At 36.3% G+C, this 115343-nt stretch carries 97 protein-coding genes and 6 tRNA genes (2 of these 103 running past the window's edge); 53 read left to right on the top strand and 50 right to left on the bottom strand.

Annotation, left to right across the window (positions count from 1 at the left end; all coding sequences use genetic code 11):
• From ACLHG9_RS05740 to ACLHG9_RS05685, 12 genes are all read left to right on the top strand, one after another.
• Window positions 1–349: the 3' portion of a YdeI/OmpD-associated family protein gene (locus ACLHG9_RS05740; protein ID WP_410220538.1), read on the top strand. The gene continues 134 nt to the left of window position 1, outside the view; the window shows 349 of its 483 coding nt (coding positions 135–483); its start codon lies off the left edge, out of view; its stop codon occupies window positions 347–349.
• Window positions 350–382: 33 nt separating this feature from the next.
• Window positions 383–1057, top strand: coding sequence for a GNAT family N-acetyltransferase (locus ACLHG9_RS05735; RefSeq protein ID WP_410220537.1), 675 nt, complete (start codon window positions 383–385; stop codon window positions 1055–1057).
• Window positions 1058–1366: 309 nt separating this feature from the next.
• Complete coding sequence (locus ACLHG9_RS05730; RefSeq protein WP_410220536.1) at window positions 1367–1681, top strand: phosphoribosylpyrophosphate synthetase; 315 nt, start codon at window positions 1367–1369, stop codon at window positions 1679–1681.
• A complete protein-coding gene (locus tag ACLHG9_RS05725; protein ID WP_410220535.1) occupies window positions 1681–2034 on the top strand; it encodes a DUF488 domain-containing protein in 354 nt (117 codons plus the stop codon). The genes ACLHG9_RS05730 and ACLHG9_RS05725 overlap by 1 nt, the downstream gene beginning before the upstream one ends.
• 9 nt (window positions 2035–2043) lie before the next feature.
• Window positions 2044–2496, top strand: a complete 453-nt coding sequence (locus tag ACLHG9_RS05720; RefSeq protein ID WP_410220534.1) for a hemerythrin domain-containing protein — start codon at window positions 2044–2046, stop codon at window positions 2494–2496.
• 65 nt (window positions 2497–2561) lie between these two features.
• Window positions 2562–3455, top strand: coding sequence for a LysR substrate-binding domain-containing protein (locus ACLHG9_RS05715; RefSeq protein ID WP_410220533.1), 894 nt, complete (start codon window positions 2562–2564; stop codon window positions 3453–3455).
• Window positions 3456–3531: 76 nt separating this feature from the next.
• A complete protein-coding gene (locus ACLHG9_RS05710; RefSeq protein ID WP_410220532.1) occupies window positions 3532–4494 on the top strand; it encodes a YeiH family protein in 963 nt (320 codons plus the stop codon).
• Between the two features lie 93 nt (window positions 4495–4587).
• Window positions 4588–5898, top strand: coding sequence for a TIGR00341 family protein (locus tag ACLHG9_RS05705; RefSeq protein ID WP_410220531.1), 1311 nt, complete (start codon window positions 4588–4590; stop codon window positions 5896–5898).
• Window positions 5899–5990: 92 nt separating this feature from the next.
• Window positions 5991–7022 (top strand): LLM class flavin-dependent oxidoreductase, encoded by a 1032-nt coding sequence (locus ACLHG9_RS05700; RefSeq protein WP_410220530.1) that lies wholly within the window; start codon window positions 5991–5993, stop codon window positions 7020–7022.
• A gap of 164 nt (window positions 7023–7186) precedes the next feature.
• Window positions 7187–8413, top strand: a complete 1227-nt coding sequence (locus tag ACLHG9_RS05695; RefSeq protein ID WP_410220529.1) for a carboxypeptidase-like regulatory domain-containing protein — start codon at window positions 7187–7189, stop codon at window positions 8411–8413.
• Window positions 8414–8449: 36 nt separating this feature from the next.
• The gene (locus tag ACLHG9_RS05690) at window positions 8450–9517 is read left to right on the top strand and encodes a PA0069 family radical SAM protein (protein ID WP_410220528.1); all 1068 of its coding nucleotides are present in this window, start codon (window positions 8450–8452) and stop codon (window positions 9515–9517) included.
• A 62-nt stretch (window positions 9518–9579) separates the two neighbouring features.
• Complete coding sequence (locus tag ACLHG9_RS05685; protein ID WP_410220527.1) at window positions 9580–10467, top strand: RimK family alpha-L-glutamate ligase; 888 nt, start codon at window positions 9580–9582, stop codon at window positions 10465–10467.
• A 215-nt stretch (window positions 10468–10682) separates the two neighbouring features.
• Here ACLHG9_RS05685 and ACLHG9_RS05680 read toward each other — a convergent pair whose 3' ends face one another.
• Window positions 10683–13223 (bottom strand): ATP-dependent Clp protease ATP-binding subunit, encoded by a 2541-nt coding sequence (locus ACLHG9_RS05680; protein WP_410220526.1) that lies wholly within the window; start codon window positions 13221–13223, stop codon window positions 10683–10685.
• A 374-nt stretch (window positions 13224–13597) separates the two neighbouring features.
• On the opposite strand from ACLHG9_RS05680, the gene ettA reads away from it, so the two are divergent.
• Window positions 13598–15277 carry an energy-dependent translational throttle protein EttA gene (ettA, locus tag ACLHG9_RS05675; RefSeq protein WP_410220525.1) on the top strand — a complete coding sequence of 560 codons (1680 nt, stop codon included), beginning with the start codon at window positions 13598–13600 and terminating at the stop codon, window positions 15275–15277.
• Between the two features lie 202 nt (window positions 15278–15479).
• Here the strand turns inward: ettA and ACLHG9_RS05670 are convergent, their stop codons facing one another.
• Together ACLHG9_RS05670 and ACLHG9_RS05665 are read right to left on the bottom strand one after the other, a co-directional pair.
• Window positions 15480–16631: an acyl-CoA dehydrogenase gene (locus tag ACLHG9_RS05670; protein ID WP_410220524.1), complete on the bottom strand. Its 1152-nt coding sequence runs from the start codon at window positions 16629–16631 to the stop codon at window positions 15480–15482.
• 236 nt (window positions 16632–16867) lie between these two features.
• Window positions 16868–17272, bottom strand: a complete 405-nt coding sequence (locus ACLHG9_RS05665) for an RNA-binding S4 domain-containing protein (protein ID WP_410220523.1) — start codon at window positions 17270–17272, stop codon at window positions 16868–16870.
• Window positions 17273–17350: 78 nt separating this feature from the next.
• On the opposite strand from ACLHG9_RS05665, the gene ACLHG9_RS05660 reads away from it, so the two are divergent.
• From ACLHG9_RS05660 to miaA, 8 genes are all read left to right on the top strand, one after another.
• Window positions 17351–18169: a 2,3,4,5-tetrahydropyridine-2,6-dicarboxylate N-succinyltransferase gene (locus ACLHG9_RS05660; protein WP_410220522.1), complete on the top strand. Its 819-nt coding sequence runs from the start codon at window positions 17351–17353 to the stop codon at window positions 18167–18169.
• Between the two features lie 12 nt (window positions 18170–18181).
• Window positions 18182–19384 carry a glycosyltransferase family 4 protein gene (locus ACLHG9_RS05655; protein WP_410220521.1) on the top strand — a complete coding sequence of 401 codons (1203 nt, stop codon included), beginning with the start codon at window positions 18182–18184 and terminating at the stop codon, window positions 19382–19384.
• 49 nt (window positions 19385–19433) lie between these two features.
• Window positions 19434–20315, top strand: a complete 882-nt coding sequence (locus ACLHG9_RS05650) for a glycosyltransferase family 2 protein (protein WP_410220520.1) — start codon at window positions 19434–19436, stop codon at window positions 20313–20315.
• A 4-nt stretch (window positions 20316–20319) separates the two neighbouring features.
• Window positions 20320–21312, top strand: coding sequence for a glycosyltransferase family 2 protein (locus ACLHG9_RS05645; protein ID WP_410220519.1), 993 nt, complete (start codon window positions 20320–20322; stop codon window positions 21310–21312).
• A 2-nt stretch (window positions 21313–21314) separates the two neighbouring features.
• Window positions 21315–21878 (top strand): L-threonylcarbamoyladenylate synthase, encoded by a 564-nt coding sequence (locus tag ACLHG9_RS05640; RefSeq protein ID WP_410220518.1) that lies wholly within the window; start codon window positions 21315–21317, stop codon window positions 21876–21878.
• A gap of 97 nt (window positions 21879–21975) precedes the next feature.
• A complete protein-coding gene (locus tag ACLHG9_RS05635; protein WP_410220517.1) occupies window positions 21976–23385 on the top strand; it encodes a CCA tRNA nucleotidyltransferase in 1410 nt (469 codons plus the stop codon).
• A 66-nt stretch (window positions 23386–23451) separates the two neighbouring features.
• A complete protein-coding gene (locus ACLHG9_RS05630) occupies window positions 23452–24105 on the top strand; it encodes an IS1096 element passenger TnpR family protein (protein WP_410220516.1) in 654 nt (217 codons plus the stop codon).
• 41 nt (window positions 24106–24146) lie between these two features.
• Window positions 24147–25055 (top strand): tRNA (adenosine(37)-N6)-dimethylallyltransferase MiaA, encoded by a 909-nt coding sequence (miaA, locus tag ACLHG9_RS05625; RefSeq protein WP_410220515.1) that lies wholly within the window; start codon window positions 24147–24149, stop codon window positions 25053–25055.
• Here miaA and ACLHG9_RS05620 read toward each other — a convergent pair.
• On the bottom strand, window positions 25052–25546 hold the full coding sequence (locus ACLHG9_RS05620) for a cytidine deaminase (RefSeq protein WP_410220514.1): 495 nt from the start codon (window positions 25544–25546) through the stop codon (window positions 25052–25054). The two genes, miaA and ACLHG9_RS05620, sit on opposite strands and share 4 nt — an antisense overlap.
• A 210-nt stretch (window positions 25547–25756) precedes the next feature.
• On the opposite strand from ACLHG9_RS05620, the gene ACLHG9_RS05615 reads away from it, so the two are divergent.
• The 4 genes from ACLHG9_RS05615 to ACLHG9_RS05600 are packed head-to-tail and all read left to right on the top strand — an operon-like array spanning window position 25757 to window position 34130.
• Entirely contained in the window at window positions 25757–30679 is a 4923-nt protein-coding gene (locus tag ACLHG9_RS05615; protein WP_410220513.1) for a translocation/assembly module TamB domain-containing protein, read from the top strand.
• Window positions 30651–32963 carry a BamA/TamA family outer membrane protein gene (locus tag ACLHG9_RS05610; RefSeq protein WP_410220512.1) on the top strand — a complete coding sequence of 771 codons (2313 nt, stop codon included), beginning with the start codon at window positions 30651–30653 and terminating at the stop codon, window positions 32961–32963. Before ACLHG9_RS05615 ends, ACLHG9_RS05610 begins: the two co-directional genes overlap by 29 nt.
• Before the next feature lie 4 nt (window positions 32964–32967).
• The gene (locus ACLHG9_RS05605) at window positions 32968–33975 is read left to right on the top strand and encodes a YihY/virulence factor BrkB family protein (RefSeq protein ID WP_410220511.1); all 1008 of its coding nucleotides are present in this window, start codon (window positions 32968–32970) and stop codon (window positions 33973–33975) included.
• Entirely contained in the window at window positions 33975–34130 is a 156-nt protein-coding gene (locus ACLHG9_RS05600; protein WP_410220510.1) for a VOC family protein, read from the top strand. The genes ACLHG9_RS05605 and ACLHG9_RS05600 overlap by 1 nt, the downstream gene beginning before the upstream one ends.
• 262 nt (window positions 34131–34392) lie before the next feature.
• Here ACLHG9_RS05600 and ACLHG9_RS05595 read toward each other — a convergent pair whose 3' ends face one another.
• Both ACLHG9_RS05595 and ACLHG9_RS05590 read right to left on the bottom strand, forming a co-directional pair.
• The gene (locus tag ACLHG9_RS05595) at window positions 34393–36447 is read right to left on the bottom strand and encodes an ATP-binding protein (RefSeq protein ID WP_410220509.1); all 2055 of its coding nucleotides are present in this window, start codon (window positions 36445–36447) and stop codon (window positions 34393–34395) included.
• A 125-nt stretch (window positions 36448–36572) separates the two neighbouring features.
• Window positions 36573–38453, bottom strand: coding sequence for a DNA topoisomerase IV subunit B (locus ACLHG9_RS05590; protein WP_410220508.1), 1881 nt, complete (start codon window positions 38451–38453; stop codon window positions 36573–36575).
• A gap of 181 nt (window positions 38454–38634) precedes the next feature.
• Here ACLHG9_RS05590 and ACLHG9_RS05585 point away from each other — a divergent pair, with 181 nt between their 5' ends.
• From ACLHG9_RS05585 to ACLHG9_RS05570, 4 genes are all read left to right on the top strand, one after another.
• Window positions 38635–39981: an APC family permease gene (locus tag ACLHG9_RS05585; protein ID WP_410220507.1), complete on the top strand. Its 1347-nt coding sequence runs from the start codon at window positions 38635–38637 to the stop codon at window positions 39979–39981.
• A gap of 41 nt (window positions 39982–40022) precedes the next feature.
• The gene (locus ACLHG9_RS05580) at window positions 40023–41183 is read left to right on the top strand and encodes a trans-sulfuration enzyme family protein (RefSeq protein ID WP_410220506.1); all 1161 of its coding nucleotides are present in this window, start codon (window positions 40023–40025) and stop codon (window positions 41181–41183) included.
• 18 nt (window positions 41184–41201) lie between these two features.
• Complete coding sequence (locus ACLHG9_RS05575) at window positions 41202–41669, top strand: CYTH domain-containing protein (RefSeq protein WP_410220505.1); 468 nt, start codon at window positions 41202–41204, stop codon at window positions 41667–41669.
• A gap of 274 nt (window positions 41670–41943) precedes the next feature.
• Complete coding sequence (locus tag ACLHG9_RS05570; RefSeq protein WP_410220504.1) at window positions 41944–43200, top strand: DEAD/DEAH box helicase; 1257 nt, start codon at window positions 41944–41946, stop codon at window positions 43198–43200.
• Between the two features lie 16 nt (window positions 43201–43216).
• On the opposite strand, the gene ACLHG9_RS05565 is transcribed toward ACLHG9_RS05570, so the two are convergent.
• Together ACLHG9_RS05565 and ACLHG9_RS05560 are read right to left on the bottom strand one after the other, a co-directional pair.
• Entirely contained in the window at window positions 43217–44329 is a 1113-nt protein-coding gene (locus ACLHG9_RS05565) for a metallophosphoesterase (protein WP_410220503.1), read from the bottom strand.
• A gap of 7 nt (window positions 44330–44336) precedes the next feature.
• A complete protein-coding gene (locus ACLHG9_RS05560) occupies window positions 44337–44831 on the bottom strand; it encodes a phosphoheptose isomerase (RefSeq protein ID WP_410220502.1) in 495 nt (164 codons plus the stop codon).
• Between the two features lie 335 nt (window positions 44832–45166).
• Between ACLHG9_RS05560 and mgtE the strand changes: the two genes are divergently transcribed.
• On the top strand, window positions 45167–46549 hold the full coding sequence (gene mgtE, locus ACLHG9_RS05555) for a magnesium transporter (RefSeq protein WP_410220501.1): 1383 nt from the start codon (window positions 45167–45169) through the stop codon (window positions 46547–46549).
• 61 nt (window positions 46550–46610) lie between these two features.
• Here mgtE and ACLHG9_RS05550 read toward each other — a convergent pair.
• The 19 genes from ACLHG9_RS05550 to rpsU all read right to left on the bottom strand — a co-directional run bounded on the left by ACLHG9_RS05550 (window position 46611) and on the right by rpsU (window position 62251).
• A tRNA-Ala gene (locus ACLHG9_RS05550) sits at window positions 46611–46684 on the bottom strand.
• 69 nt (window positions 46685–46753) lie between these two features.
• Window positions 46754–47068 carry a DUF3467 domain-containing protein gene (locus ACLHG9_RS05545; protein ID WP_410220500.1) on the bottom strand — a complete coding sequence of 105 codons (315 nt, stop codon included), beginning with the start codon at window positions 47066–47068 and terminating at the stop codon, window positions 46754–46756.
• A 103-nt stretch (window positions 47069–47171) separates the two neighbouring features.
• Complete coding sequence (rpoC, locus tag ACLHG9_RS05540; RefSeq protein ID WP_410220499.1) at window positions 47172–51455, bottom strand: DNA-directed RNA polymerase subunit beta'; 4284 nt, start codon at window positions 51453–51455, stop codon at window positions 47172–47174.
• 92 nt (window positions 51456–51547) lie between these two features.
• Window positions 51548–55351 (bottom strand): DNA-directed RNA polymerase subunit beta, encoded by a 3804-nt coding sequence (rpoB, locus tag ACLHG9_RS05535; protein ID WP_410220498.1) that lies wholly within the window; start codon window positions 55349–55351, stop codon window positions 51548–51550.
• A gap of 152 nt (window positions 55352–55503) precedes the next feature.
• The gene (rplL, locus tag ACLHG9_RS05530; RefSeq protein ID WP_113638764.1) at window positions 55504–55881 is read right to left on the bottom strand and encodes a 50S ribosomal protein L7/L12; all 378 of its coding nucleotides are present in this window, start codon (window positions 55879–55881) and stop codon (window positions 55504–55506) included.
• A gap of 67 nt (window positions 55882–55948) precedes the next feature.
• Window positions 55949–56467, bottom strand: coding sequence for a 50S ribosomal protein L10 (rplJ, locus tag ACLHG9_RS05525; protein WP_410220497.1), 519 nt, complete (start codon window positions 56465–56467; stop codon window positions 55949–55951).
• Window positions 56468–56469: 2 nt separating this feature from the next.
• The gene (gene rplA / locus ACLHG9_RS05520; RefSeq protein WP_410220496.1) at window positions 56470–57168 is read right to left on the bottom strand and encodes a 50S ribosomal protein L1; all 699 of its coding nucleotides are present in this window, start codon (window positions 57166–57168) and stop codon (window positions 56470–56472) included.
• 23 nt (window positions 57169–57191) lie between these two features.
• Window positions 57192–57635: a 50S ribosomal protein L11 gene (rplK, locus tag ACLHG9_RS05515; protein ID WP_243360758.1), complete on the bottom strand. Its 444-nt coding sequence runs from the start codon at window positions 57633–57635 to the stop codon at window positions 57192–57194.
• A 140-nt stretch (window positions 57636–57775) separates the two neighbouring features.
• The gene (gene nusG, locus ACLHG9_RS05510) at window positions 57776–58318 is read right to left on the bottom strand and encodes a transcription termination/antitermination protein NusG (RefSeq protein ID WP_243360756.1); all 543 of its coding nucleotides are present in this window, start codon (window positions 58316–58318) and stop codon (window positions 57776–57778) included.
• A 14-nt stretch (window positions 58319–58332) separates the two neighbouring features.
• Window positions 58333–58521 (bottom strand): preprotein translocase subunit SecE, encoded by a 189-nt coding sequence (gene secE, locus ACLHG9_RS05505; RefSeq protein ID WP_243360754.1) that lies wholly within the window; start codon window positions 58519–58521, stop codon window positions 58333–58335.
• Window positions 58522–58538: 17 nt separating this feature from the next.
• A tRNA-Trp gene (locus ACLHG9_RS05500) sits at window positions 58539–58609 on the bottom strand.
• Between the two features lie 54 nt (window positions 58610–58663).
• Window positions 58664–59851 carry an elongation factor Tu gene (tuf, locus tag ACLHG9_RS05495; RefSeq protein ID WP_243360752.1) on the bottom strand — a complete coding sequence of 396 codons (1188 nt, stop codon included), beginning with the start codon at window positions 59849–59851 and terminating at the stop codon, window positions 58664–58666.
• 121 nt (window positions 59852–59972) lie between these two features.
• Window positions 59973–60044: transfer RNA gene (locus tag ACLHG9_RS05490), tRNA-Thr, on the bottom strand.
• A gap of 79 nt (window positions 60045–60123) precedes the next feature.
• Window positions 60124–60196: transfer RNA gene (locus ACLHG9_RS05485), tRNA-Gly, on the bottom strand.
• Window positions 60197–60258: 62 nt separating this feature from the next.
• Window positions 60259–60341 (bottom strand) — tRNA-Tyr (locus ACLHG9_RS05480).
• A gap of 41 nt (window positions 60342–60382) precedes the next feature.
• A tRNA-Thr gene (locus ACLHG9_RS05475) sits at window positions 60383–60455 on the bottom strand.
• A 232-nt stretch (window positions 60456–60687) separates the two neighbouring features.
• Window positions 60688–61035 carry a ribosome hibernation-promoting factor, HPF/YfiA family gene (gene hpf, locus ACLHG9_RS05470; protein WP_410220495.1) on the bottom strand — a complete coding sequence of 116 codons (348 nt, stop codon included), beginning with the start codon at window positions 61033–61035 and terminating at the stop codon, window positions 60688–60690.
• Window positions 61036–61049: 14 nt separating this feature from the next.
• The gene (locus tag ACLHG9_RS05465; protein WP_410220494.1) at window positions 61050–61937 is read right to left on the bottom strand and encodes a tyrosine-type recombinase/integrase; all 888 of its coding nucleotides are present in this window, start codon (window positions 61935–61937) and stop codon (window positions 61050–61052) included.
• Window positions 61938–62056: 119 nt separating this feature from the next.
• Entirely contained in the window at window positions 62057–62251 is a 195-nt protein-coding gene (gene rpsU, locus ACLHG9_RS05460; RefSeq protein ID WP_410220493.1) for a 30S ribosomal protein S21, read from the bottom strand.
• 257 nt (window positions 62252–62508) lie between these two features.
• Here rpsU and ACLHG9_RS05455 point away from each other — a divergent pair, with 257 nt between their 5' ends.
• Window positions 62509–62886 carry a PleD family two-component system response regulator gene (locus tag ACLHG9_RS05455; protein ID WP_410220492.1) on the top strand — a complete coding sequence of 126 codons (378 nt, stop codon included), beginning with the start codon at window positions 62509–62511 and terminating at the stop codon, window positions 62884–62886.
• Here ACLHG9_RS05455 and ACLHG9_RS05450 read toward each other — a convergent pair.
• Together ACLHG9_RS05450 and ACLHG9_RS05445 are read right to left on the bottom strand one after the other, a co-directional pair.
• Window positions 62883–63098 (bottom strand): DUF1456 family protein, encoded by a 216-nt coding sequence (locus ACLHG9_RS05450; protein WP_410220491.1) that lies wholly within the window; start codon window positions 63096–63098, stop codon window positions 62883–62885. The genes ACLHG9_RS05455 and ACLHG9_RS05450 overlap by 4 nt on opposite strands.
• Before the next feature lie 44 nt (window positions 63099–63142).
• The gene (locus ACLHG9_RS05445; RefSeq protein WP_410220490.1) at window positions 63143–64450 is read right to left on the bottom strand and encodes a DEAD/DEAH box helicase; all 1308 of its coding nucleotides are present in this window, start codon (window positions 64448–64450) and stop codon (window positions 63143–63145) included.
• 222 nt (window positions 64451–64672) lie between these two features.
• On the opposite strand from ACLHG9_RS05445, the gene ACLHG9_RS05440 reads away from it, so the two are divergent.
• Window positions 64673–65146: a ribonuclease H-like YkuK family protein gene (locus ACLHG9_RS05440; protein ID WP_410220489.1), complete on the top strand. Its 474-nt coding sequence runs from the start codon at window positions 64673–64675 to the stop codon at window positions 65144–65146.
• An 18-nt stretch (window positions 65147–65164) separates the two neighbouring features.
• Here ACLHG9_RS05440 and ACLHG9_RS05435 read toward each other — a convergent pair whose 3' ends face one another.
• A complete protein-coding gene (locus tag ACLHG9_RS05435) occupies window positions 65165–66118 on the bottom strand; it encodes a TIGR01212 family radical SAM protein (RefSeq protein WP_410220488.1) in 954 nt (317 codons plus the stop codon).
• A 104-nt stretch (window positions 66119–66222) separates the two neighbouring features.
• Between ACLHG9_RS05435 and ACLHG9_RS05430 the strand changes: the two genes are divergently transcribed.
• The 4 genes from ACLHG9_RS05430 to ACLHG9_RS05415 all read left to right on the top strand — a co-directional run bounded on the left by ACLHG9_RS05430 (window position 66223) and on the right by ACLHG9_RS05415 (window position 70394).
• Complete coding sequence (locus ACLHG9_RS05430) at window positions 66223–67845, top strand: ABC-F family ATP-binding cassette domain-containing protein (RefSeq protein ID WP_410220487.1); 1623 nt, start codon at window positions 66223–66225, stop codon at window positions 67843–67845.
• Between the two features lie 254 nt (window positions 67846–68099).
• Window positions 68100–68729 (top strand): ABC transporter ATP-binding protein, encoded by a 630-nt coding sequence (locus ACLHG9_RS05425; RefSeq protein WP_410220486.1) that lies wholly within the window; start codon window positions 68100–68102, stop codon window positions 68727–68729.
• Window positions 68726–69946: an ABC transporter permease gene (locus tag ACLHG9_RS05420; RefSeq protein ID WP_410220485.1), complete on the top strand. Its 1221-nt coding sequence runs from the start codon at window positions 68726–68728 to the stop codon at window positions 69944–69946. Before ACLHG9_RS05425 ends, ACLHG9_RS05420 begins: the two co-directional genes overlap by 4 nt.
• 4 nt (window positions 69947–69950) lie before the next feature.
• The gene (locus ACLHG9_RS05415; RefSeq protein WP_410220484.1) at window positions 69951–70394 is read left to right on the top strand and encodes a hypothetical protein; all 444 of its coding nucleotides are present in this window, start codon (window positions 69951–69953) and stop codon (window positions 70392–70394) included.
• A gap of 66 nt (window positions 70395–70460) precedes the next feature.
• On the opposite strand, the gene ACLHG9_RS05410 is transcribed toward ACLHG9_RS05415, so the two are convergent.
• Together ACLHG9_RS05410 and ACLHG9_RS05405 are read right to left on the bottom strand one after the other, a co-directional pair.
• Window positions 70461–70967, bottom strand: a complete 507-nt coding sequence (locus ACLHG9_RS05410; protein WP_410220483.1) for a peptidylprolyl isomerase — start codon at window positions 70965–70967, stop codon at window positions 70461–70463.
• Window positions 70968–70977: 10 nt separating this feature from the next.
• Window positions 70978–72990 carry a thioredoxin domain-containing protein gene (locus ACLHG9_RS05405; RefSeq protein ID WP_410220482.1) on the bottom strand — a complete coding sequence of 671 codons (2013 nt, stop codon included), beginning with the start codon at window positions 72988–72990 and terminating at the stop codon, window positions 70978–70980.
• Between the two features lie 115 nt (window positions 72991–73105).
• Here ACLHG9_RS05405 and ACLHG9_RS05400 point away from each other — a divergent pair, with 115 nt between their 5' ends.
• Window positions 73106–74203: a mandelate racemase/muconate lactonizing enzyme family protein gene (locus tag ACLHG9_RS05400; protein ID WP_410220481.1), complete on the top strand. Its 1098-nt coding sequence runs from the start codon at window positions 73106–73108 to the stop codon at window positions 74201–74203.
• Between the two features lie 110 nt (window positions 74204–74313).
• On the top strand, window positions 74314–75795 hold the full coding sequence (locus tag ACLHG9_RS05395) for a glycine--tRNA ligase (protein ID WP_410220480.1): 1482 nt from the start codon (window positions 74314–74316) through the stop codon (window positions 75793–75795).
• Window positions 75796–75878: 83 nt separating this feature from the next.
• On the opposite strand, the gene ACLHG9_RS05390 is transcribed toward ACLHG9_RS05395, so the two are convergent.
• Window positions 75879–77075 carry a C40 family peptidase gene (locus tag ACLHG9_RS05390; RefSeq protein ID WP_410220479.1) on the bottom strand — a complete coding sequence of 399 codons (1197 nt, stop codon included), beginning with the start codon at window positions 77073–77075 and terminating at the stop codon, window positions 75879–75881.
• 123 nt (window positions 77076–77198) lie between these two features.
• Here ACLHG9_RS05390 and ACLHG9_RS05385 point away from each other — a divergent pair, with 123 nt between their 5' ends.
• The 3 genes from ACLHG9_RS05385 (at window position 77199) to ACLHG9_RS05375 (ending at window position 80749) form a co-directional block, all read left to right on the top strand.
• Window positions 77199–78281, top strand: coding sequence for a calcium:proton antiporter (locus tag ACLHG9_RS05385; RefSeq protein ID WP_410220478.1), 1083 nt, complete (start codon window positions 77199–77201; stop codon window positions 78279–78281).
• Window positions 78282–78475: 194 nt separating this feature from the next.
• Complete coding sequence (locus ACLHG9_RS05380; RefSeq protein ID WP_410220477.1) at window positions 78476–80275, top strand: LTA synthase family protein; 1800 nt, start codon at window positions 78476–78478, stop codon at window positions 80273–80275.
• Complete coding sequence (locus ACLHG9_RS05375) at window positions 80276–80749, top strand: GtrA family protein (RefSeq protein WP_410220476.1); 474 nt, start codon at window positions 80276–80278, stop codon at window positions 80747–80749.
• 238 nt (window positions 80750–80987) lie between these two features.
• On the opposite strand, the gene lpxB is transcribed toward ACLHG9_RS05375, so the two are convergent.
• The 3 genes from lpxB to surE are packed head-to-tail and all read right to left on the bottom strand — an operon-like array spanning window position 80988 to window position 83236.
• The gene (gene lpxB, locus ACLHG9_RS05370) at window positions 80988–82106 is read right to left on the bottom strand and encodes a lipid-A-disaccharide synthase (RefSeq protein ID WP_410220475.1); all 1119 of its coding nucleotides are present in this window, start codon (window positions 82104–82106) and stop codon (window positions 80988–80990) included.
• 10 nt (window positions 82107–82116) lie between these two features.
• Window positions 82117–82407: a stationary phase survival protein SurE gene (locus ACLHG9_RS05365; RefSeq protein ID WP_410220474.1), complete on the bottom strand. Its 291-nt coding sequence runs from the start codon at window positions 82405–82407 to the stop codon at window positions 82117–82119.
• A 1-nt stretch (window position 82408) separates the two neighbouring features.
• The gene (gene surE / locus ACLHG9_RS05360; protein ID WP_410220473.1) at window positions 82409–83236 is read right to left on the bottom strand and encodes a 5'/3'-nucleotidase SurE; all 828 of its coding nucleotides are present in this window, start codon (window positions 83234–83236) and stop codon (window positions 82409–82411) included.
• Between the two features lie 163 nt (window positions 83237–83399).
• On the opposite strand from surE, the gene ACLHG9_RS05355 reads away from it, so the two are divergent.
• Complete coding sequence (locus ACLHG9_RS05355; RefSeq protein ID WP_410220472.1) at window positions 83400–86333, top strand: insulinase family protein; 2934 nt, start codon at window positions 83400–83402, stop codon at window positions 86331–86333.
• Window positions 86334–86434: 101 nt separating this feature from the next.
• On the top strand, window positions 86435–88804 hold the full coding sequence (locus ACLHG9_RS05350; RefSeq protein ID WP_410220471.1) for a hypothetical protein: 2370 nt from the start codon (window positions 86435–86437) through the stop codon (window positions 88802–88804).
• A 37-nt stretch (window positions 88805–88841) separates the two neighbouring features.
• Here the strand turns inward: ACLHG9_RS05350 and acs are convergent, their stop codons facing one another.
• Entirely contained in the window at window positions 88842–90740 is a 1899-nt protein-coding gene (gene acs / locus ACLHG9_RS05345) for an acetate--CoA ligase (RefSeq protein WP_410220470.1), read from the bottom strand.
• Window positions 90741–91181: 441 nt separating this feature from the next.
• Between acs and ACLHG9_RS05340 the strand changes: the two genes are divergently transcribed.
• The 8 genes from ACLHG9_RS05340 to ACLHG9_RS05305 all read left to right on the top strand — a co-directional run bounded on the left by ACLHG9_RS05340 (window position 91182) and on the right by ACLHG9_RS05305 (window position 97643).
• The gene (locus ACLHG9_RS05340; RefSeq protein WP_410220469.1) at window positions 91182–91664 is read left to right on the top strand and encodes a hypothetical protein; all 483 of its coding nucleotides are present in this window, start codon (window positions 91182–91184) and stop codon (window positions 91662–91664) included.
• A gap of 90 nt (window positions 91665–91754) precedes the next feature.
• Window positions 91755–91988 (top strand): 50S ribosomal protein L28, encoded by a 234-nt coding sequence (rpmB, locus tag ACLHG9_RS05335; protein ID WP_243360702.1) that lies wholly within the window; start codon window positions 91755–91757, stop codon window positions 91986–91988.
• 41 nt (window positions 91989–92029) lie between these two features.
• Window positions 92030–92212 carry a 50S ribosomal protein L33 gene (rpmG, locus tag ACLHG9_RS05330; protein ID WP_243360699.1) on the top strand — a complete coding sequence of 61 codons (183 nt, stop codon included), beginning with the start codon at window positions 92030–92032 and terminating at the stop codon, window positions 92210–92212.
• Between the two features lie 68 nt (window positions 92213–92280).
• On the top strand, window positions 92281–92445 hold the full coding sequence (locus tag ACLHG9_RS05325) for a DUF4295 domain-containing protein (RefSeq protein ID WP_243360698.1): 165 nt from the start codon (window positions 92281–92283) through the stop codon (window positions 92443–92445).
• Between the two features lie 65 nt (window positions 92446–92510).
• The gene (gene ftsY, locus ACLHG9_RS05320; protein ID WP_410220468.1) at window positions 92511–93473 is read left to right on the top strand and encodes a signal recognition particle-docking protein FtsY; all 963 of its coding nucleotides are present in this window, start codon (window positions 92511–92513) and stop codon (window positions 93471–93473) included.
• A gap of 5 nt (window positions 93474–93478) precedes the next feature.
• On the top strand, window positions 93479–94816 hold the full coding sequence (gene rimO / locus ACLHG9_RS05315; protein ID WP_410220467.1) for a 30S ribosomal protein S12 methylthiotransferase RimO: 1338 nt from the start codon (window positions 93479–93481) through the stop codon (window positions 94814–94816).
• 144 nt (window positions 94817–94960) lie between these two features.
• Complete coding sequence (gene bshC, locus ACLHG9_RS05310) at window positions 94961–96547, top strand: bacillithiol biosynthesis cysteine-adding enzyme BshC (RefSeq protein WP_410220466.1); 1587 nt, start codon at window positions 94961–94963, stop codon at window positions 96545–96547.
• 13 nt (window positions 96548–96560) lie between these two features.
• Complete coding sequence (locus ACLHG9_RS05305) at window positions 96561–97643, top strand: Ldh family oxidoreductase (RefSeq protein ID WP_410220465.1); 1083 nt, start codon at window positions 96561–96563, stop codon at window positions 97641–97643.
• A gap of 52 nt (window positions 97644–97695) precedes the next feature.
• Here the strand turns inward: ACLHG9_RS05305 and lepB are convergent, their stop codons facing one another.
• From lepB to ACLHG9_RS05280, 5 genes are read right to left on the bottom strand one after another with little or no spacing between them, the layout of a single operon-like run.
• The gene (gene lepB / locus ACLHG9_RS05300) at window positions 97696–98886 is read right to left on the bottom strand and encodes a signal peptidase I (RefSeq protein ID WP_410220464.1); all 1191 of its coding nucleotides are present in this window, start codon (window positions 98884–98886) and stop codon (window positions 97696–97698) included.
• Between the two features lie 5 nt (window positions 98887–98891).
• On the bottom strand, window positions 98892–99635 hold the full coding sequence (gene dapB, locus ACLHG9_RS05295; protein WP_410220463.1) for a 4-hydroxy-tetrahydrodipicolinate reductase: 744 nt from the start codon (window positions 99633–99635) through the stop codon (window positions 98892–98894).
• Between the two features lie 19 nt (window positions 99636–99654).
• Window positions 99655–100338 carry a DUF5683 domain-containing protein gene (locus tag ACLHG9_RS05290; protein ID WP_410220462.1) on the bottom strand — a complete coding sequence of 228 codons (684 nt, stop codon included), beginning with the start codon at window positions 100336–100338 and terminating at the stop codon, window positions 99655–99657.
• Entirely contained in the window at window positions 100338–101234 is an 897-nt protein-coding gene (locus ACLHG9_RS05285; protein ID WP_410220461.1) for a ParB/RepB/Spo0J family partition protein, read from the bottom strand. The genes ACLHG9_RS05290 and ACLHG9_RS05285 overlap by 1 nt, the downstream gene beginning before the upstream one ends.
• Before the next feature lie 9 nt (window positions 101235–101243).
• Window positions 101244–102047 (bottom strand): ParA family protein, encoded by an 804-nt coding sequence (locus ACLHG9_RS05280; protein ID WP_410220460.1) that lies wholly within the window; start codon window positions 102045–102047, stop codon window positions 101244–101246.
• A gap of 177 nt (window positions 102048–102224) precedes the next feature.
• Between ACLHG9_RS05280 and ACLHG9_RS05275 the strand changes: the two genes are divergently transcribed.
• Window positions 102225–102746, top strand: coding sequence for an NADPH-dependent FMN reductase (locus ACLHG9_RS05275; protein ID WP_410220459.1), 522 nt, complete (start codon window positions 102225–102227; stop codon window positions 102744–102746).
• Here ACLHG9_RS05275 and ACLHG9_RS05270 read toward each other — a convergent pair.
• A complete protein-coding gene (locus ACLHG9_RS05270; RefSeq protein ID WP_410220458.1) occupies window positions 102743–103195 on the bottom strand; it encodes a hypothetical protein in 453 nt (150 codons plus the stop codon). The two genes, ACLHG9_RS05275 and ACLHG9_RS05270, sit on opposite strands and share 4 nt — an antisense overlap.
• 44 nt (window positions 103196–103239) lie before the next feature.
• Here ACLHG9_RS05270 and ACLHG9_RS05265 point away from each other — a divergent pair, with 44 nt between their 5' ends.
• Entirely contained in the window at window positions 103240–104874 is a 1635-nt protein-coding gene (locus ACLHG9_RS05265; RefSeq protein WP_410220457.1) for an ABC transporter substrate-binding protein, read from the top strand.
• Between the two features lie 109 nt (window positions 104875–104983).
• Here ACLHG9_RS05265 and ACLHG9_RS05260 read toward each other — a convergent pair whose 3' ends face one another.
• The 7 genes from ACLHG9_RS05260 to ACLHG9_RS05230 form a co-directional block, all read right to left on the bottom strand.
• Window positions 104984–106522 (bottom strand): RagB/SusD family nutrient uptake outer membrane protein, encoded by a 1539-nt coding sequence (locus tag ACLHG9_RS05260; RefSeq protein ID WP_410220456.1) that lies wholly within the window; start codon window positions 106520–106522, stop codon window positions 104984–104986.
• A gap of 12 nt (window positions 106523–106534) precedes the next feature.
• Window positions 106535–109897, bottom strand: coding sequence for a TonB-dependent receptor (locus tag ACLHG9_RS05255; protein WP_410220455.1), 3363 nt, complete (start codon window positions 109895–109897; stop codon window positions 106535–106537).
• Between the two features lie 330 nt (window positions 109898–110227).
• On the bottom strand, window positions 110228–111433 hold the full coding sequence (locus ACLHG9_RS05250) for a FecR family protein (RefSeq protein ID WP_410220454.1): 1206 nt from the start codon (window positions 111431–111433) through the stop codon (window positions 110228–110230).
• 102 nt (window positions 111434–111535) lie between these two features.
• A complete protein-coding gene (locus ACLHG9_RS05245; protein ID WP_410220453.1) occupies window positions 111536–112144 on the bottom strand; it encodes an RNA polymerase sigma factor in 609 nt (202 codons plus the stop codon).
• Between the two features lie 307 nt (window positions 112145–112451).
• A complete protein-coding gene (locus ACLHG9_RS05240) occupies window positions 112452–112673 on the bottom strand; it encodes a cysteine-rich CWC family protein (protein WP_410220452.1) in 222 nt (73 codons plus the stop codon).
• Between the two features lie 90 nt (window positions 112674–112763).
• Window positions 112764–115142 carry a ribonucleoside-diphosphate reductase subunit alpha gene (locus tag ACLHG9_RS05235; protein WP_410220451.1) on the bottom strand — a complete coding sequence of 793 codons (2379 nt, stop codon included), beginning with the start codon at window positions 115140–115142 and terminating at the stop codon, window positions 112764–112766.
• 106 nt (window positions 115143–115248) lie between these two features.
• Window positions 115249–115343, bottom strand: partial view of a ribonucleoside-diphosphate reductase small subunit gene (locus tag ACLHG9_RS05230; protein WP_410220450.1) — the final stretch only. The gene runs 880 nt beyond the window's last position; only the last 95 of its 975 coding nucleotides appear in the window; its start codon lies beyond the right edge, outside the window; the stop codon is at window positions 115249–115251.

The following is a 115343-nucleotide window of genomic DNA, read 5'->3' as shown; positions in this document are numbered from 1 at the left end:
TAATCAAAGCTATAAACAGACTTTGGTAAAATATGCAGGTGAATGGCGGCTATACATCAACACAAAGATGCTTAAAAACTCGCCCAAGAGAATTGGCGAAATAGTACATATTACCATTCAATATGATAATGATGACCGCAGCATAAAGCCCCACCCAAAATTTACAGAAGCCTTAGCAGGAAACAGAGAAGCAGAAAAGATATTTTTAACGCTTCCTCCTTATCTTCAAAAAGAGATGATACGATATATATCTAATTTAAAATCACAAGAAAGTATCGATAGAAATATAGTTAAGGCGATTGATTTTTTGTTGGGTAAGAGTAGATTTGTAGGACGAGATAAACCTTGAACCAATTTAATTCAGCCGTTCCATAATAATTAAATGATAAATCCATTAGATAACCCCGTTTGGTCTGCTTTAAATGAAACACATGCTGCATTCTGTTTATCGCCAGACCACAGCATCAAATTTTACCACCCCCGCTTTTGCCCTTTCGGGGCACTTGGCCCTGAATGCAATGTTCCTCAAAGTCTGAGCAGCTATGCAGAACTGTCTGCCGATTTTTTTGTAGTTGGCAATCAACCCATGTATACAGATACGGTTAAATTAAAAACAGAACTGATTTGTGAGCAGATGATTTTAGAAAACCCCGTAGATACATCTATTGACGAAAATATCCAGCATCTTAACAATAAGCATGAAGACGACCTGATTAAATTGGTAAACCTTGTTCAGCCAGGCTATTTTAGAGAACACACTCCTCAATTGGGAGATTATTATGGAATTTATAAAGATGAACAACTGGTTGCTGTTACAGGCGAAAGAATGAAAATGAATGCTTATACAGAAATCAGTGCCGTTGTAACCCATCCTCATTATACAGGCCAGGGTTATGCAAAACAATTGGTAAACTACGTATCTAATAAGATTTTCAGTGAAAATAAGATTCCCTTTCTACATGTTACCCAAACCAATAAAGGAGCAATAGCTCTTTACCATAAATTAGGTTTTGAAATCAGGAGACAAATGAGTTTCTGGCATTTTTGCAAAAGCTAATCCTTTACCAACACTCTCCTTTTTATCGCTAAAAAAACAAAGTTATTTAAAACCATTTTAGCTTGTTCCAAATTTTGGCATTTCCATGCTTTAAAAACAATTATCGCTGTTAATAGACTTTCAGGAAACGAAAGAAATACATAAAAGTTCGCCATATCTGGGTTTATGGTATGCAGTTGTTGCTTTTTATTTTGAATAAGGTTACTTTATTTCAGATAAATTTATCTGAAATAAAAATTTATCTATATTTGTTATAAGTAATAGATAGTTCTATCCTTATTAGTATAGGTTTTTGATTAACTTTAGTATATGTACAGCTACAATACACTCAGCGAGGCCGTTAACGACCTGATAAAAAGAGGTTATACTACCGATTTTTTATTAAAATCTGATCAGGATTACCTGATATGCTCAGATAACTCTTATGAATTATCTCCGGATGATTTTGTAATAGATGAAATCTATCGGTTTGAAGGCATGACCGATCCTGCGGACGAAAGCATTGTATTTGCCATATCATCAGATAAACATAACATTAAGGGAATGGTAATCAACAGTTTTGGGGCAGATTTTGGCTACAGATCTTCTAAGCTGGTAGAACATCTCAGAAAAGCAATAAAATAATGTACACGGTAAAAATTAAAAGAGTATATGAAAAGCCTGAAAAGGCCGATGGTTACCGCATATTGGTTGACAGGTTATGGCCACGTGGTATCAAAAAAGAAGATGCTCATTTAGATGAATGGAATAAGGAACTTTCCCCTTCAACAGCACTCAGAAAACAGTTCAATCATAAAGAAGAACTTTTTGATATGTTTACCTTACTTTACAGGGAAGAGCTTTCAGGCAAAGTAGAAGAACTACATCGAGTTAAGAGTATTATGGATCAACAGAACCTTACCCTTGTGTATGCGGCCAAAGATCCTAAAATAAATCATGCCATTGTATTATTGGATGTTTTAAAGAAAATAAAATAGAAGCTCATAATGAATACTCCCCTAAGACGTCATCCCGCCCTACAACCTTTAAGCAGAGAACATCATTACGGACTGTTATTAAGCTGGAAAATACGGGAAGGCTTTAAGCGTAATATAGCGCCCGAACGTATAAAGAAATACGTTGATTGGTTTTGGGAAAATCATCTAAATCCACATTTTAACGCAGAAGAAAAATATCTCTTTTCCATTCTACCTGCTCAAAACGAACATATCAGAAAAGCCTTATCAGAACACCGCAGATTAAAGCGTTTATTTACCGGAGAAAGCGAGCCAATTCGAACCCTGAGTCTGATTGAAGAAGAATTAGAAAATCATATCAGGTTTGAAGAAAGAGTTCTTTTCAATGAAATTCAACAGCAGGCCACTCCTGAGCAATTGGAATTGCTTGAGCAACATCAGCACGTAATTGCCGATAACTGGAACGACGAATTTTGGAAATAATGTACGGGTTCTTATCTTTTTGCATAAATCCTCGATATTAATGCTTATTTTGCTATAATTGAAAGATGTTCGACTTCAGGTTAAAAGTATTTTACACAGTTGCCCGGCGATTGAATTTCACTAAAGCTGCGCAAGAATTATATATTACCCAACCTTCTGTTACAAAACACATTAAAGAGATTGAGAATTATTACCAAACCAAGCTTTTTGACCGTAATGGCACTAAAATAAAATTAACCAAAGCTGGTACTATCTTATTCCGCCACACAGAACAGCTCTTTAAAATATACCGTAATATAGATTTAGATCTGGATTCTCTTAAACATGACAATAAGGGTACTTTACACTTAGGCGTGAGTACTACTATTGCCCAATATGTTCTACCCAGCTATCTTGCTGCATTTAAAGAGCAGTTTCCCGACATTAGTATAAAACTTACTACTCAAAATACCGACAATATAGAAGCCCTACTTCTTGATCATAAGATAGACATGGGTATTATTGAAGGTTATTCCAAGCGCAGAAATTTAAATTATCTTGCTTTTGCAAAAGATGAGATTGTTTTATGTACCCATATTAACAACAATTTGGTTAAAACATCTTCAATTACATTAAATTCGATTGGTAAATTACCCTTGATTACACGTGAGCAAGGATCAGGTACACTCGAAGTTATCCACAATGCTTTGTCTAAAGCAAATTTTAATCTCTCTCATTTAAATATTGAACTGGTATTAGAAAGCACCGAAAGCATTAAAAATTACTTGCTGAACTCTAAGGCTTTTGCTTTTTTATCGATCCATTCCATTTATAAAGAACTCCTAAATAAGGAAATGAAAATCATTGACATTAAGGATTTTGAGATTGAAAGACACTTTTATCTGGTTAATGAGCAAGGGCAAACCGAAACTCTCCCTCTTATTTTTCAAAGATTTTTGTTAACCCATAGCCAGAGGTAATTAAGCATAGCCATTATCAATTTAAACAACAACTAAGGTCTTAACACTTTTGTACATAAATTAATTTTTATGTACCATGAACAAAAACAATATTAAGCCTTTAAAAACAGGCATCCCTTTTTGGGCTAAAAGGGCCGGTTTCTTTTCCATTGTTGCTTTATGTCTTACACCCTTTCTATCTGCTCCTTTAGCTTTATTAGCAGGTATAGGCTTTGCTTGGTTTGTAGGTCATCCATATCCACAACACAATCATAAAATCACACAATTATTATTACAATTTTCGGTAATAGGTTTAGGTTTTGGCATGGATATGCAAACAGCAATAAATGCAGGAAAAAGTGGTTTTCTCTTTACCATATTTTCTATAGTTGGCACGTTGATCTTAGGGTATCTTATGGGTAAGGCACTTAAGATAGACCTTAAAATTTCATATCTCATCACAGCAGGCACAGCCATTTGCGGAGGCAGTGCCATTGCGGCAATTGCTCCTGTAATTAAAGCGGGCCATAAACAGATCAGCATTGCTTTAGCAACGGTTTTCATCTTAAATTCAGTGGCCCTTCTGCTTTTTCCTTTTCTTGGGCATTTATTGCATCTTTCCCAGCAACAGTTTGGTTTATGGTGCGCTATTGCAATTCATGATACCAGTTCGGTAGTTGGAGCTGCAGCTAAATTTGGTAATGAGGCACTTGCTGTTGCAACCACCGTAAAATTAGCAAGAGCATTGTGGATCATTCCTGTAGCTTTTTTCAGCCTTTTAATTTTTAGATCAAAAGGGGTTAAAATTAAACTTCCATACTTTATCGGTGGATTTATTATTGCCATTCTCTTAAATACGTATTCTCCTTTTTTTCGCTCAATAAGCAGCTATATTGTTTATACAGCTAAATGCGGATTAATGCTTACCATATTTTTAATTGGTTGTGGCCTGTCTAAAGAAGTTTTGTTTTCAACCGGATTAAAACCTGTACTGCAAGGTATATTTTTATGGGTATTTGTATCTTTGGTTACCTTGGTGGCTATTTTGAATTATATTTAACCAAACTACTACGTCAAGATCTTAATTGAATAAAGTACCAAACAATGTATAGTTTCTATGGTTTCTTTATCAACCATTTAACCCAAAACGCAGATGAGCAGAATTATCAGATATCTTTTTAATTTACAGAGAGGAGAAGAAGACAAACAGAAAACTTTAGATGCCGTTAAAAGCAATATTTCTTTTACAGGCTCAAATCTTTGGATTTTGGTTTGTGCTATCATTGTAGCTTCAATAGGGTTAAATGTAAACTCAACAGCGGTTATTATTGGTGCAATGCTCATATCTCCTTTAATGGGACCGATCATAGGTGCTGGATTTGCCTTAGGCATGTACGATTTTAAGTTATTGAAAAGATCACTTTTAAATTTACTTATAGCTACTGTTGCCAGTTTAATTGTTGCTTTTATCTATTTTTACATCAGCCCATTTAAACAGATCCAGTCAGAACTGCTGGCCAGAACATCGCCCAATATTTACGATGTGTTAATCGCTTTTTTTGGAGGCGTAGTAGGTGTAATTGCCATAACACGTAAAGAGAAAGGCAATCCTATCCCGGGTGTAGCCATTGCAACCGCATTAATGCCCCCGCTTTGTACTGCCGGTTATGGCTTAGCTACCGGTAACATCAGGTTTTTTCTGGGTGCTTTATTTCTATACATCATCAACTGCGTATTTATCTGTATCGCAACTTTTTCAATCGTAAAATACCTAAAATACCCAGCAGTTCAACAAGTTGATGAAAAGCAACAAAAACAGGTAAAATATAGCATCACATTATTAGTTGTATTTATGCTCCTACCAAGTGCTTATTTTGCTTTTAGTTTGTTTAAAGAACAACAGTTTAAACAGTCGGCCGAAAATTTTATCAGTAAAGAATTTCTACAGCACGACAATACGGTTGTTTACCAAAAAATCAGTTATAACAACCCATCGAGAACAATAGAACTGGCTTTATTAAAAAAGAAATTTACAAATAACGAAATCAGGTCTTTTAATAACAAGCTCGCATCATATGGATTGCAAAACACAAAGTTGATCATTGTTCAGGATTCTGGTGATAATCTTCAAGCGTTAAAAAATGATATCCTGAACGAGGTAAAAAGAAATGGTGGAGAATTAGATGAAAAAGACAAGCAAATTGCTTTATTAAAAGATAAAATAAACGAGGGCAATTTTGATAATAAACAATTATATAGTGAAGCTAATGCGCTCTTCCCTGCCATAAAAGCAATAGCTCTGGCAAAACAAAATCTGGCAAAGGCCGACACCAATTTTATGTTAACTACATTGTATTACGAAGCCAATCCGCAATTAAGTACCCAAGATAAATCCAAGCTAAAGAATTGGATATCAAAAAAATTGTCTACCGGTAAAATCGAACTTTTAACAACAGATAAATAGTGTAATTAAACCAAAACATTTAGCAAACTTCTTAACATAGGTCAAAATTTAAATGTATAATCGCTCCTATCTTTGTTAAAAAATTAAATATTATGGAATTAGGTATCGGAATGTTTGGCGATTTACAAGTAAATGCCAAAGGAGAAATACAACCGGCAAAACAACGTTTACAGGAAATCATCGAAGAAATTAAGCTGATGGATGAAGTAGGCCTTGATTTTTATGGAATAGGTGAACACCATCGTCCAGATTATGCCGTATCAAGTCCTGAAATTGTATTGGCAGCAGCAGCTACAGTTACTAAAAATATCAGATTGGGCAGTGCTGTTTCTGTGCTAAGCTCTTCTGATCCTGTTAAACTTTACCAGAACTTTGCTACCATAGACCTTATTTCTAATGGACGGGCAGAGTTAATGGCAGGCAGAGGCAGTTTTATAGAATCATTCCCACTTTTTGGGTACAACCTGGCAGATTATGATGCGCTTTTTGAAGAGAAATTAGATTTGTTGGTAAAAATAAACCAGAACGAAACCATTACCTGGAAAGGTAAGTTCAGAGCCGAGCTAAATGAACAGATGGTTTTACCCCGTGCAGACCATGATCACCTTAATATCTGGGTAGCTGTAGGTGGTACACCTGCCTCTGTTGTACGTGCAGGTAAATTGGGTTTACCTGTAATGTTTGCCATTATTGGTGGTAATCCGGCACAGTTTCAACCTTTGTTTGAATACTATAAACAGGCCTATGAAGACAATGGCCACGATATGAATAATTTCAAAGTTGGAGTTCATATGCACTCGTTCTTTGGGGAGAACAGCCAAGCTGTTGCCGATTATTATTACCCTGTATATGCAGCTCAAATGGATCGTATCGGACGTTCAAGAGGGTGGCCTCCTTTTCAAAAAGGCCAGTTCGATTTCGGGCGTTCAAAGCATGGGGCGTTAATTATAGGCGATGTAAATGAAGCTATAGATAAAATTCTGCAAATGCATGAGCTTTTTGGTCTAACCCGTTTTTCAGCACATATGGATGTGGGCGGGCCATCTCATGAACACATGATGAAATCAATTGAGTTATATGGTACGCAGATTGCTCCTAAAGTAAGAGAGGCATTGAAAAAATAAATCTTGCAATAACCATAAGAAAAGCGAACTCCCCAAAGAGATGTATCATTCTTTCGGGGAGTTTTTGTATACCGGCTTTTCGCTTCAAAACCAATCTACGATATTTTCGTAATTTTTCTTGCACTGAAAATTAAATCTGTTTACCTTAGTTCACAAAGCTAATCATGAACTTCAAACGATTTATTGTACTGCTCTTCATACAGATTAATGTAGTAGCAATGGCGCAAAACTCTTTTACCATAAGCGGTATAGTAAAAGACAAGAGAGAAAGTTTGCCGGGTGCAGGTATATATATAGGTAATACCAAAATATCTACCATGAGCAATAATGAGGGCAAATTTATGCTCCCTAATCTTAGCCCCGGCAATTATGACGTGATTGTAAAAATGATCGGCTATAAACCTTTTGTTCAAAATGTAGAGGTTCTCAATAAAAATATACAGATGAATATTGTTCTGGAAGAAAGTGAAATTTCCTTGAAAGAAGTAGTCATCAAACCCGATCCTAACCGTTTAGCGTACCTGCGTTTATTTTATGAATTATTTTTGGGTCAAAGCCCCAATGCAAAACAATGCAAAGTGTTAAACAGTGAAGTATTACAGGTTGATTATAATCAGAAAGATCGTGTTTTAAGTCTAAAAAGTGATGATTTCTTAATTATAGAGAACAAAGCGCTGGGCTACCGTTTAAAATACCTGCTACAATATTTTGAATATGATTACCGTACGCAGATTATATTTTACGCTGGTTATCCTTATTTTGAAGAACTTCAGGGTTCGAAATCAAAGCATAGAAAATGGCAAAAAATGAGAAACGAAGCTTATTATGGCTCATATGTCCATTTTTTCAAATCACTTGCAAAAGGTACTGCTCAACAAGAAGGTTTTATTATCAATAAGCTGATTACTATTCCTAATAAAAACCGACTTCCTGACAGTTTGATCAATGCAAAGATCAAGCAAATTACCAATAACATGCGTTCTATAAATGTACTCACTTTTACCAAATCAGACTCGCTTGCGTTTTGGAGCAAGGAAAGATCAAAACCTAAAACCATTAGCATGTTAAGCCGGGCACAGGTAAATACCGATACCTTAGTTAAAACTTATAATACTGAAGTTAAATATCTGAACTTTAGCGATGAGCTTTATATTGCTTATACTAAAGCACAAGAAGACAGAGAGTATGCTAATTTAAATTTCAGCATGTCTAAGCCTATGGATTATGCAAACTACCAGGTTTCGGTTGTTCAAAAATTAAGCCCTCATATTTTTTTCTTTAACAATGGCAATGTTGCAGATCCTAGAAGCATGTTATTTAAAGGTTATTGGTCTTACAAAAAAATTGCAGAGCTTTTACCTCTTGAATTTGAGCCAACGGTGACAAATTAATTTTCATTTTGCTAAAAATTTTAGCATTTTTACTTAATGGAAAATGCTAATTCAACTGATTATCTCAGCGGTAGAGGGGCCCAAATCAATACACATAATCGGTATGCCAAAAACAATCTGGTAATTGAACATACAGAAGCTATTGATGATTGGGAAATAGAAAATCCCAAGACCGCTTTTATACCTACTTACCCTAAAACCATTGTTAACAAAGTTGACAGTCCTGATACTGCCATGTTCTATTCACTAAACCCTTACCAAGGTTGTGAGCATGGATGTATTTATTGTTATGCCCGTAATTCTCACGAATACTGGGGATATAGCGCCGGACTGGATTTTGAAAGTAAAATTCTCATCAAGCATAATGCCCCTCAATTGTTTAAACAGTTTATAGAGAAAAAAAGCTGGAGCGTGGTGCCTATTTCAATATCAGGTAATACAGATTGTTACCAACCCTGCGAAAGAAAATTTAAACTCACCAGACAGATTTTAGAGATTGCTTTGGCTTACAAGCACCCTGTCTCTATGATTACTAAAAATGCGTTGATCTTGAGAGATAAAGATCTTTTAGCAGAACTGGCAAAACTCAATCTGGTTCATGTAATGGTTTCCATTACCAGTTTAAATGAAAAGTTAAGGCAAAAGCTTGAGCCGCGTACCACAACCGCAAAGCAACGTTTAAAAGTAATAGAAGAGCTGAGCGCACTCAATGTACCTTCAGGTGTAATGACGGCGCCTATTATACCAAGCTTGAATGACCATGAAATTCCTGCTTTACTTAAAGCATCGGCAAATGCCGGGGCTTTAGCCGCTGGATATACCATTGTAAGGTTAAATGGCGCCATTGCAAGTATTTTTGAAGATTGGCTAAAAAAGAGTTTTCCAGATCGTTGCGAAAAAGTATGGCATCAGATCCAAAGTTGCCACAATGGAAATGTGAATGACAGTCGCTATTCTGTAAGAATGCGGGGCGAAGGTAATATTGCAGATATAATACATGATACTTTCAAACTACATTGCCGCATAAACCAATTGAATGTAAACCGTACCGAGTTACGGACCGATTTGTTCAGGATCCCTACGCCGCAGCTCAGTTTATTTTAAGCATTCTTAACGCTTTTATAATTTTTTGAAGCGGGTATTTTTATAATTTAGCAAAAAATTGAATGATGAAATTAGCATTAATCACTTATCTCGACAAAGGAAAATACGCCTCTCCTACTGCCGAAAATGAAGATGATATCTTGTTGCGTTTTTTAAAGAGCAAAGGATTAAACATAGAAAAGGTAATATGGAATGATCAGAATGTAAAGTGGTCTGATTTTGAATATGCGATACTTAAATCTCCATGGGATTATTTTGACCTAATCAATGATTTCAATGTATGGCTCAATCAAATTGAAGTGGCAGGTGTTAAATTGCTCAATCCTTTTAATATAGTAAGATGGAACAGCGATAAACATTACTTAAAGGATATTGCTGATGCGGGCTTAAATGTAACACCAAGTGCATTTTTACCAAAAGGAGAATCTATTGATCTGAGGTTTTACTTTACCCATTTTAATACCCAACAGCTGATTGTAAAACCTACAGTAAGCGGCGGCGCAAAAAACACGCTGAAAATCACTCCTGAAAATCTAGCCGAGTCAGAACAGAAACTCCATAACTTTCTTAAAGATGAAGATTTTATTGTTCAGCCTTTCTTGAAGGAAATTGAAGAAAATGGAGAATGGTCTTATCTATTTTTTGATGGTAAATTTAGTCATGCATTATTGAAAACTGCCAAACCGGGCGATTTTAGGGTGCAACATACTTTTGGCGGAACAATTACGCCTAAAGCGGTTACACTAAATGAAACCCAAGCAGCAGAACAGTATGTTAAACAGTTTGCACAATCTTGCCTTTATGCCCGTGTTGACGGGGTATATTTAAATGGCGTGTTTCATTTAATGGAATTAGAGCTTATAGAGCCCTTCTTGTTTTTAGAAACTGATCAAAATAGTTATGAAAAGTATTACGAGGCTTTGAGTAATTTAATTGGTTTACAAAATTAATCATCATACGGAACTCGTTTCAGCACCTTTAGTTCTCTATGGGCAAGCACCTTAATATAAGCGATAGATCCTGAAATAAATTTAGGATGACGCCGAGGAAAAAAGTTAGAGTAACAGTTGGGGAAATTCCTTTTACATTTCAACAGGCTCTCGTGAGAAAATAATTAACAAAAAAGGATGGCAATGCCATCCTTTTTCAGTTTAATTCTGTGTGCTTAAGCGCCTTCTTCTTTTTTCTTTTTCTTACCGCTACCTTTTGCCTGCACAATGATTTCTTCTTTTTCTTTATTGAAATCAACCTCTAAAGTATCTCCCTCATGAATCTCTCCTTTTAAGATTTCTTCAGCAATCGGATCTTCAAGGTATTTCTGAATAGCGCGTTTTAACGGACGAGCCCCAAAACTGCTATCGTAACCTTTCTCTGCGATAAAGTCTTTAGCAGCGTCTGTAAGTTTTACTTCATAACCTAAGTTATGTACTCTGCTAAACAAGGCTTTTAACTCAATATCAATAATTTTAAATATTTCTTCTCTGCCTAAGCTGTTAAACACAACCACATCATCAATACGGTTCAAGAACTCAGGAGCAAACGCACGTTTAAGTGCATTTTCTATTACATTACGGCTATGGGCTTCAGTCTGGCTCATTTTAGCATTGGTAGAAAAACCTACACCCTGTCCAAAATCTTTCAACTGACGGGCACCAATATTTGAAGTCATAATGATGATCGTATTCCTGAAATCTACTTTCCTGCCCAAACTATCGGTCAATTGCCCCTCATCAAGTACTTGCAGTAAAATATTAAACACATCAGGATGCGCTTTTTCAATCTCATCCAATAAAACTACCGAATAAGGTTTACGACGCACTTTCTCCGTTAATTGACCACCTTCTTCATAACCCACATAACCCGGAGGCGCACCAACCAAACGAGAAACAGCGAATTTTTCCATGTACTCGCTCATATCTATCTGGATCAATGCATCATCGCTATCAAACATAAAACGGGCAAGCTCTTTGGCTAATTCGGTTTTACCTACACCCGTAGGGCCTAAGAAAATAAACGATCCAATTGGTTTTTTAGGATCTTTTAATCCGGCTCTTGTACGTTGGATGGCTTTGGTAAGCTTTTTAATCGCATCATCCTGACCAATAATCTTATCTGCAATGGTATCGTACATTTTCAACAGCTTATTACTATCTGTTTGTCCAACACGTTGCAACGGAATACCAGTCATCATAGAAACTACTTCGGCTACATTATCTTCTGTTACCACATAGCGTTTAGCTTTCGTTTCAGCTTCCCAGTCAGCTTTAGCTTTATCCAATTCTTCTAACAAGCTTTTCTCCGTATCACGTAACCTTGCGGCCTCTTCGTATTTCTGACTTTTTACCACACGGTTTTTTTCCTGTTTAATATCCTCTATCTTGCTTTCTATGGCAATGATATTTTCAGGCACGTGAATATTGGTTAAATGAACACGTGAACCTGCTTCATCTAAAGCATCAATTGCTTTATCGGGTAAAAATCTGTCTGTAATATATCTCGATGTTAAAGCCACGCATGCCTTTATGGCATCTTCGGTATAAGTTACACCATGGTGGTCTTCGTATTTCTCTTTTATCCTGTTCAGAATTTCGATGGTCTCGTCAGGTGTAGCCGGTTCAATCATCACTTTCTGGAAACGACGATCCAATGCTCCGTCTTTTTCAATAAACTGACGGTATTCATCCAAAGTTGTTGCTCCTATACATTGTATTTCGCCTCTGGCCAATGCTGGCTTAAACATGTTTGAAGCGTCTAAAGAACCTGAAGCACCTCCCGCACCCACAATAGTATGGATCTCATCAATGAATAGAATCACATCAGGTGATTTTTCCAATTCATTCATCACAGCTTTCATACGTTCTTCAAATTGACCGCGGTATTTAGTTCCGGCAACCAAAGAAGCCAGATCTAAAGTAACTACTCTTTTTCCAAACAATACACGCGAAACCTTACGTTGCACAATGCGCAGTGCCAAACCTTCGGCTATAGCACTTTTACCAACACCCGGTTCACCAATTAAAATGGGGTTGTTCTTTTTACGACGGGATAAGATCTGTGATACACGCTCAATCTCCTTTTCACGACCAACTATCGGGTCTAAACGACCTTCTTCTGCCGCACGTGTAAGATCACGACCAAAATTATCTAATACCGGAGTTTTAGATTTGATGTCAGAAACTTTTTTAGGAGCAGAGAAACTGCCACCGTCTTCTTCCTGATAATCATCATCACCGCCGGCTGTGCCCCCGGTCTGTGCTTCATCTTTAAAACCGTTTTTATTGGTTTCTACTTCTTGCTTAAATAAATCATAAGTGATATTGTACTGCATTAAAATCTGCGATGCAATATTATCATCGTCTCTTAATATAGACAATAGTAAATGTTCCGTACCGATCAGATCACTTTTAAATATTTTAGCTTCTAAATAGGTTATTTTTAAAATTTTTTCGGCCTGTTTGGTCAAAGGTATATTGCCCAAATTTACCGTAACACTTGAGGTGCCCCGTACAGCATCTTCAACTGAGCGACGTAATTTAGCTGTATCTATACCTAAAGATTTTAAGATCTTAATAGCCATTCCATCACCTTCACGTATAAGGCCCAACAATAAATGTTCAGCGCCAATATACTCGTGTCCTAACCTCAACGCTTCTTCCCTGCTGAAAGAAATCACGTCTTTTACCTGTGGAGAAAATTTAGCTTCCATAATTTGTTCATATCGAGACAATGCTAAGCTATAAATTTGTTTTATAAAACCTACGCCTCGATTTTTATATTTTATCAACAATTAAGCCATTTTGGTGGATTAAGGCGGTTATCTCTGGCATAGCTAAGCGATTATTTTGGATGAAAAGCATAAAAACAGCTAAAAACAAGGCTATAAAAGGCTTTGTCGGTAAATTGTAAGGTTTATGTAACAGCAAAAATCAGCCAAATTGCCAGCAAACGTAAAGAAAAGCGCTAAGTTGGCAGAAGATGATGCTTTTTATCAGTGCACTAAAAAACGAATAAAGGAGACAATATTTATATTTTTAGCTCTCAAGTTTTAACTGCATCTTTGTACGCTTAATTAAAATTACTATGTCAGACGAGAAGATCATTTTTTCAATGGCCGGTGTAAGTAAAATTTACCCGCCACAAAAACAAGTCTTAAAAAATATATATTTATCCTTTTTTTACGGTGCTAAGATTGGCGTTGTAGGTTTAAACGGTTCGGGAAAATCATCCTTATTAAAAATCATTGCGGGATTAGATAAATCTATCCAGGGCGAAGTGGTGTTTTCACCAGGTTACTCGGTAGGTTATTTAGCGCAAGAACCAGAATTAGATCCTGAAAAAACCGTACGTGAAGTAGTTGAAGAAGGTGTAGCCGAAATAACTGCGATCCTTAAAGAATACGAAGAAATCAATGAAGCATTTGGTTTAGAAGAAAACTATTCTGATGCCGACAAAATGGACAAGTTGATGCAACGCCAGGGCGAGCTTCAAGATAAAATTGATGCTTCTAACGCCTGGGAATTAGACAACAAATTAGAGCGTGCAATGGACGCTTTACGTTGTCCGGACCCTGATACCAAAATCAGTGTATTATCAGGTGGTGAACGTCGTCGAGTAGCCTTATGCCGTTTGCTGCTACAATCACCAGATGTATTGTTGTTAGATGAGCCTACCAACCACTTAGATGCCGAAAGCATCGACTGGTTAGAACAATTCTTACAAAACTACGAAGGTACTGTAATTGCCGTAACCCACGATAGGTATTTCTTAGATAATGTTGCGGGCTGGATTTTAGAATTGGATCGTGGAGAAGGTATTCCATGGAAAGGCAATTACTCTTCATGGTTAGACCAAAAAGCAAAACGTTTAGCACAGGAAGAAAAAACCGAAAGCAAACGCCAAAAAGCCTTAGAACGTGAGTTAGAATGGGTTCGTATGGCACCAAAAGCTCGTCATGCCAAATCAAAAGCACGTTTATCTAACTACGAAAAATTAGCCAGCGAAGATGGAAGAGAGCGTGAAGAAAAATTAGAGCTGTTTATTCCTGCAGGACCTCGTTTGGGTAATGTAGTAATTGAAGCCAATAACATTTCCAAAGCTTACGATGGTAAATTGCTGTTTGAAAACTTAAGCTTCTCTTTACCACCAGCTGGTATTGTAGGCATTATTGGACCAAATGGTGCAGGTAAAACCACCCTTTTCCGTCTAATTACCGGTCAGGAACAACCAGACAGTGGCGATTTTAAAGTTGGCGAAACGGTAAAATTGGGTTATGTAGACCAAATGCACAATGATCTTAACCCTGATAAAACGGTTTACGAAAACATTACCGATGGCTTAGATAATATGTTATTGGGAAACAAACAAGTAAATTCAAGAGCCTATGTTTCTAAATTCAATTTCAATGGTGCAGACCAGCAAAAGAAAGTAGGCGTATTATCAGGTGGTGAACGTAACCGCGTTCATTTAGCCATTACCCTAAAAGAAGGTGCCAACGTTTTATTACTGGATGAGCCTACCAATGATATTGACGTAAATACTCTGCGTGCTTTAGAAGAAGCGTTAGAAAACTTTGGTGGTTGCGCTGTGGTTATTTCTCACGACAGATGGTTCTTAGATCGTATCTGTACGCACATTTTAGCTTTCGAAGGCGATTCGCAAGTGTATTTCTTTGAAGGTAATTACTCTGATTACGAAGAAAATCGTAAGAAACGTTTGGGAGATGTTACGCCTAAGCGCATCAGATATAAAAAACTGGGGTAGTTTCCTCGTTAAGGTGTTCAAAGAGTCGACTTACTTCATCATCCCGAACTCGTTTCAGGATCTTGAGAGCAAGAAAAATTATGCTAAGATTCTATCAAGTACGAAATGAAGCCAAGACCTTTGAACCCTTTCTTTTTTCTGTTATACAAAAAAGGCATCCCTGTTCAGAGATGCCGGATTTAGTATAGATTAGTTAATAGTTTTACTTTAAAATTTCGCGTGCGATTACAATCTTCTGTATTTCAGAAGTTCCTTCTCCTATTGTACATAATTTGCTATCGCGATAAAATTTTTCTACTGGAAAATCTTTGGTATAACCGTAGCCGCCAAAAATCTGAACTGCATCTGTAGCTACTCTCACCGATACTTCAGAGGCATAATATTTTGCCATAGCCGATTGCTTGGTTACAGGTAAACCGTTGTTCTTCAGGTAGGCAGCCTGCCTGATCAGCAATTCAGCCGCTTCAATTTCTGTTGCCATATCTGCCAGTTTAAAACTTATTCCTTGAAAAGAAGAGATCGGCACACCAAACTGTTGTCGTTCCTGCGCGTAAGCCAAAGCTGCATCATATGCGCCTCTGGCAATACCCAGGGCAAGGGCAGCAATAGAAATGCGACCGCCGTCTAATACTTTCATGGCTTGTTTAAAACCTTCGCCTTCTACCCCTAATAAGTTTTCTTTAGGCACGCGGCAATTATCAAAAATCATCTCAGTAGTTTCTGATGCCCTCATACCTAATTTATTTTCTTTTTTACCTGCCGAAAAACCCGGAGTTCCTCTTTCAACAACAATTGCAGAAATACCTTTTGAACTTCCAGCTTCTCCTGTACGCACCATTACTACTGCAACATCGCCAGATTTACCATGCGTAATCCAGTTCTTGGCACCATTAATTACATAGTGATCTCCATCTAATACTGCTGTGGTTTTCATGCGCAGTGCATCAGAACCTGTATTGGCTTCGGTCAAACCCCAAGCTCCTATCCATTGAGCAGTAGCCAATTTAGGCAACCATTTTTGCTTTTGTTCTTCGTTACCAAAAGCTAAGATATGCCCTGTACATAAAGAATTATGCGCAGCTACAGAAAGGCCTATCGAACCGCAAACCCTGGCTATCTCTACAATAACATCCACATATTCCTGATACCCAAAACCTGATCCGCCGTAATTTTCAGGCACGAGCACTCCCATTAAGCCTAATTCTCCTAATTGTTTAAAGATTTCGACTGGAAAATATTGCTGTTCGTCCCATTCCATTACATTTTGCCTGATTTTTTTCTCGGCAAAATCACTTACCATTTTTCTAATGATCCGTTGGTTCTCGCTTACTTCAAAGCTAAAGCCTGATTGCATAATTGATAAAGATTAAAAACAAAAAACTGTTTAAATCATTTGCTTAGATGCATTTTAATTTAAACAGTTTTGTTAGATTTATATTTGGTTGAGAGCAATGATAAACAAATTAAATTATACTTTCAAATGCTTTAAAAGCACTTTTTAGCAGAACAAATTGGTATTTGGTCTATTTGTGCCACCCATTATAATTACAGGTATTTTTACCATCTAATATTTTTTTAAGAATTTTCACATTATTCATCTTCTGTCTCAAACCAGTTATCTAAAAGCTCATCGGTATCTCTGCGTTCTTTCTTAGTTGGTCTACCGGTTCCACGGTCTCTGCGTAAAGCAGGTGCATAAAAAACAGACTTATAAGCTTTTGTTTCTTCAACCGGTGTAAGGTCTTTGTATTTGGTTACCGCTATTTTGGCATCTGTACGGTTATAAGAAAGCTCCAGTACCTCTATAATCTTACGTTCTGGTCCTTTAGACAAATGGTAAACATCACCAATCTTTACAATAGCCGATGGTTTCACATTCTGGCCATTTAATTTTACTCTTCCGGCCTTACAGGCCTCTGTTGCCATGCTCCTCGTTTTAAACATTCTGATGGCCCACAAATATTTATCTACACGTAATTTTTCTTTATCGTCCATAAATAATTCAAAAATAAGCAACTAAAGCATGACCTATTACAATATTTTGATTTATTTTGTAAAAATTTAAATTTTATCATGGTTGCAGATTTAAAAAAACTTATAGAAGAGGCCTGGGAAGACAGAGGTTTGCTTATTTACAATAATTATTGCGAAGCAATTGAAGAAGTGGTACAAAGGCTTGATAAAGGCGAATTACGAGTTGCTGAGCCAGTATTAAATAGCTGGGGCATTAACGAATGGGTAAAAAAAGCCGTTATTTTATATTTTCCGATAAAGCAGATGAAAGAAACAAAAGTTGGCCCTTTTGTTTTTCATGATAAAATGGATCTGAAGACTAATTACAAAGATGCCGGTGTAAGAGTAGTGCCGCACGCTATAGCTCGTTATGGCGCTTATTTAGCTCCCGGAGTCATAATGATGCCTTCATATGTAAACATAGGCGCTCATGTAGATGAGGGTACAATGGTTGATACTTGGGCTACTGTTGGTTCATGCGCCCAAATTGGTAAACGTGTGCATTTAAGTGGAGGAGTAGGCATTGGCGGTGTTTTAGAACCTGTACAGGCTGCTCCGGTAATTATAGAAGATGATTGCTTTATAGGTTCAAGAGCAATAGTAGTAGAAGGCGTAAGAGTAGAAAAAGAAGCTGTTTTAGGCGCTAATGTAGTGCTTACCGCCTCTACAAAAATTATTGATGTAACCGGCGAAACACCTGTTGAATACAAAGGTGTGGTACCTTCACGTTCGGTAGTTATTCCCGGTTCTTATACCAAAAAATTCCCTTCGGGTGAATATCAAGTGCCTTGTGCCTTAATTATTGGAAAACGTAAAGAATCTACCGATAAGAAAACATCCTTAAATGACGCATTAAGAGAAAATAATGTAGCTGTTTAAGCAAATCTGAAATTGGAGCAACAAAACGATTTACATACTGCACTACAGGAGAGCTCAAAGTCTTTTGACAGCTTTGAGCTTTCTACTTTAAAGATTGGCTACGACGGAAAGAGAGCAGCAAATAACCTTACAGGTCTAGGCAATTACAGTCGTTCGCTTATTGAACAGTTAGCTGTAATTTATCCTGCACATAATTTTTATATCTATACCGCTAAAATCAAAGAAAATCTCTTACAGTTACCCCTGTTTAAATTAGATAATGTACATTTAAAGTTAGCTAAAGTTAAAGGTGTAGCTAAAGTGATATGGCGAAGCTTTTCTGTAAAAAAACAGCTCATTAAAGATCAGATCAATCTGTTTCATGGTCTGAGCCACGAAATACCTTTTGGCATACAGCATACTCAGGTTAAAAGTGTTGTAACCATACATGATCTCATTTTTTTACGCATGCCGCAGCTTTATAAATGGATTGACCGAAAAATCTATACAGTTAAGAGCCGTTATGCCTGTGTAAATGCCGACCGGATTATTGCCATAAGTGAATGTACCAAAAAAGATATCATCGATTTTTACAACATACCACCCTCAAAAATTGATGTGGTTTACCAAAGTTGTGATGATATTTTTAAAAAGCCACTTACAGAAGAAACCAAAAAATCGGCTCGTGAAAAACACCAATTACCCGAACATTATATGTTAAGTGTTGGAACCATTGAAGCAAGAAAAAATTTAGGACTGATCATAGATGCTTTACCTCATATTAACGAGAAATATAAACTGGTTGTTATTGGTAAAGAAACCAGCTATGCAACATTGGTAAAAGAAAAAATAAAAAACAAGCAGCTTGAAAACAGGGTAATTTTTCTCAAGAATGTTCCATTTTCTGATTTTCCGGCAATTTATCAGAATGCAAACTTATTTATCTATCCTTCCAGATATGAAGGCTTTGGTATTCCTGTTATAGAAGCTTTATACAGTAAAGTTCCCGTAATTGCCACCGCTGGTTCGTGTCTTGAAGAGGCAGGCGGACCAGACAGCTTATATATACAGCCTGATGATGCTGAGGCATTGGCAAAAACAAGTAACCATATTTTATCAAATCCCGCTTTGGCAAAGCAAATGCAACATAAAGGTTATGAGTACGTTCAAAAGTTTAATAACAATTTAGTTGCACATAATCTTATGAATTGCTACCTTAAAACTTTGAGCAACTAAAACCAAGTCCTTTATTTATCTCTTAAACAATTAAATCTTTTTACCGTTAATGAAAGTTGCAGGTTTTACATTTATTCGCAATGCCGTTAAGAATGATTACCCCGTAGTAGAAGCTATCACTTCCATTCTTCCCATCTGTGATGAATTTATTGTAGCTCATGGCAATTCTGATGATGATACACTTAAACTGATTAAACAAATCGGCTCAGATAAAATCAGGATTATACAAACGGTATGGGATGATGACCTAAGAGAAGGCGGCAGAACCTTTGCACAGGAAACTGATAAGGCTTTTAATGCTATCAGCGCTGATGCTGACTGGGCTTTTTATATACAGGCCGATGAGTGTGTGCATGAGAAATATTTGCCTGTTATCAAAAAAGAAATGGAATTATGCTTAAATGATCAACGTATAGAAGGTTTATTGTTTAACTATAAACATTTCTACGGTTCTTATGATTTCTTTGCACAATCAAGGCGTTGGTACAGAAGGGAAATCAGGGTAATCCGTAATATTAAAGGCATGCACTCTTATCGCGATGCGCAGGGTTTTAGGTTCAACGACCGTAAAATCAGGGTTAAACATATTGATGCCTATATTTATCATTACGGCTGGGTAAAACCACCCAAAGGCCTTAACCAAAAGGTAAGAAATTTCAATAAGTTTTATACTCAGAACGATCAGTGGATAGACAATACTTATCCTGAAGCTACTGATTTTGATTATGGCAATGCCGATGAGTTGTTCAAGTTCACTGGTAGCCATCCATCTGTTTTTAGCTCAAGGGTAAAAAATGGCAACTGGAAATTTAATTTTGACCCTACACATCTCAAAAATAAAATGCCTTTTAGACGTAAAGCACTGGCATGGATAGAAAAAATAACTGGCATTAGGTGTTTTGAATATAAAAATTATAAAAAGGTAGCATAGGTAAATGACAGAGAACTTTAAAAGTATTTCGGTAGTTTTACCTAACTATAATGGTAAACATTTATTGGAAAAATATATTCCTTCTGTTTACCAAGCGTTACATCAGAGTCAGCTCGATTTTGAGTTTATTGTGATTGATGATTGTTCATGCGACGGTTCTGTTGAGTTTATCCAACAACATTATCCCAAAATACAGCTGATCAAAAACCTATACAACGCTGGTTTTTCTTATACCTGTAATCAAGGGATACAGCATGCATCTAAAGATCTTATTCTTTTGCTTAACTCTGATGTTGAACTTACTCCTGATTATTTCGAAAAACAATTAGGCTATTTTAATTTGCCCGATACCTTTGGTGTAATGGGTTGCATTATGAATTTCGACGGAAAGAAAATTGAAGATGCCGCCAGAATGCCAAAATTTAAGGGCTTTAAATTTAAAGCCAATCGTTTTTATTATGTTGAAGATACCGGCCATCTAACGTTTACCTGTTATCTATCGGGTGCCAATGCTTTAATAGACCGTAAAAAACTTATCATGTTAAATGGCTTTGATGAAATCTATTCGCCTTTTTATTTTGAAGATTTTGATTTAGGCCTTAGAGCATGGAAAATGGGCTGGTCTTTATACTACGAACATAAAGCTGTTTGTTTTCACCAAATCAGTTCATCTACCAATAAACTTAACAAATCAAACTTTGTTAAAATCATTTACAACAGAAACAGTTTTATTTTGCAAAGTATCCATTTAAATGGGACTAAAAGAACCTTATGGTATGTACAACTGTTCACACTTACTTTGCTTGGCCATTTCATAAAAGGTGATTTCTGGATATTAAAAAGTTTGAAACAATTTTTGATGATGCATACAGACATTGCCAGATCGCGCCACAAAAACAGACAACTTCAAAAACAGGTAGATGTAAATATCAGTTTAGAAAATATTATCGATACCATAAAAAATTCAATAACCGGTAAAAAAACCAAATGGTTGTAGTCATGAAAGAAGAAATCAATAAAGCGTTGGAAGTACTCAAAAACGGTGGTGTAATTCTTTATCCTACCGATACGGTTTGGGGCTTAGGCTGCGATGCCACAAATGAAACCGCTGTTGCAAAAGTAAACCAAATCAAGGGCAGATCGGCAGATAAAAGCCTTATTATATTGTTAGATAATGACAATAAACTCGCCTCTTATGTAAACGACATACCTGAAGTTGCTTATGATCTTATTGAATATGCCGAAAATCCTTTAACTATTGTTTTTTCAAATGCTAAAAACCTTGCCCCAAGTGCAATCAATGCCGATGGAAGTATAGGTATCCGTATTCCAAAATATGAGTTTTGCCAGCAGCTTTTACAACGTTTTAGAAAACCCATTGTTTCTACTTCAGCAAACATCAGCGGACAGCCCACTCCTCGCTTTTTTGATGAGATCAGTGATGAAATTCTGGAAGCGGTAGATTATGTAATTAACTGGGAACAGGAAAATAGAACAGTTAAAAAGCCCTCAACCATTATCAAATTGAGCCCATCCGGACAGTTTGAATTCATCAGAAAATAATAGGCTTTTTCTTTAAAGCTTATTTTACTGTGTTTTATTAACTTTGCAGGAGCGTTTTTACATACACAGGATTAATCCCTCAAATACACCTATCAACTTGTATAAAATTAATTTAGAAGACCCTGTTTTTCAGATATTAGCCGAAACCGCAGCTAAGGAAAGAACCGAGATATACGTAATAGGAGGTTTTGTAAGAGATATATTCTTAAAAAGACCTTCTAAAGACATTGATATTGTGGTATTGGGAAATGGGATAGATTTTGCCGAAAAAGTTGGTAAAAAACTCCGGTCTACCGTTTCCGTATTCAAGAATTTTGGTACGGCCATGCTTAAATACAACGAACTGGAAATTGAGTTTGTGGGTGCCAGAAAAGAATCATACCGGGCCAATTCACGCAAACCTATTGTAGAAAATGGCACCTTAGCCGATGATCAATTGCGCAGAGATTTCACCATAAACGCTTTAGCGATTTCACTTAATCCAAATAATTATGGCGAGGTTATAGATCCTTTTAACGGACTGGAAGATCTGGAAAATAAGCTAATTCGTACACCTTTAGACCCTGCTGTTACCTTTTCTGATGATCCACTCCGCATGATGCGGGCCACACGCTTTGCAACGCAACTCGATTTTAAAATAGATCAGGTAGCTTTAGTTGCCATACATACACAGAAAGAACGCATCAATATCGTATCAAAAGAACGCATTACCGATGAGTTGAACAAGATTATTTTAGCCAAAACCCCTTCTATTGGCTTTAACTACCTGTTTGATACGGGCTTGCTGCATCTAATTTTCCCGCAAATGGCAAAATTGCATGGAGTTGATACTCGAAACGGGAAAGCTCACAAGGATAATTTTTATCATACTTTACAGGTTTTAGATAATATCAGTCAAACTTCTGATGATCTGTGGTTACGTTGGGCAGCCATATTACACGATATCGCCAAGCCAGCTACCAAGCGCTTTGAAGAAGGACATGGGTGGACCTTTCACGGACATGAAGATAAAGGTGCAAGGATGGTACCTCAAATCTTCGCTCACCTTAAGTTACCACTTAATGATAAGATGAAGTTTGTGCAAAAGCTGGTATTACTTCATCTTCGCCCTATTGTTTTAGCACAAGATAAAGTAACTGACTCAGCCGTACGCAGACTTCTTTTTGAAGCCGGAAATGAAATAGAAAGCCTTATGTTGTTATGCCAGGCAGATGTTACAACCAAAAATGAATATAAGGTAAAAAAATACCGCAATAACTTTGAGCTGGTAAAACAAAAGCTCAAGGATGTTGAGGAACGTGACCAATTACGCAATTGGCAGCCGCCTGTTACAGGTAATGATATTATGCAAACCTTTGGTCTAAATGCGGGTAAGGAAGTAGGCTTACTAAAGAATGCAATAAGAGAAGCTATATTAGAAGGCGAAATAAGCAATAATTATCAGGAAGCCTATGATTTTATGCTTGAAAAAGGCAGGGAGATGGGCTTAAATCCTTCGTCAGAATAATTTAAAACGCTCAAAAATCATTAATAATTTATATTTTTACGTTAGCAATTTATTTTAATACCCAGAATGGCAATTTACAGATTTAGAATATCTTTTGAAGATTTTGATGACATTAACAGAGAAATAGATATTAAACCTGGTCAGACTTTCGAAGATTTACACAGAGCGATACACAAGTCAACAGGCTATAACGCCGAAAAACCTTCTTCGTTTTATGTAAGTACAGATAACTGGATCAAAGGCGAAGAAATTGCGCTTATGCCTAATCAGCGTAAAATAGATAATGGTGTGGTGTTAATGGAAAAAGCAAAGATCAGCAGTTTTATAGAAGACCCTCATCAAAAATTTTACTATATCTATAATTTTGAACGTCCGTATGATTTCCACGTTGAACTGATTAAGATCATTCTGGAAAACGATCCGAATATTGAATACCCTTATATTGTAAAAAGTGTTGGCGAAGCACCAAAAATCATGGATAAAAGCGGCTCTGTAGGCAGTGTAAACGTTGCCAGCAGTTCTTCATCAGATGATTTTGATTTCCTTAACGAAATGGATTTTGTACCTGAAGACACCGATGAACTTGAAGCCATGGGCGGCCGAGGCATCAATGCGCAGGAAGAAGATGAGGAAGATGAAAGTGAAGAAGATGATGTATTTTCTAACGACGAGGACGAATATGGCAATGATGATTATAGTGAAGACCGCGATGATTATTAAATAAACTGCCCGTTCAAAACCTTAAATATTACGACAAGCCCATGCCGCAAAAAAATCTTATCGTTGTAGTTGGGCCAACAGCCATTGGTAAAACTGCCTTAGCCATAGAATTAGCTAAGGCATTTAATACCGAAATCATATCTGCAGATTCACGTCAGTTTTTTAAAGAGATGAACATTGGCACAGCCAAACCTTCAATAGAAGAGCAGGCTGCCGCTCCACATCATTTTATCGGTTCGCATAGTGTTAACACTTTGTTCAGTACAGGCGATTTTGAATTAGAAGCACTGCAACTTATAGAAAAGCTTTTTAAAACACATGATACCATCATTATGGTGGGCGGTTCGGGTTTATACATCAATGCGGTATGCAATGGTTTGGATGACTTGCCAGAAATAGATCTGAATATAAGAGCACAATTGAATCTTCTTTTTGAAAATGAGGGCATAGAAGCCATCAGAAGTAAATTAGCACTGTTAGATCCTGAATATTTTGCAAAGGTTGATCAGCGTAACCCTCAGCGCATGATCAGAGGCTTAGAAGTGGTTTTATCTACCGGTAAGAAACTGAGCTCAATGCTAACTTCCCAAAAAAAACAACGGCCTTTTAGCATGATAAAAATTGGTTTAAACACCAAACGTGAAAATCTTTATAACCGCATTAACCAAAGGGTAGATTTAATGGTTAAGGAAGGACTAATTGAAGAAGTTAGAAGTTTAGAAAAATACAGAAATTACAATGCGCTCAATACTGTTGGCTACAGTGAAGTATTTGAATATTTGGATGGTAAAGCTGATCTTGAAACTACTATAGAAAAAATCAAACAAAATACCAGGCGTTTTGCTAAAAGACAAATTACCTGGTTTAAACGTGATGAGGAGATTAAATGGTTTGAACCTCAGCAAACACAAGAAATTCTATCTTATCTAAACACTGTTATTGCATCTTAAGCGCCCACACTTAACCTGTTCTCTACAAATAAAAAAGGCAGCAAGCTTTTAATACCCTTAACTTTTAGAATTTTTCCACCTATACAGTAAAACAATACGGTTATTGGTGTCTTTTGTTTCTGTTCAAACTCTGCCATAACTTGTAAACAGGCACCGCATGAGGTTACAGGTTGTTCTATCTTGAACTGATCTGTATATGCTGTAATGGCCATTTTACTAATTACTGCATCGGGATATTTGGCACCTATACCAAACAATGCCACCCGCTCAGCACATAAACCTGAAGGATAGGCTACATTTTCCTGGTTGCTTCCTAAAATAATCTCCCCGCTGTTCAATAAAACTGCATTGCCTACCTTAAATTTAGAATAAGGAGAATAAGAAGTACTTAAAGCCGCTTCAGCTTTTTCACAAAGCAGCTTGTCTTCATCACTTAATTCTGTTAAATTATAGTAGGTTTCGTAGTTAATTGTAAACTCCAATTTTTCCATAATTGTTAAACATAATCATTATTCCAGTTTTTTAAGAAAAAAATCAATTTTTATTCCTCTATCTAAACCTTTTATTGGCTTTTATTGTTTAAGTTTATAATATTTAGATAAGTCGATTTCAGTTTTATAAATTCTAATTCTTCCGTTTTGAAGCAGTTTTACAGCAAAAGTCTTAAAGTATTTCTTTGGGTTATAACCGGGCTTTTGAGTTTGGCAATCTTGCTTATTATACTGATCAATTTTTCATTTATCCAGAACCTCATCAAAAATCAGATTGTAAGCTATTTAAAAAACAAAACAAAGACCGAAATCAGTTTAGAAAAAGTACGGATTGCTTTCCCTGATGATATTTCACTAAACAAGCTCTACGTAGCCGACCTCAAAAAAGACACACTGCTTTATGCTGATAAGCTTAATGTGAATCTCAATTTATTCGCGCTTATTTTTTCCAATAAAATTGAAATCAAAGACCTTGAACTAAGCAGTGTTACCGCCAATGTAAAACGTATTAGTCCCGACACCACCTTTAACTTCTCTTTTTTAGTTAATGCTTTTATGAGCGAACAGGAAAAGCCTGAAGAAAAGGTAAAAAAAGACAGCAGTTCGACACTAAAATTTGCAATAGACCAAATTAGTTTCAACAAAATAAATATCCGTTATCATGATGATGTAGCAGGAAACGATATCCATTTCAGTTTAGGAAGTCTCAAGACAAAAATCAAATCTTTTGATCTAAACAACCAACGCTATGTAATCAAAAACTTAGCACTACAAAATACTTCATTAAACTATTTACAGCAAAAGCCATTGGTACATCTTGCACAGCATATTGTTAATAGCGTTGACAGTACGCAAAAACAAACCGGAAAATTGCCTACGATAGAATTTGAGACACTTGATCTAAACCGGATTAATATCAATTACAACGATGAATTGGCTGTAACCCGCTTAAAAAGTTTGATTGATACCCTTGGCTTTACCAATTTAAAGGTTGATTTGGCAAGTAGTAAATACATAGCTGATAAAGCCTTTCTTTATCATTCAAATGTAGGTTTTGCCTTTAAACCTGCGCCATCCAATAATCTCAGTAAATTAAAAGATAGTGTGTATAAACAACCCTCACCCCTGTTGGTAATGGTAAAACAGATAGATATTAAGGACAATGCCTTTAAATTTGATAATCTGGTAGCCAAAGCAACTTCATCAGGGATAGATTTTAACCATCTTGATGTGAGCAGACTGTTTTTAGGTGCAACAGACCTACAATACAACACCATAGCTACAAAAGCAAATGTGAAATATGGTTCTTTAACAGATAAAAGTGGTTTTAAACTAAATCAGCTTAGCGGCAGTGCTATTTACTCAGATAAACAAATCAAACTATCGGGTTTGATTCTTAAAACACCTTATACTAATATTGAAAATACAACTGAAATCAATTATTCATCACTTGATGATTTTTCCAAGCATCCTGAAAAAGTGAAAGTAAACCTCAGGCTAAAGAATACCATCATTGGATTAAAAGATGCTGCTTATTTCAGCAATGCCATTCCTAAAAATTATATCAATGAAAAAATTAAGATTAACGGCAGAGTGAATGGTTATTTAGGTAATCTATCTATTCCAGAATTACAGATAAACGGATTAAAGCATACAGAAATTGATATTAGCGGCCATGCAAAGGGATTGCCCGATATTAACAAAACTTTCCTCGACCTCGATATCAGGAAATTTAATCTCACCAAAAGAGATCTGCTGGCTGTTATTCCTAAAAAATCGTTACCCAAAAACATAGAGCTACCTGGTATTATTAACGCTAAAGGTAAATTTAACGGTAGCATGTCTGCCTTTAACGCTCGGTTTGACATTCATACCGATATGGGTAATGCAAAACTTATTGCTAAGCTTGGAGGTAGAAAGGGGCATGAAACTTATGCTGCAGATATTGATTTGTTAAATTTTAATGTAGGCAGGCTCATCAAGCAAGCGCAAACCATGGGTCGCATTACTACAAAAGCACAGATAAGAGGTAAGTATTTCGATCCTAAAAAAATAGATGCAACTTTTAAAGCGCAAGTATTTACCGCTTCTTATAATAAATACACTTACAAAAACTTAATTCTTTCAGGCCTCTATAAAAAACAGAATGTTAGTGTTAAAGGCGCTATGACCGATAGCAATGCCAATTTTAATCTGGACTTAAATGCGGGTTTAGCATCTAAATACCCTTCTGTTAAAGGTGTAGTCAATCTCAAGCAAATAGACCTGCAAAAACTAAACTTCAGTAAAACACCTTTAAGGATAGCCGGAAGCATCAACGCCGACATTAAAACTGCTGATGTAGATTTTCTAAACGGAGATATTTTTGCTACCAAACTCCAATTGGTAAAAGATAATCACCACTATGCCTTAGATACCATACAAATCAGCGCAAGCAGTACAAGCATAGCCAATAAACTTACCGTTAAATCTGAAATACTTACGGCGCAAGTAGAAGGCAAATATGAATTAAGCAAGTTGGGCAACGCTTTTATTAACCAGATCAACAAATATTACCAATTTGGCGAAAGTACTAAAATAGACCCCCAATCAGTTAGATTTAATGTTAACTTGTACTATCCCAAGTTTATCAAAGATTTTGTTCCACAGCTTACGGATTTTGCTCCCGCTCAGCTCAATGGTTTCTTAGACACCCAAAAAGACAGCCTGATTTTAAATGCTTCCTTCCCTAAAATTCTATATAGCAATTTCAATATTGATACAGTTAAATTCAATACAAGTAATGAGAATAACAAGTTAAGCTATAAGCTTACTGTTAACCATATCCAAAGCCCTTCCATTCAATTGTTTAATACAGAATTATCAGGCGAGGTAGCCAGTAACAATTTAGGTATAAACTTATTTTTAAGAGACAGGCAACGAAAAGATAAATATACATTGTCAGGTCTGTTGCAAGCAGTTAACCAAGATTTCAGATTCAACCTCATTCCCGACAAGCTAATATTGGATTATGAAAAATGGACCGTATCACCTGATAATTATATACAATTTGGCAAAACAGGTATTCTGGCACATAACTTCAATATGAGCAGAAATGAAGAAGTATTAAATATCAACAGTACTTCAGATCAGCTCAATGCACCTGTAAACGTAGAGTTCAAGAACTTTAAGATAGAAACGCTCACAAAATTTGCCGAAACGGACAGTACCTTGGTTGGCGGAACAATTAACGGTCTGGTAAATGTTAAAGAACTCATCGGCAGTCCTAAATTTGAAGCAAATCTTACGGTTAATAAACTAAGATATCTAAAAGACGAATTAGGTGACCTGAGCTTAAAAGTTAACAACGAAACAAAAAATGCTTTTGAAATAAACGCAGGTTTAACTGGTGTGCATGAACTTAATGCATCGGGCTTTTATTATACCTCGCCTAAAAGCAGTTTAGATTTAAAAGTAAATATTGCCAAAATAGATTTGCAACAGATTGAAAGCTTGAGCATGGGACAAATCAAACAGGGCAAAGGTACCCTAAACGGTACGTTCAGCATAAAAGGTGAACCAGCTGCTCCCCAGATTTTAGGTTCATTAAAATTTAATGATGCCTCTTTCAGAGTTGCTTATGTAAACTCATTCTTCAGGGTTCCAAATCAGGAAATAAAATTTGATACCGAGGGAGTACATTTCAATCGCTTTAATCTGCTCGACTCTTTGGGGCAGTCTGCTATTATTGATGGAACCATTTACACTGCCGATTTCAAGAACATTAAATTTGGCATCGATGCCAGAACCAATAATTTCAGGTTGATCAGTTCAACTGTACAAGATAATAATATGATTTATGGTACACTTTATCTTACAAGTACAATTAAAGTACGCGGTACTTTAAACAGTCCTGATGTAAACATGAACCTGAAAATAAACAAAGGAACTAAATTCTTTTATGCCCTTCCGGTTTCAGACCCTTCGGTAATTGACCAGGAAGGCATTGTACAATTTATTGATGAAGACGCCCCTTCATTTAATGGCGAAAAAAGCCTAAAGGTTGATAGTATCAGTACATCTTCTTTTAAAGGAATGAATTTGGTAGCCAATATCAGCATTGATCCTGAAGCAGAGCTAAGCGTAGTAGTTGACCCAGCAAACAATGATATACTTACCGCCCGGGGTATAGCCGATTTGAATGCTACCATTGATCCAAGTGGTAAAATAAGTATGACTGGAAAATATGAAGTAGAAGATGGATCTTATAGTTTATCGGTTATTCCTTTATCCAAAAAACCATTTAAACTGGTTAAAGGCAGTACCATTATCTGGACAGGCGAACCTACACAGGCCAATGTTAATCTAACGGCTTTATATGAAGTTAGTGCAGCACCTATAGACCTTTTAAATGACCCTTCAAATGTAACGGCAAAAACTAAAATGCCTTTTCAGGTGTATTTATATATAAAAGGAGAGTTATTAAAACCGCTGATTTCATTCAAGATAGATCTGCCTGAGGAAGAAAGAAGTTCTGATGTGGGAACTTTGGCTTATACCAAATTGCAAATTATTAACCGTGATGAGAATGAGCTTAATAAACAAGTTTTTGCTTTACTGGCTTTAAATAGGTTCATTGCCGATAATCCTTTTCAAAGCCTTGCAGGCGGAACAAGCGTAAATTCAATGGCACGTTCAAGTGTAAGCAAGTTGTTAAGCGCACAGTTAAATAGCCTGGCTTCGGATCTTATACAGGGAGTGGATATTAACTTTGACCTTAATTCTACCGATGATTATTCTACTGGTGCCTTAGAACATAAAACCGATTTAGAAGTGGCCTTATCTAAAAAATTATTTGATGATAGGCTTACTGTTACTGTAGGCAGCTCTTTTGCATTGGAAGGATCAAATACCTCTAACCAAAATGCAACGAATATTGCAGGAAATGTAAATGTTGAATATGCATTATCAAGAGATGGAAGATATAGGTTAAGAGCATATAGACGCAACCAAACCGAAGCTGTAATTGAAGGCCAGATCATTGAAACGGGCTTAGGTTTTACAATGGTGGTAGATTACAATAAGTTTCGCGAAATTTTTCAAAAAAGAAGAAACCGGGTAAGAAATGAGAGTGAACAGAAACCTAAAAATTAATTTAATTGCCGGAGTAACTTTGCTATTTACCTATTCGGTTTTAACAAGTTGCAGTAATACCCGTTATTTAAAACCGGGGCAGATACTTTATACAGGCGCTGTTGTAAAAGTTAATCCCGATAGTGCCAAAAAAGTAGACGATCAGAAACAACTGGTAAAAGATCTCGAAAGCAAAACCAGGCCCGCCCCTAACAAGTCTATATTAGGTTTAAAATTTAAATTGTTTATTTATAACCTGGCTGGAGAACCTACAAAACCCAAAGGTTTTAGACATTGGCTTAGAACCAAAGTTGGTGAACCACCGGTATTACTCAGTGATGTAAAGCTAAAATACAATACAGATGTACTAAAAAGCTACCTGATCAGCAAAGGATATTTACAGGCAACAGTAACGGCTGATACTGTAATAAAAAATAAAAAAGGCAAAGCCATATATACTGCCAATACAGATATCCGATACAAAATTAATCGAGTTACCTTTCCTCCTGATACAGGTAATCTTACCTCGGTTATTCAGCAAACATCACCAAAAAGCTTGGTAAAAACGGGAAACTTTTATGACCTCGAAACTTTCAAAAATGAGCGTTTAAGAATTGATAATGAATTAAAAGAGCGAGGATTCTTTTATTTTAATCCCGACTTTATTATTATGCAGGTTGACAGTACAATTGGCAAAAACATGACCAATGTAAACGTAAGAATAAAAAATACCAGTCCTGCTGAGGCATTGAAGCCTTACAGGATCAATAACATCAATATTTTTCCTAATTACAATCTTCGCCGCGATAGCATCTTGAGGAAACTAACACCAACCACTTATAAAGACTTTAACATTTACGATAACCGGAATACCTTTAAACCAAAAGTTTTTGATCGTCTGGTTTTCTTTTCAAAAGGCGAAACTTACAACCGTAAAGACCATAATCAATCGTTAAACCGTATGGTGAATTTAGGCACCTTTCAGGATGTAAGAATGGAATTTATACCTCATAGCGGGTTTAAAGATGATATTCTGGATTTAAATATTTACTTAACCCCCTTGAAAAAAAACTCACTTACTTTTTCGGTTACGGGTACAAACAAGTCGAACAATTTTATAGGATCTGAAATTAAGTTAACCCAAACAACTCGTAACTTATTTAGAGGTGCCGAACAATTAGATGTAAGTGTAAGTGGGGGGTTCGAAACTCAATACAGTGGTCGTACAAGTGGCATAAATTCTTATTCTCTTACCACGAATGGTAAACTAACTTTTCCAAGATTTATCATTCCCTTTTTTAAGTTCGAAAGCACAACAGCTTTTATCCCTAAAACTATTATATCATTGACTTACCAGTTGCTAAAGAGAGACACTCTTTATACGCTTAATTCGTTTAAGGCAGAATATGGTTATAACTGGAAAGAAAACCAGTTTAAAGAGCACAATCTAAACCCTTTTGTAATTAATCTGGTAAAACCAAGTAAAGGAGATAGTTTAAAATTAGCAGATTTGGAAGCACAAAATCCTGGGCTTAAACAATCTTTACAGAAACAATTTATATTAGGTAGTACCTATAATTTCACCTACACCAATCAAGCTCTAACCAATCGTCGAAATAACATTTATTTCTTTGGCGGAATTGAAACATCAGGAAATCTGCTGGGTTTATTCAACGTAAAAAATTCAGAAGGAGAAAGAACTTTATTTGGCCAGCCCTTAACCCAGTTTGTAAGGATAGAAACCGACCTGCGTGATTATTATAAGATTAATCGTAAGGTAACCTGGGTTAACCGTTTAAATTTAGGCTATGGCTATGCTTATGGTAACAGCACTTCAATGCCTTTTATTAGGCAGTTCTTTGCTGGCGGAAGCAGTGATGTTCGTGCTTTCAGGGCACGATCTTTAGGACCGGGCACCTATCAGATACCTGATAATGTTACTTATGCAGACCAATCTGGAGATATTAAAGCGCTTTTTAATTCAGAATTAAGATTTAAATTAGTGAGCATATTTGAAGGAGCTGCTTTTGTTGATGCCGGTAATATCTGGCTCCGTAAAGCCGATGACAGACCCGGGTCTGGATTTAAACTTAAAAATGCTTTAGGTGAAATGGCTGTTGGCACAGGCTTAGGTTTGCGTGTAGATGCCAAAATATTTGTCATAAGACTTGATGGAGCGTTTCCATTAAGAAAACCTTACCTACCTACCGGAAATCGCTGGGTTTTGAACCAGATCGATTTTGGAAGTAAGAACTGGCGTAAAGACAATTTAATTTTAAATATCGGAATAGGTTATCCGTTTTAATGCCATGAAGAGACTATTGAGAATAATAAAGTTATTTTTCCATAACCTGTACCAGCTTTTTGCTGCTGCAGGTCAAGGCTTTATTGATGATAGAGTGATGAAATTAAGCGCCTCTTTGGCCTATTATACCATCTTTTCACTAACTCCTCTCATCATTATTATTCTTTCTTCTGTTACTTTATTTCTGGGTGATAATCTAGACCCCGGGACAAAAATATTTGGAGGAATCAGTGAACTCATAGGTACTCAAGCTACAGGTCAGTTAAGAACATTTGTAAACAATGCCAATCTTAGTGGGAGGAGTACTTTGGGTTTAACTATTGGTATTATTACCTTATTGATAGGTTCTTCAGCAATTTTTGTAGAAATACAAGATAGTATTAATCTGATCTGGAAAGTTAAGGCCATACCCAAAAAGGGATGGTTAAAATTTATCGTTAACAGGTTGTTATCCTTTTCACTTATTGCATCGTTAGGTTTTTTGCTACTTGTATCACTTATCCTTAATAGCGTAGTAGTAGCTATTGGAGGTAAATTAGATATTTATGCACAACGATTAGGCATAGGTTCAGTTTCTGAACTCCTCATGCTCATCATTACAAACATCCTAACTTATGCCGTAATAACGACCATATTTGTGGTAATCTTTAAAGTCCTCCCAGATGTAAAACTGAAATGGAAATCGGCTATTGTAGGTGCACTTTTTACGGCATTGCTGTTTAGCTTAGGCAAATACCTTATTGGAATTTACATTGAAAAAGGTAACCCGGGATCTACATTTGGTGCTGCGAGCTCTATTATCGTAATTTTAGTATGGATATATTACACTTCCATAATTTTATATTTTGGCGCAGAATTTACCCAGGCTTATGCCGAAAAATTTGACAAAGGAATTAGTCCTTCAAAGTATGCAGTACATTTAAAAACGGTAGTTATAGAAAAAGAAGTAAAAGAGCTGCCGCCTCAACACCCTGAAGAGATTACACCTGTAAAAACAGCTAAAAAGACATAATGCATACCATTGCTTATTTTGAGGTACAATCTTCTGATCCTGAACGTGATATTAAATTTTATCAACGTGTTTTAACTGGGCTTTTTATTAAACAGGAAGATTTACCTATTGAGTATTACCGGATAGAAACAAACGGGATTGCAGGGGGCTATTAAAACGTCCTGCAGCTCTCCCTCCAATAGCATCTGGCACCAATGCCTATACCTGTTCTATCCAAGTAGAAAATTTTGACTTAACCGCAGCGCTTATTATAGAGAATGGCGGTCGGGTAACTTTACCCAAATTCGCTGTAGCGGGCAAATACTGGCAGGGTTATTTTTTAGATGCAGACAACAATACTTTTGGTATTTTTGAAGCCAATGAAAATGCAAGGTAAAATTGACTTATCTTACATTTATTTTTTGATCGGTAGAAATTCTAATTAATATACTTTGTAATCTTATCCATCAATTCTTTTTCAGAAAATGGTTTTAGTACCAGATCATTAATTCCGGACGATAAGTATTTAATTCTGTCTTCTTCCAATACATTGGCCGTTATAGCTAAAATATGAATAGATGATTTGCTTTTATTTTTCAGCTTTCTGATACGTTGCGTAAGCTCTACACCACCCATTTCAGGCATTTGGATATCGGTCAAAACCAGATCGTAATTGTTATGTTCAAATAAATGTAAGGCTTGTTTACCATCAAGCGCGGTATCAATACTAATATTATATTTTTTAATCACAGTTTCCGCTAAGAGTATGTTCATTTTGTTATCATCGGCCAGCAACACTCGTTTTCCTGATAAACGGCTTAAATTACCTGCCCCTATAATGTTCAATTGCTGATAGTCTTTTACTTCAGCATACTCATAGCCTATCTCAAAGAAAAAATTAGATCCTTTTCCTAACTCGCTTTCCACACCAATTGTTCCGCCTTGCAGCTCAATAATACGTTTGCATATAGCCAAACCTAAACCTGTACCTTTTTGTTTTACTTTGGAAGAAGAGTAATAAACTTGAGCAAATTCCTCAAAAATCATATGAATATCTTCCTGTGCTATACCAACACCAGTATCAACAACCTGTACTTTTAAAATTTCCTGTTTTTTAGCCCCTGTAACAATATCAGCTTTAAGTGTAACTGAACCATGATCGGTAAACTTAATGGCATTACTTAGCAAGTTCATAACTACCTGCTTTAATCTTAAAGAATCTCCTTTAAGATTAATACTATCATTAAAGGTAATATCTGTTTCAAGTTTCAGTCCTTTTGCTGATGCTTGTATGGAAATACTACTAATCAGCTCCTTTAATAATTCGGCAGGATTAAAAACAACTTCATCAAAGCTAACTTTGCCAGTTTCATATTTAGAAAAATCAAGAATATCATTCACCACATCCAATAACATAATAGACGAGGTACGTATAGCATTTACTTGCTCAGATTGTTTAGGTGTAAGATCCTGCTGTATGAGTTGTTCCGAAAAGCCTATAACCGAATTTAAAGGTGTTCTGATCTCATGACTCATATTTGCAAGAAACCTGCTTTTAGATTGTGCATATTGCGTGGCCTTTTTGGTATAATCAACCAGGTACTTTTCATTTTTATAGATTTTGAAGAGATTATAGAGTATAATAATACCTAATAAACAGAGTAGTACAATAGCTATTCTATAAAGCTTATCTATTGTACTCATATTAGCATCTATATTATCTTTTAAGATTTCTTCTGTTTTCTCATGCAATATGATTTCGTTGGCTTTAAAACTTTTTAAAGTTTTTACCACATCCCTGATTATTGTGGTATTTAAACCTAATATTTCAAGTTCTGCTTTTGATAAAAGATTTTTTCTTGAGTATAGGTTTCTGAAATAATTGTTCATCCTTTTAAGATGAACAAGATTATACTGTTTACTCTGTAATGCTGTATCGAGTTTAACTTCTTTACGGACAAATGTTATGAGCGAATCCTGATTTCGTTTAGCCTTGAAAGCATCAACCAAACGGCCAAGAAGTTTTTTTCTGTTTTTTTCCTGAACAGTAGTTCTTACCGTATCTACCGTAATCATGGTCTTAAACCTTCCAAATTTAAACTCACCATAAGTTTTAGGTTCAGCAGTTCTGATAGCGGTATCTATACCTGCTGAAACCTTAACCAGACTATCAGTAAGGTTCTTAAGCTTAAGATAAAGCGCTGTTTTTTGTCTTTTCTGCTCAAACAGATCTGCCAGTTTACTATTATTATTGGTATCTATACGGGCAATGATACTTGAAATCGTATCTATTTTTTTATTAAAGCTCTGTATGTATTTTTTATCAGCGGTCACTTCATACAAACGACAATCGTTATCTGCCCTATAAAGTAAAACAACACATGAATCAACTGCAGCAAAATCAGTTTTATTTTGCCAAAGTTCCTTTAAATGGGATATCAGTGCAGGTACTCTTCTTTTCTTCAGGTAGAAGAAAATTGAAGAAACCAACATTGTTAAAATAAGTAGCGCAACTAACCAGTAACGAAATGTACCGTCCTTTTTATGGTTAAACAATTTTATCTAAGTTTAATGATTTATTTAAGCATCATATCATCTTAAATAACATAAAGCAGAGATTATTCATTTAATACTAATTCTTCTGCTTCAGCTTTACGCGCTTCCTCGGCTTCATCTTTCTCAATGCGCAAATTTCTGATAATATGCTGCTGCCTTTCTGGTGTATTTTTTCCCATGTAATATTCTAAAAGACTCTTAATAGTTTGCTCTTTTAAAATCACAGGATCCAGCCGAATATCGTTACCAATAAATATACCAAACTCATCAGGAGAGATTTCACCTAAACCTTTAAAACGGGTAATCTCTGGCTTGCCACCCAGCTTCTCTATTGCATTCTTACGTTCTTCGTCACTGTAACAATAAATAGTTTCTTTTTTATTACGTACCCTGAACAGCGGAGTTTGCAAAATATAAACGTGTCCGGCTTTAACCAAATCGGGGAAAAACTGTAGAAAAAAAGTCATCATCAACAACCGTATATGCATGCCATCAACATCCGCATCAGTAGCAATAACGATGTTATTATAATGTAGGCCCTCTAACCCATCCTCAATATTTAAAGCATGTTGTAAAAGGTTAAACTCTTCATTTTCGTAAACTACTTTTTTAGTAAGCTCAAAACAGTTTAAAGGCTTACCTTTTAAACTGAAAACTGCTTGGGTTTCTACATCTCTCGATTTAGTTATCGATCCCGAAGCAGAATCCCCTTCTGTAATAAACAAGGTTGTTTCATATCTTCTGTCATGATTGGAATTAAAATGTATTTTACAGTCTCTCAACTTTTTATTGTGCAGCGAAGCTTTTTTCGCACGTTCATTGGCCAGTTTTTTGATACCTGCAATGTCTTTCCGCTCACGTTCAGATTGCTTGATACGAGTTTCAATAGCATCTGCTACGTCTTTATGTTTATGTAAATAGTCGTCTAATTCTTTCTTTAAAAAATCATTTACAAAAGTGCGAACTGTTTGGCCATCAGGTGCTACTCTTTCAGATCCCAGCTTTGTTTTGGTCTGCGATTCAAAAACAGGTTCCTGAACGCGAATGGCAATTGCAGCAATAATAGAAGCCCTGATATCTGATGCATCATAATCTTTATTGTAATATTCTCTCAGCGTTTTCACTACAGCTTCCCTAAATGCAGCCTGATGGGTTCCGCCTTGGGTGGTGTATTGTCCATTTACAAAAGAATGGTATTCCTCTCCATATTGCTGTCCGTGCGTCATAGCCACCTCAATATCGTGTCCTTTAAGGTGTATAATCGGATAACGAATTTCTTCCGGTTTATTCTGGCGTGATAATAAATCATACAATCCCCGCTCAGAAAAATATTTCTGGTTATTAAAATTAATTGTTAAACCCGTATTCAGGAAAACATAATTCCAAATCATGCTCTCTACAAAATCAGGGATATAATGGTAGTTTCTAAAGATACTATCATCCGGATAGAAAGTTATAGCCGTTCCGTTTCGCTGAGTAGTCTCAATTTCAGGATGATCGGTAGTGATCAATCCTTTACTGAATTCTACTTTCTTGGTTTTGCCATCGCGATAACTCTGCACAATAAAAGTTGTAGACAAGGCATTTACCGCTTTTGTTCCTACACCGTTCATTCCTACCGATTTCTGAAATGCACTACTGTCATATTTACCTCCAGTATTCATTTTTGACACACAATCTATCACTTTACCCAAAGGAATACCACGTCCGTAATCACGCACATTTACTTTATGATCAGATACAGTAATGTCTATTGTACGCCCTGCTCCCATCATAAACTCATCAATGGAGTTATCCAGAATTTCTTTTAATAAAACATAGATGCCATCATCCTGTGCAGAACCATCTCCCAGCTTACCTATATACATACCCGGTCTGCGGCGAATATGTTCTTGCCAGTCGAGTGATTTGATACTATCTTCGTTATATGCAGGGTTAGCCATTATGTTTTGATTTTATAGTTTGATAAAAAACTAAAGATTTAACCATTATAAGCAAAAATAGCTGTTTATTCTGTCTTTTGTTAGCAGAAATATCAACATTTATACATTTTTACCATATAGCAAGGGCTTATGCTAATAATTGTTAAATTGCAGATTGAAACCTAAAACTAAACTATAAATAATGGAAGAAAAGAAGCAACTTTCCCTCTTTGACTTATCAATGATCGTAGTAAGCCTGGTAATAGGCATGGGAATTTTTAGAACCCCTGTTAACGTAGCTGCTAAAGCGCAGATTCCCGAACTGTTTTTTTTAGCATGGATAGTTGGAGGTTTTGTAGCTTTATGTGGTGCTTTAACTTATGCAGAAATTGGCTCCCGATATCCTGTAACCGGCGGTTATTACAAGATTTTTTCAGTCTGCTATCATCCTTCCATTGCTTTTGCCATCAATTGCATTATTGTTGTGAGTAATGCGGCCTCAGTAGCAGGCGTTTCGTTAATAGGCGCAGAATACCTCAATAAGGCACTTTTTCCTATTGAAATGCAAACCAATGATCATCGTATCCTCATTGGTTTAGTGAGCATTATCATATTTTATACCATTAACCTTTTGGGATTAAGAACCAGTTCCAGAACACAAAATGTGCTAACTATTATTAAGCTGGCAATGGTAATCACTTTAATTTGTGCCATATTTTTTGGAGGACAAACACAGCAATTACCATCAGTTTTTAATACAGAAAGCGGATTGCCAGCTACCTGGAGTGATTATGGAAAAGCTCTTGGAATTTGTTTAATTGCCGTTTCGTTCAGCTTTGGTGGCTACCAGCAAACCATCAATTTTGGCGGTGAGGCTAAAGAAGCAAAAACCGTTATTCCACGTTCAATTTTAGTAGGCTTAGGCATTATCATTACCTTGTATATGGCTATTAACTATGCTTATGTAAAAGTAATTGGTTTTGAGCAGCTAAAAACAGCACAAAGCATTGCAGCTATTTTAGCCGGACAGATATTTGGTCCAACAGGGTTTACCATACTTTCGGTATTGATATTCTTATCTGTGCTCGGCTACGTAAATGTGAATTTATTGAGTAACCCAAGAGCTATGTATGCCATGGGCGAAGAAGGTGCGCTGCCTAAAATATTTACTAAAAAAACAAAGAAGAACGACGTGATGGTGGTAAGTCTAACCCTTTTTACTATTCTATCTATCTTTACCTTATTTTATGCCAAAACCTTCGACAAAATTTTAAACTACACCATTTTTATGGATGGAGCGGGTATGATTTTCTCTGCGGCTACCATTTTTTATCTGCGTAAAAAAACTGCACATCTGGATAAAAACACCATTTATACGATGAAGCTATATCCTTTAATGCCAATCATTTTTATAGGAGCTTATTTATTTGTAGCCATCAGCATTTATAATGATGATCCAAACGCCGCATTAAACGGCATTTATATTTTCTTTGGATTTGTAGCTATCTATTTTATCAGTAAGTTTTTAAATAGAAGTAAAACCATCTAATCCAATTTTAGCTTTTGATTTTTAAATTTTAACTTAACAAAGTGGATATTTCTTACATATTGAACGAACTGGGCGAAGAAAGGGAAAGCTATTTTAACTCCATTGCTCCCCCTATTATACAAACAAGTAATTTTAAGTTCGATACAGTAGAAGCGTTTCGACAGGCCCTTTCAGATGAATACCAGGGAAATTTATATTCAAGGGGTTTTAACCCTACTATTGATATTCTAAGGAAGAAACTGGCTGCATTAGATGGAGCAGAAGATGCCTTAGTTTTTGGCAGTGGTATTGCTGCAGTAACCATACCTGTATTAGCTTTATTACAAAGCGGTGATGAAGTTATATGTGTCGAAAATCCATATAGCTGGACCATTAAACTCTTTAATGATTTTCTTCCAAAATTTGGAATAAAAACCACCTTCGTTGATGGAAGCCAAACTCAAGCTATTGAAAAAGCCATTACACCACAAACTAAGTTGATTTATCTGGAATCGCCCAATACATTTAGTTTTGATGTACAGGATTTAGAAGCTATTGCTAAAATAGCTAAACAGTATGGCATTTATACAATGATTGACAATAGTTACTGTACCCCACTGTATCAACAACCTATTAGCTATGGCATTGATTTGGTAGCACAATCTGCAACCAAATATTTAAGTGGTCACAGTGATGTTGTAGCCGGAGTAATTACGGGTAAAAAGAGCTTAATCAAACAAATATTTGAAAAGGAATACATGAACATAGGTGCCTCCATGTCGCCTCAAAATGCTTGGCTCATCTTACGCGGATTAAGAACTCTTCCTCTTAGATTGGAACAAAGTAGTTCTACAGCCATAAAAGTAATCCGTTTTTTAAACTCACACCCTAAGATAGATCAGGTTATTTATCCTTTTAACCCCAATAATATAACAGTTGAACTGGCTAAAAAACAGATGAAAAAATGTGGAGGTCTGTTTAGTTTTACCTTAAAAGAAAGTAGCATTGACCAAATTGAAACTTTTTGCAATGAATTAAAACATTTTTCAATGGCAGTATCATGGGGAGGTTATGAAAGTTTAATCATACCAGCTTGTGCAGGCATCAGTAAAACTGATTTTGATATCAAAAACAAAAGGCATATCCTGATTAGGGTATATGTTGGCTTGGAAGACCATGAATATTTAATTAAGGATTTAGAACAGGCATTAAAGAAAATATAAATGAGTTAACAACAATTTATGGCTACAGAAATAGAACACAAGTATTTAGTAAACCTAGATATTTGGAAAAATATAATTCCAGATAAAAGTGTTGAAATCAGACAGGCATATTTACAAACTGACCCTGAGAAAACAATTCGTATCAGAACAAAAGACAAATCTGGGTTCATTACTATTAAAGGTAATACTGTTGGTGCTACTAGGCTTGAATTCGAATATGAAATACCAATAGCAGACGCTAATGAATTAATAAATAAATTTTGTTCAAATCTAATTGAAAAGACAAGACATATTGTAACTCATGACAGTAACACTTGGGAAGTAGATGAATTTAAAGGGTTGAACAATGGGCTTATTGTTGCAGAGATAGAATTGACGGATGAAGACGAAAAATATTCAATACCAAATTGGGTAAACAAAAATATAACCGACGACCTAAGGTATGCTAACTCTAATTTGACAATAAAACCCTTTATGACTTGGTAAAATTAACTTTTACTAACATTGATTTAAGGGTTAACATTAAGATATAGCTTAAAGCTTTGTATTTAAGAATCTGTCCAGATGCCCGGTCCAAAACATTAAGATAAATTTTCATTACCTTTGCAACTCGAAGCAGAATTTCTTTAATCATTTAAAGCAACTCGCAAGTTAGTCCTTCAAATAAATGATTGTTCTGGCTTCTTCGACAAGAAACGTTAGTATCTAATATCAGCGTTTTTACTTTTTACTTTTTACTTTTTACTTTTTACTTAACAAAATGTTGTTTACACAATTAAATTTAATTGACCCTATATTAAAGGCTGTTGAATCAGAAGGATATCAAAAGCCAACCCCTATACAGGAAAAAGCTATACCAAGCATTTTAAAAATAAAAGACCTTTTAGGCTGTGCACAAACTGGGACGGGTAAAACCGCGGCTTTCGCCATACCTATGTTGCAAATTCTGCACATGAGGCACCTTAAAACCAATAAAAAAGCGATCAAAGCCTTAGTATTAACCCCTACAAGAGAATTAGCTATTCAGATACAGGACAGTTTTAATGCTTATGGCAAAAATCTTCCCGTTAAAAATACCGTTGTTTATGGCGGTGTTGGGCAACAGCCTCAAGTAGATGCATTAAAAAAAGGTGTTGATATTCTCGTAGCTACTCCCGGCAGATTATTAGATCTGATGAATCAGGGCTATATTAGCTTAAATGATATAGAGATTTTTGTACTGGATGAAGCCGACCGTATGTTAGATATGGGGTTTATTCATGACGTTAAAAAAATAGTAAGCAAGCTCCCAGCGAAAAGACAAACCTTGTTTTTCTCAGCTACAATGCCTCCAGAAATACAAAAACTAGCAAATACCATTTTAAAAGATCCGGTTACCGTAGAAGTTACCCCTGTATCTTCTACCGCCGAAACCATTAACCAATCTGTTTATTTTGTAGATAAACCCGATAAAAAGAAACTTTTTAAACATCTTTTAACTGAGCTTAAGATTGATCATACTTTGGTTTTTACCCGTACAAAGCATGGAGCTGATCGGATAGCAAAAGATTTAGCAAAAGAAGGTATCAAAGCTGCTGCCATACACGGTGATAAATCCCAAGGTGCAAGACAAAGAGCTTTAACCGATTTTAAAGACAGAAAAATCAATGTATTAGTAGCTACCGATATTGCCGCTCGAGGTATTGATATCGATGACTTAACACATGTTTTCAATTTCGATCTTCCCAATATCCCCGAAACCTATGTACACCGAATTGGCAGAACAGGTAGAGCTGGAGTAAATGGAAATGCCATTTCTTTTGTTGATGCAGAGGAGAACGAATACCTGATTGCTATTCATAAATTGATCAAAAGAGTAATCCCTATTGTGGAACAACATCCTTACCCTTTAAGCTGGCAAAAAATGATAGCCCAGAAAGAAGTAAGCAGAAAGCCTCAGAAAGACAGCAAGAGCAATGCAGCCGCAACAAAAAATAAACAAAAGAAATTTCACCGAAAAGGGCAAAGACATAAATAACTGGGGATAATCCCAGTTATTTATTTAGTGGTTTCTTATCACCTGTAAGGTCAAGTTTATACCACTGTTTATTTTCATACAACACGGCTTGGTGATTTCCTTCATGCTGGTTCACATCAACAGCAAGTACTTTGCCATTATAATAAAAGCTGATGTTATTTTTTAAAATGGTATGCCCAACTATTATACATTTTGCATGGTACATTTTTAAAGTCTGATCTACAGCACTTTCTTCCAAAGGGGGTCCCTTAAAATATCCCCGGTACCAAAATAAGCCTATTGTACTGCTAAATATATCCAATATCTTTTGATCCGTAACTGTATTTTTAAGATCTTTCCAACCTATATAAGGCTTAGATATTTGATTTAATTCTTCTACACTTAACTTCAGGCCATTTACTTCTGGCGATATACCTCCGTGAAGACACAGGTTATTACCTATTTTCTCTATAAGGTTTTTACTCCTTAACCACCTCCCCAATTCCGTGTTTTCATCATACAGATTATCATAAGAAGTATTCATCAATTCGGCACTTTTTAGATATTTTTTATCGAGGTATTTTAGATTACCCGCTAAATTCATAATATCATGATTGCCTAAAATCGTATGTACATAACCACCCTTGGTCTTAGCATCATCCTCCAGTTTATACAATAACCAGAGGGTTGCCGGAACTTCTTTTCCTCTGTCAAATAAATCACCACAAACCACTACATGACCTTTACCAAACGTCCATTCGTACTTTTCGTTAATGATCTTATTAGCCAATAACAGATTCCTAAACGCATCAAACTCACCTTCAATATCAGAAATTACAAACATTTTTTCTGGCTGCTTCCATACAGATGGTTCATTTGTTATGTTCTTTCTTAAATCCACCTGAAAATTCTTATCAGGAAAATCAGAAAACTTAACTTCAATTTTAACGTTTCCCTTATTTATCCGGGCGTAAGACTTTAAAGAAGCATTTACAGATCTGTAATCTATTGTTTTAACTAAAATACTGTCGCCTTGATAAATTAAATAAGGGCCGTCAAATTCATTTTTGTTTTTTTCTGTCTTTTGAGCATTCGCACAAAAAGTAAAGAAGAAAAAAATAAGAAGTAAAGGCTTAAGATATGTAGACATTAGGAATTTAATCTTGTCTCCCGAAATCATCTTGGACCCTAACAATATCATCTTCATCTGAAGGATGATTAGCATCCGTATGTTGCCAGATCTCGGCCACAATTGCCCAGTCATCTAAACCCACTAGGCGGTGACGCGTACCACAATCTATTTTAACCTGCTCTCCCTCATTCAAAGTTACTTGAGGTCCTGCCTCATCTGTTGGACTCGTTATAATAGCCACTTTGCCTTTTACCACTTGCCAGATCTCAGCTCTGCGATGGTGATACTGCCACGATAAACGTGTATAGGGAGCTACAATTAACATTTTAGGACTTAATTTGCCGCTTATCTTAAGTAAGTCAACATCTAATCCTTTAAAGTAAGTATCTGCAAATTTCTGAGCCTGAGTTTCATCAATATAAAAGAAACCACCCCACGGTCGGTTTTCTTCATAACCCGTTACCCTAAATCCTTGCTCTTGTAAATTTTCTGAAACTTCTTTAAATAATTGGGACTTCATGATGCGGAAATATTATTCAAAGACTAATATATCACTTTTTTCTATTACGAAAAAATCCTGACTGCAAAGCCTAAAATCCTAAGAAGGCTTTTAACAAGCTAAAGTTTGGATAAATCATCACTTAACATCTTAAATAATATCATTAAAATTTAAAGAAACCATATCAGAGATTATAATGTTTATATGCTTAGCGTTTACGGTTCTCTCTTAACTGCTTTAGGGTAATTTTGGTATGTTTTATCGGTGCTGATTTGTAAAAAATAAATCATTAAAACTCAGTATATCTATTTTCCCTACTAGTTTGGAGAAAAATGATGAGATAAAAATATTAAGATATGCATCAGGAATTAGAATGGAAAGACTTAGCAAAAAGATTAGATGCTTTATTAGCCGATAAAAATAAGATTAACCTAACAGAAGGATTAAAAGATATATTGAAGGGACAAGCGACAGCCAATATAGCGCTTGCAATGGAAGAACTATCACCTGAGCACTCATGTCAGGTGATCGAGTCTCTCGATATTTCTACAGCAACTGAAGTATTAGCTAAACTTGAGCCTGAAAGAACAAATAAAATTCTTGAATTACATCCTGAAAGATTACCAGATCTCATTAAATCATTACCTCCACGTGAAGCTGCTGCAATCATCACAGATATCCCTTCTCAATTGAGAAAAGCACAGCAAAAGAAAATAGCAGATTTAGAGGCAGTGGAAGATGCTCAAAACAGGCTCTGTTACCCTAAAGGTTCTGTAGGAAGATTGATGACTACCCAGTTTGTACGTTTAGCTAAAGGCACTTCAATAGCAGAAGCAATAAATATCATTAAAAGTACAGATCCCGCTATAGACATACCTGATGATGTATATGTTGTGGAAGAAATTCAAAATTCTTCGGGCTATCGTTTGTTAGGCGTAATTTCTATCCGAGAAATATTGATGAGTGATCCACATTCAATTGTTGATGATGTAATGGCTACGGATGTCGTTTCTGTTATTGCAAATGCAGATGAAACTGATGCTGCAGCCATTCTTTCAAAATATAAGTTTATGAGCTTACCGGTAACGGATCAGAATGGTTATTTGGTTGGTGTTATACCAGCAGATGATTTAATGCCCATCATTGTAAACAGATTACGTCAATTATATACGCAGGCTGTAGGTACTGATGCAGAAAATATGGAACGACTAAGTCCATTACAAGCTGCAAAATTACGGGTTCCCTGGCTTTTGGGTACAATGCTGATCGAACTTATGGCGGGTATGATTATTTCCCACTTTGATTCTGTGCTTCAGAAGATTATTCTACTTACATCATTTATGCCGGTAATATCAGCAATATCGGGTAATGTAGGCTTACAGGCTGCAGCCATTACTGTTAGGGCATTGGATATGAAATCAACCAAAAAGAATATCTGGGTATCTTTAAAAAAAGAGAGTTTAACTACTTTATTGATGGCCGTTGCCTGTGGTTTGGTATTGGGTACCATAGGTGCCATATGGGCAAAACATGTTCCATTCGGTATTGTAATTGGCATAGCACTTACCTGTTCAATGCTTACAGCGGGTTTAATGGGTACTGTTATCCCTTCTGTTTCAAAAAAGTTAGGCTTTGATCCTGCTACTACTGCGGGTCCTTTTGAAACAGCATTTCAAGATATTATCGGTTTTGCAGTATTTCTTGGTTTAGCTACTTTTTTACAGCACTGGATGATATAGACCAGTTCTTGATAGGAAACCAATAAAAAAAGCGGAAGAAATAAATCACTTCCGCTTTAAGTGGAGATTGCCGGATTCGAACCGGCCACCTCTTGCCTGCCAGGCAAGCGCTCTAGCCAAATGAGCTAAACCCCCATTGCGACGGCAAATCTAAATATTTTTAACAATTTAACAATTGATTATTGAAAATATTTTAGCCAAGATTTAAGCTTGTGCTGTTGGTCCACCAAATCCCATCGGGAAACCTGAATTTTCATCAAATGTTTTAATTCTTCCGTTGGCTTGTTCAAACTTATCTATATTATCCTGTAATGCCTGCGCTAAACGTTTAGCATGCTCTGGCGTTAAAATAATTCTTGATTTAACTTTGGCTTTAGGTATTCCCGGCATAACCCTGATAAAATCCAGCACAAACTCTGTGTTAGAGTGGGTAATAATAGCTAAGTTAGAAAAAGTACCTTCTGCCACTTCTTCAGACAGTTCTATATTTAATTGATTGTCGTTTTGTTGCTCTTCCATCTCACAAAGCTAATTATTTTATTGATAAAGGATTAATTACTCAATAAAAAATCCCTAGCGAAAACACCAGGGATTTAGTCAAACCTTTCGGTCTGTTATAGGATTAAGCCTCTACTTCTTCTTTAGAAGCTAATAATTTATCATATTCTTCCTGAGAACCTACAATGATGCGCTCATAGCCACGTAAACCCGTTCCAGAAGGGATTAAGTGCCCTACAATTACATTCTCTTTCAGTCCCAGCATACTGTCTTTTTTACCTGCAATAGCAGCTTCGTTCAGCACCTTAGTGGTTTCTTGGAATGAAGCGGCAGAGATAAACGATTTAGTACCTAATGAAGCTCTGGTGATACCTTGTAAGATAGAACTTGCCGTTGCTGGTCTTGCATCACGTACTTCAATCTGAGCCAGATCCTGACGTTTTAATTGAGAATTTTCGTCTCTTAATTTACGTAAAGAAATAATCTGACCAGGTTTTACAGTAGTTGAATCACCTGCTTCAACAACAACTTTCTTATCAAAGATGTCATCGTTCTCATCCATAAAGTCCCAACGGTCTACAGCATCATTTTCTAAGAAACGGGTATCTCCCGGATCTTCAATATGAACTTTCTGCATCATTTGATGTACAATTACTTCAAAGTGTTTATCATTGATTTTTACACCTTGTAAACGATAAACCTCTTGGATACCATTCACTAAGTATTCTTGTACAGCAGCAGGTCCTTTAATAGCTAAGATATCAGCCGGAGAAATAGAACCATCTGATAAAGGCATACCGGCTTTAACAAAGTCGTTATCCTGAACCAAAATATGTTTAGAAAGTGGAACAAGATATTTCTTCATTTCACCATCTCTTGATTCTATCGTAATCTCACGGTTACCACGTTTGATACCACCTAAAGTTACCACACCATCAATCTCAGTAACAACTGCAGGGTTTGAAGGGTTACGAGCTTCAAATAACTCAGTTACACGAGGTAAACCACCCGTAATATCTCGGGTTTTACCAGTAGCTCGAGGTATCTTAACTAATACCTGACCGCTTTGAACGTTTTCACCTTCATCAACAGCAATGTGTGCGCCTACAGGAATATTATAAGACCTGATCAATTCGCCTTTTTTATCTAATACCTTAATAGAAGGGTTTTTCGTTTTATCACGAGTATCGATAATTACTTTTTCACGGTGACCAGTTTGCTCATCAGATTCTTCACGGAAAGTTACACCTTCGATAATTGCATCGAATTCGATTTTACCAGCAAATTCTGAGATGATAACCGCATTGTATGGATCCCAAGAAACTATTTTATCTCCTTTAGCAACTTTATCTCCTTCTTTAACAAACAAGAATGCACCGTAAGGAATATTGTTATTAACGATAACTTTATTAGTCCCCGGTTCAACAATCCTAAACTCACCAGAACGACCTAATACTACTTCAACTTCTCCATCTTCGGTTTTAGTTGGTACAGTACGTAAGTTCTCAAATTCTATAACACCATCAAATTTCGCGGTAATTTGAGACTCAGCAGCAATGTTACTCGCCGTACCACCCACGTGGAAAGTACGAAGTGTTAACTGTGTACCCGGCTCACCAATTGATTGTGCAGCGATTACACCTACAGCTTCACCTTTTTGTACACGTTTACCAGTTGCTAAGTTGCGACCATAACATAATGCACAAACACCACGCTTGTTCTCACAAGTTAATACCGAACGGATTTCGATACCTTCCAACGGAGACTCTTCAATAGCTTTAGCGATATCTTCATCAATATCCTGACCTGCACCTACCAATAACTCACCGTTTAATGGGTTGTACACATCGTGTAATGAAGTACGTCCTAAAATACGTTCATATAAAGGTTCTACAATATCTTCGTTATCTTTCAACGCTGTAGTGTACATACCTCTTAAAGTACCACAATCTACATCATTAACGATCATATCTTGTGCTACGTCATGCAAACGACGAGTTAAGTAACCCGCATCCGCCGTTTTTAACGCCGTATCCGCCAAACCTTTACGGGCACCGTGGGTAGAGATAAAGTATTCTAATACAGATAAACCTTCTTTAAAGTTTGAAAGGATCGGGTTTTCAATAATATCACCACCTGAACCAGATTTCTGAGGTTTCGCCATCAAGCCCCTCATACCTGCCAACTGACGGATCTGCTCTTTAGAACCACGGGCTCCGGAGTCAAGCATCATGTAAACAGAGTTGAAACCTTGGTTATCTGATGATAATTGGTTCATCACAAACGTTGTTAAACGGTTGTTGATACGAGTCCAGATATCGATAATTTGGTTGTAGCGTTCGTTGTTGGTAATGAAACCCATATTATAGTTGTTTCTTACCTCTTCAACTTCGTTAGCAGCCTGTTCTAATAAAGTATGTTTTTCAACCGGAATGTTTACGTCTTGTAAGTTGAACGATAAACCTCCGCGGAATGCACTTTGGAAACCTAATTCTTTGATATCATCCAAGAATTTAGATGAACGGGCCATACCAGTCATTTTTACGACTTCACCAATAATATCTCTTAAAGATTTTTTGGTTAATAGTTCGTTGATATAACCTACTTCTTCAGGTACTAATTGATTAAATAACACACGGCCTACAGTAGTATCAATTAACTTGTTTACAATAGTTCCATCTGCTTCTTTAACGTTTGCTTTTACCTTGATCCAGGCATGAAGGTCAACTTTTTGCTCATTGTAAGCAATAATAACCTCTTCTGCCGAATAGAAGCTCATTCCCTGACCTTTTACTACTCTCTTATCGTCAGTTTTACGGCCTTTAGTGATATAGTAAAGACCCAAAACCATGTCTTGAGAAGGTACAGTAATAGGCGTACCGTTAGCAGGGTTTAAGATATTGTGAGCAGCCAACATCAACACTTGGGCTTCTAAAATTGCAGCATTACCTAATGGTAAGTGAACTGCCATCTGGTCACCGTCAAAGTCGGCGTTGAACGCTGTACATACTAATGGGTGTAACTGGATAGCTTTACCCTCAACTAATTTAGGTTGAAAAGCCTGAATACCTAAACGGTGTAACGTAGGTGCACGGTTTAGCAATACTGGATGTCCTTTTAATACGTTTTCAAGAATGTCCCAAACAATAGGATCTTTTCTATCTACGATTTTTTTAGCTGATTTTACGGTTTTTACTACACCTCTTTCAATCATCTTACGAATGATGAACGGTTTGTAAAGCTCGGCAGCCATATCTTTTGGTAAACCGCATTCATGTAATTTAAGGTTTGGACCTACAACAATTACCGAACGAGCAGAATAATCCACACGTTTACCTAATAAGTTTTGACGGAAACGACCTTGTTTACCTTTCAAGATATCTGAAAGCGATTTCAAGGCACGGTTACCTTCAGTTTTAACCGCATTTACTTTACGTGAGTTATCAAATAACGAATCTACAGCTTCCTGTAACATACGTTTTTCGTTACGTAAAATAACTTCTGGCGCTTTAATCTCGATCAAACGTTTTAAACGGTTGTTACGGATAATTACACGACGATATAAATCGTTCAAATCTGAAGTTGCGAAACGACCACCTTCCAATGGAACTAATGGACGTAACTCTGGTGGAATAACCGGAACAATCTTGATGATCATCCATTCTGGGTTATTCTCGATATTTTTTCTTGAGCCACGGAAAGCCTCCACAACTTGAAGACGTTTTAACGCTTCATTTTTACGTTGCTGAGAAGTTTCGTTAGCTGCCTGGTGACGTAAGTTATAAGATAAGCTATCTAAGTCAATACGTTTCAACAAATCTTCTAAAGCTTCTGCACCCATTTTGGCTACAAATTTATTAGGGTCTTTGTCGTCTAAGTATTGGTTTTCTTTAGGTAATTTATCTAAAATATCAAGGTACTCCTCTTCGGTTAAGAAATCCATGAACTGGATACCCTGCTCAGCCATTAAACCAGCTTGGATAACTACATAACGCTCGTAGTAAATGATCAAGTCTAATTTTTTGGTTGGCAAACCTAAAAGATAACCGATTTTGTTAGGTAAAGAACGGAAATACCAGATATGCGCAACTGGAACCACCAAATTGATGTGTCCCATACGCTCTCTACGTACTTTCTTTTCAGTTACTTCAACACCACAACGGTCACAAACAATACCTTTATAACGGATACGTTTGTATTTACCGCAATGACATTCGTAATCTTTTACCGGACCAAAAATACGCTCGCAGAACAAACCATCACGTTCTGGTTTGTAAGTACGATAATTAATGGTCTCAGGTTTTAAAACTTCACCGCTCGAACGCTCCAAAATGTTCTCTGGAGAAGCCAAGCTAATGGTAATGGAAGTGAAGTTACTTTTTAATTTATTATCCTTTTTGTAAGACATATCTTTTTCTTTAATGATTGAAGGATTGAGTGATTGAATGAGTAAATAATGGGCTAACCATCATTCACTCATCCACTCATTCTTTCATTCTATTAGTCTAACGTAATATCTAAACCTAAGCCGCGTAACTCGTGTACCAATACGTTGAACGATTCTGGTACGCCAGGAGTCGGTAAGTTTTCGCCTTTAACAATGGCTTCGTAAGTTTTGGCTCTTCCAATAACATCATCCGATTTAACGGTCAAGATCTCTTGAAGGATATTAGCAGCACCGAATGCCTCTAATGCCCAAACCTCCATCTCACCAAAACGCTGACCACCAAACTGGGCTTTACCACCCAATGGTTGCTGTGTAATTAATGAGTATGGTCCGATAGAACGGGCGTGCATCTTATCATCAACCATGTGACCTAGTTTCAGCATATAGATAATACCTACAGTAGTTGGCTGGTCAAATTTCTCGCCTGTTAAACCATTATTTAAGTACGTTCTGCCAGAAGCTGGCAAGCCTGCTTTAGCAATCCACTCTTCAACCTCATCACTCTTAGCACCGTCAAAAATTGGAGTAGCGAATTTCACACCCAATTCTTTACCGGCCCAAGCCAGTACAGTTTCGTAGATCTGGCCCAAGTTCATACGCGAAGGTACACCCAGTGGGTTCAACACAATATCAACCGGAGTTCCATCGTCTAAGAAAGGCATATCTTCATCACGTACAATACGGGCAACAATACCCTTGTTACCGTGACGACCGGCCATCTTATCACCTACTTTTAACTTACGTTTTTTAGCGATATAAACTTTAGCCATCTGTACAATTCCTGAAGGTAACTCATCACCAACGCTGATCGCAAATTTCTCACGTTTATATGCACCTAATTCTTCATTAACTCTGATACCGTAGTTATGTAACAAGATCTTGATCTGCTCATTTTTATCCTCATCAGTAGTCCATTTAAATGGATTGATGTGATTGTAATCAATATCAGATAATAATTTTTGCGTAAACTTAGCACCTTTAGCAATAAGCATTTCCTTGTACACATTAAATACACCCTGAGATGTTTTACCATTTACAATCTGGAATAACTTATCAACTAATTCGTTTTTAAGATTTTCGCTGATGATATTATATTTTTTATCTAATTTCTCAATAGCCGCTTTTTCTTCTGCTTTAGAAGTTTTCTTAGCTCTTGAGAATAATTTAGTATCGATAACTACGCCTTTGATTGATGGAGGTGTTTTTAAAGATGCATCTTTTACATCACCTGCTTTATCACCAAAGATAGCACGAAGTAATTTTTCCTCTGGCGAAGGATCAGACTCTCCTTTTGGTGTAATTTTACCAATCAGGATATCGCCTTCTTTAACTTCAGCACCGATACGGATGATACCATTTTCATCAAGATCTTTAGTAGCCTCTTCAGAAACGTTAGGAATATCCGGAGTTAACTCCTCTTCACCACGTTTAGTATCACGTACTTCAAGTTCAAATTCTTCGATGTGTAATGAAGTAAAGATATCTTCTCTAACAATACGCTCGTTAATTACAATCGCATCCTCAAAGTTATATCCTTGCCAAGGCATGAAAGCTACTTTTAAGTTTCTTCCTAATGCCAACTCACCATCTTGAGTTGCATAACCTTCGCAAAGCACCTGTCCTTTAGTAACTTTTTGACCTTTCTTAACGATAGGTTTCAAGTTGATACAAGTATTTTGGTTGGTTTTCTTGAACTTGGTCAATTTATATGTTCTGCTATCACCTTCAAAAGAAATCAAACGATCTATTTCGTTTCTCTCATATTTAATAGTGATCTCATTTGCATCCACATATTCTACAACTCCATTTCCCTCCGCATTGATTAAAGTTCTTGAGTCACGGGCCACGCGACCTTCTAAACCTGTACCTACAATAGGAGCTTCTGGACGTAACAATGGTACAGCCTGACGTTGCATGTTCGATCCCATCAATGCACGGTTCGCATCATCATGCTCTAAGAACGGAATTAACGAAGCTGCAATTGAAGTAATCTGGTTAGGCGCAATATCCATCAAGTCTAATTTCTCAGGCTCGATAATTGGGAAGTCACCTTCATAACGTGCTTTAACACGTGATGTTGCGAAATTTCCTTTATCATCGTACTGAGCATTAGCCTGAGCAATAGTTTTACCATCCTCATCCTCTGCAGAAAGATAGATTACATCCTCATCAACTACAACTTTACCATCAACTACTTTTTTGTAAGGAGTTTCGATAAAACCTAAATTATTGATTTTAGCATGAACGCAAAGAGATGAAATCAAACCAATGTTTGGCCCCTCAGGAGTTTCGATAGTACACAAACGACCGTAGTGCGTATAGTGAACGTCACGAACCTCGAAACCTGCACGCTCACGAGATAAACCACCTGGACCTAAAGCCGAAAGACGACGCTTGTGCGTAATTTCTGCCAATGGGTTGGTTTGGTCCATGAACTGTGAAAGTTGGTTGGTACCAAAGAAAGAGTTGATAACAGATGATAATGTACGAGCATTGATCAGATCTGTTGGAGTAAACACTTCGTTATCGCGGATGTTCATACGCTCACGGATTGTTCGGGCCATACGTGCCAAACCTACACCGAACTGTGCGTACAACTGCTCGCCTACGGTCCGTACACGACGGTTAGACAAGTGATCGATATCATCTACTTCTTCTTTAGAATTGATTAGTTTGATCAAATATTTAACGATCGCTATGATATCTGCTTTTGTTAAAACCTTAACATCTTCAGGAGTATCCATTTTCAATTTACGGTTGATGCGGTAACGACCTACATCCCCTAAATCATAACGTTTGTCTGAGAAGAATAAACGCTCGATGATACCTCTTGCTGTTTCCTCATCAGGCGGTTCTGCATTACGCAGAGCACGGTAAATGTTCTCTACAGCCTCTTTCTCAGAGTTTGAAGTATCTTTCTGTAAAGTATTATATATAATGGTATAATCAGCTTGCGATGCACCATCATCTTTAGATAGGATGATAGTTTTAACACCCGCATCGATGATTAAATCAATATGCTCATCTTCTAAAATGGTATCCCTGTCTAAGATAACTTCGTTACGGTCAATTGAAACTACCTCACCTGTATCTTCATCTACGAAATCTTCAACCCATTTTCTTAAAACTCTGGCGGCTAATTTACGTCCGATATATTTCTTCAAACCAGATTTGCTCACTTTTACTTCGTCAGCTAAATCAAAAAGTTCCAAGATATCTTTATCAGAATCGTAACCGATAGCCCTCAATAATGTAGTTACAGGGAATTTTTTCTTACGGTCGATATAAGCATACATTACGTTGTTAACGTCTGTAGCAAACTCAATCCAAGAACCTTTAAACGGAATAACACGGGCTGAATAAAGTTTTGTTCCGTTAGTGTGGCGGCTTTGCCCAAAGAACACACCTGGCGATCTGTGCAACTGCGATACAATTACACGTTCTGCTCCGTTAATCACAAAAGTACCTTTAGGGGTCATGTAAGGAATGGTTCCTAAATATACATCTTGGATAATCGTTTCAAAATCTTCGTGTTCTGCATCATTACAAGAAAGCTTAAGCTTTGCTTTTAACGGCACACTGTACGTTAATCCGCGATCTATACATTCAGCGATGTCATAACGTGGCGGATCAATAAAATAATCTAAGAACTCTAAAACAAAAATGTTTCTAGAATCTGTAATTGGAAAATTTTCGGCAAAAACCTTAAATAAACCTTCTGTATGACGGTTATCTGAAGTGGTTTCTATCTGAAAAAATTCTCTAAATGATTGCAACTGCACATCCAGAAAATCTGGATAATCGATAATGTGCTTACTACGTGCAAAATTTACTCTTTGGTCTACTTTGTTTGCCAAGGGACTAAATTTTTTAGTTTAAGAATTAAACTATTTTTTGGTTTTAAAAAGGAGACATCTCATCAACCAAACAAATGAAATGTTTATAAACGGGAATAGACTCCGACTTTAAAGTCGGAGTCTTTTCTTAGAGTTTCGCTATAATTAAGGGATTACTTAATCTCAACTACAGCTCCAGCTTCTTCTAATTGTTTTTTAAGAGCTTCTGCTTCGTCTTTAGCAACACCAGCTTTTAATTCTTTAGGTGCACCGTCAACTAGATCTTTAGCTTCTTTCAAACCTAAACCAGTTAAGTCTTTAACTAATTTAACAACTGCTAATTTCTGACCACCAGCATCTTTTAAGATTACATCAAAAGATGTTTTCTCTTCAGCAGCTGGAGCATCGCCACCAGCAGCAGGAGCAGCAACAGCTACAGCTGCAGCAGCAGGCTCGATGCCATACTCGTCTTTTAAAATTTGAGCTAACTCATTAACTTCTTTAACTGTTAAGTTTACTAATTGCTCAGCAAACGCTTTTAAATCTGCCATTTTATTAAGATTTTAAAAATTTACGTAAAAATAATTTTGTTTAAATTTTGCGAACTTAAGGTGTTCGTTAACCTCTTTCTTGTAATGTTTTAACAATACCTGCAAGTTTACCACCGCTTGATTGCAATGCCGATAGAACATTTTTAGCTGGCGATTGTAATAGGCCAATGATTTCTCCAACAAGCTCTTCTTTTGATTTCAAGCTTACTAAAGCATCTAATTGGTTATCTCCAACAAAGATTGCTGTATCAACATAAGCTGCTTTTAAAATAGGTTTATCAGATGTTTTTCTCAAGGCTTTGATCAGCTTAGCTGGTCCGTTACCTACTTTAGAAAACAATAATGCTGATTGCCCTTTTAAAGCAGGGAAGATCTCTTCTGTGTTACCTTCTAATCCTTCGATCGCTAATTTGATCAAGGTATTTTTAGCAACTTTCATCTCGATCCCGCTTTCGAAACATTTGCGGCGGATATTATTTACATTCTCAACAGATAAGTTAGCAGTATCAGCAATATAGAAATTGCCATACTCCTTAATTTTCTCTTGAAGTGTTAAAACTACTTCTTGTTTTTCTTCTCTGTTCATAATTAGATCCCCACTACTGTTTTAGTTTCAATTGCAATGCCAGGACTCATTGTCGAAGAAACGTGAATGCTCTTGAAATAAGTTCCTTTAGCAGCAGATGGTTTTAATTTTGAGATGGTTTGAAGAACCTCCAAAGCATTCTCATATATTTTCTCTGCCGAGAATGATACTTTTCCGATTGAAGCGTGGATGATACCAGTTTTGTCAACTTTAAAATCAATCTTACCACCTTTTACATCAGTTACAGCTTTACCAACTTCGTTAGTTACTGTACCTGATTTAGGATTTGGCATTAAGTTACGCGGACCTAAAACCCGTCCTAACTTACCTACTTTTGCCATACATGCAGGAGTAGTGATGATAATGTCAACATCTGTCCAACCGCCTTCAATTTTAGCCACATACTCGTCTAAACCTACGTAGTCTGCTCCCGCTGCTTTAGCTTCTTCTTCCTTATCAGGAGTTACTAAAGCCAAAACGCGAACAGTTTTACCGGTACCATGAGGTAAAGTAGCAATACCTCTAACCATTTGATTTGCTTTACGAGGATCAACACCTAAAGCTACGTCAATATCAACTGACGCATCAAATTTGGTCATGGTAATCTCTTTTACCAAAGCAGCTGCATCCTTTAAAGAATACAACTTACCGGCTTCTAGTTTAGCGTGTGCTATTTTTTGATTTTTTGTTAACTTAGCCACTGTTGTAAACTGTTTTTTGTGAATTAATTAGTCCAAGGTGCATCACCGCTAACAGTGATACCCATACTGCGAGCTGTTCCAGCTACCATTCTCATAGCAGCCTCAACGGTAAATGAGTTCAAGTCACTCATTTTATCTTCAGCAATCGCCTTAACTTGATCCCAAGTCACCGATCCAACCTTTTTACGGTTAGGTTCAGCAGAACCACTCTGTAATTTAGTAGCTTCTTTTAATTGGATAGCTACCGGAGGGGTTTTGATGATAAAATCGAAAGACTTGTCAGTATATACAGTAATCACAACCGGCAATACCTTACCAGGCTTATCTTGGGTACGAGCATTAAATTGCTTGCAAAACTCCATAATGTTAACACCTTTAGCACCTAATGCAGGTCCTACCGGTGGCGATGGGTTTGCCGCTCCACCTTTGATTTGTAATTTAACAAGTGCACCGACTTCTTTTGCCATTTTCTAATTTGTTAATTGTAATACTCAATGTTAAATTTGGAAGCATGTAACATTTAAGACTTTTTATTCCTATAAAACAAAAAGGACTGCAAAGATATAAATTATCTCGCAGTCCCACAATACTTTCTGAAAATTTTATTTTATTCTTTTTCTACTTGCATATAGTTAAGTTCAAGTGGCGTTTTTCTACCAAAAATCTTAACCATAACTTTCAATTTTTTCTTCTCTTCGTTAACTTCTTCGATGATACCGCTGAACCCATTGAAAGGTCCATCCATTACTTTTACGTTTTCACCAACATAATAAGCAACACTCATGGTCTCACTTTGTTGGCTCATCTCATCAACCTTACCTAAAATACGGTTAACTTCTGCTTGGCGCATCGGTATTGGATTTCCGGCATTATCTCCTAAGAAGCCAATAACACTATTGATACCTTTAATTACGTGCTCTAGCTCTCCATCCAAAGCAGCTTCTATTAAAACATATCCCGGATAATAGTTACGTTCTTTTGCAATCTTTTTACCATCTTTCATTTGGTAATATTTTTCCATAGGAATTAAAACCTGTGGAACCAAATGTGTAATGCCCAAACGATTGATCTCGGCATCGATGTATTGCTTTACCTTCTTTTCCTTACCACTTACAGCTCTAACTACGTACCATTTTAACTGATCGTTCATTTGCCGAAATAAATTTAAATTGATTTATAAAAAGTATCTAATACATAGTGCGAACCTTTATCCATTGCAAAAATAACAAGTGCAATAATTAAAGAGGCAACTAAAACGAGTACTGCAGAGTTTTGTAGCTCACCCCAAGTAGGCCAGGTAACCTTTTGGGTCATTTCTTCGTATGATTCTTTAATAAACTGAACTACTTTCATATTTATTTGATTATTTGCACGGGAACAAGGATTCGAACCCTGATCAAAGGTTTTGGAGACCTCTATTCTACCATTGAACTATTCCCGTGTATAAAAAAGAGCTAGCTTTAACCAGCTCTTTTTATATGTTTATAGCTTAAGATTAAGCTAAGATTTCAGTTACCTGACCAGCACCTACTGTTCTACCACCTTCACGGATAGCGAAACGTAGACCTTTTTCCATCGCGATAGCGTTGATCAATTTTACTGTGATTGTAACGTTATCACCTGGCATAACCATCTCAGTACCTTCAGCTAGTGAAATCTCACCAGTTACGTCTGTAGTACGGAAATAGAACTGAGGACGGTATTTGTTGAAGAACGGAGTGTGACGACCACCTTCTGCTTTTGATAATACGTAAACCTCAGCTTTGAAAGTAGTGTGAGGAGTTACTGAACCTGGTTTACAGATAACCATACCACGACGGATATCAGTTTTCTCAATACCACGTAACAATAAACCTACGTTATCACCAGCCTCACCATAATCTAAGATTTTACGGAACATCTCAACACCTGTTACTGTAGATTTCAAGTTCTCAGCACCCATACCTAAGATCTCAACTGGATCACCAGAGTTGATTACACCACGCTCGATACGGCCAGTTGCTACTGTACCACGACCAGTGATTGAGAATACGTCCTCAACTGGCATCAAGAATGGAAGGTCTGTTAAACGTGGAGGGATTGGAATGTAGTTATCTACAGCGTCCATAAGCTCCATAATTGAATCTACCCATTTAGGCTCACCGTTTAATGCGCCTAATGCCGATCCTTTAATTACAGGGATATCATCTCCAGGGAATTCGTAGAATGATAATAATTCACGAACTTCCATTTCAACAAGCTCTAATAACTCAGGGTCATCAACCATGTCAACTTTGTTCAAGAAAACTACCAACGCTGGTACACCTACCTGACGAGCTAAAAGGATGTGCTCACGAGTTTGTGGCATAGGACCATCAGTTGCAGCAACTACAATGATAGCTCCGTCCATCTGAGCAGCACCTGTTACCATGTTTTTCACGTAATCCGCGTGACCTGGACAGTCAACGTGTGCATAGTGACGGTTAGCAGTCTGGTATTCTACGTGTGAAGTGTTAATTGTGATACCACGCTCTTTTTCTTCAGGAGCAGAGTCAATTGAGTCAAATGAACGAACTTCTGATAAACCTTTATCAGCTAGAACTTTAGTAATAGCTGCAGTTGTAGTTGTTTTACCGTGGTCAACGTGACCGATTGTACCGATATTTAAGTGCGGTTTGCTACGGTCAAATTTCTCTTTTGCCATTTTTGTATACTATTAGTAGGTTAAATTTTTTATTTATTATTGTTAAAACACAATCTTAACACAAAAAACCTTGTTTAGTCTGTACATTTTTTTTTACAGATTAACAAAGCTGTTTATTTTGAGCCAAAGATGGGACTTGAACCCACGACCTCTTCCTTACCAAGGAAGTGCTCTACCGCTGAGCTACTTCGGCTTTTTTCTCTTCTAAGCAGCAGCATTTAACTATAGTTAAACTTACTACTACAAGTGCCAACTGCCCATCTTTATTTTTGAGCGGAAGACGAGGTTCGAACTCGCGACCTATAGCTTGGAAGGCTATCGCTCTACCAACTGAGCTACTTCCGCTTTTTGATTTACGATTGAAAACTCATGATTTACCCTGAAATCTACAATCTAAAATCTATTTGTGGGGAGAGAAGGATTCGAACCTTCGAAGTCTTGCGACAACAGAGTTACAGTCTGTCCCATTTGGCCACTCTGGTATCTCCCCCCTTTTATCCACAACATTATGAAACGCTGTAAAATAAAAAGAGCCTCCTATCGGAATCGAACCAATGACCTACTGATTACAAGTCAGTTGCTCTACCAGCTGAGCTAAGGAGGCTTTTATTTTTATGTGGCGCAAAGATATAAATAAATTGTTAATTACAAACTTTGCTCACTTTTTTTTCATTTTTTTCTCTTCAGAGAACTAACTCGTTTCTTTCAAGACAATGCCCTTTCGGAAACGGATTGCAAATGTACACAAATATTTTTTTGTTAAAAATTTATTTTAAAAAAAAGTTGATGAATTTTCATTCATCAACCTTATTTAACTGTATTTAAACAGCATTTATCTAATAATCAGCCATTTGATCTGAGTTCAATATAGCTTTATGTTCACTTAATTTTATTCTGGTTTTATCTTTATGTTTATTGATCTGCTTTCTTAACGATTCTATTGCTAAATCTGTTGCTTCTTCAAAGCTCTTGCACTGCTCTTTTGCAAACATTGTCATCCCCGGCACTATTAATTTAATTTCGGTAATTTTATTTGCTTCATCTTCTACATTCTCTAACCTTAAATAAACCTCACCTCCAATAATCTGATCAAAAAACAAATCTAATTTGTCCACTTTTTTCTGAATAAACTCTAATAATTTTTTGTCAGCATTGAAATGAATTGATTGAACTCTGATTTTCATTTTTCCTCCCTTTTTTATGCCTTTGGATGGGCTTGTTTATATATAGATTTTAATCGCTCTATTGAATTATGGGTATATACCTGGGTTGCTGCTAAGCTTGCATGCCCCAGTAGCTCCTTTATTGCATTTAAATCGGCACCCCTGTTTAACAGGCTTGTAGCAAAACTATGCCTCAAAACATGCGGGCTTTTTTTAGTTTGTGTAGATATTAAACTTAAACACGCATTTACAATCCGGTAAATTAACTGAGGATAGGCCTTTGCTCCTTTGTTGGTTACGATTAACCATTCATTACGAACCGGAAATCCTTGCATGTTTTTGGCTTTATTATAGTCTGCTATCGCATTTAATACATTAATATTTAACGGCACAATCCTTTCTTTGTTTCGCTTTCCTAATATTTTTACTGTATGGTTATAGTAATCTATATCCTGATCTTTTAACGAAATCAGTTCTGCCAGCCTTAAGCCTGTTCCAAAAAGAATTTCAATAACCGCTTTATCACGCAGACCTGTAAAACTGTTATCAAAAGCTAGTTCCTGATCTAAAAGCGTTTCCATTTTATTTTCTTCTACAAAAACAGGTAATTTAACAGATTGTTTCGGCGCTTTTAAAAGTTGAACAGGACTGTGCTCTATCCTGTTTTCTCTCAATAAGAATTTATAATAAGAACGCAAGGTTGATAGTTTTCTGGCTACAGTTGACGAAGAGATACCTTCATCTATTAAAGTTGCCATATAAGTTCTAATGTGTGTACTTTTTACTTCTAACAGATGAACGGCAAAAGTATTTGTAACAAAGCCTGAGAACTGAATAAGATCTGTATGATAGGATTGTGATGTATGAGATGAATATCTTTTCTCATGTATTAAATATTTTAAAAAATCTTCTACATACATCATCTCTCACGCAGATTTGGTTCAAGAGTGAATATACAAAAATTTTAATCAAAGTCAATAAAAACAAAAAAGCCTTTAGATTTGAAAATCTAAAGGCTTTTAAAAATTTTATATGGTAATAATTACGCGTTAACGTCTTTATTAAGACCCTGTACGTAAATCGCATGCTTAACTTCAGTACGACGAGTTACAGATTTTTTTTCAAACGCCTGACGGCTACGTAGTTCTCTTAAAACTCCTGTTTTTTCGAATTTCTTCTTGAAACGTTTTAACGCTTTATCTAATGATTCACCGTCTTTAATATTAATAATAATCATATCGTTGAAAATACCTCCTCTCGTTTTTTTATTTTTCTTGGGGCTGCAAATATATAAAAAAGAAATCTAAAATTAAATTTAGACAGAAAAAATTTATTGAATATCTTAGAGTTACGCATCCATTCTAAGGAATTACATTTCCTGCAAGAAGTTTTTTTTCAAAAAAAGAATAATTTCAAATTTTAAAAAATAAATTAAACTGATTTTTTTTTACGTTGTTATTAATACCATGAAACAAACTATATATTTGCTGCCGTATGAAAAAAATACTTGTTGTTGACGACGATGAAGATGTTTTAGAGACGATACAGTTAGTGCTTGAAATTGGAGGATATGATGTTGAGCCTCTTGACAATGCCGAACGTATTTTTGAAGCTATAAGCGACTTTGAACCTGACCTGATTTTATTAGATGTAGTTTTAGGGAAAATTGACGGGCGTTCTCTTACGCACCAGCTTAAATCTAGCATGGCATATAAACATATACCTATACTTCTGATGTCTGCTTTATATAATGAGCAGGAAATTTTAGCTTCTACAGAAACGGCTCCTGATGATTTTTTACCCAAACCGTTTAAGTTGGATAATTTCTTAAGTAAGATTGATCGCCTTACACATCAGGAAAACCCCAATTAAGCTTGTTTTTCTTCTTTAACCCCACGTTTATAAATTACCAAACCATTTAAAAAGTTACGTAAAATCTGATCTCCACATTTTTTAAAATTGGGATGGTCTTCTTTTCTGAAAATATCACCCAACTCGCTTTTGGTAACTTTAAAGTTTACCAGATTACATATTTCAATAATTTGTTCTGAAGTTAAAGAGAGGGCAACTCTTAACTTTTTCATAATTTCGTTATTACTCATTTTACATTATATATTATTGATCTTATTTAAATAGCCGGTTCAATCCTGATCTTTTTTTGCTTAATTTTTTCATCAGTTACAGACCTCAAAACTGCATCAACCTTATTTCTTTTTACAGCAACATAGGCATCATAATCTTTAACTTCAATTAAGCCAATATCATCTTTATTAAGCTCGGTTTTGTTTATTAATAAACCAACAATGTCTATTTTATTTATTTTATTCTTTTTACCTGCATTGATATGGAGTGTTTTCCAGCAAGGATCTTTCGGCCTTTTAGAATTAGCATCCAGATTTTCTTGTTCCATGTTGGGTTTTAAATAATCGATCTGCTCATCAGCAGTCAGAAAAAGGTAAGCATCCCCATCAGACTGCATACGTGCTGTTCTCCCATTACGGTGTATAAAGGCTTCTTCGGTTTTGGGCATCTGGTAATGAATTACATGCCTGATTTCGGGTATATCAATACCTCTTGACGCGAGATCTGTTGTAATCAAGATCTGATTACTGCCATTTCGTACTTTAAGTAGCGCTCTTTCTCTTTCATATTGCTCCATTCCCCCATGAAAAATATCATGCACCAAATCTTTATCAATCAAATAATCGCTTACGGCGTTTACCTCATCTCTGTAATTGCAAAATATAATAGCGGTTTGGTTGCCTATTTTACATAACAGCTTAAACAGCTTTTCATTTTTATCCGCTTCATGATGAAAGATAATTTTTTGCCTCAGCTTAGAGGAAGTGCCTTTATCTTCTAAAAAATTTAGCTCCTTTGGATCTGAAAGCTTTACAAAATCAGGGACATGATCTATTCCAGTGGCAGAAGTTAATATACTTTGTTTATTTTCAGGCAATCTTGCCAAGATATAGGACATATCACCTGCAAAACCATACTCCAAAGATTTGTCGAACTCATCAAGCACCAATAAACGGATGTTAAAGGCTTTAAAATTGCCGCTGCTTAAATGATCAGCCACTCGTCCGGGAGTACCCACAATTACTGCCGGTGCCTGAGAAAGATTATTTCGTTCTGTTTTATAAGCATGCCCTCCATAACAGCTGTTAATCTTAAAATCTGTAGTAATTTGTTTAAACACTGTTTCTATTTGCAGTGCAAGCTCGCGTGTAGGCACCAGAATTAAGGCCTGTACCCCAGAAACTCCATGCTGCAACTGCTTAATAAGGGGAAGTAAAAATGCCAATGTTTTACCGCTGCCGGTGGGCGAAAGCAAACATACATCATTACCTGCATTAAACACCTCCATTACTTTTAACTGCATGGTGTTTAATTGCTCTATTTTTAATTTGGATAAAATCTGAGGCAAATTCATTACATCAGCAAAGGTAGCGCTTTATTACAATAAGCGCTGCATTTTACATTTTACACAGAACCCCTACCTAGTAAAACAACCGCAGAACCGCAGCACATATCTTGTTGAAAAACAAGATATTGTTAAAAAATAAACCGCATTAAATTAATATATATTTAACAGCAACCATTTATTTTTATGTTATGCAGGTATAAAACAGAATCAATTTAAACTTATATAATTATGACTTGGAAAAAATTTAGTGGAGAACTCATCCGTTCAAGCATTTTAGAAGAAGTAGAACAGGCCATTATTCGTGAAACCCAAAATGGCTACAAACTGAAAGTTTGCATAGGAACAGACTCACAGGTAAAAAGCAATCACATCGATTTTGCAACCGTAATCGTACTGCTGAGAGAGCATCATGGTGGTTTTATGTACATCAGCCAAGACAAAGCGACCACTAACATGGGCATTAAAGAACGGATGTTATTAGAGGTACAAAAATCAATAGAAACAGCTTACTCTATTTGTGATCTGTTGGATATTTATGATGTAGCTCTTGAAGTGCACGCGGATATCAATACAAACCCTATGTTTAAATCTAACAAAGCATTAAATGATGCAATGGGGTATATTTTAAGCATGGGCTTTATTTTTAAAGCAAAACCCGAAGCTTTTGCCAGCTCTACCTGTGCCGACAAAATGGTTCATTAAGCTTTAGAACAACCTTTTTTAAGCCTTAGCCGTATAAGCAGAGCCTTGTACCACTCCCCTACGCTCAATTTCTTTATCTATATAAGTTTGTATAGCCGATTTGTTTAGCCCCCAGTTTGGCGCAATCAGCAAATCCCAATCAGAGATGCCGAATAAACGCTGTATCACGATATCCGGGCGAAGTAAAGGGATAAGCTCACACAACAAATCAGTATATTCTTCTAGTGTAAATAATTTAAAAGGCTCTCTCTTATATTTTACCCCCATTATAGAACCTTCAACAATGTGCAGATGGTGGAATTTCACAAATTTAATCTGAGGGAAACGATTGATTTCATGGATATAACCTTTCATCATTTCGCGGGTCTCCCAAGGAAATCCAAAGATGGTATGTACACACAAATCCAGTTTACTGTCTTTTAACAGTTCAACCGCAGCTACAAATTCTTCGTGGCTACAACCTCTGTTTATCTTTTCAAGTGTTTCATTGTAGATTGACTCCATCCCCATTTCCAGATCCACATCATACCTATCTGCGTAGCTTTCTAACAAGGCTACTTTTTCTGCATCAAGGCAATCAGGGCGGGTACCAACGGCAAAACCTACCACATCTTCTTTGTTCACAGACAAAGCCTCATCGTACATCATTTTTAAATAGTGTGCAGGCGCATAAGTATTGGTATTGGGCTGAAAATAAACAATAAATTTATCTGCACGGTATGAGGTTCTTGCCCTTCTAATCCCTTCTTCCAGTTGTTCGTTTATTGTCGGCAGTTTTCGCGATGGCTCGGGTGTAAAGCTATCTACATTACAATAGGTACATCCCCCATACCCCTTACTTCCATCCCTATTGGGGCATGTAAAACCTCCATCAACAATTACTTTAAATACGCGTTGTCCTTTATATTTCTCGCGTAAGTAATTACCATAATTCCTATATCCTTTAATTCCGCTATCTACCAGTGTTGCCATTGCCGCAAAAATACAAATGATTTGGCATATTATTATAAGTGGTTTTCTTTAAGGCTTTTATCCCTCAACCTTTTTCCGTACCTTTGCACTTTATTTTTTCAAGCATGATTTCAGTTTCAAATTTATCGCTGCGTTACGGAAAACGCACTCTTTTTGAGGAAGTTAACCTTAAGTTTACACATGGCAATTGCTATGGTATTATTGGTGCAAATGGCGCAGGTAAATCTACTTTCCTAAAAATTTTAAGTGGCGATGTTGCCCAAACAGGTGGTTCGGTAGCTATTACACCCGGCGAACGCATGGCTGTTTTAAAACAAAACCACTATGAGTTTGATGAATTTACTGTAATTGAAACCGTAATGATGGGCCATAAACAGCTTTATGACATCATGAAGGAAAAAGATGCCATTTACATGAAAGAAGATTTTACGGAAAAAGATGGCGAACGTGCCGGAGAATTGGAAAATCTTTTTGCGGAAATGGATGGATGGAACATGGAAAGCAATGCTGCTACCCTGTTAAGCAATCTTGGCATTAAAGAAGAATTCCATTATAAAACTGTAAAAGAATTAGATGGTAACCAGAAAGTACGTGTGTTATTGGCACAGGCTTTATTTGGCAATCCTGATATATTGATACTGGATGAGCCTACCAACGATTTAGATATTGATACCATTGCCTGGTTAGAAAACTTTTTGGCCGATTATCAAAATATTGTTTTGGTAGTGAGTCACGACCGTCACTTTTTAGATGCGGTATGTACGCACATTGTAGATATTGATTTTGGTAAAATGAGCATTTATACCGGTAACTATACCTTCTGGTATGAAAGTAGTCAATTGGCATTGAAGCAACGTGCCGACCAAAACAAGAAACTTGAAGATAAAGTAAAAGAATTACAAGAGTTTATCCGCAGGTTTAGTGCTAACGCGAGTAAATCAAAACAGGCAACTTCACGTAAAAAAGCTTTAGAGAAAATAGATATCAGTGAAATCAAAGCTTCTAACCGTAAATACCCGGCCATTATGTTTAACAATGGCGCAAGAGAAGCTGGCGACCAGATTTTACAGGCCGAGAACTTAACCAAAGTAGTTAATGGCGAAACGCTGTTCAAAAATATTACTTTTATGGTTAACAAAGGCGATAAGATTGCCGTTATCTCTCAAAATAGCTTAGCTACTACTGCATTCTACGAAGTTTTAAACGGTAATGATAAAGATTACAGCGGCGAGTTCAAATTTGGTGTAACCATCAGCTCTGCTGATATTCCAAATGATAACGCTAAGTTTTTTGAAGGTAAAGATGAAAATTTAATCGACTGGCTAAGGGAATATTCGGGAACTGAAGCTGATGAACAATTTGTTCGTAGCTTTTTAGGACGTATGCTATTTAGCGGAGAAGAAGTATTGAAGAATGTTAAAGTACTTTCAGGAGGTGAAAAAATGCGCTGTATGTTCTCTAAAATGATGCTACAGCAGGCCAATTTCTTAATGTTTGATGAACCTACCAACCACTTAGACTTAGAATCTATTACAGCTTTGAACAATGGCATGAAAGATTTTAAAGGAACTATCTTATTTACCTCACGAGATCATGCCCTTACAGAATCTGTTGCCAATAGAATCATCGAAATTACGCCAAATGGGGTAATCGATAAATTGATGACTTACGATGAGTATATCAGCAACGAAGAGATTGCCAAGCAAAGGGCCGAAATGTATAAATAATTAAGAAGGGGCTGTCTAAAAAATTAGTCGTCACCCTGAATTCATTTCAGGGTCTGCTTGTAGTGATACTATAACAATGTTTCAGATTCTGAAACAAGTTCAGAATGACGAATTTCAAGACTTTTTAAACAGCTCCTTTTTCAATAAAACCTCCATCTTTCATCGTATTTCAAGCATCGAAGTAGCAAATACTTTACACGCTTTACATTTTTTACTTTGATACAATAAATTATTTTTGTGACAAGGCTAAAAAAATGATCAAAATAAAAGATATAAAGCATCAATACAGCAACAATCATGAGATTGTTTTTAAAGACTGGCAAATCGAAAATAACCAGCAGTGGTTGCTTTTAGGAGAATCTGGCAGCGGAAAAACCACCCTATTACATATTTTAACAGGTATCTTAAAGCCTACGCAGGGAAGCGTCAAAATCGATAGCACCGAAATTTACCAGCTCTCGCCTAAAGCATTAGATCAGTTTAGAGGTCAGCATGTGGGCATCGTTTTTCAAAAACCTCATCTTTTAAAAAGCCTTAGCATTACAGAAAATCTCCAGCTTACACAGAGCTTAGCCGGTTTAGCGGTAAATACCAATCGTATAGATGAAGTGTTGGATTCTTTAAATATCTTATCTAAAAAGAACAGCAAACCCGATCAGCTAAGTCAAGGGCAGTTGCAACGTGCATCTATTGCCCGTGCTGTATTAAACAGACCTACCCTGCTCATAGCTGATGAACCGACTTCGAGTTTAGATGATAAAAATGCACGAGCTGTGCTTAACCTGCTCTTAGAACAATCTCAATTAAATCATACCACTTTGGTTATTGCAACGCACGATCAAAGAATTAAAGAAGCATTTACAAACACCTACAGTTTATCATGAGCCCTTTTAAATTAAGCTGGAAAAATTTATGGTCTAAACCCCTAAATGCTACATTGAACATTCTTTTGATAACGTTCGGTACTTGTATTTTAACCGTACTTCTACTCGCATCTACTCAAATAGAGCAAAAACTGGAGAACAATTCAAAAGATATAGATTTAGTTGTTGGGGCCAAAGGCAGTCCTTTGCAGCTCATTCTAAGCAGTATCTATTACATTGATTTCCCTACCGGAAATATTCCTTTGAAAGAAGCGAATGAACTAGCTAAAAATCCATTTGTAAAACGAGCTGTCCCTCTCGCTTTAGGCGATAATTACAATGGCGTACGCATTGTTGGAACCGACACCAATTATATAGGTCTTTATAAACTTAAAATTAAAGAAGGTAAGTTTTGGAAAGAAGATATGGACGCTACCATTGGCGCTACAGTAGCCAAAGAGCAAAATCTTAAAGTTGGCGATACTTTTTATGGTGGACACGGACTTACCGAAATGAGCGACCAGCATAAAGAACATGCCTATAAAGTGGTAGGTATTCTGGCTCCTCAAAGAAATGTAACCGATAACCTGATCTTAACCAATGTAGCCAGCATCTGGCATATGCATGATGAAGGAGAGGCGCATGTACATGAAGGCCATGACCATGCTGATTTTAAAAGCGAACAAGAGACAGAAGGTAAAGAAATTACTTCTTTACTCATCCAATACCGTTCTCCCATGTCGGTAGCTATGTTTCCACGGATGGTAAACCAAATGACCAGTTTACAATCTGCCAGTCCAGCAATGGAAAGCACACGCTTATTTTCTTTAATAGGTGTAGGCGTTGATACCTTGCAATGGTTTGCGGTATTGATCATGTTGGTAGCGGGCATAAGCGTATTTGTAAATTTATACAATTCTTTAAAAGAGCGCACTTATGATTTGGCTGTAATGCGTACTTTAGGTGCGTCAAGATTAAAACTATTTATCATCATTATTTTAGAGGGCTTGATTTTAACTGTTATAGGTTCTTTAATAGGGCTAGCCGTTGGACATGGAATTTTACAGATCATAGGTTCTTACCAGGAAAGTAGTCAAGCACGCTTAACCGGACTGATTTTTTTACCACATGAGGTTTATCTTTTATTAATTGGACTAGCCATTGGTATATTCGCTGCTATTATTCCGGCTATACAGGCTTATCGTTCAAACATTTCAAAAATTTTAGCAAAAAACTAATATCATGAAAAAACTCGCTTTTTTATTTTTAGCATTTATCGGCCTTGGCATACAGGCAAAAGCACAACACGATCCAAGTGATCAAATCCTGTCGGCAAACTGGGATATTATTGGCTCAGTTGATTTTAAAACCGTTAAAGAAACCGAAATGTATGCCATATTTGGTAACGAGATTAAAAAATATGCAAACAAGCCCTTTGAGCTAGAAGGCTATATTGTTCCTATAAAAGATGGAATGAAACAAACCAAATTTATGCTATCTACCTTACCTATAAACCAGTGTTTTTATTGTGGGAAGAATGGTATCCCAATTATGGTACATGTAGATCTGGTTGAACCGGTAAAATTCACCTATCAAACTATTAAAGTTAAAGGTATATTAAAACTGAGTACAGCCAACGCAATGGATCAGCCTCCGGTAAGTTTAGTTAGCGGCAAGGTACTTTAACTTAAAGTTCATACCATAAAAAAAGCATCACTAAAGTGATGCTTTTTTTATTTATAAGAGATTGAATTAGTGTCCAGAATGGCCATCTATACCGTGCGCATGACCGTGACTTAATTCATCTTCTGTTGCTTGTCTTACATTTAGAATTTTACCTGAGAAAATCAGATTTTTACCTGCCATAGGGTGATTTAAATCTACTGAAATAAATTCTTCATGAACACCGGTTACACCTGCACGGAATTGATTTCCCTGATTATCCTGTAAAGGAATTACATCACCAACATTTGGCAATTCACCTCCAGCTTCTTTAAACATAGTAATTGGCAAATCAACATGGGCAGCCGGATCTATTTCTCCATATCCTTCTGATGGAGATAATTCAAAATTATATTCATCACCTGCTTTAAGGCCGCTTAAATGCTCTTCAAATTTAGGCAGCATCATGCCTACTCCATATAAAAATACTAACGGATTTTCATCATTTGCTTTTTCTACGAAGACCTGGTTACCCTCAGGGGTGGTAGTATGCAGCTCATAAGTTAAAGCCACAACGCTGTTTGAACTAATATTCATTCTTTTTAATTTAATTAATATAATTAACCGCCTCTTCTACTGTTTCTACAGGAAGCTGACAGGTCTTATTTCGGCAAATATAGATTTTTGTTTCGTCGCTTTGCTTATCTTTTAACAAAGGAAGTGTAGAATTTGTTCCTCCCATCCTAATTTTGTTAGGAATATAAACTTTTGAAAATTCAGCTCTTACCCCCTCAATATCTTTACCTGCAATAGCTATTTCATTAATTCCGTATATTTCATTTAAAAGCTGTATGCACCAGTTTGAATAGCCCGAACCATAATTTTTGATACGTGGCAGCACAGATTTAAGCATAGCCGCCGCTTTTTCGGCATATTCATTTTGGTCAAAATATAAAGCCAGTTTTTGGAGATTTTGTGCCATAACAGAATTAGATGCCGGTATTACATTATCCATCACCTCGTGTTTACGTGCAATCAAAGCTTCTTCCATTTTATCAGTATAAAAGAACATCTCGGTTTCATCATCTGCAAAATGCTCCGTTACATAATCAGTAAGGTTTAATGCTTTTTGTAGCCATTTTTCATTGAAATCATATTCATATAGGGCAATTAATGCATCAATAGTAAAGGCATAATCATCTAAAAATCCGTTGATACTTACTTTTCCTTGTTTGTAATTTCTGTATAATCCACCTTTGCTGGTGGCCAAATTCTCCAGTATAAATTCCATTGCGCATTTAGCCCAGCCATAATATACCGGATAGTTGAAAACATATGCCGCATCTGTCAATGCCTTTATGGTCATCGCATTCCAAGCTGTAAGGCATTTATCATCCAATCCTGGTCTTACTCTTTTATTACGTACACCCTGTAATTTTGCTTTCGCCAATCCCACTTTATCATTCAGGGTTTCTTCATCTATACCAAATTGCTCCATTAAAGCTTCATCAGCTCTTACTCTACGCAAGATATTAGTTTCCTCTTCCTCCCAATTACCTTGTTCTGTTACATTAAAATAGGCCGACAGGAGTTCAGTATCTTCTCCCACTACCTCATCAAATTCTTTTTTATCCCACACATAAAATTTGCCTTCTATGCCTTCGCTGTCGGCATCCAAGGCCGAGTAGAACAATCCACTCTCATCCATCATTTCATTAAATAACCAGTCTATCGTTTCAATAGCAATCTGTCTAAAAGGTTTATGCTTTAGACATTGATAAGCTTCTGTATAAAGGCTCAATAGCTGCGCATTATCATACAACATTTTTTCGAAATGAGGAACATGCCATTTATCATCAACCGAATACCGGGCAAAGCCCCCTGCAAGATGATCGTAAATGCCCCCCATCATCATTTTTTCTAAAGTGTTCATAGCGGCATTAAATATGGATTGATTTTCTGCTAAAAAACCATAACGTAACAAGAAAGCCCAATTATTGGGTAAAGGAAATTTAGGTGCTCTGTTATAACCTCCGTCTGTTATATCAAAACTACGCTGCCAAGGTGCTACAATTTTTTCTATTTGCGTAAGTTCAAAGATGATATCTTCTTTAACCGGAATAATTTTCTCTGCCTGATGCACACCTTCTATTAATCTTTCGGCATATGCTGTTGCTTTTGCGGGTTGTTCTTCCCACATTTTAGCCAAATTTAATAGAATATTTATCCAGTCGCTTTTCCTAAAATAAGTGCCTCCATAGACGGGCTTCTGGTCAGGGAGGCAAATCGCATTTAAAGGCCACCCTCCATTACCGTTCATAAGTTGAACAGCCAGCATATAAACCTGATCTATATCAGGTCGTTCTTCCCTATCCACCTTTATACATATAAAGTGCTTGTTCATTACTTCAGCAACTTCATAATTTTCAAAACTTTCACGTTCCATTACATGGCACCAATGGCATGCAGAATAACCTATGCTTACAATAATAAGCTTATTTTCATCTTTGGCTTTTTGCAAAGCTTCCGGCCCCCATTCATACCATTCAACAGGGTTATAAGCATGCTGTAATAGATACGGAGAAGAGGCGTGTATAAGGTTATTGGCCTGTTTTGACATGGAATAAAGGTAGGGTTTTATGTTTTAGATACTAAACTTTTGTTATTTTACTTATTTTCTTGATTAATAAACAAAGTCGTAATACCTTTAGGTTTGCCAAATTACAATTTATACAATGAAAATTACGCATACCGAGATCTACCGTTTTAGTATTCCGATGGAGCCTTTTGTAATTGCAACAGGCACTATGGAATTTGCCCAGAATGTTTTTATAAGAGTATATACCGATGCTGGAATTTATGGCGTAGGTGAATGTTCAGCTTTTCCGATGATTGTAGGCGAAACACAGGAAACTTGTTTAACCATGGCTAAAGATTTTGCCAGTATCTGGAAAGGAAAAAATCCTTTGGAGATTCCAGAACGTATGCAGGATCTCTTAGCTTATGCAGATCACAATGCTACCATTAAAAGTGCATTTGATATGGCTTTGTTTGATATTTCGGCAAAATATGCTAAAAAACCTTTATACCAGTTCTTGGGTGGCCGTAAAAAGGTAATTGAAACTGATATGACCATTGGCATAGATACTCCTGAAGGAATGGCTGCTACAGCGCTGAAATACAAAGAAAATGGCTGCCGGATCATTAAGATTAAATTAGGTAAAAAAGTTCATGAAGATATAGAACGTGTAAGACAGATCAGAAAGGCTGTGGGCAGTGACCTTACTTTACGCTTAGATGCTAATCAGGGATGGAGTTTTGATGATGCTGTTTTTGCATTAGGCGAATTAGCTGATCAGGACATCGAATTTTGCGAGCAGCCTATGCGTACATGGTTTGACGACAGGTTGCCTGAATTGGCTTTGAACTCGCCCATAAAAATCATGGCCGATGAAAGCTGCTACAATCATCATGACGCGAGAAAATTATTAAATTCAAAATCCTGCGAATACATTAATATAAAGTTTGCCAAATCTGGAGGTATTTTAGAAGCTCAGAAAATACACGAAGAAGCCCTACAACGTGGCGTAAAATGTATGATTGGCAGTATGATGGAAAGCAAAATTGCTTTAACCGCTAATCTACATTTTGCATTAGCAAGTTCTAACGTAGTATTTTTTGATTTAGATACTTGTTTGCTTGGGCATCTGGTTGACCCAACTACGGGAGGTCTATCTTACGACGGCTACATTTTAGATGTACCCGATACCATCGGAATTGGTGCCGATGCTAAAGAAGATTTTCTTGCAGGCTGTGAGAAATGGGTAATTTAACCTTCTTTTTAAGCATCATATCTCCTTAAATTTTATGGATCAAATTCAAATTATTATTGCTGATCAGGCTAAATATTTAGTATCAGCTTATTTACTATCTTTGTGGCATTATGGCGCAGAAAAATAACGACGAACAGTTTAAAAATGTAATCTCACATGCTAAGGAATACGGTTTTGTTTTTCCAAGTAGCGAAATATATGACGGATTAAGTGCAGTATATGATTATGGTCAGCTTGGGGCTGAGCTTAAAAATAACATTAAAACCTATTGGTGGAAAGCCATGGTGCAAATGCATGAAAATATTGTAGGCATTGATGCTGCTATATTTATGCATCCTAAGGTGTGGAAAGCCAGCGGACATGTTGATGGATTTAACGATCCGATGATCGATAACAAAGATTCAAAAAAACGTTACCGTGCCGATCAGTTATTAGAAGATAAGATTGCCAAATACGAAAAAGATGGCAAAACAGATAAAGCTGCCAAATTGCAGGCAGACATGGACGATGCTTTAAAAGCCGAAGACCTGCCTCATTTAAAAGTATTGATTGAAGAACACGAAATTGTATGCCCTATCAGCGGTACCCGCAATTGGACAGATGTTCGCCAGTTCAATCTGATGTTCAACACCCAGTTTGGTGCTATGGCAGAGGGCAGTGATGTGGTGTATCTACGTCCTGAAACTGCACAGGGTATTTTTGTAAATTTCCTTAATGTACAGAAAACCGGCCGCATGAAAATTCCTTTTGGCATTGCACAAATTGGCAAGGCTTTCAGAAATGAGGTTATTGCCCGCCAGTTCATTATGCGTATGCGTGAATTTGAGCAAATGGAGATGCAATTCTTTGTGCGCCCGGGAGAAGATAAAAAATGGTTTGAATACTGGAAAGAAGCCCGTTTAAAATGGCACCGTGCTTTGGGTACCGCTTCTGAAAAATACCGCTATCATGACCATACCAAATTGGCACATTATGCCAATGCAGCTACAGATATTGAGTTCGAATTCCCATTTGGATTTAAAGAAGTTGAAGGTATCCACAGTAGAACAGATTTTGATTTAACACAGCACCAGGAATACAGTGGTAAAAAAATGCAGTATTTCGATGCAGAATTAGATGAAAATGGAAAACCTTATGGTAATTATGTTCCCTATGTAATTGAAACCTCTATTGGTTTAGACAGGATGTTCTTGTTAACCATGATCAATGCCTTAGTTGAAGAAGACTTAAGTACAGAAGAAAAACAAGATAGCAGAACCGTGTTGAAATTACATCCGGCACTTGCGCCTTACAAAGCAGCTGTTTTCCCACTTACCAAAAAAGATGGCTTACCTGAAAAAGCCCGTGAAATTATGGATAAATTGAAAATTGATTTCAACTGTATCTATGAGGAAAAAGATGCTATTGGTAAACGTTACCGCAGACAAGATGCTGTAGGAACGCCTTTCTGTATTACAGTAGATCATCAAACTTTAGAAGATGATACCGTAACGATACGTCACAGAGACACTATGGAACAGCAACGTATAGCTATAAAAGACTTACATTTTACAATAGACAGTAAAGTAAACTGGAGAACCTTGTTAGGCTGATAAACTTTAGTTATTATATAAAAGACCCTGAAATAAATTCAGGGTGAAGCAAAAATCCCTGTGTAAGAAACACAGGGATTTTTTTATTTATACCATTCCTGCTGATCTATTCTTGTAATTTTTGGTGTACCTATTTCCGTAAGCATTCTGCGGGCACTCACTAAGGTTCTGGTCTGACCTTCATCATAATTTGGCGCATCTGGCAAAATACTGCTAATTTTAACCATTCCCGCCGACTGAATAAATTCTCCTTTACCTATGTAAATGGCCGTATGTGTTATTCTACCTCCAGTTGTACCTCTGCGTTTTGATGCAGAAAAAAACATCAGATCGCCCGGTTGTAAGTTTTGCAGACATTTACTAACGCTGATGGTATCATTTTCCATTACATCTACTGCTTTACCTACCAAAGCTTGCTGAGAAGCATCTCTTGGTATAATAATTCCATTCAGGAAGAAAGCTGTTTTGGTAAAACCACTACAATCTACTCCTTTTATAGAGGTACCACCCCATAAATAGGGCACGCCTATTAAGGTTTCGGCAACCTGTAAAATATCTGTAGCCTTTGGATTTGGTCGTTTTACCCATTCAATATAATCAGTAACTTGATTTTTCTGTACATAGGCTTCACGGTGATCGGGATAAGCTACTTTGAGAAATGCGCCTTCAGCACCCAATAGCTTTAAAATATCTCCTTTAACCAGATCAGATACTCTTCTTGATTTCAATTCCTTCTCTGCATAACTATGCCCATAATCATCTGTAAAAACAATTTTCTTTGCTTTCTGCCAGTCGTTAAATTCGGCAGCAGTCATACTGGCCACACCACCTCCATCAGTCCAGGCTAAATAACCATCTGGCGATCTTACCAGATAAAATCCACCTTGCTTTTTTAAGATATGTAAAGGTGTTCCTAATAAGGTTTGGGTCATTAACTCTGCCCCATGTACAGGTTGGCTACGATGATTGGCAACTGAAATTGTAGTTACGCCATAAATTTTTCCGCTTAACTGTGCAGCTGGCAACAATTCTGTTCTTAATTTAGTTTGATCTAAAGCAGCTACCTGTTGCTTAAAAGCTTTTAAAACTTCGGCAGAACTACTTTCGGTAATCACAGAATCTCTTTTAAACTGAATATTAAAATAAATATCTCTTTTATCGGGAGCATATTGTTTTTGCACCTTTTTAAAAATATCGTGGTAAGCAGTAGTATCAATTTGAGCAAGAACAGTACCTCTAAAGCACAAAATCAATAAAACTGAAAAAGAAAATAACTTCATAAAATCAAAGCTGGGTAAAAATATGTTAGTAACAAATCGGGTAATTAAATATTTACATTTATGGTAAATGAATTGTTAAATTTAAAAATTGGTTTTTCTATTTTTAAGAGTTAAACATATTTTATGCTAAAAAAACTCCCTCTTCCCCTCTGGACGATTATTCTTCCCGTATTGGCATGGGTTACATATATGCTTCCTCTGGCCGAAGCCGGTGGTTTTGCCATAGCTTTAAAAACCTTACTGCTGATAGGCAGTGTCTTAGCTGCTGTGCATCATGCAGAGGTGGTTGCACATCGGGTTGGTGAACCGTTTGGAACCCTGCTATTAGCATTGGCGGTAACTGTTATAGAAGTATCTTTGATTGTTTCATTAATGCTTACAGGGGGACCGGAAACCGCAGCTTTAGCCCGTGACACAGTCTTCGCAGCTGTAATGATTATTCTAACAGGCATGATTGGCATCTGTCTTTTGGTTGGAGGGGTTAAATACCGTGAACAGCTATTTACATCAAGTGGCGTTAAAGCGGCCCTGGTTACTTTAATGGCAATTTTAACCTTAACTTTAATCTTACCCAATTACACCACAAGTATTGCAGGTCCTTATTATAACAATGCACAGTTAGTTTTTGTAGCTGTTATATCACTTATTTTATATGGGGCATTTGTAATGGTACAAGCCGTAAGACACCGAGACTTTTTCCTTCCTCCAGACGATGATGGCGATGAAGATCATCATGCGGCTCCTCCCACAACAAAAGTGGCTTTGCTAAGTGGCTTGTTATTATTAGTATGTTTAGGTATTGTAGTGCTTTTAGCCAAAGCTTTAGCTCCCGATATTGAAAATGCAGTTGTAAATATAGGTGCACCAAAATCGTTGGTGGGTGTAATTATAGCAACGGTTGTATTATTACCAGAAGGTTTGGCGGCTTATCGTGCAGCTAAAAAAAATCGCCTGCAAACCTCTTTGAATCTGGCTTTAGGCTCTGCGCTGGCCAGTATTGGCCTGACTATTCCTGCGGTTGCTATTGTTGCTCTTATTACCGGAATGACCATCACCTTAGGCATTGATATGAAATCTATGGTGTTATTACTACTGGCCCAACTGAGTATCATTATTTCATTTGGCAGTGGCAAAACCAACATTTTACAGGGCATAGTTCTGTTAACCATTTTTGCAGCCTATTTATTTACCATTATTGCGCCATAAAGTATGATTGGCTTTTGTTTCATTTAAAGCTGGGTTTAATTAAATTTGCGCCCTATTAAAAATAAATGTCCCGTTTACAAGAAAGAACTGCAAACCTATATCCTACTTTAATTTACAGGATTTTTTTAGTGTTATTATGCTATACCCTGTGTCGATTGGGTTTTTATTTAAGCAATTATTCCTTATTTAAGCATTTGTCTACGCAAGAGCTGGGTGTTATTTTCTTGGGAGGGCTTAAGTTTGATATTGTAGCTGTTCTTTATATCAATTCTTTATTTATTGTTTTACAGGCACTGCCCTTTAAAATAAAATACCGACAGGGTTACCAAACTTTTTGCAAGTGGCTGTTTATCCTTACAAATACCATAGGTTTTATCGCCAATTTCTCTGATTTTGCCTATTACAAATTCACTTTAAAGCGTACAACAGCAAGTGTTTTCTCGCAATTTAGCAATGAGCAAAACAAGGCAAAACTGTTGTTCGATTTTTTACTGGATTACTGGTATTTGTTTATTATTCTTATTTTATTCATTTACGGTTTCATCAAACTGTATGATCTCGTAAAAGTTAAAAAATGTTACAGCTATCGCTTAAAAACATTTCTGTGGCAAACCATAGCTTTGGTGCTGATTGCCGGATTATTTGTTATAGGTGTTAGAGGTGGTTGGAGGCATAGTACAAGACCCATTACATTAAGTAATGCCGGTGATTTTGTAAAGGTGCCTGCAGATATGAGCCTGGTGCTCAATACACCTTTCAGTATCTTAAAAACTTTAAAAGCCGCCAATCTAAAACCTGTACATTATTTTAGTGAAAGTGAATTGGATTCGCTCTATAATCCTATACACCAACCGCAACATAAAGGTGAGTTTAAAAAACTGAATGTTGTTTTTTTAATTATAGAAAGTCTTGGCAAAGAGCATATCGGTACGCTTAACAAAGATTTGCTCAATGGCACATATAAAGGTTATACGCCTTTTATAGATAGCTTGGCAGAACAGAGTTTTACCTCCACAAGAACTTATGCCAATGGGCGTAAATCTATTGATGCATTGCCTTCTGTTATTACAGGCATCCCTTCAATAAAAGAACCTTTTGTTCTATCTAGCTATTCAAACAACAATACTACCAGTATTGCCAAACTTTTAGGAAATGAGGGTTACGAGACTGCCTTTTTTCATGGTGCACCAAATGGCTCTATGGGATTTTCGGCCTATGTTAATTTAGCAGGCATCAAACATTATTATGGTAAAACCGAATACAATAATGATCAAGATTTTGACGGTATCTGGGGTATTTGGGACGAACCTTTTATGCAGTACATGGCTAAGACCATGAACACTTTTAAACCTCCTTTTTTTACTGCATTTTTTTCGGTTTCTTCCCATCATCCTTTTAAAATACCCGAAAAATATCAAGGAAAATTTAAGAAAGGTCCGTTACCCGTGCAGGAGCCTTTGGGTTATACTGATATGGCATTGCGAAAATTCTTTGAAACTGCAAAAAAAATGCCCTGGTTTAACAATACGCTTTTTGTGCTTTGCGCAGATCATGCTACCGTATCTTATTTACCCGAATATCAGACCATACCCGGCTATTTTTCTATTCCTATTCTTTTTTATTATCCTGGAGGCGATTTAAAAGGAAGAACAGACAAGCTGATACAACAGATTGACATTATGCCTACAGTCTTGAATTACCTAAATTACGATAAGCCTTATTTTGCTTTTGGTTTTGATGCCATGGATAAAACACAGCACAATTTTGTGGTAAACAATAATGATGGAAATTTTAACTTTTACAAAGGCGATTACTTATTGATTAATGATGGCAAACAATCGCAATCTCTATATAATCTTAAGCAAGACCGTTTGCTAAAAAAGAACCTGTTAAGCCTGCAACCTGATACCGTTTTAAATATGGAGAAATATCTCAAAGCTTTTATACAGCAATACAATAACCGTATGATTGCCAATAAACTTACTGCCCAATAAATGAGAAAAGCTATTTTAAAGTGTATTGATTTCTTTTATCCTCCTTTTAAAAGCTGGTTTAGTTTACATACGTTCAGATATATCGCCAGCGGGGGTTTTACAGCAATTAGTGGTATTGTAGCCTATTTCATCATTTATAATTACATCCTTCATCAAACAGATATACGAATTGATGAGTATTTAATAACAGCCCCTGTTGCGGCTTTAGCCTTAGAATCTGCTTTTACTTTTTGCTTGGGTTTTGTACTAAATAAATACCTTGTATTTACACAGTCTAATTTAAAAGGAAGAATACAGTTATTTAGGTATGGAACCGTTGTGATTACCAATATATTACTCAATTATGCCCTGTTAAAAATATTGGTCGAAGGCTTCGGTTTTTATCCTTCTGTATCGAAGGCTCTTATTACCGTATTATTAGCCATTTTCAGTTATTTTTCACAGAAACACTTTTCTTTTAAGGTAAAGAAATAAAAAAGGGAAAGCCATCCAGCTCTCCCACACACAACTTATTTAATAGCTAAACAAACTTTATTTGTTTTTGCCAAAAATAAGTTCGCATTAAATATCGACCAATACCCAGTACTGGGTATTTTGATTTAAACCAAGTCTTATTTATAGTTACCCGTTCATTTTAAATCTGTATCAAAAACAAACTATAACTAAATTTGCCGTAATTTAAACAAATTTGTTACAATTCAAAAATTTCAGTTTAAATCTTTTTATTTTCTGCTAAAAAAAGACCAATCAGTTCTGCTGTTTTTTCTGATGCTCCTGCACTACCCATTTTCAGTAACAAATCATTATAGTTATTCAACATATCAACCCTGCCTTCACCTTCAACAATATCTTTTAGTTCTCTAATGATGTTTGCGGTACTGCATTCTTCTTGTATAAGTTCAGTTACCACTTTTTTATCCATAATTAAATTCACAAGAGATATGAATTTGATCTTAACCAAAAGCCTGGCAATGGCTATAGAAATTGATCCTCCTTTGTAAACCACTACCTGAGGAACTTTAAAAAGAGCTGTTTCTAAAGTTGCTGTACCAGAAGCAACTACTGCAGCATGTGCAACATTTAAAAGATTATAAGTATCTGAAAATACAAGACTTACTGTCTTATCTTTAATAAAGGTTTGGTAGTATTCTTTACTGAAAGTAGGTGCTGCCGCTATAACAAACTGGTAATCTTTAAACTGCGGCATAACCGAAAGCATAGGCAATAACAAACGTTCTATTTCCTGTTTACGACTGCCTGGCAATAAAGCAATAATAGGTTTATTTGTAAGTTGATTGCGTTCTTTAAAACTATGATCTGGTTTAAACTTGCTGATTTCGTCTAATAAAGGATTGCCCACGTAATCAACTTTCATACCCCATGTTTTGTAAAAATCTACCTCAAAAGGTAAAATACAAAACATCCTATCTACAATCTTTTTAATTTTTAAAACACGTTTTTGATTCCACGCCCATACTTTTGGCGAGATATAATAACATACTTTAATACCATGCTGTTTTGCAAATTCAGCAATTTTCAGGTTAAATCCCGGAAAATCAATCAGAATCAAAACATCAGGTTGGTAACCTAATATATCGGCTTTGCATTGTCTCAGGTTTTTAAATATGGTGCGAAGATTCATTAGCACTTCCGTAAACCCCATAAAAGCCATATCGGCATAATGCTTTACCAGCATACCACCTTCGGCAAGCATTTTATCTCCTCCAAAAAACCTGAAATCAGCATTTTGATCAGCAACTTTTAAAGCTTTTATCAAATTAGCGCCATGCAAATCTCCTGAGGCTTCTCCTGCCACCAAATAATACTTCATTTAAAAAAAATTAAGACGCAACATTAATCTCCTGCATCAGTTTATAAATAAAAAAAGCAAAGGCCCACAGAAAAGTAACAGCTAATATTCCTCTGCCTATATATTCTTTATTGATCTTAAAAAAATAATTCATCAAAAAAGCATTTACGGCAACACAACCTATGAGTAATAAATCAGCTTCTTTTAATGCTTTAACATGGTGCATTAAATACCAAGCCACACTTACCAGTACAAAGGGTATGACAAAACCAATTATCAATCCAATCCATACAGAATTTTTAAGCTTCGAAATCAAGCTCATATTAACCTAAATTTGTTCCGTCAGGCCCTGATATTCTCTCTATTTCCGCCTCTCCATTACCAAGATCCCAGCTGTTAAGAATAGGTATTACATGATGAGCTGTTAGATCAAATTGTACCGGAACCACACTGGCATAACCGTGATTTAAGGCCCATACATCCGTATCTTCGCCTTTGTCATAATTTTCGAACACCCCCGTAAGCCAATAATAAGGTCTGTTATAAGGATCTTTTCTTTCATCAAAATCTTCGGCCCATTTCGCATTTGCCTGCCTACAGATTTTAATTCCTTTGATCTGATTGCCTTTAGGAAAATTCACATTAAGCAATGTACCTTCAGGCAAACCCTTTTCCAAAACCTGTAAAGCAATTTGTTTTACAAACTTTTTGCAGTGCGAAAAGTCTGCATCGGGATCAAAATCATCCAAAGAAAAACCTATCGATGGAATTTTCTCTATGGCCCCTTCTACCGCAGCAGACATGGTACCTGAGTAAATTACATTAATAGAGTTATTTAATCCATGGTTAATCCCTGAAACACACAGATCGGGTTTTTTGCCCTTAAAAACCTTATTTACTGCTAATTTAACACAATCCACAGGTGTACCCGAACATTTATACATTTCTACCCCCTCGTACAAATCAACCTTGCTAAAACGTAAAGGTTTACCAATAGTTATGGCATGCCCCATACCCGATTGAGGACCATCGGGAGCAACTACGGTTACCGTTCCTATTTCTTGCATAACTTCTAACAGGGCTTTAATTCCAGTTGCTGTTATACCATCATCGTTTACAACCAATATGGTGGGTTTAGTGTGCTTTTTCATGAAGGTAAAAATACGAGAAATAAATTGAAGCTAATGCCATCTATTTTTAACAGTTTGTATAACTATTTATTTTGATAAGCATTATATTTGAGCTGTAGCTTTGTTGTTACATACAAAGCCTCATAATTTAAATCACCAAATAACTTGAAAAATCCAAGAACGAATGAAAATTAAACTTTTACTGTTTGTATGCCTATTATTTTTAGGCTCAAATCTGTTAGCACAAACCTCATATCAATGGAAAACGGCCACTTCTGGTGGTTATACCTATAAATATGTAACTAACGACCCATCTAAAACCCGCTTTTACACTTTAAAAAACGGTTTAACAGTTATTTTATCTCCTAATTACGTTGAACCGAAGATTGAGTTCAGAATGAGCGTTAGAGCCGGAAGTAATACTGACCCAAAAAATGCTACTGGTTTAGCGCATTACCTAGAGCATTTGTTATTTAAAGGCACCGACAAATTCGGAACGGTAGATTTCGCTAAAGAAAAACCTTATCTGGATAAAATTGATGCGCTTTATGAAAAATACAATAAAACCACTGATCCTGCTCAGCGTAAAGAGATTTATAAAGAAATCGATAAAGTATCAGGTGAAGCATCAAATTATTCTATAGCAAATGAATATGATAAAATGATGCAAAGCATAGGTGGTAAATCTACAAACGCTCATACCTGGTATGAAGAAACCGTTTATAATGAGGATTTTCCATCTAACGCCATTGATAAATTTTTAGCTATACAGGCTGAGCGTTTCCGTCAACCTATTTTCCGTATTTTCCATACAGAGCTTGAAGCTGTTTATGAAGAAAAAAACAGAGGATTAGATAATGACGGTAATAAATTAGATGAGGCCATGATGGATAAATTGTTTCCAACGCATAACTACGGCCAGCAAACTACTATAGGTACGATTGAGCACCTGAAAAACCCTTCGCTAATTGAGATCAAAAAATACTATAACAAGTATTATGTACCTAATAATATGGCTGCCATTTTCGCAGGTGATTTTAATCCGGATGAAATGATTAAAAAAATAGACAGATCATTTAGCTACATGGTACCTAAGCCTGTTACTTTATACAATCCTGCACCTGAAAAACCACTTACAGAAATACAAAAAGTAGATGTATATGGCCCAAGTGCCGAAATGGTAGATATCTATTATCGCGGGTTTGCGCAAAATACCAAAGAAGCCTTAATGCTTTCTTTGATACGCAGCATTCTTACCAATGGTAAAGCAGGTTTAATTGACATCAACCTGAACAAGCAACAAAAAGTATTGAGAGCAAGTGCCGGATATCAACAAATGAAAGATTACGGCGTATTTAATTTATCTGCTCAACCTAAACAAGGTCAATCTTTAGAAGATGCTGCGAAACTTCTTTTAGAACAGATAGATCTATTAAAAGCAGGAAAGTTTGACGATGATTTATTAAAAGCTATTGTAGCTAATAAAAAATTAAGCTTCTTACAAGCTTTCGATAGCAACAACAGTCGTGCTGAATACCTTTCTACTGAATTCATTATGAATCGCGGTACTGAATGGGAGAAAAGTTTGAACGAAAATAATGACCTTGCTAAAATAACCAAAGCTCAAGTAATTGCTTTTGCTAAAACATTCTTCAAAGACAACTATGTAATCGGCTTTAAACACAAAGGAGAAGATAAAAATGTAACAAAAGTTGAAAAACCAGCTATTACACCTATCAACCCTAATAGTGATTTAAGTTCTCCATTTGTTAAAAACATTATCAATGCCCCAATAAAACCTCTTTCGCCTAAATTCTTAGACTACCAGAAAGATATTTCTTTCGGTAAATCTGGTATTGCAGAGGTAATGACAATCAAAAACACTGAAAATCCAATTTTCAGGATGTCATACAGATTTAATATGGGAACTAATAACTATAAACTATTACCGTATGCTTCTTCTTACCTAACTTACTTGAGCACCAATAAATATTCTGCTGAGCAATTAAGTAAACAATTTTATGACATAGCATGTTCTTACAGCCTTAATGTAGGTAGTGACGTAACCACTATTAACATTAGCGGCTTACAGGAAAACTTTGAAAAAGCTGTAGGATTGGTAGAGCATATTTTCAATAATATTCAGGTTAATGAAAAAGCGCTTGCCGAACTGAAAAGCAATATCTTAAAATCAAGGGAAAACAGCAAACTGAATAAAGGTGCGATCATGAACGCATTAACTTCTTACGCTCAGTTTGGATCATTAAATCCTTACAATAATGTTCTAAGTAATGATGAAGTGAAAAACATTAAAGCTGAAGATCTAATCAGCCTGCTGAAAAACTTAAATAATTATGAGCATGTAATTACTTATTACGGACCAAAAGATCTTAATGCTTTTTCTGCTGATATTGCTAAATTACATACCCTGCCAAAAGAATTTACTCCTGCTGCCCCTGCACATCAGTATAAATATACCTCTCAAACCGAGAATCAAGTATATTTCGCTAATTATGATATGGTACAATCAGAAATACGCTGGTTAAGAAACACAGGTGTATATAATAAAAATGATGGGGGAACCATCGAAGTTTTTAACAGCTATTTTGGTGGTGGTATGGGTTCTATCGTATTCCAAACCATTAGAGAATCTAAAGCCTTAGCTTATTCTACTTTTGCCAGCTATGTAACTCCTGACAGAGCAGATAAAGATTATAGTATGATTGCTTATGTAGGTAGTCAGGCCGACAAAATGAATGAAGCAGTTGCGGGTATGAACGAGTTATTAAATACGCTTCCTCGCAATGAAAAAACTTTTGAAGGTGCTAAAACCAATGTGTTAACCGGTTACGAATCTGCAAGAATTGTAAAAGACGCTATCTTTAATTACTATTTCGCTGATAAGAAATTAGGTTATAATTATGATTCAAGAATAGATCGCTATAAAGCTGCAAAACCAATTACTTTCGACAATATCAATACCTTCCATGAGCAAAAAATTGCGCATAAACCTTATACATACCTCATTGTTGCATCAGATAAACGTGTAAAACAAGAAGATATGCAGAAATTTGGCAAGGTTACCACTTTAACTTTAGAACAGTTATTTGGTTATTAGGCAATAGAATAGCCTTATCAGAAAAATGAGAAAACTGGGGGTACTACCACTCCCAGTTTTTTTATGAGAAAATTTTTAGAATCACTACTTTTAGAACTACAATGCGTAAACTATCTTTCTTCCTACTTCTATTTATCTTATATAGTTCAATAAAGGCTCAGGATCCTTTACAAAATAATTTTTCATGGTATAAAAAGGCCATTAGCAATGGAAGCTTATTTGTTCATTTTGATAAGAATGTATATGCAAGCAATGAGCAAGTGTATTTTACTGCCTATATTCTAAAAGCCAGAGATTTTAACCAGCATCAGATTTTATCTGTTGTATTGGTAAGAGATGTAGATAGCACAGTTATTAAACAGGAAAAGTTTGTTGCGGGCAACGGTTTATCATTTGGGCAATTTGCAGTACCAGATTCCATAATTCCGGGTAATTATCACTTAAACGCCTTTACCGATGTTTTGTTGAACAATGAGCCCGAGTTGTTTTTTTCTCAGCCCATAACTGTAAAATCTGCTCTGGATCCCAGTTTTAAGGTAAACATGCAATTTCTGTCTAAAGAAAATGGTTTTAACAATGTTCTGGTTTCTGTTCTTTCGGCTAAAAATACATTTCTGGCCAAGCCTGCATCAGTTACTTATATTTACAATAACAAAACAAATAAGGGACAAACCAGCCCTTCCGGACAGTTAATGTTAAAAATACCAGAAACTGTTAATCAAACTGATCCTAATCTATATGCCAAAGTAAAATACCAGAAAGACAGCACTTTTATCCATATGCCCTTGCCTCAGCCCAAAGGGAACGCATCAGTTAAATTTTATCCTGAAGGAGGAAATTTAATTGCAGGGTGTAAAAATAAAGTAGGTTGGGAAGTTAAAGACCTACACAAACGCCCCTTATCTACAAAAGCTGTTTTATATAGAAACAATCTTCCTATAGATACCATTGAAACGAGTGATTATGGGATTGGACATTTTTTTATCGTTCCCGATGTAAATAGTTCTTACCAGTTAAAACTCTTGCATTCTGATGTAAAAGATAGTTTGTATAAACTGCCGACTTCTTTAAAAGAAGGGCTGAATGTAATCGTAAGAAACGCACTACCTAATGATACTGTAAGGTTCGTTATAAATTCTACAAATTCTCAAAAAATCATCATCAGAGTTCACAATTTTAAAGATGTTTTCGCTTACTTTCCTTATCTGATTAATAAGGGCGTTACTTCTTTTAGCATACCATTAAATGAAGTTCCAAAAGGAATAAAAGCAATTACCATAACCGATAGCTTAGAAAGGCCATTAGCAGAACGGCTATTTTTTGCCCATTATGATAAAGATCAGAAAGATATCCATTTAGCAACAGATAAACCAAGTTACAACACCCGAGAAAAAATAACCTTAGACTTAGATTTAGCCGAAACAGCACTCCCTTCTTTTGCTTCTATCGCATGTGTACAGGAAAACCGGATAGAAACAAAAAACAAATTAGATATAGAAACCTATACATATCTGCAGAATGAACTTGAAAATTTACCTGTAAGCTTAAATGGACCAGGTTATAAGAATATTAATTATGCAGAACAACTTTTATTAGTTAAGGGGTGGCGTAAATACGATTGGACAAAACTTACCCATATTAAAGCAAGCGATACCCTGTTAAAAACAAGCAATATGATCTTAAATGGTAGAGCTACCCGCAACAATAAACCTCTAAATAAACCTGTATCTCTTGGTACAATGGGTACTGCCACACTTAATGTAATCACAACTCAAAATAACGGAAATTTCAGCTTTAATAATGATCAGTTAATCATGGCTTCGGGTAAGAAAATTTATCTTTTTATAAATGGAAAAGATAATACAAATTACGACCTCATTGTGAATGATGAAATGCTTAACGAAGGCGTACGTACCCGTAGAAACTGGCGAAATCAGGAAAGTATGTTACCTTCTGCATTGATCAATAACACCGAGCTTGTTTTAAAAAATAATGAAAAGATCATTCAGCTTAAAGAAGTGGTTATAAAAACCAGTAAGGACAATACATTTTATGGGGGTGGACCAAATGCCTGCGGAGATTATGTATGTAGATTCAATATTTTAAATTGCAGAAATCATATCGGCGATCCGATGAATCGTGCCCCCGAACAAGGTAAAAGTTATATGTTAGATGGGCACAGTACTTTATATACTGGTTGCTCTATACCTGATAAGAAAACATTTCTTGAAATAAAAGGTATACAGGAGGCTAAGGAGTTCTATATAAATGATTACAGGGATCCTATGGAACCCGCTTTCTTTTCTACTTTGTATTGGAACCATGGTATCTTTTTAAAACCTAACGAAAAACAACAAATCAGTTTTTATAGCGGTGATATTTCCGGAAAATTTAAAATCATTATACAGGGGATAAATGCTAAAGGTGTTATTTACAACGAATACACTTTTACTGTAAATGGAAAGAAATAGAAAAGGCCTTTAACAAGGCCTTTTCTATTTATAAATCTTATTTAAGCTTAGCTGCCGCTGCTATAATTTCTTCAACTACGGCAGGGTCTAACAAGGTTGAAATATCTCCTAAATTTGAAGTCTCTCCTTCAGCAATCTTCCTTAAAATCCTACGCATAATCTTGCCGGAACGGGTTTTTGGCAATCCCGAAACAAATAAAATCTTATCTGGTTTTGCAATAGCTCCGATCACACGACTTACTGTCTGAAGAATATCTTTCTTAGTCAGATCATCATCATGATGATGGTTAGGATAAATAACAAAAGCATAAATTCCCTGCCCTTTAACATCATGCGGATAGCCTACAACTGCACTTTCTATTACTCCGGCATGCATATTAATGGCATTCTCTACTTCTGCAGTGCCAATTCTGTGACCCGAAACGTTTAATACATCATCTACCCTTCCGGTAATTCTATAGTATCCGTCTTCATCACGTAAACAGCCATCTCCCGTAAAATATAAACCAGGATAAGTAGAGAAGTAAGTCTGGCGACAACGCTCATGGTCTCCATAAGTTGTCCTTAGCATGCCAGGCCAAGGAAACTTAATACATAAATTTCCACTTACATTATTCCCTTCAATTTCTTTTCCATTCTCATCAACCAATATGGGTTGTATGCCTGGTAAAGGTAAAGTTGCAAAGCTTGGCTTGGTTTTAGTTACGGTAGCAATTGGTGAGATCATGATACCTCCAGTTTCCGTCTGCCACCAGGTATCAACAATCGGAGCCTGTTTATGGCCTACTTTTTCATTAAACCAATGCCATGCTTCTTCATTGATAGGTTCACCAACAGAACCCAAAACTCTCAAAGTACTTAAATCTTTACCCTGTAAAGGTTCTTCTCCAAATCCCATCAAGCTTCTTATCGCTGTTGGAGCGGTATATAAGATATTAACTTTATGCTTTTCAACAATTTCCCAAAAACGAGCAGGAGTTGGATATGTTGGTACCCCTTCAAAAAGCAGGGTGGTGGCACCTTGAGATAACGGTCCATATACAATATACGAATGACCTGTAATCCAACCAATGTCTGCCGTACAGAAATAAACCTCTTCGGGCTGATAGTTAAATACATTGGTAAAAGTATAACCGGCATATACCATATATCCACCACAAGTATGAACCACACCTTTAGGTTTACCCGTTGAACCCGATGTATATAAGATAAACAACATATCTTCTGCATCCATTTCTTCGGCTTCGCATACAGCATCTACATGTTTTACCTCATCTTCCCACCATACATCTCTTCCTTTAAGCATACTTACCGGTGTTCTTACATGTGTAAGCACAATAACTTTCTCAACTGAAGGACATGCGATCAAAGCATCATCTATCACTTCTTTCAAAGGAATAGGTTTTGCACCACGGTATACACCATCTGCAGTGATTACAAGCTTACACTGTGCATCATTTATTCTGTCGGCAATAGATTTGGCAGAGAAACCTCCGAAAACTACCGAATGTACAGCTCCAATACGGGCACAAGCAAGTACCGCTATAGCCAGTTCGGGCACCATAGGCATGTAAATACATATTCTGTCACCTTTCTTAGCGCCATTCCTTTTCAAAACGTTGGCAAACCTGCAAACACGTTCGTGTAGCATTTTATAAGTCAAAGTGATACTTTCTTCTTCGGGATTATTAGGCTCCCATATAATTGCAGGCTTATCGCCATTTTTAGCTAAATGGCGATCCAGACAGTTTTCTGTAATGTTTAATTTAGCCCCTTCAAACCATTTTATATTGGGTTCTTCAAAGTTCCAGGACAGAACTTTATACCAAGGCTTTCTCCATGTAAAGTTTTGAGCGATCTCACCCCAGAATTGCTCTGGGTTTTCAACGCTTTTTTTATAGTTTTCCTGATACTGCTCAAAAGATGTGATCTGCATAATATTAAATCATTGTTTTCTTACCTGCTAAATTAAACAATTTAATACTTAAACAATATGCTTTTCCTTTTAAACCAGAATAAAAACATCCCTCTACCATAACAGTGGAGTTTGTGCAAAGGGATGTAAGATAGTTAATTTCGCCTTCCCCTACTCATATAAAGAGCACTGGCGTAAAGATGACGGGGTTTAAAAGAACCTATCAAATTCTTTTTGAAGCATTAATACAGATTGTATATCACAAATGTAAGGCATATTAGCTCCTTAAAGAATACCCAATTCTGGGTATTTTATCCAAAAAAATGGATGTTTATCACAAAAAACTATAAAATTTCAACAAAAAGTATCTTGTTGATTTCTCTGAAAGTTTAAATCCTTTTTATAAGCGAAATACATTTCAATATGATTATATTTGATATTCAGGAACTAAATTATATCAACATGAAGAGAAAAGTATTTCTATTATTTATTGTATTGTTCAGCATTGCCAATATCAAGGCTTTTGCCTCTATTAGCTTACAAACAGATTCCGTTAAACCTTATACTGTAATTAATAAATCAGGCAATATAGAAGGAGTTTTAATTAGCAAGAAGAAAAAAGGTGACAATAAGATTTTTTTGATGGTAGGCAGCAGAGAAATTAAAAACAAAAATGAACATGCTGCTTCGCTTGGCATATCAGGAACGACCGAATCTCAGGAAAGGAAAGACCAGACAGGTCCTATTTTCGATAAGATTGATATCTTAAGTGGTAATTACAGTGACATTAGCGTAGTTAAACAAACCACAACACAAAACTTATACACCCTAAAAGACGTGGTATTCCCTTTACATCTGAAAATGCGAGATGGTAAAAACTTTATTGAATTTGAAATAAAGGAAAAAGGTACCTGGGATATAAATGTGATATATAAAAATAATTAATTAATATCTGTTGCTATTTATAATTATTATTCAGATATTTGCACACTCTTAAAAAATTAAGCGACAATAATTAAATAACAAAATAAAGTCATGTCAAGAGTTTGTGATTTAACCGGAAAGACTGCCATGAAAGGCCATAACGTTTCGCACTCGAACGTTAAAACCAAACGTAAGTTTTATCCGAACCTACAACTTCAGAAGTTTTATATCCCTGAAGAAGATCGTTGGATAACACTAAAGGTATCTACTTCTGCTATTAAAACTATCAATAAAATTGGAGTTTCTGAAGCAATTAACCGCTTCTTGAAAAAAGGATATTTGTAAAAACACTAGCCGGCTAAATAGCGGCTGTAATTATTATTAAAATGGCAAAAAAAGGTAATAGAGTACAAGTTATTTTAGAATGTACAGAGCATAAAGCTAGCGGAATGCCAGGTATGTCTAGATACATTTCTACTAAAAACCGTAAAAACACTACAGAGCGTTTAGAGTTGAAAAAATACAACCCGGTTTTAAAGAAAGTAACCGTACACAAGGAGATAAAATAATTAGATGGTTAAAATGAATAGCAGGCTTTCACTGAAACCTGTTTATTCAATCATTAATTTTAAATAACATGGCAAAGAAAGTAGTTGCGACCTTAAAAACAGGTACCGGTAAGGAGTACTCAAAAGTGATCACTATGGTTAGATCACCTAAAACTGGCGCATATTCATTTAAAGAATCTATCGTTCATAACGATCACGTTAAAGATGCTATTGCTGCTGCAAACAGCAAATAAGTATAGTCTAAAATAACTTTAGAGCCGTTCCGTTTCTATGGAAGGGCTTTTTTATTTTTAAATTTATGGGTTTATTCGATTTTTTCAAGAAAAAGGAAACTGCTCCCGAAGCACAGGAAGCTTTGGATAAGGGGCTTGAAAAAACAAAGGAGGGTTTCTTTTCAAAATTAACTAAAGCCGTAGCGGGTAAATCAACCGTTGATGACGATGTACTCGATAACTTAGAGGAAGTACTGGTTACCTCAGATGTAGGCGTTAGTACAACTTTAAAAATTATAGAGCGCATTCAGGAAAGGGTAGCCAAAGATAAATACCTTTCTACTTCTGAATTAAATCATCTACTCCGTGATGAAATCCAGTTGTTATTGGCCGAAAATAATAGCAATGATTTCAGGAATTTCGAATATGGCAATCATAAGCCTTATGTAATTATGGTTGTTGGCGTTAATGGTGTAGGCAAAACCACCACAATTGGCAAATTGGCACATAAGCTTAAAAAAGAAGGGCTTAAAGTGGTGCTTGGAGCAGCAGATACTTTCAGAGCCGCAGCAGTTGATCAAATTAAATTATGGGGAGAACGTGTAGGTGTACGAGTAGTTGCTCAAGCAATGGGTTCTGATCCTGCTTCAGTTGCATTTGATACACTCCAATCGGCCGTGGCCAATCAGGAAGATGTAGTTATCATCGATACAGCTGGCCGTTTACATAATAAGGTAGGCTTAATGAATGAATTAAGTAAGATTAAAAAGGTGATGCAAAAAGTTGTGCTTGATGCTCCTCATGAAATTTTGCTTGTTTTAGATGGATCTACAGGTCAAAATGCATTTGAACAATGCAAGCAGTTTACAGAAGCAACCGATGTAAATGCCTTAGCGATTACTAAATTAGATGGAACTGCTAAAGGTGGTGTGGTGATAGGTATTTCAGACCAGTTCAAAATACCTGTTAAATATATTGGTGTAGGAGAAAAAATGGACGATTTGCAATTATTCGATAAAAAAGATTTTGTGAATTCGTTATTCAAATAATATTCATGATTACTAAAAATAAATCTGCAAAGATAAAAGCAAGTGCTCAACCTAAAATAAACGTCATTACTTTGGGCTGTTCAAAAAACACTTATGATTCTGAAGTTTTAATGGGACAGCTAAAAGGAAATAATCTTAATGTAGAGCATGAATCTGATAAGGTTGGAAAAAATGATATCGTAGTTATTAATACCTGTGGCTTTATTGATAACGCTAAACAGGAATCCATAGATACCATTTTGCAATACAGTCAGTTAAAAGAGCAGGGAAAAGTAGGAAAAGTAATTGTTACGGGATGTTTATCTGAGCGCTACAAACCAGAATTAGAAGCCGAAATTACTAATGTTGATGCTTTTTATGGTACCAACGACCTGCAAAATATACTACAAAATTTAGGAGCAGATTATAAACATGAATTAATTGGTGAGCGTTTACTTACTACTCCTTCTCATTTTGCTTATTTTAAAATAGCAGAGGGTTGTAATCGACCTTGCTCATTCTGTGCTATCCCTCTAATGCGTGGCAAACACTTATCACGCGATATGAACGAGCTAGTAAATGAAGCAAAAATTTTGGCTGCCAATGGCACAAAGGAATTGATTTTGATTGCACAGGATCTAACCTATTATGGCTTAGATCTGTATGGCAAACGCAATTTAGATGAGCTATTAAGACGTTTATCAGATGTTAATGGCATAGAATGGATCAGGTTGCAATATGCCTATCCATCGGGCTTCCCAATGGAAATATTAGATGCCATGAACGAGCGTGAGAATATTTGCAAATATTTAGATATGCCTTTGCAACATATTACTGATAATATGTTAAGATCAATGCGCAGGGGTATTACCAAGCAGAAAACCATAGATCTGGTTAACGAGATAAGAAGTAAGGTTCCGAATATAGCTATGCGTACTACATTAATTTGCGGATATCCGGGCGAAACTGATGCTGATTTTGAAGAAATGTATAACTGGGTAGAACAAACTCGTTTTGATCGTTTAGGCTGCTTCACTTATTCTCATGAAGAAAAAACACATGCCCACAGTTTAAGAGATGATATACCTGAAGAAATTAAACAGGAACGTGTAGACACCATCATGGAACTACAACAGGGCATTTCTTATGACATTAATCAGGAAAAGGTAGGCCATACCTACAAAGTGCTTGTTGACAGAAAAGAGGGCGATTTCTTTATAGGCAGAACCGAGTTCGACTCTCCAGAAGTAGATAACGAAGTTTTAATAGATGCGGCCACAGGTTATGCCGCAATAGGCAGCTTTGTAAGCGTTAAGATTGATCGGGCAGAAGATTTTGATCTTTATGGTCACATGATACAATAAATGATTGTTTAAATTTCAAGATATTGTAAAAGCCGAAGCAAATGCTTCGGCTTTATTTGTAAATTACCTTACCTGTGTACAGAATGTAAAATAACTTGACTTAATTATTTCATTGAGTAATTTCATTTAAATTAGCTGAACATTATGAAGGCAAAATATATTGCATATCACGAAACACACGCATTTTCTAATCTCGTAATAGATTATGTTAACGATAACCCTTCTTTAAAACCTTTCTACAGCTACAGACCCGATATTAAAGGAATTAAAGAAGCCGCTAATAAAAGAAACTTTAAGGGCAGCAGGCAAAAGCTTGTAGAAGTATTACAAAGCCAGTACGCTAACATTAATATTAAGCCTGCAGTTAGCAACAATATCAAGCTTTTGCTCCATGAAAATACATTTACAGTAACCACCGGGCATCAGCTCAATTTATTTACAGGTCCCCTATATTTCATCTATAAAATTGTAAGTACCATTAATCTGGCTCTTGATTTAAAGATTGCCTATCCTGAAAAGAATTTTGTACCCATATATTGGATGGCTACAGAAGACCATGATTTTGAAGAGATCAATCATATCAGTGTTGATGAAAAAAACATCAGCTGGATACAACAAACCAATGGTGCTACAGGCCGGCACAGCACACAAACGGTTAGCGCAGCGGTACATGCATATAAAGCTTATTTAGGCATAAGTGAAAATGGTAAAAAGCTTGCCAAAATAGTTGAGGATGCTTACCTCAAGAACAGCAATTTAGCTGATGCCACAAGATCATTAGTAAACCAGCTTTTTGAGAAATACGGGTTAGTAGTTATAGATGCCGATCATGCTGTACTCAAGCATGAATTCTCTACAATTATTAAACAGGATATTTTAAAGCAGAATAGCTCTGCTTTGGTTCATAAAGCCAGCAACAGATTGGCAAATCTGGGTTATAAAAACCAGGTTAGCAGCAGAGACATTAATTTCTTCTATCTTAAAGAAAATCTAAGAGAACGTATTGTAAAGAACGGAGAAAAATATGAGGTTAACCATACTGATATCTCTTTCACTGAAGATGAATTAATAAAAGAAATCGATATACATCCTGAAAGATTTAGCCCCAATGTAATTATGCGGCCCCTATATCAGGAAGTGATCCTGCCTAATATTGCTTATATAGGTGGAGGAGCTGAAGTAGCCTACTGGATGCAGCTTAAAGAAAACTTCGATTTTTATAAAACTGATTTTCCTGTTTTATTGCTAAGAAATTCTGCATTGCTTGTAGATGAACGTAGTATGAATAATATCCATTCTTTGGGTTTTAGCCTTGAAGATATTTTTTTACCGGTGAGCAAGCTACAGGAGAAATGGATCAAGGAAAACAGCCAGGAAAAGCTCAGTTTAGCTGATGAAGCGGCAATTATCAACGCCGGTTTTGATCGTATTAAGCTGAATGCTTTTAAAATAGATAAAACACTAGAACACTCAGCAGAAGCAGCAAAAACTAAGACCAATAAGCTGTTAGCTCAATTAGAAAAAAAATTATACAAAGCTGAAAAGCGTAAACATGAGGTATCAGTAACACAGATTGAAAATCTGAAAAAACGTTTATTCCCTAATGGGGTATTACAAGAACGGGTAACGAATATTGCTCCAATGTATGTAAATTATGGCGATGACTTCATCTCTACATTAATTGAAAACTTTGACCCATTAGGGGGCGATTTCACAGTCATTATCCCTTAAATAAAATAACCAAATGCATTACATCAATTTTACTGAAGACCGATTAAGAACATTTACCTATCGTATTTTCAAGCATATGGGCTGTTCTGATGAACATGCCAATTTAGCTGCAGATGTTTTAATCAAAGCTGATTTGAGAGGTATCGATTCGCACGGTGTTGCCCGCTTAAGTGGTTATGTACGTTTGTGGGAGAAAAAAAGAATCAATGCAAAACCTGATATAAAAATCATACACGAGACCGCTACTACTGCTACCATTGACGGTGATGCTGGTTTAGGTTTGGTAGTAGCTCCATTTGCCATGCAGATTGCTGTTGAAAAAGCAGAAAAATATGGAAGTGGCTGGGTTGCTGTTAAAAATTCAAATCACTTTGGTATAGCTGGCTACCATGCCTTAATGGCGGTTGAAAAAAATATGATAGGTATCAGTATGACCAATGCAAGCCCTTTAGTTGCCCCTACTTTTTCTAAAGAACGCATGTTAGGTACCAACCCAATGTGTTATGCTTTTCCTGCTTCTAAATATCCACCTGTAGTTGTTGATATGGCAACTGCTGCTGCTGCAAACGGGAAACTTGAGATTGCGCAAAGAGCCCAAAAAGATATTCCTTCAGGATGGGTACAAAATCAAGCAGGAGAACCTTCTATAAATGCGAATGAATTAAAAGAAGGCGGCTCTTTATTGCCATTAGGTAGCGACAAGGACCATGGTAGTCATAAAGGCTATGGTCTGGGAGCAACAGTAGATATTTTATCTGCTGTTTTATCAGGTGCAAATTATGGTCCCTGGGCACCACCTTTTGTTGCATTTTTAGAACCTTCAGCTAATCCTGTTGGACAAGGTTTAGGGCATTTTTTGGGTGCTTTAAGTGTAAATGGTTTCCGTCCGGCACAAGAATTTAAAGATCATATGGATAACTGGATTGAACGTTTTAAAAAAGCCGAACCAGTTAATCCTGAACAGGATATTATCATACCTGGCGAACCTGAGTTTAAATTTGAACAGGAACGTAAAATAAACGGTATTCCATTAATAGATATTGTAGTAAACGATCTAAACCAACTGGCAGAAAAACTGGGTGTAGAAAAGCTTTAAGAAAATATACTAAAAATAAGAAAGCATTACCTAAGGTAATGCTTTCTTATTTTTAATGAATGCCTTTCAATATTCTGCTCCACCTTATCTTTTTAAAGAAAGAAGCATCACTATCTATACTTAGCCATATAAACAGGGCTTTACCTACAATATGATCTTCAGGTACAAATCCCCAATATCTTGAATCCGCAGATTGATGACGGTTATCTCCCATCATCCAATAATAATTCATTTTGAAAGTATAAGAAGTTGCTTTTTTGCCATTTAAAATCCAGTCGTTACCAATTTTTTGTAATGTATTCCCTTCATAAACCCGTATTGCACGTTCATAAAGGGGCATATTTAAGCTATCTAAAGTTACTGTCCATCCTTTTTTAGGCACTACAAAAGGACCAAAATTATCTAAGTTCCAAGCACGTTTATCATCATGGGGAAAAATCAATTTATCGAAATAACCTTTTTCTTCTATATTCTCTTGGATACTCTTTACATATTCAGATTTCTTTAGCTCTGTAATCATATCAGGGGTTCCATCCATCTGGTAGATATTTGGCAAGGCTGTTGGAGCTATTTTAAAGCCTAAATCTTCAAATAATTTAAAGTTGATATCCGATGTCTTAAATTCTACCACATAAGAGAACCACCCGGTACCTTTTAATGGTTCTTTTTTACCATTAACAATAGCCATTCCTCTCTCCATGCTTATGGTATCCCCTGCAATGGCAATACAACGTTTAATAAAGTTTTCTCTTTTATCTACCGGCCTGCTTACCACTGTAAAATGAGATCGGATAGACTGGGGTGTTTCTCCCCTTAACTGCATCTGGTAATAATTATCATCAGGTGCTTCGATCATAGCAGTATCTCCTTCGGGAAAATTAAACACCACTACATCATTGCGTTTAATATCCTGAAAACCCGGTAATCTTCTGTATTTCCATTGTACACCATCATAATAAGCTTTTGTGCCAATTATAGGCATGGTATGATGCGCAAAAGGGAAAGCAACCGGTGTCATTGGAATACGCGCACCATAATTTACTTTACTTACAAATAAAAAGTCGCCCACTAAAAGCGAACGTTCCATAGACCCTGAAGGAATGGTATAAGCTTCGATGAAAAACACTCTGATTATGGTAGCGGCAATGACTGCAAAAACAATTGCATCTATCCATTCTCTGGTTTTAGTTTTTTTCTTTTTAGGCTGGTCTGTTTTTTTCTTCTGCCAGAATTTTAAATTCATATAACTTATGCATTAAAATTAAAAACATCGGCTATGTTGTAAAAGCCTTGTTTATTTTGCAGCCATTCTGCTGCTATTACTGCACCTAAGGCGAAACCCGCCCTGTTATGTGCAGTGTGTTTAATTTCTATATCGTCTACTTCCGAACTGTAAAGCACAGAATGCGTGCCCGGAACGTTTTCAATACGATGAGATTCTATCAATAACTGGTCATTCTTTACTACCTCTAATTCCTGGCTTCCTATCAGTTCATTAACCCATTCATTTTTACGTTCCAATTGGTCTATAATGCTTTCTGCTATGGTCATTGCTGTTCCACTTGGTGCATCCAATTTTTGGGTATGGTGTATTTCTTCTACCTGCACATCATATTCAGGATAATTATTCATCAACTTAGCTAAAAATTTGTTAAGATGAAAAAACAGATTAACACCTACACTAAAATTAGAGCCATATAAAAGGGTATTGTTACTTGCCAAGCAATCATTTTTAACGTTCTGTAATTCTCCATACCATCCAGTAGTGCCCACCACTATAGGTAAGTTTACCTCAAAACATTTATATATATTACCAATTACAGCATCGGGTGTGCTAAAGTCTATGGCAATATCTGCTTTACTTAAATTTTCTTTGTTAAGATGGCCCAGGTTATTCTCTGTAATTTTAAGCACAATATCATGACCGCGTTGCATTGCCATACGCTCTATCATTTGCCCCATTTTACCATAACCTAAAAGTGCTATTCTCATGTTTATTTTAAATTTAGGGTTAAAAACGTAAGGTGAGTTTCATTGCTGGTACAGACTGGTATCCATACATGGTAGCCGTACCTGTTGAAATTACCGACGGAGATATCTTAAAAGATAAAGTTTCATCTACACTAAAATACTTTAACCGAGCCGTAATATAAGCATCTAAAACATTTAAGCCATATAAACCCACTAATGAAATGAGTACTACTTCTCTGTTTCGTTTATATATATTCTTAGCTACAATTAAAGCATCTGTATTAGGATAATTCTGCAGGTTGCCTTCAGGATCGGGTTGATTATTGTGTGATTGCCTGTACTGAAGCTCGTGTAAAAAACGCTTATAGCTATTGTTGTTATCTATATAAGAGCTTACTAGTAAAGTTCCCCCGCCATAAATCGCAGCAATTTTGCCAATGATATAAATTTTCTGGCCTACTCTTTTAGTTTGCACTCTGCCACTTTTTATATCATCTACAATAAGCCCATAATTATATGCCTGGCCTAATCCCGGGAAAATTAAAGAACGATAAACAGCTTTTTTACCGGCAATCTTACCCTGATTTACATACTTAGGCGCATTAAGCGTATCTAAAGTTCTTTCATTTTTTATACTATCGGATACTTTCTTTTTATTATTCTGCTGTCCTTTTGCATAATAAAAGGTTAAAGTAAGTAAAAAAAATGTGAGCAGGTTTCGCATTACCAGTCTAATAATTCTAAAATTCGGTTAAGATCGTTGCTATTCACAAAAGGTATTTCTATACTTCCTTTTCCATTGTCTTTTACTTTTAACTTAACTTTAGTTGAAAATTTAGAAGATAAATCATTTTGCAATTTCTGGTATTCAAAAGATACAGGTTCTGGTGCGATTTGTGGTTTTACAACAACATGATTGATACCACGAACCATTTCTTCTACTTTACGAACAGAAAGGCCTTTATCAATAATTTCATGGTGAATATAAAGCTGTTTATCTGTTTCTTCAACACTGATCAAAGCACGGGCATGTCCCATAGAGATCTTTCCATCGCGAATAGAAGCCTGGATTACCGGAGGTAATTTAAGTAAACGTAAATAATTACTTACTGTAGTTCTATTTTTACCTACCCGCTCTCCTAACTGTTCTGCCTTAAGATTACACTCATCTATCATCTGCTGAAAACTTAAGGCTACTTCAATAGCATTCAGATTTTCTCTTTGGATATTCTCAATAAGCGCCATTTCCAGCATCTGCTGGTTATCTGCAGTACGGATGTAAGCTGGTATCTCAGTAAGTCCGGCAAGTTTTGAAGCCCTAAATCTTCGTTCACCTGAAATTAACTGGTATTTATCACCATTCTTACGAACAGTTATAGGTTGTATAAGCCCCTGTACTTTTATGGAATCAGACAATTCATTTAGTGCAACTTGATCAAATTCTGTACGTGGCTGATAAGGATTGGTCTCTATATCCTCTATTCTGATAAAGCTGATACTGCCTACGGCAGGAGCTGCAGCAACTTCTGTACTGGTTTTAGTGGCATTTACAGTTTCGTTGTCATCTAAAAGTGCACTTAATCCTTTTCCTAATCCTGTTTTTCGCTGAAATGAAGTCATTTAAATAATTTAAATTGTTGCGGTTTTAATCTCCTCATCTTCTGTTACCAGACCATTTTTACGCACAATTTCTCTGGCAAGGTTTAAATAATTGATAGCACCTTTACAGCTTGCATCATGCATAATTACCGATACACCATAGCTCGGAGCTTCACTTAAACGGGTATTACGTTGTATAATTGTATCAAATACCAATTCTTGGAAATGCGTTTTTACTTCTTCTACTACCTGGTTAGATAAACGTAATCTTACATCATACATTGTCAGTAAAATACCTTCAATTTCTAACGAGGTATTTAATCTGTTTTGTACAATTTTAATGGTATTTAATAATTTACCCAATCCTTCCAATGCAAAATACTCACATTGTACGGGTATAATAACAGAATCAGCCGCAGTTAATGAGTTAATAGTGATTAAACCTAAAGAAGGGGAACAATCAATAATGATAAAATCATATTGGTCTCTTACTTTATCCAACACCGCTTTCATTTTATATTCACGCTCGGCCATGTTGATCATTTCTATCTCAGCCCCTACTAAATCTATATGAGCCGGTAAAAGATCAAGGTTAGGTGTATCTGTTTTGATAATGGCTTCAGTAGCCTCAATACCATTTATGATACACTCATAAATACTGTTTTTGATATTGCGAGGATCAAAACCTATTCCTGAAGTAGAGTTGGCCTGTGGATCGGCATCAACCAATAGGGTTCTATATTCTAAAACCGCTAAGCTGGCAGCTAAATTAATAGATGAAGTTGTTTTTCCAACTCCTCCTTTTTGGTTGGCTAAAGCTATTATTTTACTCATTTGCTTTTATGAACAAAGCCATGGCAGGCCACGACTTATTTTAAAAATATTTCTTTTAAAAAATGCTATTTTTGTACAGTATATTGCACATTTTAACAGTTAGCTAAGATACGAAGTAAAACTAAAAATACGCACTTTACCCTTAAGTGTTTTTCACATGTTATTAACATTTTTTGCATGAATACCATCATTGTTGGCACCAATCGCCCGAACAGTTTTTCCTTAAAAGTTGCTAAATTTTATCAAAAAGAATTGGCTAAAAAGGGGTTAGAAACCCATCTTTTCAACTTACAGGATTTACCAGATAATTTTATTGCCAACGATTTGTACGGAAAAAAAAGTGAAGAATTTGAGAAAATACAACTTATGGTTACGCAAACCGAGAAGTTCTTGTTCATTATACCGGAGTACAATGGCAGTTATCCCGGTGTGCTTAAAGCATTTATAGATGCTTGTGTTTTTCCTGAAAGTTTCTACAATAAAAAGGCCTGTTTAACAGGCATCTCATCCGGCAGGTATGGAAATATAAGGGGTGTAGAACACTTTAACGGAGTTTGTGCCTATTTACATCTTAATGTAATGCCATTACGCATCCATATCTCTCAAATTAAGCAAGAGCTTAATGAGAACGGCTATTTTTACAAAGAGGATACTTTAAAGTTCGTAAATGAGCAAATGGATAAATTTATAAGCTATTAGAGCGTAAATTTTATCCACTTATCTCCCTCAAAGCCAAAAATAAAATGCCCCGGATGTATCATTTCTGCAATATCTTCGGTTAAAGCAACAGCATCCGCAGGCTTGGTGTTTTGGTAGGCATCTGCCAATAAATAGACACGATTATACTTAACTGCAGACCAATTTTCATCCAATAATATCGGTACAAGCCGCATCAGTTCTTCCAGTGTTCTTCCTTCCTCATAAAAAATCAGGAAAGCGGCTTCACCTGCATTCGTAGTTAGAGCTGCTCCAGCCTTTTCAGCATAGTCCATTAAAGTTAAACCCGGATGAGCAAGTGTATCTAAAACACAAACCGGGACCTTATCCATAAACTTAATTTTATGCTCAACAATAGCCAAACGTTCTTCTAACTCTTCCCTCAGATTTGCATCAATTTCGCTTTTTATAAGTCTATTTAAACCAGACATGAGATTTTATTTATTAATTTGGCAAAAATACTATTCTAATTCCGATGCAAACAATAAAAACATACTTATTTTGGCTTTTAAGTGTTGTTCTTTTTATTTCATGTAGCAGAAAAGCAGACAACGACAATAAAAAGGTTTTCAATATCAATCTTGATCAGAATCTTACTTCTCTAGATCCGGCCTTTGCCCGGAATCAAAATGCCATCTGGATGATCAATCAGGTTTTTAACGGGCTGGTACAAATTGATAAAGATCTGAATACCGTTCCTTGCATCGCTAAATCATGGTTAGTTGATGAAGATGGTCTAACTTATACTTTTAACCTGCGTAATGATGTATATTTTCATGATGACCCTCTTTTTAAAGACGGAAAAGGAAGAAAAGTAGTTGCTTCTGATTTTGTGTACAGTTTTTACCGTTTAATAGATCCTAAAGTTGCTTCTTCTGGTGGCTGGATTTTTAGTGATAAGGTTAAAGATCAAAACAGTTTTACCGCAGTTAACGACACTACTTTTCAGATTAAATTAACCAAGCCCTTTCCTGCTTTTCTTAATCTTTTAACCGCACAATATTGTTCTGTAGTACCCAAAGAGGTAGTAGAGCATTATGGAAAAGATTTTAGGAATCACCCCGTTGGTACAGGCCCTTTCAGATTCAAATACTGGAAAGAAGATGAGATCTTAGTTTTATTAAAAAACGAAAATTACTGGGAGAAAGATCCTGAAAATAACAGGTTACCATTTTTAGACGCGGTAAAAGTAACCTTCATCAGTGATAAGCAAAATGCTTTCATGAATTTCATCAAAAAGGAACTCGACTTTTTTTATAGTGTTGATGGAAGTTACCGAGATGATATTTTAACCAAGAGTGGAAAGATGACCCATAAATACAAAGGCAAGTTTCAGCTTTTTAAGGGGCCATATTTGTGTACGGAATATGTAGGTATTTTAGTAGACCCTAATAATGCTTTGGTTAAAGGTTCGCCCTTGGCGTTGAAAAAAGTACGTCAGGCTGTTAACTATGCCATAGATAAACCTAAACTAATTAAATATTTACGAAACAGCATTGGCATACCGGCAACTTCGGGTTTCATACCTGAAGGTATGCCCGGCTTTGACAGCGCTAAAGTTAAAGGTTATGTTTACGACTTAAGTAAAGCCGAACAATTATTGGCTGAAGCAGGTTTCCCCCATGGCAAGGGAATGCCTGTAGTTACACTTACCACCTCAACTACTTATAAAGATCTTATTGAGTTTATACAGGGTGAACTTACCAATATTGGCATGAAAGTAAAAGTAGATGTGATGCCCGCAGCTGGCTTACGTGATCTGATGTCGAAAAATGAGGTTGCGTTTTTCAGAGGCTCATGGATATCTGATTATCCTGATGGGGAGAATTACCTTTCTGTATTTTATTCGAAGAATAAAGTTCCTTTTGGCCCTAATTATACAGGTTATTTCAACAAAGAATTTGACCGCTTATTTGAGCAGAGTTATTATGAAAAAGATAACCGGAAACGATATGACCTTTATCATAAAATGGAAAATATGATTGTAGAGGATGCACCGGTTGTGCCTTTATTATATGACCAGTGCGTGGTAATGGTACAGAATAATATATCTGATTATCAGATTAATCCTTTAGCCTTAATGATACTGAAAAATGTAAAAAAACAATAGTAAAAAGAGGCTGTCTGATTTTCTTTATCGTCATTCTGTACCTAATACGAACTTTCTGAAACAAGTTCAGAATGACAAACAAGAAAGATTTTCAGACAGCCTCTTACTGTTATGGATTTTGGTCTGTTGGCTTCATAGCTTTATTTGTATTCAACTCATCCTGAGGAATTTTATACTCCCATAAATCATTCTTTGAAGCCCTTTCTTTAAACAGGGTAAAAGCAATGGTTAGATAGCTTACAGAACTTACTCTAGGGTTATCCATTCCATTCCTGTCCATGTCAGAATCGGTTCTCTTCAGATCGTAAAATCTAAAACCTTCTCCCCATAATTCTACCCTGCGTTGAAACATAATCTCATCGATAAGAGCAGCTCCTGTTTTGGTTGAAAGTGTATAACTGGCATCTCTGTTCTTGGCTAAAATATAAAGCACCTGTGCTGCATCTGCATCCCTACCCCCCATTCTTGCCAATGCCTCAGCTTCAATCAAAATTAATTCTGCAGTTCTCATCAAAGGAATATCTCCTGCCCTGCTTTTAATGTCTGGCACCATGAATTTTCTGTTCATGTACTTAACATAAGCCGTGCCACTCGGAGGATTTCCTGTATTTCCGTCTCTAACACCAAAATATTGTTTATCGGCGGCAGATCCATCCCACCACAACTTTTTCCTAATATCTGTTGAAGTTAGTCGGTTAAATAGGATGGAGTTAATCATCTTTGGCTCAACCCTACTAAAAGAAGAAGCATAATTACCTGCTATATACGAGTAGAAAGCTCCATAATTAGGTAATTGATCGCCTAATTGGTTAATACTCCAAAGCCATTCTTTGTTATCCATTGTAGTAAACTTGTCAACATATTCTGTGCCGGTCATCAAAGCTTTACCTGCTCTGGCCTCGCTGGCATATTTAACAGCATTGGGCCAATCCTGCATGGTTAAGGCTACACGAGCTTTAATACCTTTGGCTACGTTTACATTAATGTGCGTATTAATTGTAGTATTGGCATGACCAAGTAAAGAAATAGCCAAATCTAGGTCTTTATTAATCTGCGCATAAACAGCTTCTACAGATGATCTGGGTTGGTCTACTCCATCAGATGAAATCACAATAGGAATACCAGGCTGCGTATTTTGCTTACTGGCTTCATAACGTTTGCCATACAACTGTACCAGGTTAAAGTGACACCATGCTCTCATAGCAAGTGCTTCTCCTTTAATCGTATTTTTATCTGTTTCTGCTCCTTCAATCCCATCTATATTGTCAATAATCATATTAGCATTACTGTTAATACGATAGTAAAGCATATAGGGATATTTAGCCAGAGCGCTGGCCGCATTCCTGTGATCTTCCCAACGTAAAGCAGGTTTATGATAGGTATAGGTATTTCCAGACCATACTAAATCCTCTCCCATTGCATCCATATTGATCATCATAGCTGCATGCCCGTCTTGCGACTGGTTACTAATCTGAAGATAAAGCAAACGGTACATACCGTTTACAGCTAATTTAGCATTGGTAATGTTTTCAAACACGGTAGTTTGAGCTACCTGATCTGTAGGAAAAGTATTTAAAAAATCTTTTTTGCAGCCAATGGTAGTCATTAAACTTCCGGCCAGCATAAATATATATATCTTATTTTTCATGTTACTCAAAAATTATAGTGTTAAATTAAGGCCAAGAGAGATTATCCTTACCGGGGCATAGGTGTAAGAACTGTTACCATTAAACGCTTGAGACGGATCAAATCCTTTGCGTTTAGATAACATGAACATATTTTCTCCGGTGAGATAAACTTTGGTTGGACCAATGTTTAATTTTTGGATGAATGATTTCGGCAGATCATAGCTCAAGCTAGCCGATCTTAAATATAAATATGATGCGTCTATTAACCATTTATTACTATCATACATGGTGGTTCCGGTTATCCTTTTAGGCACATCGGTAATATCACCCGGGTTTCTCCATGCGTTTAAAGCATCAACATGTAAGTTACGACCATAAGTACCACTGTACATTAACGATTGATAGTCTTTATCCATAGCGACACCACCAATCTGGTAAATAAATCTGAAATCTAAACTGAAATTTTTATAGGTTAACGTATTGTTTAGGCTTCCATAAAAATCAGGTATAGATTGCCCTGAATAATCAAATTTAGCATCTGTTCCATTTGGTGTTACAACTGTACCATCGGGCATCGTTTTTGCACCAGCAACAGTTGGGCTGCTGGCTACATATAGTTCACCGCCAGTAGCCGGATCAACCCCATACCACTGTCTTAACCAATAATCATAGCGTGATTTGCCCACCATGTATTTTTTAGTTCCATCGATATACTCATCAAAAGGAAGCTTAGCAATAACATTTTTGAAAGAGGTAAGATTAATTCCTACATTCCACTTAAAATTAGGGCTTTGTATAGCAACTCCATCCAACTGAATTTCTATCCCACTATTTTCCAAACGCCCGAAATTTTGATATTGGTAATTTAAACCTGAAGAGACTGCTAAAGGCACACTAAAAAGTAAATTATCTGTATGGCGTTTAAATACTTCAACAGCACCATTGATACGATTCTTAAAAAGGCCAAACTCAACAGCTATATCCATATTTTTATTGGTTTCCCAGATCAGATCCTCATTACCTAAAGTTAAAGATTGTTTTAAACCCGGTTCGTTACCATTTTTAAAGCCCGTATCATAAAAAGTCTGGTACAGGTAATAGCTACCCAAGTCATCTGAACCTACCAAGCCGTAAGAAGCTCTCAGTTTTAAGTTGTTAATAGCTTTTACATTAAAGAATTTCTCGTTGCTGATAGTCCAGCCTGCACCTACAGACCAAAAATTACCCCATCTTGAACTTGGCGAGAACCTTGAAGACCCATCTCTTCTAAACGATGTAGAAAAGAAGTATTTGTTATCGAATGAGTACTCTGCACGACCAAAATATGATTCTACATTGTAGTTATCCTGGTATGAATAAAGATTGGTTATCGTATTAAAGTTTTTTAACTCTGTAGAACCGCTCACGATTTGCCCTGTAGCACGGCCATAGCTATAATCATATCTTTTTTGATAGGTTTCATGACCAGCAAGTACATCAATATTATGTTTGTCTATACTTTTATTGTAGTTCAATAATTGGTTAATATTGATGGTTCTGGTAGCAGATATTGATCTTACAGAAAGTCCGCCATTTGCCACACCATCACCAATCATTGGGTTATCAAAGATATTATAACGATAGTTGTTCAGATCAATACTAAAGTTTGTTGTAAACTTAAAGTTTTTCAAAAATTTTGCTTCTAAGTAAGTTTTACCGCTAAACAAATTTCTTTCTGTAAAGTTATCGTTAAAGGTAGTTTCAGCTAAAACGTTTTTACCTGGTGCAATCGCTCTTGTAAGCCCTTCGTCAAAAATCTTTTCGCCCATAGCATCCAGCATATAAGAACCATCGGCATTGAGTTTGTAAACTGGGTAGATAGGTGCAAATATCATATCTACGTAGAATGGATTTTCCCATGTACCACTATCTTCATTTCCTATTCTGGTTTTTTGAAAAGTACCATATAAATTAGCTCCGGTTTTTAACCATTCTTTAATCTGACTGTTTACATTTACTCTCCCATTAAAACGGCTAAAATCAGTTAATACTGAGTACCCCTCATCTTTTAGGTAACCCGCTGAGGCAAAAAAATCACTCTTATCGCTTCCGCCCCTGTAATTCAAATTGTACTCACTTCGTAATCCTGTTTTTCTGATATTCTTTTTCCAGTCCAGGGCATCTGGATTTAGCAGTTTTGCATTTGGATTAATTGCTCCGCTCTCTAAAACCACCTGATTATCAGGCACATTAAAAGGATTATAACCTAAAGCAGCAACAATTTCATTGGTAGCTTTATTTGCTGCTACACTGCCTGTATTTCCAGCTGCGAGGTAAGTATTTCTCATCGATTCCCATAACAGGGGATAATATTGATAGGCGTTAACTGTTTCATAATCCTGTAGCCCTCTTGAGTTTAAACCTTGTGTTACTTTTGCCGTAAGTACTGGTTCTCCCTTTTTACCTTTTTTTGTGGTAATCAATACAATGCCATTAGATGCTCTTGAACCATATAAAGCTGTAGCAGAGGCATCTTTAAGGATAGAAATGGTTTCAATATCATCAGGGTTAATGTGATTTAAAGTACCATCAAAAGGTGCTCCATCAACCACATATAAAGGATCTACTCCTCCATTAATACTTCCGAAACCTCTGATCCTAATCGAAGGCCCAGATCCAGGCTGCCCACTTCCAGTGGTGGTCTGAATGCCAGGCGCTGCGCCTACCAATGCGGTAGTAACATTAGAAATTTGCCTATTTTCAATCTCTTTTACAGAAATAGTAGAAACGGCATTTGTTAACGATTTCTTTTTCGTAACACCATAAGCTTGTACTACGATTTCTTCCAGCTCATTCTTAGCTTCTTTCAAAACGATTGTTCCCATGTTTACGCTGGCTACAACTTCTTTGGTTTGGTAGCCCAAAAAAGAAATCACCAAAATATCGCCCTCAGATACATTTTTGAGTACGAACTCTCCTTGAGTATCTGCCGAAATGCCAATCTTCTTGCCTTTAACACTTACATTCGCACCTGGCAAAGGCAAGCCTTTATCATCAACAATTTTTCCCCTCACATCAATTGCAGACAGGTAAGTTGAGTTGTTAACTAAAATTGGTGTCTCACCTGTTCTGGTAATTACTATCGTTTTTTCATCTATGGTATATTTTACCTGTTGATCTTGTAAGCAAACTTTCATTACCTCATCAAGTGATGCTTCTTTAAAATTTGCATTGATTTTTTTGCCAGTATTTAAAACTTTGGGCAGATAGAAAACATCATAACCGGTTTGCTTCTTTATTTCATCAAACACCAGGCTAATATTTGCATCTTTCTGCTTTAATGTCAGTTTTTGTGCATATCCGGCTGCGCTAACCTGTATGATGGTAACGATTAATAATAAAGTCGTTAGTTTCATTATAAGCAGGAGTTTAGGATAAATTTTATTCATTTCGTAATTTGTTGTAGAACAGAGCTTAGCAGCCTACGAAAAGCTTTCATATCGCCCTACCCCGGGACTACCCCGGAGTAGTTTATTACGGCAATATTTCCTAAGTTTGTCTGTCTTGTTGGTCAAAAAATAGTTTACACATTAATTTTAATCAGGCAGGACATTTCCGGAACTCCGATGGCCGTCGGAGTTCCGTTTTTTGTACCCGCAGACATTCTATCAAGGATATTTTCTTTTTTCTTTCATGTTTCGTTCAGGTTTGGTTAATAAGTTAATTGTTATTTATAATGTCTTTTATCATTCAACTATGATTTCTCTGGCTTTAACAGTAAAATGAAACATCCCCGTTAATTCCATCTTTTTTAATACTTGTTCAATACTGCTGTATTTACTGATCGTTCCAGCTAAAGGTTCGTTTTTCAGTGCCGGGTTCTTATATTGTACATTTACATTATACCAGCGGGCAATTTCTTTCATGGCCATATCTAATGTTTTATCGTTAAAACGAAAATAACCCTCTTTCCAAGCCACAGCATATTCTGTATTAACCTCAGAAACCTGTAGAGCATTACCTTTATTTACCGATTGCTGGCCGGGATTAAGTTTTATAGTTGAAGAGGAAGGAAGCGTTACTTTTATACTGCCTTCTAGTAAAGTTGTTTTAATCGTATTGTCATCGTGATAAGCGTTAATGTTAAAATGAGTTCCCAATACTTCAACTTCCTGTTCTTTCTTGGCATCAATAGAAGAGCTAACGGTTACAACAAAAGGAAGGTCTTTATTTTTAGCCACTTCAAAATATGCCTCGCCAGTAAGTTGTACATGACGTTGTTTCTTTTGAGCAAAACTAACAGGATACTTTAAACTTGAAGTTGCATTAAGCCATACAACTGTACCATCTGGTAGCTTTAACTGGTATTGCCCTCCACTTGGCGTTTCTATGATATTATAACCATCATTTCTTTCCATGTTATTATCTGACCCGCCCTGAGTTGTATAAATTAACTGGCCGTTAGCTGTTTTACTAATAGTAACACCCGCTTGTTTTGCTATACTTCCATTAGCTGCATCAGTTAGCGAAATACGACTGCCATCAGCTAGCGTTAAAAAAGCCCTGTTCCCCCCGGGTATAATATCTTGGTGCTGAACTAGCTGTTTCTCGATATGGGTATGCTTCGTCTCTGATCGGTAGAACAATACTCCACCACAGCCTATAACCATTATCATGGTTGCCCACATTAAACGACGAAGAATGTGATTACCCTGAACTTGCTCTATTGGCACTGCCTCCAGGTAAATCTGCTTGTTGATATTATGCAGCATCTTATCTTTGGCCAGCAGTTTTTCAGAGGTAGTCATTCCATCGGCATATTTTTCAGATGATGGAAAATTAGCATACCAACGATCAAGCTCCTGCTTATCAGCTTCAGATGCTTCCCCTTTGGCATAGCGTTCCATAACCTCCAGAATATGTGCTTTATATTTTTCTTCGTCAATATTCATATATACAATGTATTCGAAGAAAAGGCTATGAGGTTCTACTCAAAATAAAAAATATCTCAAAAAAAATCACAAACAACTGATTAGCAAAGAGATAATTTTAATTTACAGAAAGAAAATTATTTTAAAAATTATGATATTGACCAATAAGAGATTAAACGGCCCGTTCTTAAACGTATTTCTTAATGCTAAAAGGGCTTTATGAATATGTTTTTTTACTGTACTTATAGATGTACCCGTACGATCGGCAATTTCTTGGTTTGAAAGCTGTTCAAAACGACTCAAGATAAACACCTCCCTGCATTTATCAGGAAGTTTATGAGTAGCCAATAATACTTGCTCTTTGAGCTGTTTCTCTTCTACCTGTTCATGAGGTGTAGAAGAGCTACGCAAATTGTGTTCAGTTATTAAATTATCTAAATGGCGGTAGTATAATTGTTGAGACCGATAGGCATCTATTACCTTATATTTAAGGGAAGCCTTTAAATAAGCTTCAAGAGTAGATTTTGGAAAAAAGTCTTGTCTCCGTGTATATAAACTTACAAATACGCTTTGTACCACTTCTTCTGCGTCTTCGCGAGAACGTAAACGCTGGTATGCCGCATCAACTAACATCTCCCAATACCTATTATATATTTCGGTAAAGGCAGCATGATCTCCCATCCGTAAAAAGGCAATTAACTGGTCTTCGCTATAGCTATGATAAGCCGACATTCTTGTTTATTAAATAAGACTATTATAATTATTGTTATATAATCATCAATAAATAGTAAAGAGCGAATTTTAGCAACACCTTTACTACAAAGTAAAAGGTGTTTGTGACAATATAAACTTTAGGCTTTTAATAACGGTTTGGTTACCTTAAATAAATATTTGGTCTGTTTTTTAGGAAAGCAGCTATACAGTACGGCTTTCTTAATCTACAAACCTAACATTCTCAGGCACAAAAGAACATGCTGCATTGTAACAATTTAGATAATGAAACTTATAAGGTAAGGTTTAAAAGATATGTCACCTACGATCAGTCATTATAATTTTCATTAAATTCCTGTTTTAAAGAAAATAAACATGCAGCACATAAACAACCATCATACAGTTCGCTAATGTATTGCGTTTCATTAAGATTTAAAGGCACCACACTGCATTGACACTTGGTATATGCATTGGCTTTGCACACCATAGCTGTACCACAGCGTTCACAGCTGATTGTTTCATGTTTTTCATTGATTTCTTGAGCTGGCATGATGTAAAAATACAGACAAAAAATAAGGTTTTGCATTTTGTTGCAAAACCTTACATTATAGCGATTTGTTAAATTAATCTTTAAGATATATTATCCTGAACAACTGATACATCCTTCTTCCATTGTACAAACCGGACCTGAGATGATTTCCTCAGCTGCGTTCTCAATTACTTCAGGTATAACAGCTTCCATAGCTTTACCCGCTTGGTTTTCTACAGTAAATTTAACTGCTTGTCCGGCAGCTTGTGTACGTAGATAGTACATACCTGTTTTCAAACCTTTTTTCCATGCGTAGAAGTGCATTGAAGTTAGTTTTGAAGTATTTGGAGAGTTTACAAATAAATTCAATGATTGTGATTGACAGATATAAGCACCTCTATCGGCTGCCATATCTATAATATTACGCATTTTAATTTCCCAAACCGTTTTATACAACTCTTTGATATAATCTGGTATTTCAGGAATATCTTGTATAGAACCATTAGCTAAAATAATTCTATCTTTCATTTGCGGACTCCACAAACCTAAAGCTACCAGATCTTTCAATAAATGTTTGTTTACCACGATAAACTCTCCACTTAATACACGACGAGTGTAGATATTAGAAGTATAGGGCTCGAAACATTCGTTATTACCTAAGATTTGAGAAGTTGAAGCCGTAGGCATTGGTGCTACTAAAAGTGAATTGTAAACACCTTTTTTAACCACACGTTTTCTTAAGCTTTCCCAATCCCAACGATTACTGTCTGGTGTTACATTCCATAAGTCAAACTGAAATTGTCCTTTTGATAACGGAGAACCTTTAAAGGTTTTATAAGCTCCATGTTTCTCTGCTAAATCTGCTGAAGCAGTCATTGCAGCGAAATAGATTGTTTCAAAAATATCTTTATTCAGTCTTTTAGCTGCATCACTCTCAAAAGGATAACGCATTAAAATAAATGCGTCAGCTAATCCCTGTACACCTAAACCAACCGGACGGTGGCGTAAGTTTGAATTCTCCGCTTCTTTTACTGGATAATAGTTATGGTCAATAATTTTATTCAGGTTTAAAGTAGCTTGGTAGGTTACATCATATAATTTCTGATGATCAAATTCACCGTTAATTACAAAACGAGGTAACGCTAATGAAGCCAAATTACATACTGCTACTTCATCTTTAGAAGTATATTCAATAATTTCAGTACACAAGTTCGAAGACTTGATAGTACCTAGATTTTGTTGGTTCGATTTGCTATTAGCAGCATCTTTATACAACAAATAAGGTGTACCTGTTTCAATTTGAGCATCTAAAATAGCAAACCATAATTCTTGCGCTTTAACCGTTTTACGGGCTCTGCCCTCCTGTTCATATTTAACATATAGTTTATTAAATTCTTCACTATGGCAATCTGCTAGACCTGGGGCCTCATCTGGCGAGAACAAACTCCAATCGCCATTCTCTTCCACACGTTGCATAAACAAATCGTTAATCCAAAGTGCATAGAATAAATCACGGGCACGCATTTCTTCTTTACCGTGATTTTTACGCAGGTCTAAGAATTCAAAAATATCGGCATGCCAAGGTTCTAAATAAATAGCAAAGGCACCTTTACGTTTACCTCCACCTTGATCCACATAGCGAGCAGTGTCATTGAAAACACGTAACATAGGTACAATACCATTACTTGTTCCATTTGTACCACCAATATAAGCACCTGTAGCACGGATATTGTGGATGCTTAAACCAATACCACCTGCACTCTGAGAAATCTTAGCCGTTTGTTTCAATGTATCATAAATACCCTCGATACTGTCATCCTGCATAGTTAACAAGAAGCAAGAAGACATTTGAGGTTTTGGTGTTGCAGCATTAAATAAAGTAGGCGTTGCATGTGTAAACCAGCGCTCACTCATTAAATTATAAGTAGCGATTGCACTATCAATATCTTCTTTATGGATACCCACAGCAACACGCATAAATAAATGTTGAGGACGCTCAACAATTTTGCCGTTAACTTTTAGTAAATACGATTTTTCTAAAGTTTTAAAACCAAAGTAATCAAAACCGAAATCTCTGTCGTAAATAATGGTGCTATCCAAAATTTCTGCATTTTCTTCGATAACTTTCCATACATCATCAGCAATTAAAGCTGAATCTTTTCCTGTTTTTGGATCTACATAATTATAAAGCATCTCCATGGTTTTAGAGAAAGACTTTAAGGTGTTTTTATGTAAGTTAGAAACAGCAATACGTGATGCCAGCAACGCATAATCAGGATGTTTGGTTGTTAAAGATGCGGCTGTTTCTGCTGCCAGATTATCCAGTTCAGACGTAGTTACTCCATCATATAAACCTTCAATTACTTTTCTGGCTACGTCAATAGGATCTACCAGATCAGCATTAAAACCATAGCACAGCTTCTCAATACGAGCTGTAATCTTATCAAATTTTACCGCTTCTTTGCGGCCATCTCTTTTTATTACAAACATCCTTACAAAATTTAATTATTGAATTTTGAATGATTAAATAATCGAATATTTGCTATACGCAGACTATTCTCAAAATTCAATCATTTTATATTTTTATCATTGTTGCCTAAAAATCTTCGTCTAAAGAAAAAGCCTGAGCTTTATCTTCTGAAGCGGTTAACACACCGCTTTTTTGGTAATCCCCTACACGTTTCTCAAAGA

This window comes from Pedobacter sp. (genome assembly GCF_046462515.1).
GTDB lineage: Bacteria > Bacteroidota > Bacteroidia > Sphingobacteriales > Sphingobacteriaceae > Pedobacter.
This window is presented reverse-complemented; position numbering and strand designations above follow the sequence as displayed.

What these genes read in the sequence shown, in the direction of transcription:
- ACLHG9_RS05735 (WP_410220537.1), top strand. Translation starts at nt 383, where the DNA reads ATGATAAATCCATTAGATAACCCCGTTTGGTCTGCTTTAAATGAAACA.
- ACLHG9_RS05730 (WP_410220536.1), top strand. Translation starts at nt 1,367, where the DNA reads ATGTACAGCTACAATACACTCAGCGAGGCCGTTAACGACCTGATAAAA.
- ACLHG9_RS05725 (WP_410220535.1), top strand. Translation starts at nt 1,681, where the DNA reads ATGTACACGGTAAAAATTAAAAGAGTATATGAAAAGCCTGAAAAGGCC.
- ACLHG9_RS05720 (WP_410220534.1), top strand. Translation starts at nt 2,044, where the DNA reads ATGAATACTCCCCTAAGACGTCATCCCGCCCTACAACCTTTAAGCAGA.
- ACLHG9_RS05715 (WP_410220533.1), top strand. Translation starts at nt 2,562, where the DNA reads ATGTTCGACTTCAGGTTAAAAGTATTTTACACAGTTGCCCGGCGATTG.
- ACLHG9_RS05710 (WP_410220532.1), top strand. Translation starts at nt 3,532, where the DNA reads ATGAACAAAAACAATATTAAGCCTTTAAAAACAGGCATCCCTTTTTGG.
- ACLHG9_RS05705 (WP_410220531.1), top strand. Translation starts at nt 4,588, where the DNA reads ATGAGCAGAATTATCAGATATCTTTTTAATTTACAGAGAGGAGAAGAA.
- ACLHG9_RS05700 (WP_410220530.1), top strand. Translation starts at nt 5,991, where the DNA reads ATGGAATTAGGTATCGGAATGTTTGGCGATTTACAAGTAAATGCCAAA.
- ACLHG9_RS05695 (WP_410220529.1), top strand. Translation starts at nt 7,187, where the DNA reads ATGAACTTCAAACGATTTATTGTACTGCTCTTCATACAGATTAATGTA.
- ACLHG9_RS05690 (WP_410220528.1), top strand. Translation starts at nt 8,450, where the DNA reads ATGGAAAATGCTAATTCAACTGATTATCTCAGCGGTAGAGGGGCCCAA.
- ACLHG9_RS05685 (WP_410220527.1), top strand. Translation starts at nt 9,580, where the DNA reads ATGATGAAATTAGCATTAATCACTTATCTCGACAAAGGAAAATACGCC.
- ACLHG9_RS05680 (WP_410220526.1), bottom strand. Translation starts at nt 13,223, where the DNA reads ATGGAAGCTAAATTTTCTCCACAGGTAAAAGACGTGATTTCTTTCAGC.
- ettA (WP_410220525.1), top strand. Translation starts at nt 13,598, where the DNA reads ATGTCAGACGAGAAGATCATTTTTTCAATGGCCGGTGTAAGTAAAATT.
- ACLHG9_RS05670 (WP_410220524.1), bottom strand. Translation starts at nt 16,631, where the DNA reads ATGCAATCAGGCTTTAGCTTTGAAGTAAGCGAGAACCAACGGATCATT.
- ACLHG9_RS05665 (WP_410220523.1), bottom strand. Translation starts at nt 17,272, where the DNA reads ATGGACGATAAAGAAAAATTACGTGTAGATAAATATTTGTGGGCCATC.
- ACLHG9_RS05660 (WP_410220522.1), top strand. Translation starts at nt 17,351, where the DNA reads ATGGTTGCAGATTTAAAAAAACTTATAGAAGAGGCCTGGGAAGACAGA.
- ACLHG9_RS05650 (WP_410220520.1), top strand. Translation starts at nt 19,434, where the DNA reads ATGAAAGTTGCAGGTTTTACATTTATTCGCAATGCCGTTAAGAATGAT.
- ACLHG9_RS05645 (WP_410220519.1), top strand. Translation starts at nt 20,320, where the DNA reads ATGACAGAGAACTTTAAAAGTATTTCGGTAGTTTTACCTAACTATAAT.
- ACLHG9_RS05640 (WP_410220518.1), top strand. Translation starts at nt 21,315, where the DNA reads ATGAAAGAAGAAATCAATAAAGCGTTGGAAGTACTCAAAAACGGTGGT.
- ACLHG9_RS05630 (WP_410220516.1), top strand. Translation starts at nt 23,452, where the DNA reads ATGGCAATTTACAGATTTAGAATATCTTTTGAAGATTTTGATGACATT.
- miaA (WP_410220515.1), top strand. Translation starts at nt 24,147, where the DNA reads ATGCCGCAAAAAAATCTTATCGTTGTAGTTGGGCCAACAGCCATTGGT.
- ACLHG9_RS05620 (WP_410220514.1), bottom strand. Translation starts at nt 25,546, where the DNA reads ATGGAAAAATTGGAGTTTACAATTAACTACGAAACCTACTATAATTTA.
- ACLHG9_RS05610 (WP_410220512.1), top strand. Translation starts at nt 30,651, where the DNA reads ATGAGAGTGAACAGAAACCTAAAAATTAATTTAATTGCCGGAGTAACT.
- ACLHG9_RS05605 (WP_410220511.1), top strand. Translation starts at nt 32,968, where the DNA reads ATGAAGAGACTATTGAGAATAATAAAGTTATTTTTCCATAACCTGTAC.
- ACLHG9_RS05600 (WP_410220510.1), top strand. Translation starts at nt 33,975, where the DNA reads ATGCATACCATTGCTTATTTTGAGGTACAATCTTCTGATCCTGAACGT.
- ACLHG9_RS05595 (WP_410220509.1), bottom strand. Translation starts at nt 36,447, where the DNA reads ATGTTGGTTTCTTCAATTTTCTTCTACCTGAAGAAAAGAAGAGTACCT.
- ACLHG9_RS05590 (WP_410220508.1), bottom strand. Translation starts at nt 38,453, where the DNA reads ATGGCTAACCCTGCATATAACGAAGATAGTATCAAATCACTCGACTGG.
- ACLHG9_RS05585 (WP_410220507.1), top strand. Translation starts at nt 38,635, where the DNA reads ATGGAAGAAAAGAAGCAACTTTCCCTCTTTGACTTATCAATGATCGTA.
- ACLHG9_RS05575 (WP_410220505.1), top strand. Translation starts at nt 41,202, where the DNA reads ATGGCTACAGAAATAGAACACAAGTATTTAGTAAACCTAGATATTTGG.
- ACLHG9_RS05570 (WP_410220504.1), top strand. Translation starts at nt 41,944, where the DNA reads ATGTTGTTTACACAATTAAATTTAATTGACCCTATATTAAAGGCTGTT.
- ACLHG9_RS05565 (WP_410220503.1), bottom strand. Translation starts at nt 44,329, where the DNA reads ATGTCTACATATCTTAAGCCTTTACTTCTTATTTTTTTCTTCTTTACT.
- ACLHG9_RS05560 (WP_410220502.1), bottom strand. Translation starts at nt 44,831, where the DNA reads ATGAAGTCCCAATTATTTAAAGAAGTTTCAGAAAATTTACAAGAGCAA.
- mgtE (WP_410220501.1), top strand. Translation starts at nt 45,167, where the DNA reads ATGCATCAGGAATTAGAATGGAAAGACTTAGCAAAAAGATTAGATGCT.
- ACLHG9_RS05545 (WP_410220500.1), bottom strand. Translation starts at nt 47,068, where the DNA reads ATGGAAGAGCAACAAAACGACAATCAATTAAATATAGAACTGTCTGAA.
- rpoC (WP_410220499.1), bottom strand. Translation starts at nt 51,455, where the DNA reads ATGTCTTACAAAAAGGATAATAAATTAAAAAGTAACTTCACTTCCATT.
- rplL (WP_113638764.1), bottom strand. Translation starts at nt 55,881, where the DNA reads ATGGCAGATTTAAAAGCGTTTGCTGAGCAATTAGTAAACTTAACAGTT.
- rplJ (WP_410220497.1), bottom strand. Translation starts at nt 56,467, where the DNA reads ATGAACAGAGAAGAAAAACAAGAAGTAGTTTTAACACTTCAAGAGAAA.
- rplK (WP_243360758.1), bottom strand. Translation starts at nt 57,635, where the DNA reads ATGGCAAAAGAAGTCGGTGCACTTGTTAAATTACAAATCAAAGGTGGA.
- nusG (WP_243360756.1), bottom strand. Translation starts at nt 58,318, where the DNA reads ATGAACGATCAGTTAAAATGGTACGTAGTTAGAGCTGTAAGTGGTAAG.
- secE (WP_243360754.1), bottom strand. Translation starts at nt 58,521, where the DNA reads ATGAAAGTAGTTCAGTTTATTAAAGAATCATACGAAGAAATGACCCAA.
- tuf (WP_243360752.1), bottom strand. Translation starts at nt 59,851, where the DNA reads ATGGCAAAAGAGAAATTTGACCGTAGCAAACCGCACTTAAATATCGGT.
- hpf (WP_410220495.1), bottom strand. Translation starts at nt 61,035, where the DNA reads ATGAAAATCAGAGTTCAATCAATTCATTTCAATGCTGACAAAAAATTA.
- ACLHG9_RS05465 (WP_410220494.1), bottom strand. Translation starts at nt 61,937, where the DNA reads ATGATGTATGTAGAAGATTTTTTAAAATATTTAATACATGAGAAAAGA.
- rpsU (WP_410220493.1), bottom strand. Translation starts at nt 62,251, where the DNA reads ATGATTATTATTAATATTAAAGACGGTGAATCATTAGATAAAGCGTTA.
- ACLHG9_RS05455 (WP_410220492.1), top strand. Translation starts at nt 62,509, where the DNA reads ATGAAAAAAATACTTGTTGTTGACGACGATGAAGATGTTTTAGAGACG.
- ACLHG9_RS05450 (WP_410220491.1), bottom strand. Translation starts at nt 63,098, where the DNA reads ATGAAAAAGTTAAGAGTTGCCCTCTCTTTAACTTCAGAACAAATTATT.
- ACLHG9_RS05445 (WP_410220490.1), bottom strand. Translation starts at nt 64,450, where the DNA reads ATGAATTTGCCTCAGATTTTATCCAAATTAAAAATAGAGCAATTAAAC.
- ACLHG9_RS05440 (WP_410220489.1), top strand. Translation starts at nt 64,673, where the DNA reads ATGACTTGGAAAAAATTTAGTGGAGAACTCATCCGTTCAAGCATTTTA.
- ACLHG9_RS05435 (WP_410220488.1), bottom strand. Translation starts at nt 66,118, where the DNA reads ATGGCAACACTGGTAGATAGCGGAATTAAAGGATATAGGAATTATGGT.
- ACLHG9_RS05430 (WP_410220487.1), top strand. Translation starts at nt 66,223, where the DNA reads ATGATTTCAGTTTCAAATTTATCGCTGCGTTACGGAAAACGCACTCTT.
- ACLHG9_RS05425 (WP_410220486.1), top strand. Translation starts at nt 68,100, where the DNA reads ATGATCAAAATAAAAGATATAAAGCATCAATACAGCAACAATCATGAG.
- ACLHG9_RS05420 (WP_410220485.1), top strand. Translation starts at nt 68,726, where the DNA reads ATGAGCCCTTTTAAATTAAGCTGGAAAAATTTATGGTCTAAACCCCTA.
- ACLHG9_RS05415 (WP_410220484.1), top strand. Translation starts at nt 69,951, where the DNA reads ATGAAAAAACTCGCTTTTTTATTTTTAGCATTTATCGGCCTTGGCATA.
- ACLHG9_RS05410 (WP_410220483.1), bottom strand. Translation starts at nt 70,967, where the DNA reads ATGAATATTAGTTCAAACAGCGTTGTGGCTTTAACTTATGAGCTGCAT.
- ACLHG9_RS05405 (WP_410220482.1), bottom strand. Translation starts at nt 72,990, where the DNA reads ATGTCAAAACAGGCCAATAACCTTATACACGCCTCTTCTCCGTATCTA.
- ACLHG9_RS05400 (WP_410220481.1), top strand. Translation starts at nt 73,106, where the DNA reads ATGAAAATTACGCATACCGAGATCTACCGTTTTAGTATTCCGATGGAG.
- ACLHG9_RS05395 (WP_410220480.1), top strand. Translation starts at nt 74,314, where the DNA reads ATGGCGCAGAAAAATAACGACGAACAGTTTAAAAATGTAATCTCACAT.
- ACLHG9_RS05390 (WP_410220479.1), bottom strand. Translation starts at nt 77,075, where the DNA reads ATGAAGTTATTTTCTTTTTCAGTTTTATTGATTTTGTGCTTTAGAGGT.
- ACLHG9_RS05385 (WP_410220478.1), top strand. Translation starts at nt 77,199, where the DNA reads ATGCTAAAAAAACTCCCTCTTCCCCTCTGGACGATTATTCTTCCCGTA.
- ACLHG9_RS05375 (WP_410220476.1), top strand. Translation starts at nt 80,276, where the DNA reads ATGAGAAAAGCTATTTTAAAGTGTATTGATTTCTTTTATCCTCCTTTT.
- lpxB (WP_410220475.1), bottom strand. Translation starts at nt 82,106, where the DNA reads ATGAAGTATTATTTGGTGGCAGGAGAAGCCTCAGGAGATTTGCATGGC.
- ACLHG9_RS05365 (WP_410220474.1), bottom strand. Translation starts at nt 82,407, where the DNA reads ATGAGCTTGATTTCGAAGCTTAAAAATTCTGTATGGATTGGATTGATA.
- surE (WP_410220473.1), bottom strand. Translation starts at nt 83,236, where the DNA reads ATGAAAAAGCACACTAAACCCACCATATTGGTTGTAAACGATGATGGT.
- ACLHG9_RS05355 (WP_410220472.1), top strand. Translation starts at nt 83,400, where the DNA reads ATGAAAATTAAACTTTTACTGTTTGTATGCCTATTATTTTTAGGCTCA.
- ACLHG9_RS05350 (WP_410220471.1), top strand. Translation starts at nt 86,435, where the DNA reads ATGCGTAAACTATCTTTCTTCCTACTTCTATTTATCTTATATAGTTCA.
- acs (WP_410220470.1), bottom strand. Translation starts at nt 90,740, where the DNA reads ATGCAGATCACATCTTTTGAGCAGTATCAGGAAAACTATAAAAAAAGC.
- ACLHG9_RS05340 (WP_410220469.1), top strand. Translation starts at nt 91,182, where the DNA reads ATGAAGAGAAAAGTATTTCTATTATTTATTGTATTGTTCAGCATTGCC.
- rpmB (WP_243360702.1), top strand. Translation starts at nt 91,755, where the DNA reads ATGTCAAGAGTTTGTGATTTAACCGGAAAGACTGCCATGAAAGGCCAT.
- rpmG (WP_243360699.1), top strand. Translation starts at nt 92,030, where the DNA reads ATGGCAAAAAAAGGTAATAGAGTACAAGTTATTTTAGAATGTACAGAG.
- ACLHG9_RS05325 (WP_243360698.1), top strand. Translation starts at nt 92,281, where the DNA reads ATGGCAAAGAAAGTAGTTGCGACCTTAAAAACAGGTACCGGTAAGGAG.
- ftsY (WP_410220468.1), top strand. Translation starts at nt 92,511, where the DNA reads ATGGGTTTATTCGATTTTTTCAAGAAAAAGGAAACTGCTCCCGAAGCA.
- rimO (WP_410220467.1), top strand. Translation starts at nt 93,479, where the DNA reads ATGATTACTAAAAATAAATCTGCAAAGATAAAAGCAAGTGCTCAACCT.
- bshC (WP_410220466.1), top strand. Translation starts at nt 94,961, where the DNA reads ATGAAGGCAAAATATATTGCATATCACGAAACACACGCATTTTCTAAT.
- ACLHG9_RS05305 (WP_410220465.1), top strand. Translation starts at nt 96,561, where the DNA reads ATGCATTACATCAATTTTACTGAAGACCGATTAAGAACATTTACCTAT.
- lepB (WP_410220464.1), bottom strand. Translation starts at nt 98,886, where the DNA reads ATGAATTTAAAATTCTGGCAGAAGAAAAAAACAGACCAGCCTAAAAAG.
- dapB (WP_410220463.1), bottom strand. Translation starts at nt 99,635, where the DNA reads ATGAGAATAGCACTTTTAGGTTATGGTAAAATGGGGCAAATGATAGAG.
- ACLHG9_RS05290 (WP_410220462.1), bottom strand. Translation starts at nt 100,338, where the DNA reads ATGCGAAACCTGCTCACATTTTTTTTACTTACTTTAACCTTTTATTAT.
- ACLHG9_RS05285 (WP_410220461.1), bottom strand. Translation starts at nt 101,234, where the DNA reads ATGACTTCATTTCAGCGAAAAACAGGATTAGGAAAAGGATTAAGTGCA.
- ACLHG9_RS05280 (WP_410220460.1), bottom strand. Translation starts at nt 102,047, where the DNA reads ATGAGTAAAATAATAGCTTTAGCCAACCAAAAAGGAGGAGTTGGAAAA.
- ACLHG9_RS05275 (WP_410220459.1), top strand. Translation starts at nt 102,225, where the DNA reads ATGAATACCATCATTGTTGGCACCAATCGCCCGAACAGTTTTTCCTTA.
- ACLHG9_RS05270 (WP_410220458.1), bottom strand. Translation starts at nt 103,195, where the DNA reads ATGTCTGGTTTAAATAGACTTATAAAAAGCGAAATTGATGCAAATCTG.
- ACLHG9_RS05265 (WP_410220457.1), top strand. Translation starts at nt 103,240, where the DNA reads ATGCAAACAATAAAAACATACTTATTTTGGCTTTTAAGTGTTGTTCTT.
- ACLHG9_RS05260 (WP_410220456.1), bottom strand. Translation starts at nt 106,522, where the DNA reads ATGAAAAATAAGATATATATATTTATGCTGGCCGGAAGTTTAATGACT.
- ACLHG9_RS05255 (WP_410220455.1), bottom strand. Translation starts at nt 109,897, where the DNA reads ATGAAACTAACGACTTTATTATTAATCGTTACCATCATACAGGTTAGC.
- ACLHG9_RS05250 (WP_410220454.1), bottom strand. Translation starts at nt 111,433, where the DNA reads ATGAATATTGACGAAGAAAAATATAAAGCACATATTCTGGAGGTTATG.
- ACLHG9_RS05245 (WP_410220453.1), bottom strand. Translation starts at nt 112,144, where the DNA reads ATGTCGGCTTATCATAGCTATAGCGAAGACCAGTTAATTGCCTTTTTA.
- ACLHG9_RS05240 (WP_410220452.1), bottom strand. Translation starts at nt 112,673, where the DNA reads ATGCCAGCTCAAGAAATCAATGAAAAACATGAAACAATCAGCTGTGAA.
- ACLHG9_RS05235 (WP_410220451.1), bottom strand. Translation starts at nt 115,142, where the DNA reads ATGTTTGTAATAAAAAGAGATGGCCGCAAAGAAGCGGTAAAATTTGAT.